Genomic DNA, 81,917 nt, shown 5'->3' on the forward strand with positions numbered 1-81,917 from the left:
TTACAAACGTAGCTGTCTAACACTGTCTACCTTTGGGTAACTTTGTCCAGATTTTTACGAGCGGTTTACAACTATTTGCTGAAGGTTTGGAACGGAAAAAACTCACAGCCCTAACTGTGGGACTGACTGAAGCAAGGCAAGGGTTTGCGGCGTTGCCTGGGGTGGCACAAGAACTTGCAGAAATTTCGCAAATGGTTGATAGTAAAGCTTTGTTAAACCAGGACTTTACCCGCGATCGCTCTGAATCTCAGGTCAACGCCAAACCCTTTCCCATCGTTCACCTAGCCACCCACGGTCAATTCAGTTCTAACCCAGAAGAAACCTTTCTGCTCACTTGGGACGATCGCATTAACGTCAAAGACTTTGCGGAATTATTTGAAAATCGACTGGAAGGAAGCTTAAACCCAGTATAATTACTGGTTTTAAGCGCTTGTCAAACCGCAGCGGGCGATCGACAGGCTACACTAGGATTAGCAGGATTTGCACTTCGATCAGGGGCAAGGAGTATCTTGGCAACACTCAGGTCAGTCAGTGACCAATCTACCGCTGACCTAATGAGTGAATTCTATCTTCAACTGACTCAACCCAAGTTGAATTTGACCAAAGCGGAAGCACTGCGCCGAGTTCAACTGAGCTTATTGAAAAATCCTGAATAGGATCATCCTTATTTTTGGGCGCCTTTCGTCTTGACTGGAAATTGGTTGTAGATCAACTAAATAGATCAACTCAAGTTTGTACCTGACTTATCATGGGAACATCCCTTATGACTAGAACTTCTAGCTTGATGTCCAAAACACTTTTCTACGTCACTCTAGCGAGTGCCACGCTCATGTTCACGGTTTTTCAGTCTGCAAGATGCTAATCGCAATCATCACTATCAAAAAACATTCAAGATTTCTGGTCAAGGCGGTATTCTCGAATTGACGCTTCCCGATGATGCCCCAGAACTGGAGATGGGGAAAGAATATGTCTGGTTCTTTGCGCCGATCGCCCCCGACGGCATTCTTTGACCAGATAACTATAGTGTCACCGGATCAAACGAGTGGAGTCTCCTGTTCCCAGGGATCGAGTTGGATCTTTAACCCCGGTTAAATTGGCAACAATTTATGCCAAAGAGGGGATTTGGTATGACACTTTGAAAATCTTAAACTCGGCAAAGTTGGCTCAACCTGATGATGCGACTTTGGCAAGTGAATGGTCAGATTTGTTAAAACAGGTGGGACTGGAGGCGATCGCCTCTCAACCAATCACCGAGCAGTTGTAAAACTGTGGATAGTCGTTCGTCGTTCCTGAATTCGGCTCAAAAATTTAGTCAAAAACCAAAAGATATCAGGATTGTAAACCGAGAAGCAATGATCGGATCCCAGCAAAAACCATTTTAATGTGGCCAAATAATAAACAACAAGTTAATCTTTGGAAGGGAGTATTTATCATTGCTCCCAGCGTGGCAGCGGTTGTCATTGCTGGGAGTATTTCTGGTTTATTGCAATTAATGGAATGGGCAACTCTGGATCAATTTTTTCGCTTACGTCCTCCAGAACCCATTGAAGAAAGAATTGTGATTGTCACTGTTGATGAGCCAGATATTAAATATCTGGCTAAATGGCCGATGACAGACCGAGTAATGGCTCAGTTATTAAAGAATATCAAAGCACAAAAACCGCGAGGAATTGGGCTGGATATTTATCGGGACTTAGTGGTGGAACCGGGACATGAAGAATTAGTCGATGTCTTTAAATCCACACCGCAGATTATTGGCATTGAAAAACTTGCCGGAAATTCCGTCGCTCCACCCCCAGTTTTAGACAAATCCGGTCAAGTAGCCGCCGCAGATTTAGTGTTAGATGCTGATGGTAAAGTCCGGCGGGCTTTAGTCCTGATTGGCAATTCTGAGGGTAAATCTAGACAAGGTTTAGGGGTGAATTTGGCTTTAATGTATTTAGAAGCAGAAGGGATAGAACTGCGGGTAATTGATTCAGAAAAAAAAATCTATGGGTTAGGTCAAGCGGTGTTTGTCCCCCTCACGGGAAAAGAATTGGGCTATCGGCAGGAATATACAGGGGGATATCAGATTTTATTGAATTTTCGCGGGGGAATTGATCGCTTTACTACCATATCGATGACTGATGTGTTAGAAAATCGAATTCCCCCAGATTTAATGCGCGATCGCATCGTATTCATTGGGGCGATTACCCCCAGTCTCCAAGATGTGTTTCAAACTCCTTATAGTAGTAACATGATCTCGGCGGGAGAACCGACTCCTGGGGTGGTGATTCATGCCAATTTAACCAGCCAAATTTTAAATGCAGCCCTGCACAATCGTCCTATGATGCAAGCTTGGCCAAAAAAAAATGCTGCGGGGTGGATTTTGGTTTGCTCCCTGGCTAGTGCCATAATTTGTTGCGTGTTGCTGCCGGAAAAACCATTCAAAAAATGGATTTTTTTTCAAGTTACATTAGGCAGTATTTTAATAGAAATATTGATTTTGTTATCAATCAGTTATCTAGCTTTTTTGACTGGGTTGCTGATTCCGGTATTCTCACCAATTTTAGCCGCGATCGCCTCCACAATTTTAACGGCAAATTACCACAATCAATGGCAGTTAAAAGTCATCAACGAAAAACTAGAACAGGCCAATCAGCAATTAAATGAGTATTCTAAAAACCTGGAAATGAAAGTTGAAGAACGCACCCAGGACTTGTTGCAGCGAACCAAACAACTTTCCGCTACGCTTCAAGAACTCAAATCCACTCAAACGCAGTTAATTCAAGCGGAAAAAATGTCCGCATTAGGACAATTAGTTGCCGGGATTGCCCATGAAATAAACAATCCAACCAATTTTATTTATGGCAATCTTGATCATGCTGAAGATTATTTTAATGATTTAATAGAATTAATTGAATTATATCAAGATTATTATCCCAGTCCTGGGGAAGAAATTGAAAAATTTATGGAGGAAATTGAGTTAGAATATTTAACTGAAGACTTTTCTAAAGTTTTACATTCAATGAAAATCGGCGCATCCAGAATTCGGGAAATTGTCAAATCTTTAAGAACTTTTTCCCGGTTGGATGAAGCAGAAATTAAAGATGTGGATATTCACGAAGGCATAGACAGTACCTTGATGATTCTCGATAATCGGTTACAACAAAAAAAAGATAGACCGGAAATTCAGGTGATTAAAGAGTATGGTAAATTACCCCCGATCAATTGCTACGCAGGGCAACTGAATCAAGTGTTTATGAATTTGCTCACGAATGCGATTGATGCCATAGAAAGCCAACCAATTAAAAATGATTTAAATAGTCATTCTTCTAGCCATTCTTGGATTAAAATTGTCACCAAGATGAAAAATGCTGCGGAAATTGAAATTGCGATCGCCGATAATGGTCCCGGTATTCCCGATGAAGTAAAACATCGCCTATTCGATCCATTCTTTACCACTAAGCCAGTGGGCAAAGGCACCGGATTAGGACTCTCGATTTCTTATTCAATTATTGTCGAAAAACATGGAGGTCAACTGGAGGTAAATTCAACCCCAGGTAAAGGGACGGAATTTATAATATCTATTCCGGTTAAATTATCCAGTTTATTAAAGCCATCAGCGCCGGAAAACATCCAAGAAAAAGAAATTAGTTGATTCATCATTTTGCCTTAAATTTTCTTGTCGTTTATATGATTAAAAAATGTCAATTATTCAAGTTAAAGTCAAGCCAAATTCTCAGCAACAAAAGATAATTTCAGCCGAAGATGGGAGTCTGACGGTCTATTTAAAATCTCCGCCTGTGGACGGGAAAGCTAACCAAGAACTCATTCAATTACTGGCGCAGAAATATGATGTACCAAAATCGGCAATTACAATTAAATCTGGCCTGAGTTCTAAAAATAAGTTAATTGTGATTGGTGATTAGTTGTTATTTGTGGTTGGGTAGGGATTTTTTTGTGGTTGGTTGTTTGGGATTTATCGGTGATTTTTTATAAAAACTAATCACTAACAAATGACTAACAATCAAAGAATCCCTACCCAAAGAATCCCTACCCAATAACTAATAACCAATAACCAACAACCCGATGGCGTTTGACCGCCATCGGGCAATAACCAATAACCAATAACCAATCAATAAATTATTTTGTTTCGGGGAAATCAGGAATCACCCATTTCGGGGGAGCCATACGTTTTTGCCGGAGTGCTTCTTCGGCAATTTCCAGCATTTGATCTAATGAAGTATTGTCAATAAATTTTGAAGCTTGGGCAGCATATTCTCGATTGGGACATCGATCCCCCAAAACGCAGCCATTTACACAATCGATCGCACAGTTTACCGTATTCTCTGTCACAATATCCTCCTGGTGTTCGCAATACCCACCAATGGGTTCTGATTCAGTTAAGTTTTTCCAGTTTAACATCTCTCAACCAATAACCAACCAACCCATAACCAACCACTGATAATTAATAAAGATATTAGATTTATTGATGAATGGGCAATTCAATGATTAACTCCGTTCCTTCTCCGGGTTGAGAAACACAAGACAAATTACCATGATGTCTTTGAACAATAATTTGATAACTAATTGATAACCCTAATCCGGTTCCAGAACCGACGGGTTTCGTGGTAAAAAAGGGATCAAAGATTCGCTGACGAATGCTTTCGGTCATCCCCGGTCCATTATCGCGAATCCGAATGACTACGCGATCGCCTTCTTGGACTTTAGTAGAAATATAAATTGTGGGAATTTGTCCAGAATTGACCTCTGTTTTAGGCTGAGTCATATGGCCGGAATTTGAGGCATAATCCCGATTTATATTAGTTTTTAATTCACTTTTTAGGTCGGCGGAATGAATTTTGGCGATCGCGCCATTTTGGTCAGAGTTTTGGCCGTGATTCATCAACGAATGCTTAGACATCATCGGCGAACTTTCTAATGCATCAATAGCGTTACTGAGAATATTCATAAATACCTGATTGAGCAAACTGGCAAAGCATTCAATTTTCGGCAAATTTTCATAATTTTTAATCACTTGAATTTTTTTGCCATTGTGGTGATAACTGGGGGGAAAATCTTCCCCATAAAGACGATGTTGTAAAATCAGCAGAGTATTGTCAAGACCTTCGTGTAAATTCACCAATTTATAATTGGCTTCATCTAACCGGGAAAAATTCCGCAAAGATAGAACAATTTCCCGAATCCGATTAGCGCCTACCTGCATTGATGACAAAAGTTTTGGCAAATCATCGCGAATAAATTCCACATCACATTCTTCCAGAAAAGCCAAAATTTTGGCATCGGGTTCCGAGAGTTTTTCCTGATATATTTCCAGTAATTTTAATAGATTATTAGTATAATCTTGAATAAAAGTAATATTCCCAAAAATAAAATTCACCGGGTTATTAATTTCATGGGCAATCCCGGCGACTAATTGACCCAGGCTAGACATTTTTTCACTTTGAATTAATTGGGCTTGAGTTTTTTGCAACTTTTCTAGAGTCTCTTCCAGTTCTTCAGCCTTTTCTTGGGCAACTTGGGCAGCGGTTTGGGCTTGAGAATACAGTTCAGCTTGAAACAAAGCGATCGCCAATTGATTGGTAATAGCTTGAAGCAATGCCACATCCGCATCAGTCCACGGTTTAATTCGGCGAAAATTCCCACAACTAATCACCCCAATTTGCCCGCTGTGAGTTTTAATCGGTAAAGCTAAGATGGATTGATAGTGCCAATCCTGGTAAATTTTTTTTAAGTTAATATCCGTGGCAATGGCCAGATTATCTTCCCGAATAATTTCTAGGTTTTGGATTTTTTGGCTGAGAAATTCATCAGGATTGGCAGCATAATCTCCTAGGATACTAGGAAGACAACGATGTTTTGCTTCGGCGACTACCTGCCAAATCCATTCACAGTTTTGGGCTGCATTTTTTTGTCGATACCAAATAAAAACGCAGCGATCGAGGGATAATAAAGTGCGAATTTGTTGTACCGTAGTTTTCAAGATGGTACTCAAGTCGAGGGAATTGCGAATTTGTTCCGTAAGCTGATTAACCAGGGTTTCCTGACGAGCGAGTTGTTTAAATTTATTTTCCGACTGTCTTAGGGCTTTTTCGGCGGCAACCCGCTCGCGAATTTCGGCGATCAGCATATCGTTATTTGCTGTCAGTTCAGCGGTTCTTTCTTCAACTCTTTGTTCTAATTGAGCATGGGCTTCTTCCAAGAGTTGTTGGGCGTGTTTTTGTTCGGTAATATCCGTGGCAATTCCTTCAAATCTTAAGGATTTTTTATCAGGATCTTCGATCAGTTTTCCTCGGTCACGAATCCAACGCACTTCCCCATCCGGTCGAATAATGCGATATTCAATATCTCTTTCTCCACTGGCAAAAATTTCCGCAGAAAAATCTATCACGCGTGGGCGATCTTCGGGATGGATGACATCAAACCAAAGAGATGGCTGGGTTAAAAAATCATTCACTGAACGACCATAAACTTTAGCGATCGCCGGATTTACATAAAGGATTTCTTGACGATTAATCTCCATCGACCAGACAATATCATTCAGAGAATTTAAAATACTCTCAAGACGTTCCTCGCTTTTTCTTAAAGCATCCTCAGCCTGTTTGCGTTCGCTAATATCCCGGTTGACCCCAATGGTCGCAATCAACTTATTACTATGATCCCGCAAAGGCACCACAATAGTTTCGCAAATGCCCCATGAACCGTCTCCGCGCATAAAGCGAAACTCCCCAGTCCAACGACCCCGACTTAACACCCCATGAATGATTTGTTGGGTCAAATATTGAGCTCGATCTCCGTCGTGACCTAATGGGGGTGGCGGATAACGTAACATCCCAGTCATATGACCGACCATTTTGGTTTTAGGATAACCAAAAATTCTCTCCGCCGCTGGATTACAATCAATAATGTAACCATCTAAATCCGTGAGCAAAATACCATCATGGATGGTTTCAAACATCAGCGCTTGTCTGCGTAAACTTTCAATCGCTTGTTTATGGGCAGAGATGTCTTGAACTAAACAAACAATTCCCTCCACGCGATCGTGTTCATCCCACATAATCGAAGCGGAAAAAGATACCGGAATTTGCCGCATATCTTTGGTGACTAATACGGTTTCTTTGGTGCCTAAAAAACTGTTGGCAATGTTTTCGTCAATTCCCAAGATTTCCTGGCAGACTTTTGGCGACAAAAACAGGGTCTCAATTGAAGTACCCAACAATTCGGCTTCTTCATAGCCCAAGAGTAATACCGTTGAAAAATTAAAGTCTTTAATTTCATAGTTAGCATTTAAGACAATTAAAGACTCATTGATATTTCTAATAATCTTATCGACGTATTGTTTGGATTCATTGGTTTGTTTGAACTTTTCCACAATTTGATTAAACGCTTTCGCCAAGATGCCTATTTCATCTTCGCTGTTAATATCTAAATCCGTGTCCCATTCCCCTTGGCCAATTTTCAGAGCTACATTTTTCAGTTTTAAAATCGGGTTAGCCACTTGTTTCGCAAATAACCAAGCCATGATGATGGCTACGCTGGAACCAACGGTTAAGGAAATGATATTCAGAAATAATGAACGACGAGCAATTTTCTCACTCATCTCTTGATTTTTTTCCAGTTGCCAGAGTTGCGATGATATCGCTCGATCCAGGAGGTGGCTTAGGGATTGACTATGTTCAATTAATTGCTTTTGTTGAGCGATCGCAGCGGTTGGCTGATTGGCATTCCGGCTCAAATCAGTTAAATACTGCTTGACGGATTCATTAAACCTAATCGCAGCTTGTTCAATGGCTTCAAATTCTTCTAGCTTAATTGAATTACTGGAATCCATTGTATTTACTGCTAATCCTTTAGCTTTGACAATACTGTGCAATAATGCCTGATTCCAATGTTCAATATTATCTGACATATTATATGACATCTTTGATGGCTTTGAGTCGGTGGCGATCGTCATGGGTGTCAGGGACTCAAGCATCGTCAAGTTTTGGTAATTTTTGGCTTGACTAAATTTTAAATAAATTTCCCGATTTTTTTTAATGGTTTGATGTAACTGATTGTGGTAAAGATGCAGATAAAGATTAATGGTTTCTAAGCCAATCACACCTGTAGCGACGGTCAAAATTAAAATCAAGAATTTAGCTTTTAGTCTCATTGCTTTTTCATCAGGGATATTGGTGAATACGGATAGATGATCTGTCGCTGAATTTTCATCCCTTTAACATAGGATCGCGGTCAGTGACAGGCTTTAATTTTCCAGTTAATGACCCCACGATTTCATCACTTTAATCCGACATTTAACCCGATAATTGAGAAAGTTTTTATCGATCAAGATTAGCCCGATCGCCCAGCAAATCATCGGGATAAGGACATGGCAGAATTCGTGAGTCGAGTTTACCGCTCGGTGCGAAAAATTTGAACGGTACGATATGAAGCCTTTGTTGTAACTTTGATGATGTTTTCCAGTGGTAGTCAAACCCCTGAGAAATCAACATAACCATGAATAGCATTTTATATACTTATGCGATATAATCGACCGTTAACAAAAAACTGGATATTGTTGTTAAGACCTTTGCTGCTTCCGCCTCAGCAGACTTGGGCAAGGGATCCGATCGCTCCCATTAGCACGGCGATCGCTCGGATCAATCCACAGAAATCATTACCGAGCAAGAAGTATTTTGCTGACGACTTATTGATGCAGCCAAGACAGGCTGCGATCCGGCTTCTTTTTATTGTAGCTCTATAGTTGCCTGGACTTTGACTGAGTAGTCAGTTTTGTAAATATTGCCTCTTGTTTGTTGCCGGATGTTATCTGATGGCCGAAAGGACTTACGCATTTTTTCGGAGTCAAGCGGTTTTGCTAGGGGCAATTGATGCATTTGATGAATTGCCCCACCAACCGATCGCTATTTGCCCCAGACTTATTTTAAACTCAGCTTTCCGGCGATCGCGGCTAAAATTAATAATGCCGGAGTGAGGCGATCGCCCCAAAGGACATAGAGAGTTTTTGTGGTACGACGATAAATTGTACCGGCATACAAATCATACTGATTAATTTGTGAATGCCAGTGAGTTTTTCCATGAGGATCGACAATGGCTGAAAGTCCGGTATTCGTCGCTCGCACTGCCCAGCGATCGGTTTCAATAGCTCGCATTAATTCTAAAGCATGGTGTTGCCACATAATATCCGTATGATAATGGGCATCATTGGATGCGGTTAAAATAAACTCACCCCCAGCGGCAGCTTGACGGCGAAAATGTTCGGCAAAGGGTGCATCAAAGCAAATGCCCACAACGGCTCGAGCAAAGGGAGTTTCAAAGATTTGGTCTGGGGAACCCGCGACTAAATGAGCATCTAAGGGAGAGAGGCGATCGATGAACCCGCCGATATATTTTTCAAAGGGAATATATTCTCCTAATGGGACTAAATGGGTTTTATCGTAGCGGCTAAATGTTTGGCCATTTCCTATCACGGTAAATAAACTATTGGTATAGTCACTGACTAGCTTTTGACCATTGTTCACGAGGCCAAAAGTTCCCACCCAAGCGACTACCCCTTTTTCCAGAATTGCTTGATAAAAAGAACTCTGCATCTGATTTTGGGTGGTCCATAAATAGGGCAATGCAGTTTCGGGAATTAACACCGCATCCACGCCGCGATCGGCCAATTCTCGATACCCGCGAGTATAACCCGCTAAAGCCTGTCGCCACCCTTCGGAATTAAACTTAATATCATTAGAGATATTCCCTTGGATGATGCCAACTTTTAAAGCGGTTTCTGCCGGTTGAATTAAGGGTCGGTTCCATAAATAAAACCCTAGGCTATGGGCAGCGATGAATAAACCAACTGCGATCGCGATCGGTGCAAGGAAAGAGGATAGAGGATATAGGATAGAGGATATAGGATAGAGGAAAATTCTCTCTTCTCTATCCTCTTTTCTCTCTTCTCTATCCTCTTTTCTCTCTTCTCTTTTCTCTCCGCTTTTTTGGTGCAATATCCAAGATTCCGCGATTAATCCATTGACTGCTACAATCAGCGCTGTGATGGTATTTGGGCCAGAAAGTTGGCCTAGATGTAAAATAATTGGGTTATGAGGACTTTGGGTATAAGATAACGATGACCACCAAAGCGGGCCATTACTCCACAAATATTCTAGGCCACACCAAACAGCGGTGCCAATTAATCCGCGAGTTAAGAAAATTAACTGCGGAAATTGGGGATGTTTTTCCTGAGATAGATTTTCTGGATTTTTTCCCTGAGATATTCCCTGAGATATTCCCTGAGATATCTGTTGCCAAATCCAGCCACAGACTACTGCCCAAATGCTGACTAATGCCGCCCCCCAAAGGGTGACAAATAGCCAACAAAATATCGCGATCGCCAAACTCGCTAACCAGGGCACTCCCAGCCAAGTCATTGGGTGAATTCCCGTTAACCAAAATAAGGCTACACCGTGATAACCAATGCCCCAACATAAGCCAAAAATATATTGAGGAAAGAGGATAGAGAAGAGAGAAGGGAGAAAAGAGAAAAGAGCGGGGAGAAAAGAGTTTATAGAATTTTCCTCTATCCTCTTTCCTCTATCCTCTTTCCTATGAACTCCTCTCTTTTCTGCCTTGTTGGTTTCGGGGTCGGCGATCGCCACCCACAAAGGCACTAAGGCAACATAAGCCAAAGGCCAGATATTCAAAGGGGCGGGGGATAATCCCATCAGAATTCCCCCTAGTAAAACAATTCCTAAACGCAATATCATCCGTCGTTATTTTTAGGGTTATTTTTGGTTACAGCGGTTTTCAGATTGGTCAACCAAAAATATCTGTAGGGGCGAACCATGACCGCAGATATTTCTGGGTTAAAAATAGAGATTTAATGCCGGAAAGATCACGCCCTTACTCCAAATATCTGTGGTCTATTCAACAGAACACCGCTGTAGGATATATCCCCGGATTTTTTATCACACCGAAGCAATATCTTTTGGAGATAAATTAAGTGCAAAAATAAGTGCCAAAAGCAGCCGGGGATTTTGGGAGAAAACTGAGAAAAAACCAACTTAGACAAAGGCGATCGCCTAAGTTGATTTTTCTCATAGTTATTCTTGTTTATTCTTGTTCTTCTGCTGATTCCTGATCTTCTCCTGAAGGGGGCACCAATGCCACTGCCACGATCGCATCGTCTGGATCGAGACGCTGCACCCGGACACCTCCGGCAGCACGAGACTGACAAGAAATTGCTTTTGCCACCTGCCGAATAATAATGCCGCGACTGGTGACAATAATAAACTCATCATCTTCATTCACCACCCGCAGGGCTGCCAACCGATCGTCAGGATTGCGGAATTTAATCGCCTTAATGCCTTTCCCTGCCCGCTTTTGCAGTCGGAATTTGTTCACTGGCACTCGTTTACCCAAACCCCCGGTAGTCAGGATCAAAACCATTTGTCCTACTTGATCGGCAATTTCGGTTTCTTCCTCTTGATTTTCTAAATCAACATCGTCTTGGTCAGCTTCTTCCTCCTCTTGATCGCTCATAAGCGCCGTCAATTGACTAGGAATAATATCCATACTGATAATGCGATCGTTTTTCGCCAATTTCATCGACTTCACCCCTCGTGTATTCCGACCCAAAGGACGCAGTTGACTATCATCGGTTTTAAAATGAATCGCGATGCCATTACTGCTACCAATAATGATGCTATCTTCGGCGGTGGCGCGACGCACCCAGCGCAATTGGTCGCCTTCTTCCAGAGAAATGGCGATTAAACCATTAGCCCGAATATTATTAAATACTGAAAGAGCGGTTTTCTTAATATAGCCGTCTTGAGTCAGCATCACCAAATATTCATCATCACTGAATTCACTCACCGGCACGATCGAGGTAATTTTCTCATCGTGAGGTATGGGCAACAATTGCACGATCGCACTGCCTTGGGCAGTCCGAGAACTCATAGGAATTTGGTAAGCATTCAGGCAATATACTACCCCGCGTTCACTAAAAAATAGGACTTTATCGTGGTCGCAGCAGGTTAAAAAATGCTCGACCATATCATTGTCTTTCATCTTCGTGCCCGCTTTACCGCGAGTTGCCCGATTTTGTGCCTCAAAGGTATTCACTGGCATTCGCTTGATATACCCTTGTTTGGTCAACAAAATAATCGCTTTTTCATTAGCAATTAGGTCAGTTTCATCGATTTCCCCTTCTGAATGTTCAATCTGGGTGCGGCGGGGTGTGGCAAACTTATTCTTAATATCATTGAGTTCGGTTTCGATAATTTCGAGAATCCGTTCGCGACGGGCAAGAATATCTTTTAAATCCGCAATCTGTGCTTGTAAATATTCGTGCTCTTGTTGAATTTTCTCCGCTTCCAGGGCTGTCAGTCGCCGCAGTTGCATTTGTAAAATTGCATCGGATTGGGCTTCGGATAGACCAAAAGAATCGATTAATTCTTGACGAGCAGTGGCCGAGTCTGCACTGGAACGAATAATCCGAATAATTTCATCTAAAGAAGCCAGGGCGATTAATAACCCTTGCAACAGATGATCCCGTTCTTCCGCTTTCCGCAGTTCATAGCGGGTGCGTCGGGTAATCACATCGATGCGAAAATCAAGGAAAATTTCCAGAAATTCTTTGATTTGGAGTAACTTTGGTTCACCGTTGACCAAGGCCAACATATTGGCGCCAAAGTTACTTTGTACGGGGGTTTGTTTGTAGAGGTTGTTGAGCACGACCCGGGGATACGCATCCCGTTTCAGTTCGATGACGATCCGCATTCCGTCGCGATCGCTTTCATCCCGGATATCGGAAATGCCATCAATCCGCTTATCATTCACCAATTCAGCAATTTTCTCAATCAATGCTGCTTTATTGGTTTGGTATGGCAACTCGGTGATAATAATCGCTTCTTTATCCGGTCGTCCTCGGTGTTGGATGGTTTCAATATTGGCCACACCGCGCATGGTAATTGACCCGCGCCCAGTATTATAGGCATCTTTGATGCCCGAAACTCCCAGAATTTGCGCCCCAGTGGGAAAGTCGGGGCCGGGAATATATTGTCGGAGTTCTTTGTTGGTGATTTCTGGATTGTGAATCAGGGCGATCGTCCCATCAATCAGTTCTCCCAAGTTATGGGGCGGAATATTGGTGGCCATACCCACCGCAATACCGGAGGAACCATTGAGCAAGAGTTGGGGAATCCGGGCTGGCAATACTAAGGGTTCTTGCTGGGAACCGTCGAAGTTATCCGCAAAATCGACGGTTTCCGAGTCAATATCCCGCAACATGGATTCGGTGGTCAGGGCTTGCAGGCGACATTCCGTGTAACGCATCGCTGCTGGTGGGTCGTTGTCAATGGATCCAAAGTTACCGTGGCCATTGATTAGGGGCGATCGCATGGAGAAATCCTGCGCCATCCGCACCAGAGCATCATAGACTGCCGTATCACCGTGGGGATGGTATTTACCCAACACTTCCCCGACCACACGGGCGCATTTTCGGAAGGGGCGATCGGGTGCTAATCCGAGTTCATGCATGGCGTAGAGAATTCGCCGATGCACTGGCTTCAGACCATCCCTAGCATCTGGTAAAGCCCGACCGACAATTACGCTCATGGCGTATTCCAGATAAGACTGGGACATTTCGTTCCGCAGATCCGTCGGGATAATCCGCTCCTGGGAGGTTGTCATACAGTAAAATACTCCAAAAACTTCAGTTTGTTGTAGCCACAACTCAAAAAAACTTTGAATCCGCTACTTAGCCGTGAAATTATGCCAATTTTGTGACTGTATTTTATCATATTTTCATCAATGTTTCGGAAAATTAACTTTTCCCCGTAATTTCTGACTCATTTTACTCCCATCTTTTTAATGATTCCCCATTAAATATTTGATAAGTTTAACGGTTATTTTGTGATTTAAATAACCCCAGGACTAATTTTTATTTGAATGATTCAGCAGACCCAGAGGTACAGGGTAAAAATTGCCGGTGTCGGAAATCCCCAAAATCTTTGGTCGGTGAGCATTATATTTGTGATGATTGCTTAACTTAAGAGTTGAGGAAGATCAAGCCAATTTACTTGCAAATTTAGGCAAAATTTGCTAAAATCGAAGGTTATATTAAATTAACGATTATTCATTCCTATGTTTACTATAATTTATGCTGATGATTTTCTAGACCATCAAACAGGTGGATTGCACCCAGAACGCCCAGACCGCTTGAGGGTGATCGTCAATGCATTGAAAGCCGCACCCTGGGCAAGTTCTTTGCAATGGCAACTGCCCACCTCAATTTATACGCGGGATGTGATGCCAGCGATCGCCCGCGTTCATACAGTTCGCCACATTCACGAAGTGGAAGCCTTGGCCATGAAAGGGGGTGGCCGCCTGGATATGGATACGCCAGTTTCAGCGGACAGTTATGATGTGGCTTTGTTAGCGGTGAGTGGCTGGCTGGATGGGGTTGAGGCGGTGATAGAAAACGAAGAACCGGCATTTATTCTCGCCCGACCCCCCGGACACCATGCGGAAAAAGATCAGGGGATGGGATTTTGCCTGTTTTCTAATGCTGCGATCGCCGCTGACTATGCCCTGCAAAAACCAGAAATTGAGCGAGTGGCGATTCTGGATTGGGATGTGCATCACGGCAACGGCACCCAGCATCTAGTAGAAAACAATCCTCAAATTGCCTATTGTTCCCTCCACCAATTTCCCTGCTATCCCGGTACAGGTCGCAGTAGCGATCGCGGCGCCCACAACAACGTTCTCAACATCCCCATGTCTCCGGGCAGTACCATTGCCGAATATCAACCAGCATTTGAGAAACAAGTAATGCCGTTTTTGCGTAACTTTCAACCAGATTTATTAATTGTCAGTGCGGGCTATGATGCCAATGCCGCTGACCCCTTAGCCGGAATTAATTTACAACCCGAAGATTTCGGCACCTTTACAGACTATTGTTTGCAAATTACGCGGCGGATTTTATTCGGACTGGAAGGGGGTTATGACTTAGATGCCCTGAGTCAATCTGTCCTGGCAACTATTGAGCGCTGTTTGTAATTGGTTGTTGGTTGGGGTGTGGGGTGTGGGGTGTGGGGGAAACAAAGGGTGTGGGGTGTGGGGGGGAAGAGAGAAAAGAGAAGAGAGAAAAGAGAAGAGAGAAAAGAAAAGAGAGAAAAGAAAAGAGAGAATCTTCCTCTTTCGTCTTTCGTCTTTCGTCTTTCGTCTTTCGTCTTTCGTCTTTCGTCTTTCGTCTTTCGTCTTTCGTCTTTCGTCTTTCGTCTTTCGTCTTTCGTCTTTCCTCTTTCGTCTCTTCCCCTACACCCTACACCCCACACCCTACACCCTACAACAACCAACAACAATTCAGAATTATTGTCCTACCTGAAAATAGGGAACATCTAGACCAATTTGTAACAACTTATTGCGCCACTTATCTAAGCGCATTTGAATCCGGTCTTTGTTTTTGGTGGATGAAGTAATCGATTCATTGAATTCCGCATCCTCACAAACTTCTCGCAGGGCTTCCGCGATCGCCGCTTTTTTCGGTCGGATCGCCTCAGACTTCAAAGAAGCAAAGGACAACATAATCACATCATAAATAGCTCGGTTGATGGCATTTTCCCAGCCATTCTCAAAAGTATAGCGACGAAACGCCCGATTATCAAATACTTCATAGACATCGCCAATCACCCGCATGAATAAGTCTCGATGCTGTTGGATAGTGGCGTCATCAAAATGAGAGCCTTTTTCCAGATAATGATCCAAAAATCTAGACAGGTTGCCCCGGTAATCTTTCAAGGCATAATGAAAGGCAAAAAACCTGAGAATTAATTCACAATCTCGCATGCGTTTATCAATTTCCTTGATATTGCGAGTTTTCTGGAAAAGCTCATCTTCCGAAAGTTCTAAAATTAAATCATTAAGTTTTCCGCGATAAACACTATTGCGAAGTTCTTGGGCATTCAGGGCAACAAATCCGCTATTTAATCTTTCAAATACATCAAATTTAATATCCGGGTGAGATTCTTTGACAATCACAATACAACGAATCGTCCGAGAATAAATATACCGTTGATAAGCAACATCTAAATTTTTAAAGCTTTTCCGATTTAATTCTCGGAGAACTTTTAAGCCTCTAAGCGCATATTTATTGGTTAAAAATTGATAGATGGCCGTGAGTCTTTGTTGACCATCAATCACGCTATAAGAACCATCCTCTAATTCGGCAAAATAGCAAACCGGAATCGGTACATTCAACAATAAGGATTCAATTAATCGACTGCACTTACTCAAGTCCCAGACTTGACGCCGCTGGAATTTGTCCGCCAAAATCAGGCTACCATCATCAACTTGTGCTTTCAGGGAACGAATAATAAAGTCATAAGGGTGGGTGAGGAGATGCCGCTGCTGAACCGGAATGTCCAGTTCGGGAAATTCCTCCTCTTCTTCCATTTCAAAGTTTTCTTCTTCTTCTTTGGTGACGATTTCTTTTTCCATCGCCCGAGCCGAATTATCTAACATTACGTTCCTCCGCCATCACAGGTTTGAATTTTTATAGGGGGGTCAGATATTTGTTTAGTCGATAGAATTTTACTCTGATCGGGATACAAATCCAGGATTGATCCGCCACCTATGGTAATCCACTTTAACAGTTACCCGATCGCATATTGAAGTCTGCAAGCAATTTACGGATAGATTACCGCCTTGTGATAGGCGATCGCCCATCACTGATTTCGCTGATTTCGCCGATATTCGCATTTCTTGACGGATGGGTACGCATCCTGGGTGGGGCGATCGCACATTCAGTCACCACCGGGCTAGATATAATTCCGCAACATCCGCGATCGTCCTCTCCTTGGCTAGAGATCGTCTAACGATTGAGGGGCGATCGCCCCTCCTTGGGCTAAACATCCTTAACTGCTCTTAATCAACTCTTAATCAACCATCAATTGAGGCTCCCGTACTGTTCCCCCGCGCCGCACCCGTGGGAGGCGGTTGCCCGTTGCTGCCGAAAAGCCAGCCCAGAATTGGACTTTCTGCTTTCATTGAGATATACCCTGATGGTTCGACCGCCCCACCATCGTCAGCGTCACGGGAATTTAATTAAGTTAATGAAGGTTTGTTGCATTTTTAAGCTTTTGGTTAAAATTTCAGTAAATTTTCTTAAGCTTTATGGATCAATTACTGGTGATTTGCGAATAATTGTTACATTGAGCCTAGAGTTAAAATCTCATAACAATTATTCTAAAAAACTGTGTTAAGATGGAAGGTTGATAATATTTAAAATATGGTAATATTAAGGTTTTTTTAATGTTTTTCTGGTGAATTCTGTGTTTATAATCAAAACTGTGCAAGTCAAACAAAAGACATTTGACAAAAAAGTCTAATAAGATGACAGACAACAGAGGAATAAATCTATGGTAACGTCTGCTCCGCAACAACAATCAAAAAGCTCTAAAGAGACAGCATTTGTCCTATTTTTCGAGGAAGTCGGTCTAGCGGATTTGGCTCTCGTGGGGGGTAAAAACTCCTCCTTGGGTGAAATGATCCAACAACTCGGATCCAAGGGCGTCAAAGTTCCCACGGGCTTTGCGACCACCGCTTATGCTTATCGCTACTTCATCGAAAAAGCTGGATTAGAAGCCAAACTGCGTAAGTTGTTCTCTGACTTAGACCTGGATGATGTGAACAACCTGCGGGAACGGGGCAAGCAAGCACGGGCAATGGTGATGAATACCCCATTCCCCAAAGAACTAGAAGAAGCGATCGCGGCAGCCTACTTAAAGTTGTGCGAAACCTACGGCCAAAACTATGAATTCTGCGAACGCTTTGGCCCAGAATATCAAGAAGAATGCAAGAAGTTCAGCAGCGACCTAGACGTAGCCGTTCGTTCTTCCGCAACTGCTGAAGACTTACCCGATGCCAGCTTTGCCGGTCAACAAGAAACCTACCTGAACGTTCACGGTGTCAAGGGTGTAGTAGAATCTTGCCACAAGTGCTTCGCTTCCTTGTTCACCGATCGCGCCATTTCTTATCGGCACCAATATGCGGAAAAACGCCCTGATTTCGACGAATTCAGCGTTGCTCTGTCCGTGGGCGTGCAAAAAATGGTCCGTTCTGACATGGCCACCTCTGGGGTGATGTTCTCCATCGATACAGAAACCGGCTTTAAGAATGCTGCCCTGATTACCGCTGCCTACGGTTTAGGCGAAAACGTGGTACAAGGTGCAGTCAACCCCGACGAATACTTTGTGTTTAAGCCCACCCTGAAAGAAGGCAAACGCCCAATTCTGGAAAAACGCCTGGGCAGCAAAGAAATCAAGATGGTCTATGATGTCGGCGGTTCTAAGCTCACCAAGAACGTCCCAGTTCCCCAACCCGATCGCGACAAATATTGCATCAACGATGAAGAAATCCTGACTTTGGCAAAATGGGCCTGCATCATTGAAGATCACTACAGCGAATCCCGGGGCAAGTACACCCCAATGGATATTGAATGGGCGAAAGACGGGATTACTGGCGAACTCTACATTGTGCAAGCTCGTCCCGAAACCGTACAATCCCAGAAATCTGGTAACGTCATCAAGAACTTCAAGCTCAATGGCACCAGCGATGTGATCGTTACAGGTCGCGCAGTTGGTGAAATGATCGGCCAAGGTAAAGCTCGCGTGATCATGGATGTCCATAAGATCGCTGAGTTCCAAGAAGGCGAAGTCTTAGTCACCAACAAGACCGACCCGGATTGGGAACCGATTATGAAGAAATCCAGCGCGATCGTCACCAACCAAGGTGGACGTACCTGCCACGCAGCCATTATTGCTCGTGAAATGGGAATCCCCGCGATCGTTGGTTGCGGCAATGCCACTGATGTAGTCACCACAGGTCAAGAAATCACCGTTTCTTGCTCTGAAGGTGAACAAGGCAAAGTCTATAACGGTTTAGTTCCTTTTGAAGTGATCGAAACCCCAATCGACAACCTGCCCACCACCAAGACCAAGATTCTGATGAACGTGGGCAACCCCGAAGAAGCCTTTGGTCTATCCTCCATGCCTTGCGATGGCGTTGGTTTAGCTCGCTTCGAGTTCATCATTGCCAACCATATTAAAGCTCACCCATTGGCCTTGATTCACTTCGACAAACTCGAAGATCAAGCAGTCAAGAAAGAAATCGCCGAACTGACCAAGCTGTATCCCCACAAGCCAGACTTCTTCGTAGACAAGTTGGCGCATGGTATCGGCACGATCGCCGCTGCCTTCTATCCCAACCCAGTAGTGGTGCGGATGTCCGACTTCAAGAGCAACGAATATGCCAACCTCTTGGGTGGTAAGCAATTTGAACCCAAAGAAGAAAACCCGATGATCGGCTGGCGTGGTGCTTCTCGCTACTACGATCCGACTTATGCGGAAGCTTACGGTTTGGAATGCGTTGCCCTGAAACGAGTCCGCGATGACATGGGTCTGACCAACGTTATCCCGATGATTCCTTTCTGCCGCACCCCCGACGAAGGTCGCAAAGTGCTCGAAACGATGGAAAAATATGGCTTGAAGCGCGGTGAAAACGGCCTGCAAGTCTATGTGATGTGCGAAATTCCCAGCAACGTCATCCTCGCTGACCAATTCAGTGAAGTATTCGACGGCTTCTCCATTGGTTCTAACGACTTGACTCAGTTAACCTTGGGTCTAGACCGTGACTCCTCCTTAGTGGCTCATATCTTCGACGAACGCAACAAAGCGGTTAAAGATATGGTGACGATGGTGATCCAAAAAGCCAAAGCCAATGGTCGCAAGATCGGTATTTGCGGACAAGCACCTTCCGACTATCCCGAATTTGCTCGCTTCCTGGTTGAACTGGGTATCGATTCTATCAGCTTGAACCCTGACTCTGTGATGAAGACTCTCCTCGACATCGCTAAGTTAGAAGAATCGATGAACAAGTAATTAGCTTGTACGGTGGGCAATTCATCAATTACATTCAACCATTGGTGAATCAATTTTCAATTGCCCACCCTACTTTGTAGGGGCGATTCGCGAATCGCCCCTACTGACGGACTATTAAGATTAACCCGCCTTCGACGGCGGGTTTTTTATTCCTTTGTGACCTCCGTGTCTTTGTGGTTTTTTCTGTGAATCGCCTAAGCTATAATCAAAATGCTGCTCAATTATCGGAGGTCTGCATAATGAAATTAACCGGCATTAAACATGGCAATACTATTGAACTTTCAGAAAATCCCAATATTCCAGACGGGACTCAAGTGGCGATCGAAGTTAAACCAGTTGAGACTATGACCATTGAGGAAAAGTTAGAAAAAATGAAAGAATTTTTAGAGCGTCCCTGGGAAGGAAGAGAAGATTTTGTGCAAACTATGGCAGAAATCGAGAGAGAACGTCAGATCGCTTATGAGAAAAAGCTAGAAGCTTTGGAAAAATAAGGGGAAATTGTTGTGTATCTACTAGACACTAACATTTGCATCGCTATTAATAACCAAAATCCCCAAGCAATTGCACAATTTTCAAGAAAATATGCTCAGTCCTAGCCCAGCAAAACCAGTTTGATTGTAGGGTGGGCAATTCATCAATATACATTTTAGTTAATCAAGAGTGTTGCAATAAGATACACGGTAGTATCCCATAATCAAGTTATAAAAATGCTATACTTAGCTTGACGATTATTTTTCAAAATTTATGTCATCAGTCGCGATCGCACAACACATTGAAATTACTCCCGGTGTCTGTGGGGGAAAACCCCGGATTGCCGGACATCGGATCAAAGTTCAAGATATTGTCATTTGGCATGAAAGAATGGGAATGTCACCAGATGAAATTATCTATCACCATCCCAGTATTACTTTAGCGGATGTTTATGCCGCTTTAACCTATTATCACGATCATCGAGAAGAAATTAGACAGCAGATTGAAGAGGGTGAAGCTTTGGCTAAACAATTACAGGGCGATCGACCATCTTTGATTTCCAAAATAACCTGAATTATATGAAGCGATCGCAAAGTAAGGGCGAAGCATGACCGGAAAAAATATCGGTTTTTCAGCAGGAATTTATCGGCGGTCATGCTTATCCCCTACAATAAAATGACATTTGAGGATGAGTTTATGGCTTTTTATGTCATGTTGATTAAAGTCAATGAAGATGAACATGGAGTTACTTATAATTTTGGCATTGACTCAGAACATTTAGGGAAAATTCATCTTGATAAACACCAGGGAATATTTCAAGAAATTGAAGCGATAGGTAGTGATAATTATCAAGATATTTTACTGAGAGCAGAAGTCAAGTTACGTCAACATTGGAAAGCAGGCAATTTTCCCGATCGCACTTGTTGGGCTTCCTGAATTTACCATGCTGACAATAAAAAAGTCCTTCGTAGGGTGGGACGAGACGCGGCAGTGATTTTGGCATAAAAGCGATCGCCTTTATTCCGCGTCGTAGCCCACCAAAACCAGTAATCCTCCAAAACCGTGGTGCTACATTTTGTTGTAGTGGTGCGTTACGGCTGGAATAGGAGTTAATTGTTTATATCTTTCCGCGAACACACCCTACATTTGGCTGAATTTACTGGATGAGAATGTGAGTAATGCGATCGCGAAAATTTAAAATAGCTTAAAATAGCATCGTCAATAAATTATGCGTCTTATGCATCAGAATGAAAAGTATTGTCAGTTTATTTTGCGGTTGTGGCGGCTTGGATATCGGTTTCAAGCAATCTGGGTTTGATTTACTCTATGCTTGTGATAATGACCCTGCTGCCATAGATTGTTATGCCCGGAATGTCGATCAAAATGTCGTCCTGAGAGACGTAACCTCGGCGGAATTTCAGGCTGATATTGCCAAGCTGAGTCATTGCGATATTGTTTTGGGAGGATTCCCTTGCCAGGGATTTTCTAAAGCTGGCCCGAAAAAAGCAGAAGATGTTCGCAATGGGCTTTATTTGAAAATGCTTGAGGCCATTAATCATCTTCGTCCCGCTCTTTTTATTGCGGAAAATGTAGATGGAATTTCTCAAAACTTTGGCGGGTCATATATCCAGAAAATTATTCAAGATTTCCAAGCAATTGGCTACGGTGTAGAATATCGTTTACTTGATGCGGCTGCTTTTGGGGTTCCACAACATCGCCGTCGGATATTTTTTGTGGGAATTCGCCAACCCGCTCAACATCAATTTCCTTGGCCATTTCCTACTCACGCAGTTAAAACCCGTTCAGGAGAATTTAAGCTACCGGAAACCAATATTGAGCAATTGCCACTGTTTAATTGGTCTGGTAATCATCATGGGAAATCTTTGTTGCCACCACCAAGAACGATCGGAGAGGCGATCGCTCATTTAATTGAAATTGACGATCGCATCCCCGACCACCAAGTGACTTATAATTGGCCGAAAAAATATGAAAAAATTTTTTCCGCCATTAAACCTGGACAAAAGCTTTGTAACGTTAGACACGCCCCCACCTCGGTTTATACCTGGGAAATTCCCGAAGTTTTTCATCCTGTAACCGAACGAGAAAGAATTATTTTAGAAACGATATCTCGACATCGCCGACATAAAAAATATGGCAATCTTCCCAATGGTAATCCCTTATCTATTAAGCAAATCGAACAGCTTTCTGGATTAATGGAGATAAACCGGGAAATTTTATGTTTAATGGAGAAAAATTATTTAAAAGAAACCCAGGAAAAATACGACTTAAAAGGGGCGATGTTCTGTTCCGGCTTATTTAAGCGACCGCTTTGGTCAGAACCCGCGCCCACAGTGCTGACAAATTTCCATAATCCCCGTTATTTTTTGCATCCGTTAAAAAATAGACCATTTTCTCTGCGAGAATGTGCAACTCTCCAAGGTTTTCCGCAAAGTTTTAAGTTTACAAATAGCGAGAGTCAGGTAAATTTAGTTGCGGGATATCGTTTGGTCGGTAATGCGGTTCCTCCACCCCTGTCAATCAAATTAGCGGCGGCTACTTTACAGTTTTTTCAATAAAATTATTTTTTAGATAGCTCAAAATGAAACTCCCGATTGCAGAAAAAAATATCCCTCTCTGGTTGGCAGAATTTGATTTATGGATTACGCCATGTCTGGCAGACATTAAAGATAGCGATCGCTTTCATCAAGAATTAGATATCGTGGCTAATATTTTGGAGATAATCGGTTCGGCGACACAAAATTTTCAACGATTAGAAGATTGTCACCCAGAGGCGATCGCCGAGCAATTTATTAATTTTATCAACAGTAAAACCCAAACAGAAGCAGAAACACATCTTCAGGCATTCTCAGCCGTTCTTTTCCTGGTGACAGGTAAATCTGATAATAATGCAAAATGTCAATTACCTTTATATTTGCGGGATGTAGCGCGTTGGGATAAATTCCCAAAGTTAAGGGAAACTCAGAATAAATCTCAGGTAGTTTTACAAAAAATTCCTAGAGTTTTAACAGCGGAAACTTACATGAAACGAGTGGCGAGTCTGAGGGCATATCCAGACCAGCAAAAAAGATTATTGCAGGAATTTGTAAACTTTCTTTTAAATGATGACTCTTGCATTTCTCAGCTATGGAGTATTGGGCGAAGTTATTTTATGCTCAAAGAGTTTAAAAAAGAGCGCGACCTTTTAACTCCATTAGTGATATTTCAAGTGCGCGGTTCGGTTGCCGCGTCCGGGGGTCACGAACCAGAGAAACTACTCCGACAACGACTCGCAGAATGGGGGCTCCGAGAAAATATTGATTATAATACGACAGATGTTAACTTGACATCTGTTAATGCAAATAAAAAAGAAAAAAAACGGGCTTATGATTTTGTTTTGCCTTACCAGACTCCCCAATGGACAGGGAATTGGGGCAAAAGAATATTCATTCAATGTCAGTTTTACGCGGGTGACTCAGGTAGCGTTTCCCATAAAAATGTGGATCAAACAAAGGCTTCTCGTGAATATGTGCTGAAAATCGCCCCAGATGCTCGGTTTGTAGAATATGTTGATGGGGCAGGATATTTTTCATCTCTAAATGGCGACTTAAAAAAGCTGTTGGAAATGCCGAACACTGGGTCATTTTTTCAGGTAAGAACTGCGGCAATTCGGCTACGTCGGGAACTCCAGCAGTTAGGTTTTTTGGTGCCATTGGATTTAGAACATGGTATTATACGTTGCAGCGATCGCACAGTGACATCTCTCTATCAAATTCTATTAGCAGAAAATTACGGTCGGGAAGAAATTGACAGATGTTTGCAGGATTGTATTCAACGTGGTTTAATTAGATTAGATAATGGGGTACTGTCACTCATTCCAGAACGACGGACAATCGCTAGAAGGTATTTCCTTTTGGATGTGGTGGCTGGATTTGGAAATTCACTCGGATCGACAAGTCAAAAATTGACAGGTTCGTTAATGATTCCCGGATATGGATCTTGTCACAGTATGAAGTTAGACGATCTCGTATCGAAATCCCTTGATCTTGCTCCCAGTTTGAGAACAGACTGGACAGATCCAACGGTTTTTCCCAGAGATATTCGCTGGCTTTGTGACGAAGGTTTGGCAGAAACCTAGAAATCGGGTTTCTTCAAGCACTATTAAGATTAACCCGCTTGATAGCGGGTTTTTTTAGTTTTGTTATACCAAGCATCAAAAATTATTGCTACAATTACGACCTTAATTTGGGCATTAGTAGGGGCAATCCGATGTAGGGACTGCCCTAAGTAAGTGGTCGCCTCGCGCCTAAATTATTGGATTTTTGATTGCAAGCGGTATCAGAAATCAAACCCAGACTATAGTAAGGATGAGTTTAGTCAAAAACCGCTTTTATGGCTTTGGCGTAATCGGCTATGGCTAAATCATATTTTTTTAAGTTTTTGTAGGCATCACCCCGGTTATTGTAAACATCAAAATTGGTCGGATCGAGTTCTATGGCCTTAGTGTAATCGACTATGGCTAAATCATATTTTTTTAAGTTTTTGTATGCATCACCCCGATTATAATAAGCCCAAGAATAGTTAGGATCAAGTTCTATGGCCTTGGTGTAATCGGGTATGGCTAAATCATATTTTTGTAACTCTTTGTAGGCATTACCCCGACTATTGTAAGCCCAAGAATAGTTAGGATCAAGTTCTATGGCCTTGGTGTAATCGGCTATGGCTAAATCATATTTTTGTAAGTTATCGTAGGCCAAACCCCGATTATTGTAAGCCCAAGAATAGTTAGGATCAAGTTCTATTGCCTTGGTGTAATCGGCTATGGCTAAATCATATTTTTGTAAGTTATCGTAGGCCAAACCTCGATTATTGTAAAGGAAAGAATAGTTAGGCTCCAGGTTGATAGTCTGGCTGTAATCAGCTATGGCTAAATCATATTTTTGTAAGTCTTTGTAGGCATTACCTCGATTATTGTAAGCCCAAGCAAAGTTCCGATCCAGTTCTACGGCTTTGTTGTAATCAGCTATAGCTAAATCATATTTTTGTAAGTTTTTGTAGGCATTACCCCGATTATTGTAAGCCCAAGCAAAGTTCGGATCCAGTTCTATGGCTTTGGTGTAATCAGCTATGGCTAAATCATATTTTTTTAAGTCTTGGTAGGCATTACCCCGATTATTGTAAGCATTAACATAGTTCCGATCCAGTTCTATGGCTTTAGTGTAATCAGCTATGGCTAAATCATATTTTTGTAAATTATAGTAGGCATTACCCCGATTATTGTAAGCCCAAGCAAATTTAGGATCCAGTTCTACGGCTTTGGTGTAATCAGCTATGGCTAAATCATATTTTTGTGAGCAAAAATAGGCATTACCACGAAGATTGTAAGCCTCAGCATATTTGGAATTGAGTTCGATCGCTTTCGTGTAATTAGCGATCGCTGATTTATATTGTTTCAAGCCATAGTAGGAGTCACCCCCTTTAATGTAATCGGCTATAGCTAAATCATATTTTTTTAATTCTTTGTATGCCTTAGCCCGACTCTCGTAAGCATGAAAATAATTTTGCTCTAGTTTTATGACTTTGGTGTAATCAGCGATCGCTAAATCATATTTTTTTGATTCCAAGTAAAGTAGACCACGACTATTATAAGCCGCCGCATCTTGTGGATTTAGTTCGATTGCGTTGGTGTAATCAGCCATAGCTAAATCATATTTTTTTGATGCTGAGTAAACCCAACCACGACCATTATAAGCCGCCGCATCTTGTGGGTTTATTTTGATCGCTTTGGTGTAATCAGCCAGCGCTAAATCATATTTTTTTGATTCTGAGTAAACCCAACCACGACTATTATAAGCTGCCGCATCTTGTAAATTTAGTTCGATCACTTTTGTGTAATCAGCGATCGCTAAATCTAAACTATCTTTAGCTTTGTACAACCCATTCAACAACTGGTATGCCGAACCACGATTTTTATAAGCTGCCGGATCTTGTGGATTTAGTTCGATCGCTTTTGTGTAATCAGCGATCGCTTTTTCTAAATTATCTTTATTAATATTATACCGCGTATAGGCATTACCTCTAAGATTGTAATTCGCTGGATCTTGTGGATTTAGTTCGATCGCTTTTGTATAATCAGCGATCGCTTTTTCTGTGTTATCTAGAAAATAATGAGCCGTTCCCCGAAGGAGAAAAGCTTTGCCCATATTGGCATCGAGTTTTATAGCTTCGTCCAATGATCCCAAAGCGGCGGCATAATCTTTTTCATGGAAAAAAGCGATTCCTTGACTGTAATAATCATTAGCAGTTTTCTTTTCTTGTTGTTTCAGATTCGCGTAAGTTTCTGGATTGATAAATATCTGAATGGGAATCCCTAAATTCCAGCTATTTTCTATGCCCTTTTCATCGCGATCGCCTTTTGCGTGAACCCCGACAATTTCCCCTCGGTGATTCAACACCGGCCCGCCATTCATACCCGGTTGAGTATTCGCATCATAAATTCAAATATAACCATTCTTCGGTTCCGGTACTCTACCAGTAATCTTGCCTGAATTAAATAACACCGTGCGATGCGAAATTGCTGCACTACTACCAGGAACACCGAGAACATAAATGCTGGTTGCTTCTACCACCTTTTCTGAATCGCCCAATTTCGCCACTGGGTAATTTTTATCACTGGTAAAAGTCAGCACCCCTAAATCCACATCCGCCACAGGTTTGGTGATAGTATCTCCTTTCACCTGATAAGTTTCTTGGTCTGGAGTAATAATTAAACAATTCAAATCCTTCTTTTCCACCACATGATAGGCAGTCAGCACCGAATAAGTATTTCTTTCTCGCTTAACAATTGCCCCCGACCCGGCACCGCACCCATCAATAATCACCGTGAATTCCTTACCTTTTTTGGCGATCGCTTCCTGACCCAAAGGCAGATCAAGCCCATCATTTTTTACCACAGAACAGCCACCAATTCCGCCAATTACCAGGCAAGCAAAAACTATCCCCATTTTTTGCCATTTGATCATTTTTATTGCTCCTGACTGCCGAAAATAACTGTTAAAACCGTTTTAAATGAACCATTGTCATTCCCGCGAAGTAATTCATAAATTATAGCAATTTTCTACTGACTGAACCAGGGCGGTGTTGTATGACCGGATTACATTAGACAATTCAGAGCATTATTCGTTCAAAGCCGATTAGCGCTTGATCCTCATATATCCGCAACGCGGGAACGGTTGGGGGTATCGATCCGTTATTTTGTCAGAGGTCTATTAAAAAAAGCGTCTAGGAGGTGAAAAATATTTTACTGAAAATAGCAAAAATTTTTGCCAGTAATCACGCACCCTACCGGCTAATTGCTAATTTTATTGCCAAAAATCATCATCTAATATTTCCTCAACGGCATAAGGACATTCTGGGGGAAATAAATTCAAATATCCGGAGATCGCGCTTGCCCATATCTTCAATTTCTGCTAACAAATTTTCCCAATCCACCTTTTCATAATTGCGATTACCTACGGTAGGCTCCGCCAACGCGCAATAGTTTTAAAGTGGCTTCTATCCATTGCAAATAATCTTGGTCGTAAAGAGTTTTTTGCTTAACTTGAGATAATGTCATAGTTCTACCTGTGAAACATAATTTTATGACTACAGTAGATTAAGTGTGGTAGGGACACGGCTGGCCCAAGTCCCTACTCTGGCCAAAACTGGCGATCGAGTACATCAGCAATTTGATAGGGACAGTCTATGGGAAAGGTTTCCTGGGGTAATCCAGTTTCTAAATAAGCTTGTTCTCTAGCATCCTCATAACATCCAGAAAAAATGCTGTCAATATAGGCGATTAAACTGGGAGAATCTTTTAATAACTTGGCGATTCTTCTGCGATGTTCAGCAATACTTCCCGACCAGCTACCAGTTCTATGTTCCGGTTGAAATTGCCATTTTAACAGGTGCAATAAAACAATCACTAGATTACTTTCTAAGCTACGGCGATCGCGCTTGCCCATATCTTCAATTTCTGCTAACAAATTTTCCCAATCCACCTTTTCATAATTGCGATCGCGCAATTGTTGTAAAGTGGCTTCTATCCATTGCAAATAATCTTGTTCGTAAAGATTATTTGTGTCCTTAATTTTTGCATAATCAGCTAAACTCTGTCTCATTTTGATTTCTCCAAATGTTTTAATTTTTGCTCAAATTAAACGTTTTTTTTATAATTTATACCAAATTATAAAATTTTTTCTACAATTCCGAGGTTTATTTGGGCGCAAGCATTTTAGTCAATTTTTTGCTGATTAATTCGGTGCGTTACGGCGGGAACGAATACTTTGCTAAAATAGCAAAAGTTTTCGCCCGCCTAACACACCCTACAGGCTACCAAATATCGGATTACTTAGCGCCCACGGGGATGCCTAAAATATCTTCAATTTTGGGCATTTGTTCCAGAGGAATCACGCGACCTTCATCTTCAAAACCTGCAATTTGGTCAAAGTTGAGATAGCGATATAAATCGACCGCAAAGGGGTCAATTTTCTTGCCGACAATTTCCATATATTCCTCAACGGTGGGAATGCGTCCCAACAGGGCACAAACTGCCGCTAATTCGGCGGAACCAAGATAAACTTGTGCGCCTTTACCCATGCGATTATTGAAATTACGAGTAGAGGTAGAAAACACCGTTACCCCATCTTCAACTCGCGCTTGGTTGCCCATACAAAGGGAACATCCGGGCATTTCGGTGCGGGCTCCGGCAGCGGCAAAAATGCCATACATTCCTTCTTCCCGCAGTTGTTTTTCATCCATGCGAGTGGGGGGACAAATCCACAGGCGAACTTTCACCGGCCCTGCCCCTTCTAATACTTTGGCGGCAGCGCGATAATGGCCGATATTGGTCATACAAGAACCGATGAAAACTTCATGGATTGTATCACCGGCACATTCGGACATTAATTTAACGTTATCCGGGTCATTGGGTGCGGCAACAATTGGTTCTTTAATCTCGTTGAGATTGACTTCTAAAATTTCTGCATATTCCGCATCAGCGTCCGCCGACATTAATTCTGGATTGGCTAACCATTGTTCCATTTTAGCGACCCGGCGCATAATGGTTCGCCCATCTTGATAACCACGTGCGACCATATTTTTTAATAGGGCAATGTTTGATCGCATATACTCAGAAACCGTCTCAGTACCTAACTTAATGGTAGACCCAGCGCAAGACCGTTCCGCCGTAGCATCGGTTAATTCAAAAGCTTGTTCAACTTTTAAATCTGGCAATCCTTCCATTTCCATAATGCGCCCGGAGAAAACATTTTTCTTATTCTGTTTCTCCACGGTTAATAAACCTTTTTGGATGGCTACATAAGGAATGGCATTGACAATATCCCGCAGGGTGACGCCCGGTTGCAGTTCACCCGTAAACCGGACTAAGACCGATTCGGGCATATCCAAGGGCATCAACCCCAAGGCAGAGGCAAATGCCACCAACCCGGAACCTGCCGGGAAAGAAATTCCCAAGGGGAAACGGGTGTGAGAGTCGCCTCCGGTGCCCACGGTATCGGGCAATAACATCCGGTTTAACCAGGAGTGAATGATGCCATCTCCCGGACGGAGGGCTACCCCACCGCGAGTGGAGAAGAAATCAGGCAATTCTTTATGGGTTTTGATATCCACCGGCTTGGGATAGGCAGCGGTGTGGCAGAAACTCTGCATGGTCAGGTCTGCGGAGAAACCGAGACAAGCGAGTTCTTTGAGTTCGTCGCGAGTCATCGGGCCGGTGGTGTCTTGAGATCCGACGGTGGTCATTATGGGTTCGCAGGAAGTGCCGGGACGAACTCCGGGCAGTCCGCAAGCTTTGCCCACCATTTTTTGCGCGAGGGTGAAGCCTTTGCCGGTGTCCGCAGGCAGGACGGGACGGATGAATAGGTTGCTGGGTTCTAAGCCCAAAGCGGCGCGGGTTTTGTCGGTGAGACTACGACCAATTAATAAAGGAATCCGACCGCCTGCGCGAACTTCGTCGGTGATGGTGTCTGGTTTGAGTTTGAAGGTGGAAATGACTTCGCCATTTTCGTTGGTGATTTCCCCTTTGTAGGGATGAATGGTGATGACCATGCCGGTTTCCATTTTGGTGACATCACATTCAATGGGTAGGGCGCCGGAGTCTTCAGCGGTGTTGAAGAAAATCGGCGCGATCGCACCTCCCAGGATATAGCCCCCGCCCCGTTTATTGGGGACAAAGGGAATATCATCGCCAATATGCCACAACACGGAGTTAATGGCGGATTTGCGGGAAGAACCCGTCCCCACCACGTCTCCCACATAAGCGACGGGATGGCCTTTTTTCTTTAATTCGGCGATCGTGGCTAGACCGTCGGGCATCCGGGATTCCAACATGGCCAAAGCGTGCAAGGGAATATCCGGTCGGGTGGTGGCGTGAGGGGCTGGGGATAGGTCGTCGGTGTTGGTTTCCCCAGGCACTTTAAACACGGTGACGGTAATGCTTTCCGCTAAGGGCGATCGGCTGGTGAACCATTCCGCCGCAGCCCACGCATCTACCACTTGTTTGGCGTAGGGGTTGGTTTGTGACAGTTCTAATACGTCGTTGAAAGCGTCGTAAACTAGGACTATTTTGCTGAGGGCTTTGGCGGCGCTATTCGCCAAGGTTTCATCGGATACCTGTAATAAGTCAATCAGGGATTGGATATTGTAGCCACCAATCATAGTCCCCAGGAGTTCGATCGCTTCTAGGGGCGAAACCAGGGGGCTGGAAATTTCCCCTTTGGCAATGCCAGTCAGGAAGGAAGCTTTGACATAAGCTGCTTGGTCTACTCCAGGGGGAACGCGATCGCGCAACAGGTGCAGCGTAATATCTTCTTCCCCTGGGGGCGGATTTTTCAGGAGTTCACATAAATCGGCAGTTTGTTCCGCATTCAAAGGTAACGGCGGAATGCCTAAAGCTGCCCGTTGTGCAACCTGTTGACGATATGATTCCAACATAAAATAACTCTCCATTTCCGGGTCATTAAAGACTAATTTGATCGGTAGATCGAAAGCTGTTAGGGATGAGCGATCGGTGATTCGCCCTCTTGAATCAGGCTAGGGCGCTAACTACTGAACTTTATTCTTATCTTGCATCATTCAGCCTTCATCCTTACAGTTTCTTAGGTTTAAGTTATCAGATTTCAACATTCTGCCTCGGTGATTTGTCCTTGGTGATTTGTCCTTGGTGATTTGTCCTTGGTGATTTGTCCTTGGTGATTTGTCCTTGAGAAAATAACCAATAACTAACAACCAATCACCAATAACTAATAAATAATCATTTTAACGACGCCAAGTCAGCGATCGCCAATCGCCCCTAAGATTTAGTAACAGAGAAAACAAAACCAGAAACCGAGGGTCGATCGCCCTCTTGGTGGGGCGGGAGGGATATGAAATTACTGAGAATGATTTTGATCGGTTGGGGTAAATTTGCTAAAACTTAACAAAAAATTGCTAATTTTTATCTTTTATTAAGAGATAATATGAAAAATTTTTTAAACTTTACACACAAGTCCGGGCACTGCCAATATTATTTGTGTGTTTGGATATCAGGGCATCGCAGGTTGTCAGTAAACAAAATGTTATTAGGTGGTTGTTAATGTTTTCTAAAAACCAAGATAATTTCGGATGGATGTCCAAAGATTTTCAGACCAGAGTTAAACGGGAATTCCGCAAAGGAAATCATCTTCGTAAATTAGCCAAGACCAGTAAAAGTTTTATTGGTGAAACATCTATACAACATAAGCAAGACAAATTACAGGAAGAATTCTGTGTGGCAGGAAACAAAGAAGGTGGATCGATAAACCCACCATTAGAGTTATCATTATCGCTGCCAGGGTCATTGGAGGCGATCGCCGCTGCCATGCCGGTTGCTTTGCTGATTAGTCGAGTGGCGGATGGGGTGATTTTATTCGCTAATTGCCATTACTGTGAGCAGTTTAATTCCTGTCCCGGAGAAATATTGGGGCTTCACCTCTGGGAGATTTATCCTGATGCTCAAATTTATCAAAAATGGCAAGCTATCCTGACAACAAAAGGTGAAGTGACTGATTATGAAATAGAAGTCCAGAAAGCGGATGGAACTTCTAAATGGGTGGCAATGTCGGCAAAACTTCTCAGTTTTGAGGGCGATCGCTTCTTACTGATGACATTTAGCCCGGTCAAAATCAATCGGGAATCAGAGCAGACTCTGCAAACTTTAGTAAAGAGAACCGCTTCAGTTATTGGCACGGCTTTTTTCTCCGAATGTGTTCGTTATTTAAGCGAAGTTTTCGGTCTGCGATATGTAATGATTTCTGAGTTAATTGGCAAAAAGCAAGATCAGTTACAGGTACTTGCTTTTAGCGAACATGGACAAATACAATCAAAATTTACATACCCGATTGCCGAAACCCCTTGTGAAATGACCCTGAAAATCGGTGAGTTTATTTGTACGGAAGAAGTCAGGGAAAAATTTCCTCAACTTCAGAGTATGCAACAATGGGTCGGGTCTTCAAGTTATCACGGAATTGCCTTACTCGATAGCAGCAAAAAAACCATCGGGGTGATGTCGATTTTGGATGATAAAGTTTTCTCATTGAATCCCCGATCGCACTCCATTTTAAAACTATTCGCCGCCCGAACTGCTGCTGAATTGGAACGACACCAAGTAGCCAAAGTCCAGATGGAAAATGAGGCTAGGTTACATCTGGCTTTGAAAGCAGCCCATAAGGGAGTTTGGGATTGGGATTTGGCTACGGGGATGATTAGTTGGTCGAAAGAAGTAGCCGGAATTTTGGGATTTCCCCTGCATCTGAGCCAAGGGTCTGCCAGCATTTTTCTGCAAAGGATTCATCCAGAAGATCGCCCGCAGGTAGAACAGGCGATCGCCTGCGCGATTTCCGAAGGTACAGAATACCATGTAGAATATCGCATTATTCATGCCTCAACCGGCCAAATCCGTTGGATTGCTTGTGATGCCAACATTGTTTGTGAATTGAGCGATCGCGATGCCCGCATTATGGGGACGATTGCGGATATTTCCGATCGCAAACAAACGGAATCCGCGTTGATTCAATCTGAAGCCAACTTAAGAGCTATTTTTGATTCTTCAGTTCAAGGAATTTTACTAATTGACCGATGCTATAAAATTCAAGCATTCAACCCCGCAGCCAGTCAGATTATTCAAGGGATTTGGCAAAAAGAAATTCATCAGGTTGATTCTATAATTTTTTGCTTAAAAAATGATCTAATTTTGGACGATTTTGCTCAATATTTTGCCGATGCTTTAGAAGGAAAATTTTTAGAAAAAGAAAAAAATATTCAAGGAATAAACCGATAAGAGTATTGGTTTAAAATAAACTATCATCCGGTTTATGATAAAAAGAGTCAGGTGATAGCCGTTTGTTTGATTATTTTGAATATTACTGAGGAAAAGAAAGCCGTTAATGCTTTAATTAATAGTGAACAACGGTTTAAATCCCTGGTGCAAAATTCCTCAGATATTATCACAATTTTAGATCCTGATGGCATCATTCGTTATCAAAGCCCGTCAATTACCCGAATTTTAGGCTACGATCCGGATGATTTAGTGGGGGATAATGCCTTTGATTATGTTCACCCAGAAGAGCGCGATCGCATTTCGGCCATTTTTGTCAAAGCGCTGCAAAATCCAGGTTCAGAGGGAGAAATTCAATTGCGATTTCGTCATGCCAATGGTCATTGGGTTTATTTAGAATCAATCGGCAGAAATTGGCAAGACGATCCGAAAATTAATGGGTTCGTGGTGAATTCACGAGATGTTAGCGATCGCCGCGAACAAGCAGAACGCTTAAAAATGTTAGAACAGGCGATCGCTGCCAGTAAAAATGGGGTCATGATCGCCGACGTTAGAAACAATAATCGACTGGTTTATGTCAATCCGGGCTTTGAACAAATCACTGGATATTCGGCGGCGGACGTACTCGGAAGTAACTGCCGATTTTTGCAAGGATCAGAGCGGAATCAACCAGAATTAGACAGATTACGAGCCGCCATTAAAGAAGGAAAAGACTGCACTGTTGTCTTGCGAAACTATCGGAAAGATGGCAGCTTATTTTGGAATGAACTACAACTTTCCCCGGTCTATAACGCCCAAAATCAACTAACCCACTTTATCGGCATTCAAACGGATATTAGCGATCGCAAAAAAGTTGAAGAACAACTAACCCATCAAGCGTATCACGACCCCTTAACAGGTTTGGCCAATCGTTCTCTCCTGATTGAACGTTTACAAAAAGCCGATTTAAAAGCCCAGCAAACCCCAGGTTATTTGTTCGCCCTATTATTCCTGGATCTGAATCGGTTCAAAGTGGTCAATGACAGCCTGGGTCATGCGGTCGGCGATCTACTCTTAATCGTCATCTCCCTACGGTTACAAAGTTGTTTAAAACCCAACGATACTCTAGCGCGGATCGGCGGCGATCATTTTGTGATTCTGTTAGAAGATATCCAGGATACCCATGATGCGATTCGAGTTGCCGAACAAATTCACGAACAACTCCAAGAACCGTTTACCCTAAAAGGTCACGAATTCTTTATTTCCGGCAGCATCGGCATTTCCCTCAGTTCAATGGGTTACGAATGTTCGGCGGATCTATTGCGGGACGCCGACATTGCCATGTATCGGGCAAAACAAAGCGGCAAAGCCAAACACGCGGTGTTTGATAAAGCCATGCACGACCGGGTACTCGCTCGCTTAAACTTAGAAAATGAACTGCGTCATACAATTGAAGCGGTGCAAAGCGGCGACAGTAATGCGCTCTGGTTAGCTTATCAGCCGATCGTTTGTCTCCGCACCGGCAAAATTAAAGGCTTTGAAGCCCTGGTGCGTTGGCATCATCCAGAACGCGGTTTCATTTCTCCCGCAGAATTTATTCCGGTGGCGGAAGAAAGTGGTTTAATTATCCCTCTGGGGATGTGGATCTTGCGGCAAGCTTGTCGCCAATTGCAGGAATGGCAATCGATTCTAGTCAATAACCACGCCACATCCGCCGATCAGCTAACCATGAGTATTAATTTGTCGGCCAAACAATTTTTACAACTGGATTTGATTCACTTAGTAGATCAAATTCTCGCCGAAACCGGTGTCAGCCCATACAGTTTGAAGCTGGAAATCACGGAAACGGCGATCGTGGAAAATATGGAATATGCCCTAGAAACTCTCTCAGAACTGAGAAAAAGACAAATTTTGTTGTCCCTGGATGACTTCGGGACTGGTTATTCTTCTCTAAGCTACTTACACCAGTTTCCCTTGGATACCTTAAAAATTGACCGTTCTTTCGTTAACTCAATTCATCAGGAAAGTAAACACCGCAAAATTATCCAAGCCATTGTCACCTTAGCCCATGCTTTGGGGATGGATGTCACGGCAGAAGGATTAGAAACCTCCGAGCAACTTCAACAACTGAAAATGCTCGACTGCGAATTAGGTCAAGGATACTTTTTCTCTAAACCACTCGATCGCGTAGCTGCTTCTCACTTACTGCTAAAACCATCCCACTGGTCAATCCAGGGTTGAATATGATTCCCCATTTTCCCCTATTCCCTAATGCCTATTGCCTATCTCCTATCTCCTATTTCCTGTTCCCTGTTCCCTGTTCCCTGTTCCCTATCCATTGTCAAGAGTTTCCAGATGCGATCGCTCACCAGCAGCCGAATCATTCGCCCTAAAATCAGCACCATGCCTCGGCAAAGCAATCAGGCAACCACTTACCTAGAAATCTATCAACTGGCTGTAGAAAAAAAAGCGTCTAAAACAAGAATTACAAGCCATAGAAAAGCGAAAAGTTACTATTTATCAGCGACTAGAAGCGATCGCCGAACAAATTGATTTTCTAGACAAATCCGCCCATGAAATTAAGGGTAATTCCCCGGAAAGCGAACGCACTCAAGCCGAAACAACTCAAGACCCGCTTCAGTCCCCGGCTGAAAAAAAATCAGAACCAAAAGATGCTCAACCGGGCTATTATTTGGAAACCATGACTTTGGATTTTTAAGTTATTTGTTGTTAGTTGTTTGTTGTTGGTTGTTAGTTGATTGTTGTTAGTTATTAGTTATTAGTTTTTAGTTGGTTGTCCTTTGGTGATAGGTTACTTGTCAAAATTAAATCCCTATTAATAATACCGTTTCCAATTAAAAATGCAACACTTTTGGTCGCGGAGGCGAAGCATGACCGTATATAGGTTAATATTTTGAGCGGATTTGCATATGCCGGAATGCTTTGCCCCTACTGTTGGATGAATTTTTGTAAATGGTCTAATTTATATAGAGGATAAAAGACAATCAACAATCAACCAAAGAATCCCTACCCAAAGAATCCCTACCCAAAGAATCCCTACCCAACAACAATCAACAATCAACAATCAACAATCAACAATTTTATTATTCCTCTTCTTCTCTTAATTCGTCTTCTTCCAATGCCTCGATCGCTAATAAAAGCTCCTCTTCTTGGGCATCATAATCCTCTTCAGAAATATCCCCTAAATCAAAAGCTAACTGTAACGCTAACAATTGTTTTTGTAAATTTTCTTTACTGTCTAATTCCCCACTGGCTCGTTCTAAAATTTGCTCGCCAATCCAAATAATCCCTTCAACTGGGCCGGTAATCGGTAACGTTAATAAGCGTAAAAGCATAATTTTTTCTCCTTAATTTGTTATGGTTTGGGAAAATAATTAATTAACAAACCCGGTTTATTTATTTAAGAAACCGGGTTTCTTTATTTGTTCTCAACCAAAGAATCCCTACCCAAAGAATCCCTACCCAACAACAAATTATGAATTGTGAATTATGAATTATCAATGGCTAATTGTCGTACCCAAGACCTTGAGAAACTCGGCTAACCAGCGGGGATGGGCAGGCCATGCGGGAGCCGTGACTAAGTTGCCATCAGCGATCGCCTCATCCACGCCAATTTGGACATATTGACCACCGGCAGCCGTCACATCTGGGGCACAAGCGGGATAAGCGGTGCAGGTTTTCCCGGTAAGCACACCCGCTGCGGCTAACAGTTGTAACCCATGACAAATCGCCGCAATAGGTTTATTCCCATCAGCAAAATAGCGAGTAATTTCCAAAACCCGGGGATTTAAGCGGATATATTCTGGGGCTCTGCCACCGGGAATCACCAGGGCATCATAGCTAGAAGGATCGATCTCATCAAAGGTAGCGTTTAGGGTAAAATTATGACCCGGTTTTTCGCTATAAGTTTGATCCCCTTCAAAATCATGGACAGCCGTGCGAACCTTGTCACCAGCTTTTTTATCCGGGCAGACCGCATGAACGGCATAGCCGACCATTTGAAGTGCCTGGAATGGCACCATGACTTCGTAATCTTCTACAAAGTCACCGACTAACATCAAAATCTTCTTAGGAGCCATAAGAACTTTACTTTTTTTCGATGGTTAGAAATTGGGGGCAAGGATCGCCTGTTGGCATTGCCCCCACTATGCCCCCACTATAACTTAGTCGCCTTTGGCTACTTGGCGGGAACTCTTAAGGAGTTTTTCAGGAAATTAGAAGCCGTTGCGACCCCAAACCACCATAGAGATGGAAAAGGTAAACACAACCATCAGCGAAGCCCAACCCACTGTCAAAATATCCATAGCTAAAAAGTGAATCAATAATCTTGAACGGTACCAGGAGACAATCATACAGATACATTTAACCCGGAAAAATCTGGTAATAGCCGGAAGTTTCTGAGTATGGCACAATCTGAAGTGAAGTAATCACGCCAGATGTGGAGGTATCTCTCAAAGCCTTTAACAGTTAGGTTAAAAGCGCTATTGTTGAGTCAATTCTGGTGGCATATTCAATTGCTTACTACAATATAGCTATAGTCAGCTACTTGATGCTTCGGCAAACCACCTTTGGCTATTGCTTAACTCTCTACTCGATAGACTACCATACTTAGAAAAATATTTCCTGAAATATCAGGTTCTTACCAGTGAATCCCCCTCCAATCACCAACAGTTAAATGTGTCTTCAGCATCAGACTCAAGCCATTTCTTACTTGTTACTTGTTACTTGTTACTTGTTGCTTGTTATGATTGGGTTGTGTTTAAACATCTGAGGGTGGTTCGGTGGTCGCCGATCGCCCGCTATCCGCAAGGCTAGTGGATCCTGGATTTCCATCGAGGATCAACTGTCATGGTCGAAGTTTCAGAGTTTTCGATTTTTGGCATTGCGATCGCCGCCAACAGCTTTTGGTCAGTTCAGCGCCCCTAGAATCCGGGGAAAAACCCCAAGATTCACTAATAAGATTCGTTAATAACTCTTCAATCCATTACTCAAAGACTGTGGAGTTTTGGATTGAATTACCATACAATATCCAGATTATTTTATCATAGAAGTTGAGGCTCTTTGCCGACCGGTGCTCCCGAATGGAATCGATTGTGGTCTTTAATACAAAAAACCCTATAATAGGTGGATTAACTATAGAACACAATATTTTTTTGAGGGAATATCAGCCAAAACTGCTCAAGAGCGCGATCGCTGATAAATCGCGGTGCTAAGATTATGGTAAAGTTTAGGGATTAATTATATTTTCAGAAACGTAAATTATGTGAGTGTTTTTGGCCATAGCATATATTGTTATTCAAACATATATATAATATAATTGCCAAAATATGCTGCTTATTTGTAGCGTAATTTATTTGCCAATACCTAGTAATAAAAAAACAATTATCAATAACATAAATTATAGATCAATGATTAACTTGCCTTTACAAATCCCCAAATCTAGCTCGGTTATCTCGACCATTTCACTGATGAGTCAACTGAGTCGCAGCAGTGTATTAATTGTAGACGGGCTTGATAATTATCCCAGTAATTATCTAGAAATTGCTCAATCGAATATCGCTCAATCAAACTCAGAAATCTCTTACAAGCTGGAAAAATTTCCCGCAGCATCATTGATGGGAATTTTTACCCAAAGTGATGTGATTCGTTTAGTGGCTAGTGGTCATCTTACCGAACATAATCTGACCATTGAAGAGGTGATGATTACTCCGGTGATTACCCTGAATTTATTAGAATTTGTCCCAGAACATGGGGCATCTATGGATAACTTGGATCGGTTTAGCCAGTTAAATAGTTTAACCCAAAAAATGGTGATCGAGCGAGTCCTGGAAATTTTTCAAGAAACAGCAATTAATCACCTGCCGTTAGTTGATGGTAGAGGTATAATTTTTTATGTAATTAATCAAAATTTTATCTTGAATTATTTAAGTAATAATTACCTTGAAAAACGAAGTATTGATACCGACAAATTAAATAGTAAAAAAAATAATAATTTGTCAAAATCATTATTATCAAAAAAAGCCGGAAGATTTCATAAATCAACTGCCTTAAAGCTACAGAAATTCAAGGATTTAAGCCCTAATTTAGCATCAGAAAGTTTTCTGGCTGAAAAAAAACCATTAGCTGGCGTTTTTTCTTCTGTCAATTACCTAGATATTCAAAGAATGCTGGGGCATGAAGTGAGATTGGTATTGGTGTTGAATGGAGCAGGATATATCCGCATCGCCGAAGGAAATGAGGAGGTCAAAGGTTGGCAAGCAAATGAACTGCTTGGCCGAAATTTTTTGGAGTTAAATCTGGATGTTCCAGAGGCGATCGCCCAACTTCGGCATTGCCTTGCGACTGGAGAAGATATCGAAACAATGGCTGAACTGCCTTTGCTGTTTGTGTCAGAAAGTGATGGTGGTCGATTTTACCAGTGGAAATATTTACCTGTGAACAATTCCCAGGGAGAATTAATCGGCGCGATCGCCCTAGCAGTTGATATTACCAAACGGCATAAAACGGAAGCGGAACTGCGATCGCTTTTCCAGGCAATTACTGATATGGTTTTTGTCCTCGATCGCGACGGACGTTATTTAAATATTGCCCCAACCAAAAGTAACTTATTCTACAAGCCACCGCGAGAATTGCTGGGCAAAACTTTGTCAGAAGTGTTACCACCAGAAACAGCGGCACTAATACTGAATCGGATTCAAGTTGCTTTAAATCAGCAGGAAACCGTTCAGGTAGAGTATAATTTATCGATTCAAGGTCGGGAATGTTGGTTTGACGCGCGGATTTCACCGTTTTTAGAAGATTCGGTGATTTTGGTAGCGCGGGATATTAGCGATATTGCATCCGCAACGCTTCGCGATAGCGCATCCGCGCCGCTTCGCGAACGCATTCAAAGTCAGCAAAACCTGAGACAATCTCAAGAATTTTTACAACAAATCATTAATGCTATACCCGACCCTATATTTGTTAAAAATGAAAACCATGAATTTGTGATAGTCAACCGGGCTTTATGTGAATTGATTGGCTGTGGTCAATCGGAGATTATCGGTAAAAGTGACCCAGATTTTTTCCCACCAGAACAGGTGAATGTTTTTTGGCAAGTTGATCAAAAAGTTTTAGAAACAGGCTGTGATTACACAATTCAAGAAGAATTGACCGATTCAGCCGGAAATATTCATATTATTTCTACCAAAAAAACTAGCGTGACAGACTCCAAGCAAAATAAATTTTTAGTGGGAACGATCCGAGAAGTCACGGAGCAAGTAAAAATTGCCGAAGCGCTGAAACGCAGCGAAGAACGCTACCGCGCTTTTATTACCCAAAGTTCTGAGGGAATTTACTGTTGGGAATTTAACCCACCGATTTCTATTGACCAGCCAGAAGCAGCCCAAATTGAGCAAATTTTTCAGTATGGTTACATTGTGGAATGTAATGATGCGATGGCTCAAATGCATGAGATGACTTCTGGGTTAGAAATGATTGGCACATCTGTCACCCAATGGCGTTCTCCCAAGGAACCAGAAACTCTAGAGAAAACTCGGCAGTTGATTCGGGCGGGATATCGGTTAAATAAAATCGAAATTCGATGGAGTAATACACCGGAAGGCGATCGCTATTTTTTGCTAAATTTCTTGGGAATTATTGAAGCGGGTTGCTTGCAGCGGTTGTGGATTAAGAAATTGGATATTAGCGATCGCAAAAAAGCCCAAATTGCCCTAGAACAAAGTGAAGCCCGTTACCGAGGAATAATTGAATCTCAACAAGATTTGATTGTCCGAATTAATCCCGCTGGTGAATTAACTTTTGTCAATGATGCTTACTGTGTATTATTTGGCCGTACTCGGTCAGAATTACTCGGTCAAAGTTATTTTGCGCTCGTGGATCAAGAGGAGCAAGCACATACCTTAGATGTGATGAAATTACTGGAATTTCCGCCCTATCGAGTCAGTTTTGAGCAGAAAGCGTCTACTCCTCAAGGCTGCCGCTGGATTGCTTGGGAAAACTACGCCATCCACAACGAACAGGGAGAAATTATAGAAATTCAGGGAGTCGGTCGGGATATTACCAATCGCAAAAAAACAGAATTAGCACTACGAGAAACGGAAAACTTACTGGAACTATTCTTCTCTAAATCCCTGGAAGGCTTCTTTTTTATGATGCTGGATGCACCAGTGCAATGGGACGATACAGTAGATAAAGAACAAATTTTGGACTATGTATTTGCTCACCAACGAGTCACCAAAGTGAATCAGGCGATGTTGACTCAATACAAAACAAAGCGTGAAGAATTCATTGGTCTAACTCCCAATGATTTATTTGCCCATAATCTTGAGTATGGGCGAAAACTTTTGCGACACTTGTTTGATCGCGGCAAGTTGGAAATTATCGCCGATGAACGGCGTTTTGATGGTACTCAACTGTGGATTTCAGGGGAATATATTTGTCTGTATGATGACCAAGGCCGAATTACCGGACATTTTGGGGTGCAGCGAGATATTAGCGATCGCTATCGCACCGAAGCCGCGTTGCGAGAATCAGAAGAACGCTTCCGACAAATTGCCGAAAATAGTCAAGAAATTTTCTGGATTGCTTCAGACGATCGCCAAAAATTACTTTATGTCAATCCGGCTTATGAGATAATTTTTGGTCAAACTTGTGCCAGTCTTTATGCGGAACCTCTGGGTTGGATTGACAAGATGATTCATCCCAGCGATCGCTATCGAATTCTCGGCGCCGTAATGCGGCAGATCCTTGACCCCCAAGAAATCAGTCACGAATATCGGATTATTCGACCCGATGGTCGCATTCGCTGGTTGTGGGAAAGAATTTTTCCCATTTGCAACGAACAAGGAGAAGTTTATCGTCAAGCGGGTTTGGTGTCAGATATTACCCAGCGCAAAGAAATCGAAGAAACCCTGCGAGTCACCCAAGAAAGACTGGGTTATTTAATTACCCGAAACCCTGCGGTAATTTATAGTATGGAACCTTGGGGAAATTGTCGGACGACCTTTATCAGTGACAATGTGAAAACCTTGCTGGGTTATGAACCAGAAAAATTCCTAGAAAATCCTGGTTTTTGGATCGATCATATCCACCCAGAAGATCTCCCGGAGATAGCGATCGCTCTTGAGTCAGGGTGGCAACCAGGTCAAACCATCAGTTATGAATATCGGTTTCTTTGTGCTCAGGGTAATTATCGCTGGATACGGGATGAAAATCGACTGCTGTTAGATGAACAGGGCAACCCCCTGGAAGTGGTGGGTTATTTGGCGGATATTACCGAACGCAAACAAGCGGAGGAAGAAATTCGCAAGGCGATGAAAAAAGAACGAGAACTAAACGCCCTGAAAAGCCGATTTATTACCATGACTTCCCATGAATTCCGTACCCCGTTAGCGACGATTTTATCTTCCGCAGATTTGTTGGAAGTCTATGTGCATACTGGGGCGATCGAAAAAAGCAGTCAGCATATCCGACATATTCAAGCGGCGGCTGAACATTTAACTAATATGCTGAATGATATTCTGGAAATTGCTAATTCCGAAGCTCGTCAAAAAGACTTCGATCCGGGAAGCCTTGATTTAGCGGCGTTATGTCGTGAGATTATTTCAGAAGTCAAAAGCGGTTATCCGCACCGTAGCGCGATCGCATTTACTTGTAGTCGCGAGGTAGAAGATCGACTATCTCAGTCTTTAGTGGATATTACTTTGGTACGACAAATTTTAATCAATTTATTGTCCAATGCCCTGAAATATTCTGGGCGAGATGGCCGGGTAGAATTAACCTTAAGCTATTATGAAGAAATTGAGGAAAATTCAGAAAATTCCTCATCACCAAGCCCAGAAAGTTTATCTAAGGTGGTCATGTTCCAAGTCAAAGATAATGGTGTCGGCATTGAAGCTGAAGAAAAAGACCGCATCTTTGATGCCTTTTATCGGGGCAATAACATTGGTAATACTACCGGCACTGGTTTAGGTTTGACCATTGTTAAACACGCCATAGATTTACATGGCGGAAAAATTACTTTTGATAGTACCTTTGGGGGGGGGACTACTTTTACGGTGACGTTACCTTTGAGCGTGAAAAGTGAAAAGTGAAAAGGCAACAGGCAACGGGGAACGGGGGAACGGGGGAGTCGGTGTAGGGGCTCCCCTAAGTGGTCGCCCCGGAGCGGGGGAGCGGGGGCGCAAGCATTGCGCCCCTACGTTGGGCAGGAATAAAGAATTAGGAATCAGTAGTAAAAATAACCGTCACCAGTCAACATAAAATATGAAATATAAATATGAAATATATTCTCTTTTACAAGCCCTATAATGTTGTCAGTCAGTTTAGTGATGTCGGGTCAAATTATGGTGACATTGTGGGGGATAAAAGTTATCAAACGTTGAAAGATTATGTCCCGGTTCCTGATGTTTATCCCGTGGGTCGTTTAGACCGAGATAGTGAAGGATTGATGTTATTAACTGATAATGGTCAGGTACAAAATCGGTTATGTTCCCCCAAGTTTGCTCATCCTCGAACTTATTGGGTTCAGGTGGAACGCATCCCCGATGAAAAGGCGATGCAAAAGTTAAGGAATGGGGTGACGATCGCTGATTACCGAACTCGACCGGCAAAGGTGCAGTTGTTAGAAGGTGAACCCACCTTACCACCACGGGATCCGCCGATTCGGTTTCGGAAAACGGTGCCGACCGCATGGTTAGAGATAACTCTGACTGAGGGAAAAAATCGCCAAGTGAGACGCATGACCGCAGCGGTGGGCTTTCCGACGTTGCGACTGGTGCGAGTGGCGATCGCGCATCTCCGGTTAGATGGGTTAGAACCCGGTCAGTGGCGGGATTTGACCCCAGAAGAGCGATCGCGTCTTTTAAAACTGTGAATGCTTCGCAAAGAAACCCGGTTTCTTGAAGAAACCCGGTTTCTGCGAATGCTTCGCCCTGAAAACGCCTTCCTAGCTTTTTTGCAGTTATAATTATTTTAAATATGCTTCATGGGACAGGTAGCTTTCTATATTGTGTAATATTTCCCTTAAATAACAAATCACTCTTTTTTGAAGTTTTAGCAAGTCATCCACAGTAGCATTTTTACCAACTTCCTCAAATGACTTAAACCCATGTGCTAAATCATTTCTATTAGTTTTCACGGTTATTAAATCGCGCCCATCTTTTGTTTTTTTAGCATTGGTTTTATAAGAAAATCCATACATTTCGGCGATTTCTTTGATTTTTTTAGCATCAATATTGCCTGAAAATAATTTTTCTTTATTAAACCCCGCAGATATAATATCAACTGAGATTGCTTGAATATTAGCTAAAAGCGTATCCGTCGATTGATTATCTTTAAAATTTTTTATAATAATTTTTTTCAAGTCATCTCTAACCTCATCAAAAGAAATATTTTTATTTTTTAGTTGATCAAAAATTATTTCAATTGCATTCCGCATAGTAGCTTCAATTAAGTTATAGAGTAACAAATATCCTGTGGCTTTAAGAGTATTGGCTAAATCATCGTTAATTTTTTTAGTTTTTGTATGTTCCCCATGACCCATACTTAACTGAATTGAACCTTCCTGTAAATTCTTCAAAAAGAAAAAATATCTACTCACTTCTTGAGCGCGTTCATCAAAATCTTTAAGTAAATCTTAAAATAATGGATTTTTCATAAATTACTTACCTAAAAGGCGTTCGCGAAGCGGCGCGGATGCGCTTTCGCGCACATACCCAATGCGATCGATAACTTTATTTTTAGAACTAAAGAGCATAAATATTGAATTATTTTTTTGATATTTATTCAATTTAATCCAGAAAATTTCCCGGTTTACTTCCTCTCCGCTTCATTTAATTCAACAAGAATCCCTACCCACTATTAATTATTTCAAAAATGTCTCTTTTAACTTGTTCATCGGCTTCTTTGGTTAAAACGATCATTCTCATACTTGTTCTTTGAAACCGTCTTTGTCGTGACAGTGGCAAATCTTTAAACGTAAACCCATTAAGACTTGTTAACTTTTCAAGATTTTTTAATTCGAGATCGTTATTCATAAACTTAGTGACAGTACGAATCCGTTGTGTACCATCTATAATTTCTAAACGGGCGGCATCTTCCTCTTCTGATATGTCGGCCACAAAAATATAAGGAATTGGTAAACCTAACATTAAAGATTCAATGAATTTTGATTGTCTATCTTCATCCCAAGCCATTTCTCGTTGATAATCAGGAATAAACAGTTCACTTTTATCTTCGTCTCTTCCCTTTAAATATTTTTCAACAATCACCTCGATAGGATATTCTAAGGTATTGTAGTCAACCCGCTTTGTGCGATCGCGGATTTCAGCCTCAGCCTTGGCTTTAAGCTCATCGGTAATTGTTAATTGTGTAACCATATTTGATAAGTTATTTGTGTAAGTGTTTTAAATAAACTTCGATAATACAACTGGATTAGCCGAGAAATTGCTTGATGATTAATCTATAGATTAGATTATACATTCGGTTATTTCTATACTATATAATAGTACATCCTATAATAGTACATCGTCGTAGTAAATGATCGTATAGATATTTTAGGGAATTTATAGAATGAGGACACCAAGCAATCATACAGACAAGGGATGTTGCTAACTATTGCTGCTCTCTACAACCCCTTAATCGTCAAATTATTGCAAATAAATAACCAGTAATAAAAAGTCAAGAAACCCGGTTTGTGTATTTTTGGTGATATCGGATCAGGCCCGATAAGGATAAAAATAAATCTGGAACTATTTTATTAATGAGGGTAGGAAGTCGGTATCTTGACTACAAAAAAATTAGGCATTTTGACCAGTGGCGGTGATGCTCCCGGAATGAATGCTGCCGTGCGAGCGGTGGTGAGAACAGCATTAGAGCGGGATGTGGAAGTTTACGCCATTTATGAAGGATATCAAGGAATGGTGGATGGGGGCGATCGCATCCATAAGTGTGATTGGGGATTTGTCGGTGGGATTTTGCAACGGGGGGGCACAGTCATTGGCACCGCCCGCTGTATGCCGTTTCAAACCAGAGAAGGACGACGCCAAGCAGCGCGAAATTTGCTCTCAAGGGGCATCGATGCCTTAGTCGTGATTGGTGGAGATGGTAGCCTGACTGGGGCGAATATTTTTTACCAAGAATGGCCGGAACTGCTAAAAGAACTGGTGGAAGCTGGGGAAATTACCCAGGAAGTGGCGATCGCTCATCCTCAACTCAAAATAGTAGGGTTGCCTGCATCCATTGATAATGACTTTTATGGCAGTGACATGACCATTGGCACCGATACCGCCCTGCATCGCATTACGGAAGCGGTAGACGCCATTTCTTCCACCGCTGCCAGTCACCAGCGCACCTTTGTGATTTCGGTAATGGGACGCAATTGCGGCTATTTGGCCTTGATGGGGGCTTTGGCAACTGGCGCCGACTGGGTTTTAATTCCCGAAATGCCCCCCACAGACGACAACTGGGAAGAGAAAATGTGTGAAGTCCTCAAGGCAGGACGAAGTTTTGGTCGTCGAGATACCATTGTGATTGTGGCGGAAGGAGCCAGAGATAGTCACGGAAATCTCATTTCTTGCGACCAAGTGAAACATATTCTGGAAGAACGGCTGGGTGAGGATGTCCGGGTGACGATTTTGGGTCATATGCAGCGGGGCGGGGCGCCGAGTGCTTACGATCGCATCCTGAGCACGATTTTGGGGCATAACGCCGTTGAGGAAATTTTAGCGGACAAGCCCCACCGTGAGCCGATGTTGATTGGGATGCGGGGCAACCGAGTCACCCAGGCGCCGTTGATGGAATGCGTGCAAATTAGCCGTTCCGTGGTGCAGGCGATCGCCGCTGGGGACTACCAAAAAGCTATGCAGTTACGAGGCCATATTTTTGAAGAAGCCTATAACACTTTTTCCACATTGATTCAGGCGAAACCGCCCGGTAGTCTAGGCGAACGACCACCGGGCGGTCAAAAGTCTTTACGCATTGCCATTCTCAACTGTGATGCCGCTGCACCAGGGATGAATACTGCGGTTCGGGCAGCGGTCCGGTTGGGCATCGATCGCGGTTACACCATGTTAGGCATTGAACATGGATTTCGCGGTTTTATTCAAGGAAAAATTCGCGAGTTGGATTGGGTCAGCGTTCGCGGTTGGGCAACCATTGGCGGTTCAGAATTAGGCACCAGTCGCAAAACTCCCCAGGGACGAGATTTTTATGCGATCGCTCGTCACATTGAAAATAATCACATTGACGCCCTATTAATCATTGGTGGCTGGTCTGGTTATCAAAGCGCTTACTATTTATATCAGCAACGAGAAAACTATCCGGCCTTTAATATTCCCATCCTTTGTATTCCCGCCACCATTGACAATAATCTACCCGGTGCGGAACATAGCATTGGCAGCGATACAGCCCTGAATAATATTATCGAGGCGATCGATAAAATTAAACAATCTGCCGTCGCCTCTAATCGCTGTTTTGTCGTCGAAGTCATGGGTTTATACTGTGGTTATCTAGCTTTAATGAGTGGCATTGCCACCGGCGCCGAACGAGTTTATTTACACGAAGAAGGCATCACTTTAAAGAATTTGCAGCAAGATGTATCCGATTTAATCGCGGGATTTACGACAGGAAAAAGGTTAGGATTAGTTTTATGTAATGAAAAAGCTCACCCCGTTTACAACAGCAATTTTATTCGGGATTTATTGACCGAAGAAGGTAAAAAAATATTCCAAGTTCGGCAATCAATTCTGGGACACTTACAACAAGGCGGCGACCCCTCTCCCTTCGATAGAATTAGCGCCACCCGATTAGCCCAAAAAGGGATTAACTATCTGAGCGAACAAGCAGGAAAAGAATCACCAGGAGCGTCATTTATTGGCTTACAAGGCGGCCAAGTCAATTTTTGGAGTTTGGCCAAATTTCCCCAATGGACTGACCAAGAATTTAAACGCGCCAAAGAACAATGGTGGTGGGATTTACGGGCGATCGCCTCAATTTTGGCTCAACCGGCGCCCACGCCCTGAAAAATTTAGAAAAATGTAGGGTGGGCAATGCCCACCCATCTGGAAAATGCCAGAAAAATGTCAAAATATAAGCAATGCTCTCCTTTTTTTGCGACAAACATCACCCTCAAGAAAAAAACAAAAAAACCGGCTGTAAATCATTATGAATAAGCGCGTTGTTCTGCTCACCAACTTTATTCCCCCCTATCGGTTGCCCCTCTACCAAGCAATAGGGGACAGAGTTCCAGAATTTCAAGTATTAATTTCCACCCCAATGGAACCCAACCGCAGTTGGCAACCCAATTGGGACGGATTGAATGTCACCGTACAAAAAAACCTCACCCTGCAACGGAAATGGCGGCACCCTCATGGTTTTTCTGAAGACTTATATGTGCATATTCCTTATGACACTCTCTGGTTATTACACCAAAAGCAGCCAGATATAATTATTTCTGGAGAAATGGGATTTAGAACCTTGCAAGCAGCCATTTATCACAAGTTTAATCCGAAAAGCCGTCTGATTTTGTGGGCGACAGTTTCAGAATACAGTGAACAAGGACGGGGCAAACTCCGAGAAATTTTACGGCGGTGGCTGGTGCCCCAAGCGGATGCCGTATTAGTCAATGGTCAAAGCGGTGCCCGGTATGTCCGTCAATTTGGCATCAAAGATGAACAAATTTTTCCGGCACCCTATACCACCGATATTACTCCATTTCTTTCGGTGCCTTTAGCCAAAGATGCCGATCAAGCTTATCGCTTGCTTTACGTAGGTCAGTTAGTAGAACGCAAGGGAATAGAGCCATTTTTATCGGCTTTGACCCGATGGTGTCAGGCCCATCTTGACCGAAAAATCGAGTTTTGGTTAGTAGGAGATGGTCCGTTACGGAACACTTTAGAGGGGCTCTCTATGCCAAATAATTTATCCCTGCGGTTTTTAGGCAATGTGGCTTATGACCAGTTAGCAGACATTTATTACTCTTGCGGAATCTTTGTGTTTCCCACCTTAGCAGACGAGTGGGGTTTAGTCACCAATGAAGCAATGGCCGCTGGGTTGCCTGTCTTAGGTAGTTTGTATAGTCAATCTGTCGAAGAGTTAGTCACTGAAGGGGAAACGGGCTGGACATTTCGGCCTGATCGCCGTGAAATGGAGGCCGCCATTGAACGAGTGTTAACAACTCCTCTGGATGTATTAGAGCAAATGAGATCGGCAGGACGCGATCGCATTCGCAACCTCACCCCGCAATTCGTCGCTGACGGAATATTAAAAGCGATTAACTATGTTTCTTAGTCTATTCGTTTTACACGATCCAAACTGCCGTGTTTCTTAGTCTAAAATAAGCCGGTTTAATTGTCGTAATTGTCAACGGATTCATGGATCGAGCGCAGGTAAAAATGGCCACCCATCGAAACATGATTTAAATCTGAGTCAATGAGTGGCGCTTTTTTTCCAAAAAGCTGAATAGCATCTAGCTAATTATCAGTTAAAACCGAGGTAAATCAAATGAGGATTTAAGTCCACATAATACAACACTTTATCCAGATTTTTCATCAGTGAAGAACGCCCAGGAACCATGAAATCAACGTTTTGGCGTTCGTACTTGGAAAACCCAGCTAATTGAAAAGATTTTGCTAATGATTTCGAGGTAAAGAAATGAATGTGAGTGCGCTCCGCATAAGCTGCTGAATTTTTTAGTCTCAAAATCGCCTTAATTCCTCGCGAACAAGGAGTGGTAATGAATATGATTCCCCGATCCGTTAACCGTCCTTTCGCCTCTTTCAGTGTCTCCACTGGAGAGGGTAAATGCTCGATGACTTCACTTAACATAATGGCATCAAACTTCTCTCGATCGGGAATACTATGAAGATATGGGTAATTCACTAATTCATACTCAGTGAGAATTTTTCTGCCCTCATTGCTCGGTTCGACACAAACAGCATCAAAGCCTTTTTCAATAAAAGATTTGGCCATATGTCCGGTGCCACTTCCCAGATCGAGAATCTTTCCTCCAGGACGTAATGCAGTCTTCTGAATCAGATAATCTATAATCTGGTGATTACGCTCAAACCATCGGGCATTTTTTTTGCGAAATACAGAAAATTCCATCATCTCGGACTCTGAGTAGCTCATTTCTCCTTGGGTGGGCGATGGAGATTCGGCAAACAAATGACCACATGTTGAATTTAAACATTTCCTGACTTTTACATATTGAGTTGAAAATGAATATTTCGATTTATTATTACACAATGGACAAAGCATGATTAATCCTCTATCTATACAATAAATTAGACACCCAGAATAAACTTGTAAAAGTCTCAAATGCTTATAGGCACTTGGTAAGTCAACTTCCTGGGAGATAAAACATCGTTTTGATCTACCGCAATTCAGATATATTAGTTTAGCATACCTCGATGAACAAAGAGAGGAAAGTAGGTGGCTGGCTTGGAACATTCCAAAAGATCCGGATTCGACTATCTCTCAACAATCAGGAGATCGTTAACTATTGTTGTAGATGAAAATCTGGTCAACTTCCTGCCGCAGTGTCTAATGATTAGAAAACGCGGGAATGTTACCGGCGAGATATTTGACTGGTTCTCAACCTCTATGAACAGAGGCTAGTATTAAAATTAACCCGTAATTCCCATATTCGTCAATGGCGAATATTGAGAATTGCTGGCTTTTCACCATTATTATTGGAGGATTTCCCCAAAATGAGAATCTTACAGCTACATAACCTCTACAAAATCGCAGGAGGAGAGGATGTAGTCGTTCAGGCAGAGAAAACCTTGCTAGAAGCTTATGGTCACGAGGTGGTATTGCTGCAAGCGGACAATCACAACATTACCAACTTCTTCAGCCAAACCATGACCGCCTTGAACACGGTTTATTCCTTCTCAGCCAAAAAACGAGTGCAGGCAGAAATTGCTAAGTTTCAACCGGATATAGTTCACGTCCACAATTTCTTCCCATTGTGGTCTCCGGCTGTTTACGATGCTTGTCAAGAAGCCAGAGTGCCGGTATTGCAGACTCTCCATAACTACCGACTCTTTTGCGCTGGTGCTTTCTTTTACCGAGATGGAAAAGTGTGCGAAGATTGCTTGGGTAAATTTTTCCCTTGGCCGGGAATAGTCCACCGTTGCTACCGAGGCAGTCGAGTCGGCAGTGCCGTATTAGCAACAATGCAGGCAGTCCACCGCGCCAGGGGAACCTGGAAGGAACGGGTTAACTTGTACATTGCATTGACGGAATTTGCCCGCCATAAATTTATTGAGGCAGGCTTGCCAGAAAATAAAATTGTTGTCAAGCCTAATTTCCTGTTGTCAGATCCAAAGTTACAGGAAACCAAGGAAAATTATGCGCTGTTTGTGGGGCGGCTGTCACCGGAAAAAGGAATCGATACAATGCTGGCTGCTTGGCGATTAAAAGCGTCAAATGGGCTTGGTCAAAAGGTTCAAAATTTTTTAGGGTCGCTCAAAATTGTCGGAGACGGGCCTTTAGCAGATCGAGTGGCTATGGCAGCACAGGAGATCCCAGGGGTAGAGTGGCTCGGTAGACAGCCCCAAGAACAAGTACAAAAGCTGATGCAAAATGCCAAAATGCTGGTTTTTCCCTCGGTGTGGTACGAAGCTTTTGGCATGGTTATTTTAGAAGCTTACTCCGTGGGTTTGCCGGTGGTCGCCAGTAACTTGGGCAGTCTCTCTTCATTGGTTGATTCGGGTCGCACGGGTCTTCATTTTCGTCCCGGAGATGCCGATGACCTGGCGGCAAAGGTTGAATGGGCGATCGCTCACCCCCAAGAACTGGCGCAAATGGGACGAGAAGCCCGCGCCGAATTTGAAGCCCACTACACAGCAGAAGCCAACTATCGGCAATTAATGGAAATCTACCAGTTAGCCCTTGGTTCTCAAACTAGATGATTTGAACCGTTATGCAACCTCTGGGTTAAAGCAATGGATCAATAATTTATGTGCAGAGCAAGGATTTAATCTGAGACTTGCCGGACATCTACGGACAATAAGGTATAAGCACCAAGACAAAAATAATTGCATCCCTGCGGCCAGTCTGTACAAGGGTTTCAGCGCATTATGGTATGCAATTTATTTAGCATGACTGCTTAATACCCAAGCCGAGTCGCAACTCAATAACTGATATACGGTTAAAACCCGGACAATGCTGGATCTCGCCCCCTACCTACTAAGGAAGCCGGATTTATGGTAAAATGGAACAATGGTTTACAAAGCTTTCCGCACAAAACTAAAACTCAATGACCATCAAGCAACCCTGATGGCCAAACACGCGGGCTATGCTCGAAAAGTTTTTAATTGGGGATTACGCTTGTGGATGTTAGCCGATCGAGAGGGACTAAAGCCTAACCTTAACTCCATCAAAAAGGTTTTTACTAATCATGTGAAACCTCAATATCCTTGGATGTCTGAATTGTCTTCTAGAGTTTATCAATATGCTTTTATTAATCTAGGCGATGCGTTCAAACGCTGCTTTACAGGAATAAGTAAGTATCCTAAATTTAAGAAGAAAGGCTACCACGATAGTTTTACTCTTGACAATTGTGGAAAACCAATCAGGCTGTCAGGAACTCGCCACAAGCTTCCCTTTGTTGGCTGGGTTTCTACATTAGAAGCTATACCAGAAAGTCTGGTTAAGAAAGTCACTATTAGCCGCCAAGCTGGTGACTGGTATATGAGCTTTTTTGTAGAAACTACCCCAGAAATTACACCTAAATGTAGAGAGATAATCGGGGTCGATCTGGGAATTAACAATTTGGCGACTTGCTCCGATGGGACAAATTTTTCTAATCCCAAAGCATATAAATCAGCCGCCAAAAAACTAGCTCGATTACAACGCCATTTAAGTCGCAAAATCAAAGGCTCGAAAAATTGGTATAAATGTCTCTTAAAAGTCCAAAGGCTACATCGAAGAGTAGCAAATATTCGCCGTGACACAATTCATAAACTAACTACTTTTTTAGCTAAGAACCACAGCCAAGTAGTCATTGAAGATTTGAATGTGTCTGGGATGTTGAGAAATCATCGTTTGGCCGGTTCTATTGCTGACGCCTCATTTTATGAGTTCCGTCGGCAACTGGATTACAAGAGCTCATGGTATGGTTCAAAATTGATTATTGCAGATAGATTTTATCCATCCAGTCAACTCTGTTCTAATTGCGGCCATCGACAAAAAATGCCGCTAAACCAACGGATTTTTCAATGTCATAACTGTGGTCTGGTGATAGATAGAGACTTGAATGCCAGTCTAAATTTAGAAAAATCGTCGGGCTGCGGCGATTACACTTGTGGACGGGGTGCTGCCGACAGTCCCGGACGAAGCAAGAAATAAACATCAATATCCGGCCATGTCCGGGTTTGTCTAAGTTTTATAAAGCAGAAAAGCACTAGGATATAAGAAATGATCAGCAAGATGAAACGAACATAAAATCGGTCGGTGAACAACTCTACCTTAAAAATTCTCTGTACAATTACTGCCTACCCTCCGTCAGTGGGCGGAGCCCAGCTACATACCCATAAAATTGTCAGCCTCTTAAACCAAAACCATCAAATTAGTGTCATCACTCATTGGACGGAAAATCGGAATGATTGGTTATTGGGCACTACGTTGAATGCTCCAAAAATGGTCAAAAATTATGACCTCGATGGCGTTCCCGTTAAACAAATTACCCTAAATCAGTCAGAAAGACTGGCTTTAATTCCTTATGTATTGGGATATTATGCGATTAAAAAAATAGCAGTCGATCGCATTTCCGATCGCCTGCTGCCTAAATTAGAAGCATCTGCACCGGCAGACTTAGATTTGATTCAGAATGTCCGCATTGGTCGCGAAGGAATCAGTTATGCTTCATGGAAACTAGCCCGAAAATTAGATATTCCATTTATTTTTACGCCCCTGCATCATCCCCGGTGGGTGGGATGGAATTACCGGGAGTATATCAATCTTTATCAACAAGCGGATGGAGTGATTGCCCTCACCAATGTAGAAAAGCAAATTTTAATTGAACTGGGGGTTAAACCAGAAAAAATCTTTATTACCGGAATTGGCCCATTAATTGCAGATACCGCCGAACCGGAAGCATTTCGTCAAAAATATGCTTTAGGACGCGATCCGATTATTTTATTTTTGGGTCAGCAGTATCCCTATAAAGGATTTCAATCGTTATGGGATGCCGCCCCAGAAGTCTGGAAACGGTTTCCCGATACTCGGTTTATATTTATTGGGCCACGCACGAAGTATTCAAAAAAAGTTTTTGCTCAAATCAAAGATGAGCGAGTGATAGAATTAGGCCAAGTTTCCCTAGCAGAAAAAACCAATGCCTTGGCTGCCTGCGATATTTTATGTGTGCCATCCATGCAAGAAAGTTTTGGCGGAGTTTATCCAGAAGCTTGGATGATGAAAAAACCTGTCATTGGTGGTGATATTCCAGCAATTCGGGAGGTGATTTCCGATGGCATCAATGGTTTTTTGGTGCAACAGGATTCGGCGGAAATAGCTGATAAAATTTGCCAATTGCTCCAGAATACTTCATTACGAGAAAAAATGGGTGCTGCGGGCTATCAAAAAGTATTAGAAAAGTACACTTGGGATAAATTGGCGGAAAAAATCAATGGGGCTTATCGGCAAGTTTTGCAAGGATAATTTTCTAAGCTTCATCAGATCAATTAGAAGTGAAATTAGAAAAAATATATGAGGGTTGGTGGGCGTTGCCCACCAACAAAAATACGGTTAATTTTGGGACATAATTCAGTTAATAGCATTTACAAAAATTCATTCAACAGTAGGGGCGAATGGCCATTCGCCCAATGCTCAAAATATTAACCTATATACCGGAAGGATCACGCCCCCCCGCCCAAAAGGGTTGCATTTTTGGAAAATTGGAAACGGTATAACAAATAGGGAAAGGGGTAGTAGGTAATCCAGCAGAATCATCCACCTAAGAAAAATTCTTTTTCAAAGGGGCTGAAAGTGGAAGTAAATTGATTAGCTGAAGGAACAACAGAATTAAATAGAGGGGATTTAAAAATACATAACGTTGCCAAAGACGAAGCGGTTCTTGCCGCAACCGAAATAACCACTCTAAGCCAGCTTTTTGCATCCACGGAGGTGCTTGGGGAATATTGCCAGCATGAAAATCAAAAGCAGCCCCGACACAAACCAAAGCACAGTTTAACTGCTGAGAATGTTTGAAAGCCCAAGCTTCTTGTCTGGGGCAACCTAACCCAATAAACACAATCCCTGCGCCAGATTCACGAATTTTTTGCGTGTATTCGGCGTCTTCTTCGGGAGTGAGTGGGCGAAATGGTGGAGAAATGGCGCCAGCGATAGTTAAGTTTGGGAATTTTTCTTTGAGATTTTGCGCCAACTTACCTAAGACTTCGATACTGGAACCATAGAGAAAAATCCCCATATTCTCATTGGCTGCTGAGGCGCAAAGATGCAGCATTAATGTTGGGCCATACACCCGATCTTTTAGAGGAACTTCATCAGGTTGGCGGAATAAATTCATCGCCCAACGGACTGGCTGACCATCAGGAACAACCAGGGTAAATTGATTGAGGCGATCGCCATGACCCTTGGGATCTAAGTAACCAGTCATAATCCCATGTACTGGGGTGGGAGCTACGGTACAAGACTGGCGGAGTTTAGCCGATTTAATAATAAATTCTGTACAGTCGTAGTAGTTAGTGCGACTTACGCCGATGCCTAACACGCTGGTTTTCTTAGGTGGGGTTAAAGAAAGTTGGTTGCTGGTCATTTTGTTATTGATTGTAACCTAGTAATTAAGCGGGTAATTAACCTGGTAATTAACCTGGTAATTAACCTGGTAATTAACCTGGTAATTAACCTGGTAATTAACCTGGTAATTAACCTGGTAATTAAGTCAAGTCTTTCATTTCTGCTAAATAACCGCGAGTTAAAAATGGCACATCCACCACTTCACCGGCAACATTTCCCACTTGTACCTTTAAGCCCAAACCTCCCGCTTTGGTTCTAATATAAGCCAAGGCAAATGACCCGGTGCTACTGTTAGTATAACTGGTGACGATACCAACTTTGTCTTCCCCAACCATGACCGCAGTTCCCGGTTCAACGGGGGCGGGTAGTTGCACTCCCCAAAGTTGCTGTTTGACTCCTTTATAGGTGTTTAACCGGGCAATTGTTTCTTGCCCAATATAACAGCCTTTATCAAAAGAAAGGGTGTGCCATAATCCTGCTTCTAAGGGATTATAATCTTCTGTGAGTTCACAATCTGGGGCAGGGCGTCCTTGTTCAATTCTTAACTGTTCCCAGCAATTTTCTCCCATAGGAACCGATCCCGTATTGGTGAGGGTTTGCCAAACCTTTGCCGCTGCATCTTTAGGCATGATTAAGGTGTAGCCTGGGGTGACTAAACCACTGCCTTCGGCAATGCGTAATTGGCAGCCATTTAGGTCTATAATTTGATGCTTTGTTTGCTCAGAGAAGCTCAAATCTTTGAGTCCAAGCTGTGCTAAAAGATGGTGACTTTTTGGGCCAATTAAGCTAAAGATGGCGGTGGCGTCGCTGAGGTCTTCTAGTTCGACTTTATCTGCTGGAAAAATATAGCGATCGAGCAATGGCATCAGTTTTTGCCGTCGGTTGGGGGAAACCAGGACTAATACGGTATTTTCGGTAATGTAGACCGTGGCTAGGTCAATGGTTCGGGCTGTGGAGGTGACAAATACGGTGTCACAACTTTGACCGGGTTTGAGAATTTGAATGTTGTTGGTGCTTTGGTTGTGTAAAAACCGCAGGCGATCGCCCCCAGAAAGTTGAATCAGTCCCCAATGACTGCGATCGCAAAGGGCAACCGCTGATCGGGCTGCGGTCAAGGCTGCCGCATCATTACCAAAACTCATGGGGATATTTTCCCCAGCGCTAGAATCGGCAAAAATTGCGCCGGATGACTGCTGCATTGCGAGTAATTTTTGGTTCACTTCTTGGTTCATTTTTGATTAATTGATTTCCTCAATGTTTAGCTTCACCGTTTAGCTTCACCGTTTAGCTTCACCAAATGGGCTACTTTTTGATAGGTGAATTTAGTATTATGTAATTAAAGGGATTTACTCGGTAAATTAGCGAACATTTTTTCTACTAATTTTTTGGCTTTTATTTCTAATTCATTCCAATTAACATCTCCGTTTTCATCAATTAAACTGGTGTCAATTTCTACTGCCTGTGTTTCTGCCTCAGCGTGGGTTTCTTTGTAGTTTAAAAAACAGATTTGATAGCAGAGTTCCCAAATATCAAATGTCACCTGATTCTCCCCTAGATTCAAACATAAAAGATAACCAGGAACGGGGGTTTGCACATTTTCATAAGTCCCTTCCCACGGGGAATCTTCCAGATACTTACGGATATTATCCAGTAAACGAATCAAGCAAGGTTGCATTAATAATTCGGCTTGTTGCCATGCCAAGGAATTTTTAAATTTAGGTTTCATCGTTCAAGGGTCTCATAAATATCATCAAATTTACACTGAATTTAAACTGATCTCAAGCATCACTACCTGTTCAACTAGGATATCCCAAAAATGCCCTGCCGCCAAGCGGCTCTCTTGGCGAAATTTCCCTGGCTATTGAAAAAAGAACACAGGCAAAAGTGAAAAAGGACTTTTGCCTGTGGGATCTGAATTGCCAATTTCCCGGAATTCTGGAAAGTCCCGGTTCATTGAACCCCGGTTAATTGTTTGCCTAAATCCTATTTTGACTTAATTCCTTAATTGATCGAAGGCAAGGTCTCAATTTTAGACGGCAAAGTGGCTGGCTGTTTTATGTCAGTCTCAGATGGCATGGTGTTCGTTTCGGGGGATTCTGTTTCGGGGGATTCTGTTTCGGGGGATTCTGTTTCGGGGGATTCTGTTTCGGGGGATTCTGTTTCCGTGATTTCTTCCCTGGGAGGCAAATTATCCAGTTTTTTGCTTTCTTCTTTGGGGGTTTCCTCCGTGGGAACTACGACATCAGCACTTAGGGATGCATCAAAGAAATAAACGCGATCGCAATATTGAATTTTGCTAGAACAAATAGTTTCAATTGCGATATTACTAATATTGCTGACATCGAGGGCTAAAACGACTCGTTCTCCCGATGACACCGTATTGACGGAAGCTTGTTCGCCATCTAAATAGACAATCACTTGATTGGCAGGACTGGCACTATGTCGATCGCGCATTCCAAATTCCAACTTCAGACTTTGGAAATTTTTTTTCTTAGATGTTTCAGTATCTTCACTTTGGCGGATTCTACAGGCGAGAGACGCAAATTGGCTGCCCGGTCCCAGAAACATCACCGATCGATAAACTTCTCTACCGACCGAAACATCTTCTACTTCCCGTCGCCATCGTCCAGGACTTTCGCTGACACATTGCGCTTCAAATAACCAAGCTAAACGGGATTCGTCTTTTGCTTGGGCGAGGAAAGGACTTAAGGGCAGGATCGCAACCGACAGGACGCCAGCGGCAAGTAATTTAGCGATCAACTGGGTTGTTTGCATAGGGGAAAAGAAAAGCTAACAGATTTTAAATTCTCTGATCATATCGAATCTATTTCCAGGGGATCGCCACCGAGCGGATTTCTTTAGCCGTTGATGATTGGCGATCAGGGTTTTCCCGTCTAGTCTGGAAGGTTGAATCCTCAGAACCCAGACCAGACTGAGGTTGAATGATGTTTATTTTTTACTCGTAAACACGGTGGTAAACATCATCAGCATTCCACCGAGGAATAGCGCGATCGCCAATCCACCCGCAATCCAATTTTCTAGTTCAGTAATTTCCATGAGAGGTCGTTGCACTCTTTTAGATACTCTTACTTATTATCATCTCATAGTGATCGCCTGCTTGAACCTATTACTGAGTCTTCGGATGCCCAAGTAGGCGATCGCGGTGAATCCTTGAGACCTCGTGGCTGATGTTTTCTCGGAAATACAGCCGTGTTTCGGCTCTGATTTACTGATGTTCTTTTAACTGACATTAACCATTGACTGAAATGATTGACAGGATTTTTGCCTTTTCCCACACTCACTGCCTTGCCATTTGTGGCTTTTTGGTGCCCGCGAACCTGCTGGCCACCTTACAAACCATGATTTTTACCCCTTGGCCTCGATTTCGTTCACGGGTGCCGATCCTCGTCACCATTGCCAGCTTGTATGCCTTGGCGATGGTATTTCACGTTTTTACCTGGTTTGCCGTTGGGGTCGTGATGGCGCCGACCTTTATTTTGCTATTTTTAGCCTGCGTTTGTTTAACGATTAATGGTTGGGCGATCGCACATCCTGCCAGTCTTAGTCAACTCTTACTGCAACTTTGGCACTGGTTGAAATTGTTAGGCAATCATTTGGCCATAACATTTCCCCTGCGTTCGGTACAATCTTCGGTGAATCCCGATTAACCGACAGGATTTACGCAGAAACCGGGTAATTGACGAAAATCTCTGTAATCCCACCAAAATTGTCATAGAAACCCGGTTTCTAGATCATGCGTAAATCCTGTCGCTCAAATTAATTTGCTCAAATTAATTTGCTCAAATTAATTCAAAGTCAATCACAAAGTCAAACACAAATTTTAGCCCACGATGAAAGATAAACTTTTGAATGGATTAAACATATTCTTAATGGTCGATGTATTCTTCGTACTATTAAGCTTTTTTTGGTTTGCGATCGCCCTGGTCGGTCGTTCCATTGGCGTTCCCCTAGGGTTTGACCTTTGGTATAGCCTCTGGGAGCCGGTTTTTACCCCCGCGATCGGCATTCTCATGGCCGGTGCCATTCTCACCGGCATCATTAACTGGATTTCTAAAAGGCTTAGTTCCCCCACCGCCAAATAACCAGTTCAGTCACAATATTCCCTGTAGGGACACGGGCTTTCGCCGTGTCCTTATTTACATATATCTTAATCTATATCTAATACAAATTAAAAAAAAATTGCTCCAATTCTAAAGTTTATTTTGGCGCCATTGCCCACCTAATGCTAACTATTGTAAATAATAGAAGTTTTTTACCAGCCTAAAAAATATAAACTTTCTTTAAAAAACGTAACATCATTACCCCAATCAAAATTTTAACGTTAAATTAGAAAAAATGGGTTTACAGGGAAAAAAGCCATGCTTGCGATCGATCAAATCATCCAAGACCGTTATCAACTCCAAGGGCAATTAAGTGATAATCCCGTCCGGCAAACTTGGCTGGCCAGAGATTTATCAGCCACGGAAATTGAGCGACAATTAGTGGTGATAAAATTCTTAGCATTTGGTGGCCTAGTCCAGTGGGAACACTTAAAACTATTTGAACGAGAAGCCAACGTATTAAAACAACTGGATTATCCGCGCATTCCCAAATATTATGATTATTTTCATCTCGATGACCAAACCCTTTGGTTTGGCTTAGTCCAGCAATATATACCAGGTAAATCCCTAAAACAATTACAAATTGAAGGGAAACGCTTTACCGAATCAGAAGTGCGGGAAATCGCTAAACAAGCATTAAATATCCTGATTTATCTGCACGAACTGAATCCCCAAGTTTTACACCGGGATATTAAACCCAGTAACTTAATTTTGGACAACAAAGGTTGCCTTTACTTAATTGATTTTGGTTCGGTGCAAGATTCATCTCCTGGGATAGGATCTACTTTCACCGTCGTCGGCACATTCGGTTATGCCCCAATGGAACAATATGGCGGCAGAACTGTCCCCGCTTCTGACCTTTATGCCCTCGGTGCCACCTTAATTCATTTACTCAGTGGCACTTCACCCGCAGATTTACCCCAATATGATGCCCATATTCAATTTCGTCATTTAGTTAATGCTAGTCCCAGCTTTTTGCAGTGGCTAGAAATGCTAACCGAACCATCCGTAGAAAAACGCCCAAACTCTGCTCGTGAAGCGAAAAATATGCTGGAATCTGGCATTATTTTAAGTAAAGAAAATCCCGAAAAAGTTGCCAGTAATTTTGTCAATAATTCGGGACAAGGGGGTTTATTTGACTCCTCTGTACCCGTCCCCGATGAAATTAAAGGTTGGAATTGGGGTGCTTTTTTGTTTCCCCAATTTTGGCCATTGACCAATCAAACTTGGATTGGATTGTTATCCTGGGCGCCGTTTATTGGGCCATTTATGACCTTTGTCCTCGCTTATAAAGGCAATGAATGGGCTTGGAAAAGTCGCAAATGGCGCAGTATTGAGCAATTTAAAGCCCACCAACGGGGCTGGACGATCGCCGGACTTCTGTTTGGGATTCCCGTATCTGTGGCTATTTGGGTCAGTGCGATCGCCTTTCTGATTGACTTGTAACATAAAGCGGGAGAATTCCTCACAAATCAAGCAGGGGCTGGTTTGAACCCGCCCCTGCTGAAACCTACCCCAGAATCAAGAATAACCAATAACGAATAACCAATAACTGTCAACGGCAAGCGGAAACGCCACACGCTGATAGCTAATTAATAGCTAATTAAGGAGTCAGAATCGTATCAGTTGAACTCGTACCCGTAGCACCGGAATAGACTAAACCCCGCTCGAGATCCATCGTCAGAATCGATCCTTCGCGAATCTTTTTCGTAGCATTTTTCACCCCCACCATCACGGGAATCCCTAAACGCAAGCCAATGACGGCTGCATGGCTGGTGAGACTCTCTTCTTCAGTAATCACTCCGGCTGCTTTTCTAATCGCATCAATATAATCAGCGGTAGTTTTGGGGGCAACCAGAATTTCTCCAGGGTTAAAATTGGCAACTTCCAAGGGGCGATCGGCAACTCTAGCCCGACCACTAATCGACCCTTGACCCAAACCGACCCCTTTGCCGAGTACAGACGTGACCACTTCTACCTTAATTAAGTCAGTAGATCCCGACATCCCTTGCAAAGTACCCGCCGTCATTACCACTAAATCCCCTTCGGTCAGGAATTCGTTTTCCATCGCCACATTAATCGCCGCTTGGAAAGTTTGACCCGTAGAAGGTAAATCCAGGACTAGCAAGGGTTTAACCCCCCAAACCACCTGAAGTTGACGCGCCACATAAACATGGGGTGTGATCGCCAAAATCGGCGTGTGAGGGCGAAACTTGGAAACATTCCGGGCTGTCGCTCCAGATTTTGTCATGGTCATAATTGCCGCTGCATGGAGTTGTTGAGCAATTTTCCCCACCGCTTGACTGATGGCATTGGGAATAGATAACCCGGTTTCTTGAGTTGTAATTTTACCGATCGCCTGATCCCGTTCAATGCGACAAGCAATCCGGGCCATTGTTTCCACCGCTTCCACGGGATATTTGCCCACCGCTGTTTCGTTGGAAAGCATCACCGCATCGGTGCCATCCAGAATAGCGTTCGCCACATCGGAGATTTCTGCACGGGTAGCCCGAGGGCTGCTCACCATGCTATCCAACATTTGCGTGGCGGTAATCACCGGAATTCCCAAACGGTTGCAAGTAGTAATTAAGCGTTTTTGGATAATCGGCACTTCTTCAGCGGGAATTTCTACCCCTAAGTCGCCGCGAGCTACCATCACCCCATCGCAGAGAGAGAGAATAGCTTCCATTTGCTCAACCGCTTCGTGCTTTTCGATTTTGGCAATCACCGGCACATTCTTATCGGCACTGGAGATAAACTCTTTGATTTCTAAGATGTCTTGGGGGTTACGCACGAAACTCATGGCCACCCAGTCTACTCCTTGGTCAAGACCAAAGAGTAAATCTTCCCGGTCTTTTTCCGTTAGGGCTTTAATCGAGAGATACACTCCCGGAAAGTTTACCCCTTTGTTGTTGGAAAGGACGCCACCAACCACCACTCGACAATGAAGATTACCGGATTCACGATCGATTTTGTCCACGAACATTTCCACCCGTCCATCATCAAGGAGAATGGTGGCGCCTTCGGGAACTTCATCGGCGAGGCGATCGTAGGTGACACAAGCGATCTCTTGGTTGCAAGCCACGGGGCGGCTGGTTAGGATAAAGCTATCCCCTTTTTTAACCTGAATTGAGCCTTTTTCAAATTTGCCCAAGCGAATTTTTGGCCCTTGCAGGTCTTGTAAGATGCCGACGGGCTGATTCAGTTCAAAGGAAACCTGACGGATCAAGCGGATACTCCGCTGATGATCTTCGTGACTCCCATGAGAAAAGTTCAGGCGTAAAGTGGTTGCACCTGCTTCGATTAAATCGCGCAACACTTCTGGTTTACTGGTTGCCGGTCCAATAGTGGCGACAATCTTTGTCCGACGCAAAAAATTTCGCATTTCCATAAGCAGAAAGCTAAGGGATAGATGGGGATAAATGATAAATAAGGATTAATGGATCATCACCAAATCCTGCGGATTTTTGTCTGGAAGTCTTTTAGAATAAACCATTGTGGATCGCCCCGCCCTTGATTACCCTTGATTACCGATGGAATTCCATCGCAGAAATTTGACCTGAGTCAAAATTTCTTCACCAGTCCGGCAGCTTAGAATATCATTGCCAGTTTCAGAGGCAAGAAATTCCCCAGGTGAGCCAAGGATTTCGGCGATCGCGGCAGGCCATCTTGGGGATGGGTTTGCTCGATCGCCGGGACACAAATCAGACAAAAACAACACAGTTCTGACAGATAGATGGGAGATGAACCGTCGGGTTGAATTGAAAGCAACCTTATTAACTGTCACTGTATTTATAAATAAAACTTATAAAATGTTCACTTATAAATACAATTATTTACAAATATTTACAAAAGTTTATATAATTCGGTTCATTATCGTATACTAAGCCTTAATTTATTGAAAGGAGTACAAAACAAGATGCCAGAGGCCCAGCACCCCACGCTGACGATTCCCAAGGAGTTTCTCGGGCCCCCTCCTGGCAGGATTAATCCCAACCTACTTATGTTTGTAGCCGCCGTGACTTTGGTTATCATGTCTACGATTGGTTACTGGCGTTGGGACTGGCCGGGGTGGTGCTGCTTTACGATTAATGTGATCGCGTTGCACCTGTCGGGGACAGTGATTCACGATGCTTCACACAATGCAGGGCATCGTAATCGTATCGTGAATTCCATCTTAGGGCATGGTAGTGCCTTAATGTTAGGATTTGCTTTTCCAGTTTTTACGCGAGTTCATTTACAGCACCATGCTCATGTCAACGATCCTGAGAAGGATCCGGATCATTTTGTGTCTACAGGGGGCCCGTTATGGCTAATTGCCGCCCGCTTTTTTTACCATGAAATCTTTTTCTTTAAACATCGTCTCTGGCGAAATTATGAATTGTTAGAGTGGTTTTTCAGCCGGTTGGTGGTGGTAGCTGTGGTCTATGCAGCGATTCAATATGATTTTTTGCCTTATATCCTCAACTATTGGTTTTCCCCGGCTTTAGTGGTTGGTTTGGCTTTGGGATTATTTTTTGATTATTTACCCCATCGCCCTTTTGAAGAGCGCGATCGCTGGAAAAATGCCAGAGTTTATCCCAGTGCCATTCTTAATATCTTAATCTTGGGGCAAAATTATCATTTAGTCCATCATTTGTGGCCATCTATTCCCTGGTACAAATACCGTCCCGCCTATCATGCGATGAAACCACTTTTAGATGCTAAAGGAAGTCCACAATCTTTAGGCTTGCTCCAAGGGAAAGACTTTTTTAGCTTTATTTATGACATTTTTTTGGGAATTAGGTTCCATCATTCTAAATCTAAGGAAAAAGTCTCATAAATATCTGATAAGATTTCCCCGGATTATTTCCCATGATTGTAAGGCGATCGCACCTTAATTATTAGAGGCGCGATCGCTTTTTCATCTTCCATAAGGATAAAAGCCAACGTAAGCATTCAGGTATCAGTTTTCATCTGTCAGGAAATAGGAAACAGGAACGAGGTAATATAACCTCATAACCTCATAACCTCATCACCTCATCACCTTAATGGGGCAATAAGACAATGGGGCAATTAATTGCCTTAAATTGCCCCAACAAAATCTCCTCAACCTCAAAATAATCCGTCAATTTTCGGTTTCAGAAAATTTACTCACCCGTAATCGAGAGATTTTCCACCCAAACTCGCGGAGAAATGCCCCCAGGGGTCAGTTCGGCTTCCGCTTCTAAAAATACAATTGATTTGAGAAATTCCAGAAAATCTCCCGCCACCGTAGCGGATTCTATGCTGATTTTTTCGCCACCCTTAATTAACCAACCATCAAAGGGTAAAGAAAAAGACCCCTGCAAAGCTTGAACCCCCGCATGGAGTGCTTGCAAATCATCAATTAATACCACATTATCGGCGGTTTCTAGACTGTACTCTGTCTCTGGTGTTGCCCCACGGAAAACATGATAAAAATGGGGACTGACCGTTACTTTCGCCCCAATATTCGCGTGTCCTGTGGGTTGAGCATTCATCCGTTTAGCCGTACCTGCACTATGAATAAAATTGCTCAAAATTCCCTCGGTAATTAGCGGGACTCGACGAGTAGGTGTTCCTTCCCCATCAAAGGTAGTAAAAGCCACATTATTCGGATGCAAGGGATCGTCACACACAGACAAGAAAGGAGAGGCAATTTGCTGCCCTAAAGACTCTGGGGTTGAAAGACTTTGTTTGTCTAAAATATTCTGGGCATTAAAGATATTAGAAAAGGCTCCCAAGAGACTTAAAAAGGCTTCCGCCGAAAAAACTACGGTATATTTCCCCGATGGGATCTTTTCGTAGTTTAAGTGACTAATGGTTTTCTCTGCCGCTTCTTTAATGCAACCAGAAATATCCAGTTTGTCCAAGTGACTGCCGATCCGATAAGCCCCAGCACTGCGGGGTTTTTTGTCCGGTTGTTCGGTTTTGGTGTATAGGTAAAGGGAGGTATAAGAAGCCCCTTCTGCCCGAGCAGCCCCATCACTATTCAGATAAAATCTGTCAATGTCTCGTTGGGCTAATCCATTATAAGGAACACTGGCGATCGCTTCGTGAGCCGCCAGCAATTCTTTCTCCGCCTTAATTAAAGTTTCGATCAACGTAGAAACCTGGACTTGTGGCATTTTGGCATCTTGTTTGGCCAAAGGCACTGTGGCTTCTGGACTAAAATCAGGCACATGTTCTGTGACCCCAAAAAAACTGGCTTCATAAGCCGTTTTTAAAGCTAATTCTAATCCTAATGGATTCACATCTGTAGTGGAAGTAATCCCCATTGTATTCTGCTCATTCCAGACGCGCACCGTGACCCCAGAACGTTGGGAAGCTTTCACCTGTTTCGGTTCACCATTGTCTACCTGCACGCTATTTTCATCCACGGCAGACCCGTAGATATCAAACTTTTTAATTCCTAGTCTTTTAGCAGTTTCTTGGGTTTGGGATGCTAGTTGATTAATCTCGATCATTGCTCTTTTTTTGGTACTTCTGTTGTTGGGTGTTGGTTGTTGGTTGTTGGTGGGTAGGAATTCTTTTGTTCGTTGTTGGTGGGTAGGGATTCTTTTGTTGGTTGTGGGTTTTTGGGTAGGGATTCTTTTGTTTTTGGTTTTTGGTTGTAAGTCAATCCTCAGTAAACGGTCATTGGTCATAATAGCCAAAACAAAGAACAAAGAATAAAGAACCAACAACAAATAACAAAGAACAAATAACAAAGAACAAATAACAAAGAACAAAAGAAAAATGAATTAAAATTACCGTCCACCCACGGTAATCGAATCAACTTTAATATGAGGCTGTCCCACAGTGACATAAACGCTGCCACTGACCGACCCGCAAAAACCAGCGGCGAGTCCTAAATCTTTGGAACACATAGAAATTTTATTCATAATTTCCTTTGCTTCCCCGATCAAAGTTGCCCCTTTCAAGGGTTTGGTAATCTTGCCATTTTCAATTAAATAGGCTTCATCAACCCCAAAATTAAATTGTCCGGTTGCCCCGACACTACCGCCGCCCATTTTTTTGCAGTAAATGCCCTTATCAATGGAGGCAAATAAATCGTTAATTTCATAATCTCCGGGAGCAATATAAGTATTCCGCATCCGCGAAGCGGCAGCAAAGGCATAACTTTGGCGTCGTCCACTGCCGGTGCGCGGGTGTCCGGTGCGAATTGACCCGGTGCGATCGGCAATAAAGTTTTTCAGAATCCCATTCTCAATTAATAACGTGCGCTGAGTGGGCATTCCTTCGTCATCCATATCAATGGTGCCAAAAGCATTTTCTGACAAGCCCTCATCCCAAGCGGTTAAACTTTCGTGGGCAATTTTTTCCCCTTTTTTGTCAATAAATGGCGTGGTTTTCCGTTCAATTTGCGTTGTTTCCAGCAGGTGTCCACAAGCTTCATGGAAAATCACACCGCCAAATTCATTGGCCATAATAATTGGATAAGTGCCGGATTCTACATAGTCCGCATAGAGCATTTTCCCCGCAGAATCGGCAATTTCATCCGCCAATACCTCAAAATTCCAATCCCGCAAAAAGTTGGGATCGCTGGTATCTCCCACCCGCTTATTGATCGAAGAACGATGGGCGCCATCGGCACAAAGTAGGTTGTATCCGACGGTTTGAGTCAGGCGAATGTCTCGAGCAAAAGTGCCATCACTGGAAGCCACTAACACTTCTTGCCAGTCCCGGAAATAAACCGCCCGTCGGGATTGAACGTGAGACGCTTTTTGTTTTAGTTTGGCATTCGCATGGAGGAGAATATCGCTCATTTCACTCATGGGGCTACATTCGCTCAACCAGCCTTCTTTGCCTTTGAGGAGGGCATAGTCTCTGAGGGGTTCCAGGTTAATTTCTGGGATATATGCATTTGGACTGGGTAGCTGTAGCCCTAAAATCGAAAGTCCTTTTTCTAGGGCTAATTTTAATCCGCTAAAAGATAAATCGTTGGTGCTGACGTAGCAATCAGCGGTGCCGCGAAATACCCGCACCCCGGCGCCGGTGGAAAGACGCGGGGAGATGCTGCTAATAATGTCGTCTTCGGCAAGGCAGTTAGTGTAGTTGGTTCTTTCGAGAAAAAATTCTACGAAGTCCGCCCCCGCTGCCCGTCCTAAGCCTAGGAGGGTGGCTAGGGGTGCTTGCCAGGTGGAGTCAAAGCGATCGCCTCTGGAGGTGTAATTGAGATTCGCTAATTCTTGGGAAATACGGGGAACCAGTGTTTGCATGGGTAATTATTGTTTTTGATAGAATAGAACCACAACCGTCTATGGTTCCGGCTGTACTTGACAATTCTGTTTAATTGTTTAGTTTAGCAGATGTAAAGATATTTTGCGGACTGATTCAGCCATTTAGATACAAAGGATACAGGGAAAGATATTCTTACTGTCTTTTATCTCCTGTATGTGCTTTATGTCTTTTATCTCCTGTATGTGCTTTGTGGTCAGGGTAATTGGGGAGATAGACAAGGAGAAGTAAACCATTCACCTGGGAAATAAACACGCGATCGCCAAGGTAAATTAAGGTAAATTAAGGTAAATTAAGGTAAATTCAAGTAAATTAAGGTAAATTGGTGACTGGGATTGGTAAATTAAATATGAGATTAAGTTGCTTTACTCAATATTCTAGCAAGAGAAATTTAAATCAAGCCATTTCTCTTGATTTGATTGACTATTTATCAAAAAATTAATAATTTATATATGATTAATTATTTAAGTACGACCTTACTTACTCTGGCAGTGACCGAAGACCGAAATAGGATCTCGCTGGATGCAGCTTTATGCTATAGATTATATCTAATAATCAATTAGATACTTGATTTGAAAATAAACTAATTAAATGTATATCTCACCCGTTGACGACAAAGGTATGGTGGTAGCAAAACAAGGGATGGTGACTCAATTTACCGCTATACCAGAGTACAAATGAGTGAGATATGAGTGAAATATGAGTGAAATATGAGTGAAATATGAGTGAAATATGAGTGAACGAATGCTATTAGTGGTAAAGCTTAATCCCTATAAGCTATAGATTATAAGGATTTAGATTAAATCGGGATGACAGGATTTGAACCTGCGGCCCCCTCGTCCCGAACGAGGTGCGCTACCAAGCTGCGCTACATCCCGGAATTTTTTTTCAGCTTTTAGATTGTAACATATGATAGCCGATTTGGCTAGGATATTAATGACGTTATTTTTTAGGGAAACAAAAGGGTGACTGTAAAGCCAGACTGGTTAAGGGTTAAAGCGCCGCAGTGGCAGCGCGTGGGCAGCGTTAAAGAAATTTTACGGGATTTAAGGCTGAATAGTGTTTGTGAGGAAGCGTCTTGTCCCAATATGGGGGAGTGTTTTCACAACGGGACGGCAACTTTTCTGATTATGGGACCGGCTTGTACTCGTGCTTGTCCCTATTGTGATATTGATTTTGAGAAAAAACCTCAACCATTAGATCCCACTGAACCCAAACGATTAGCTGAAGCAGTGCAGCGGATGAATCTTAGGCACGTGGTGATTACTTCGGTGAATCGAGATGATTTGCCAGATGGGGGGGCGGTTCAGTTTGTGCGGTGTATTGAAGAGATCCGCCTCGGTTCCCCAGGTACGACGATTGAGGTGTTAATTCCCGATCTCTGTGGGAATTGGGATGCGTTGGAGTTGATTTTGCAGGCGCGTCCAGAGGTACTCAACCATAATACAGAAACAGTGCCTCGTCTCTATCGACGGGTGCGTCCTCAAGGGAATTATCAACGCACTTTGGATTTGTTAAAACAGGCTAGAACAATTGCTCCGGGAGTGTACACCAAATCTGGGATTATGGTGGGACTGGGAGAAACTGATGAGGAAGTTCAACAAGTGATGCGTGATTTGCGATCGGTGGATTGTGATATTTTGACCTTGGGTCAATATTTACAACCCAGTCCTAAGCATTTGCCGGTGGAGAGTTGGATTCCACCAAGTCAATTTGAGTCTTGGAGAGAGTTTGGGGAATCTGTGGGTTTTTTACAGGTAGTGGCTTCTCCTTTAACTCGGAGTTCTTACCACGCTGAACAAGTTAGGGCGTTGATGGAACTTTATCCCAAATCAGCCCGGGTTGACGCTTAAGTCTTGAGTGAGATGGGAATATGAAGCCAAAAACGTTGGCAATTTTAGGGGCAGGGGCTTGGGGAACTACCCTGGGGCAGCTTGTCAGAGAGAATGGCCATGAAGTGCGCTTGTGGTCGAGGCGATCGCCGGACAGTCTTGGGCAGGTTGTCGCCGGATCTGACATGATTTTGTCAGCGGTGTCGATGAAAGGAGTGACGGCAATTGTGGAGCAAATCCATGACTGTCGTCTTTCGGCAAATACGATTCTGATTACGGCGACCAAAGGATTAGATCCCCTAACGACTTGTACCCCTTCCCAACTCTGGGAACAAGCGTTGGGCGATCGCCCCGTGGTGGTTCTGGCAGGTCCCAACTTGTCCAAAGAAATTCAACAAGGTTTACCTGCCGCTACGGTGGTAGCGAGTCACAATGTCACCGCCGCCCAACAAGTACAAGGGGTGTTTTCGTCCCCCAGTTTTCGGGTTTATACCAATTCAGATCCTTTAGGGGTGGAGTTGGGGGGGACTCTGAAAAATGTGATGGCGATCGCAGCGGGGGTCTGCGATGGTTTGGAACTAGGCACCAATGCAAAAGCGGCACTCTTGACGCGAGGGCTGGCGGAAATGATCCGCGTTGGCACCCATTGGGGCGCCCAAACAGAAACCTTTTACGGTCTATCAGGATTGGGAGATTTATTGGCCACTTGTAATAGTCCTCTAAGTCGTAACTACCAAGTTGGCTATCAGCTAGGTCTGGGTAGATCGCTCTCGGAAATTCTGGCTTCTTTAGAAGGCACTGCTGAAGGAGTGAATACTACTCAGGTATTGATTCAACGGGCGCAAGCGCAGAATATTTCTGTACCGATTTCTTATCAAGTTTACAAATTACTTCAAGGAGAGATTACCCCCAAAGCAGCGGTAGAGGCGTTAATGTTGCGAGACACTAAGCCAGAGTAGGATCGATTGATTTAGTTTTTATGATGGATCTTCTGAGTTTTGTTGGCTGGGGTTGCGATTAGGTGACGGAGAAATAGACCGAGGCTCTTTTTTAGTTTGCCGATGATTGCTATTGCCGCCCCACTGCATATCGATCTGAAATAAATTGCCGAGAGGATGAATTTGAAATCCTCTGTTTTTATATTTTTTGGGTAATAAGTTCTCTGGCACGGTACTTTGATTTCCATCGCGAATAATGGGGCGAAAGAATTTCAATCCCCGCAGCATTGCAATCGTCGCGCAGATGCTTTTGCAATTCTTAAATAAGATCGTATTTTTTACTAGGCTGATTTGTATAAGTTTCTATCTCATACTTTACCGATAATTCACCCAGTTATAAGTGTAATATGCGGGTGGATCTGGTAAAAAATAAGGAGTTGTTTCTGCCGCATCATTGACAACTTCAGAGACTTTTTGCCACGGCACATCATACCCAAAATTGACGTTAATGGTAAGTGCTACCGGAATGTTGTGATCTCCCATGGGTGCATTGTAATTGAAGATGTTCGTGGAAAGTAAGTTAGAGTTGGGCAAGGTGACAATCACATTATCATCGGTGAGAATGCGTGTGACTAAAAGAGATTTTTCGATCGCATCCCCTTGAGTATCTTCAACTTCAATGCGATCGCCGATTTGAAATGCCCTAGTATAGATTAAAATAATCTCGGCAACAGCATTGGATAGTGCGGCAGAAGACCCCAAAGAAAAGAGCACTCCTAGAAACAGAGAAACCCATTGAAAAGCAGGAGAACCAAATCCAGGAAAATAAGGCGCACCCATGACCAAAGCTAGGGCAATAATCCCCAATTCCACCAATCTATAAGTCGGTTATGCCCAGCATAAAATACAGGAAAATAAATTCTTTATTTACTAATTTTAGTAAAAATAAATTTAGAAAAACGGAGGCCATAATAACTAAATAATACAATTGGACTAATGAAAAAAAATAGGAACATAATTTATCATCTAAAGCTTATATTTTATAATATTTAATATTTTTATGCAAAAAATATATTAAATAAAATTAATAACAAAATCCAGTATTTAATTGATTTAAACTTGGTAATAAAAGAAGAAAATAAGGTGATAAAATCGCTTATGATTAAATATACTTTTTTTATTTAATGGCGAATTATATTCACTATAATAGCGAGATAATGAATTTATTTTGCGCGATGAAGCTTTAATTAAAAATGATAATATAATGAAAATTATCAATGATTGTGTAAGCGATCGCCAGTCGATAATTCAAGCGATTATCATTGATAGTTAGGGATAGTTAGGGATGAAATTTTTTTCCAGGTTTGATTCAACCAGGTATCGCTAGAAAGGCTTTTCGGTTCACTGCCTAAGCTGGTTTTTTGTCGATAGTCTTTAAAAAATTCTTGAATTTTTTGTAAATAAATATAACTTAATTCTCTGGGAGTAGTGTTAGCGGCTTTGGCGTCTTCCTCCGTGATTTCGGTAATGATGGTACTCCCATAAAAAATGACCATCGTTTTCCCTCGTTCTCCCACTTGCAGGGACTCAATGGGCATTAAAGTATCCTTAGCGAACAGTTCTACCTGTTTGGCGATTTTCTGCGATCGCTGTTCTGGGGAGATCCCCTGAACCGTGTTCGGAATCTCAAATAATGAGTAACCTTCCACCATCACTGGCAATCCCTGGATTTGACGATCTGAGGTATCCGGTGGTTGAGATCCAGCTAAGGTGGGCGCTGAGACGATTAAACAGGTGATTAAAGCCAGAGCGACCAGTGCTTGCCAGTATTTTTTCATAGGAAAGTCAAAAAATTAGGCTATAATTACCTCTCGAATGAGCAAGTTTTGTCAAGGTTGCTAATTTATCTCCATCAAGCTGACTAAAATGAGTGAATTTAACCAAAAACCTAAATCATATGCTTTAGAGAATCTAGAAAATATGATTCTTGAGAGTTTCAATTTTCATCAAAATGACAAGGAAGATGAATTTAATCGGTTGCCGGAGATTTTAGTCGCTCCTGACCTGTTAAAAATGCGCGATCGCATGAGCCAATTAGAAAAAGAATTTTTTGGCATTTTCACGAATGGATAAAAAATTAATTTCTTAGAGATATTAAATAATCTTCGATGATTTTTCAGCAATTAGAAGCTATTAAAGCCAAAATACAGTAAATTAAAAGTGGCATTATTAGTAATAAACTAAACACCATTATTATCGTCAAAAATAAATAAATTCAAGCAATTAACATTGCCTAACTATTAAATACCACTATTAAATACAGGAAAAAATCCTGAATAAAAACAGATATAACTGCCATAAATTTTTAGTATAATTTTAATATTATATCGATCTTTATTTAACAAAACTTTAGAAATAAAGTGGCAAAAAAATATGACAAAAACTCTATTTAATCGAGAAAAAAATATATTCGCATTAGAGTAATTTTTTCCAGATATAACATTCAAACAGTATCACATAAACTGCAAATAATTAAGTCAAAAATTAAGTTTGGTAAACTTTGGGAAAACGTCAGTCCCCTGAATGCTCTTCAGACTTTAAACTCCAGGAATTGATGAGAAATTTATGAGAAAATTTTCCTATGGGAGAGATCCACCTAGATCGTAACGAGATCGAGAAGGAAGATCGATGCATAAAAAATGCGCTCGTAAAATGCAAAAATAAATATAAAATCATCATTTTTGCTGCCTTGGTTTGCTCAAGTTGCTCCGCAAAAATGGACAGGGGAGAAGGAAAAAAATAGGACAGGGACGTAGCAGTACAACTATACAGAGGCAACGGAACAATGGAGCCCGATTCCTAAATCATCAATCTGGTAGTGGCGATCGAGGTACTGCCGAAAAATAACCGGGGGAAGGGGGGATTTAAAAGATTAAGGAGGCGATCGCAGCGGAATTACCTAACTTTTATTTATGTATAAATTAACGTTTATAAATAAAAATTATTAAAAGTAAATTATGATTGTCTCTCTTATGGCCGACCGCGCTCATGCTGCCTCAGTCAGGAGTCGTCTAGCCTGATGTTAACACTTCAACAATCCGACTCGGTTTTAATATTTCATTTCTCAAGAGGGAATGCTTTATCTATACCTATTGAACTGAATCGCATCGGCTATTTTTCGCACATATGGATTTAGACTATAGATAAGTAAAAGCACCCCCAGGGTATGTTGTCCAACGGATTCACCGGATGGAGATAGCTTGACTGAGTGCTAATTTGGGAAAAGAGTTCTATTGCTTTTAACAGTTAGATAGCTTGATCGAGGATGAAAAACTGGGGTAAGTTAGCGTCCACCATAAATCTATCAGATAGATTCGCCGTTTACTATATCAATCTCGATCAACCTATGTTAGTATGTTGGCGGTTATATAAGAAGACTGGCTAATTCCTGATAATTGCTAAGTGGCTTATATAGTGAGTTGCCTAGATTCGATCTAGATATTCTGAGTCAAAAAAACCGAGGCAACTTATATAGAATAGGAGGAAGAATCAAGATGACTAACAACCAACCAGATTTAGGTCAAGGTTTTAACAACATTGAACAAATCCGTGAGCTTTTATTCGGCACTCAAATGAAACAGGTGAGTAGTCGATTAGATAGTCTGGAAGCTGCACTAAAAGAGCAAAAAGAAGAGACAGAAAAGCGGCTTTTTGTTTTGAGAATAGAAACCGATAAAAGCTTACAAAAATTGCAAGAATCTCTGTCCACAGAACTTCAGACTTATATGCGGACTTTAAGTGAAGAACTTAAGGCCATAAAAGAGAAAGGTATTAAAGATAAAGACGAAATCGACGAACAAATTGAAAGCATTAGTAAGCGGCTTTCGAGTAATGTTGCTAATCTGGATGAAGCAATTGATAAGCAAACGCGATCGCTGCGGGATGATGTCCTGTCGAGTCATAAAAAGCTTCAGGGCGATCTGATTCATATGAAAAAGCAGTTGTTGGAAAACTTTGAAAAACGCTTATCAACTTTAGGTTCTAGCAAAGTGAGTCGAGAAGATATCGCTGATATGTTTTTTGAGATTGTGCTAAAACTTAAAGGACCGGAACAACTTCAGCTAAAAGGAACTGAATTCCCCTCCACTTGGGAAGAAGAAAATACCTCAAGCAAATCTGAGTATCTCTTGCTGGAAGAATCTCAGGGTAATGGTTAATCTCCCTGATCCCAATATCATCATAGCATGAGTCCGCTCAAGAATACAGGAATATTCTTGGCATTTGGTCTTCTTCTGACCTTAGAAGAAGGCCAAAAGTGTTTTTTTGATTGGCATTATTACCCAAAAATATAACTAAAAGCATCTTTATATTCTGGATTTTCAAATCTTAAATAACTATAAATACCTAACTAATTTAAACACTAATGTTTAAACCATAATAATTTTTTTGATTTAGCAAGCAAATTTAAAATAAAATTTTTAAAAAACAGATCAAAAAAGTCAAAAATGTCAAAATGCTCAAAGTTACTCAAACATGATCTGGTTTGTCAAACCATGAATTACTCAGATAGAAAATCTTTTGACGATCGGGGGAACAGTCAGCCAAAGGATGAATTCATTCCACGGGCTGATTTCCAAAAAAAGCATCATACTATTTATAACAAACAATCGGATATGGCGGATATGGACTATCAGCAAATCCAAAGGTATTTGCAGCAACTTGACCAAATGCTAAATCGAGGTCAAAATGCTGAAAAAGCAATAAACCAAATCAGTCTTGAGATTGACGAAGTTGAGGAATTTGAGGGGTTATCCGGGGAATTACGATCGAGTGAACCGGCCAAAAATGAGGCTGAATTTGCGGAAACTACACTGGCGCTGGCTAATGCTGATGCCCAAGAGTTACAGTCCGGGGAAGGTAAGCCATCCCTCCAAGAATCTCCTGATTTGAAATCGATAGAAACCGCCGGAATTTTAGACGATTTACTACAGCCTTTTACTGCGGAGGCGAAGGAAGGAGAATCGGTTGAATATCAGGAGTTACTGGAACAACTTGCCCTGGATCAGACGGATCCTAAAACGATTAAAGAAGTGAATGATTTATTAAATCGTTTTAGAGATGAAGTTAGAAATGAAGCGATCGCAGACAATCAGGAAATATCTATCTTGGCAGGGGCAGACTTGGCCGCAGCAGAAATTGGTAATGATGGGAGTGAATATAACCAAGAGTCCAGTCAGACAATCTCTGAATTAGAGCATCTCGGTGCCGAAACGGAAACGGAAGCCAAAGCCAAAACCAAAGCCAAAACCAAAGCCAAAACCAAAGCCAAAGCCAAAACCAAAGCCAAAACCAAAAGCAATCGCTGGTTATCTGGGTTAGGGAAATTGATGCTATTTATGTTTCAGCCGTCGGTTAACTGTGCCAAAAAACAAAAGGTGCGGGCCGGTGTTTGGGGGTTTAGTTTAGGGATGATGGTTGTTATCTTGGTTGGTTGGGGGATTTATCACTATGTGCAAATTAATCAGGGCGATCGGGAAAAACAAGTCAGTAAGCTTTTAGATGCTTCTCCAGAATTAGCCTTTTATCGGCTCAACGTTGATGTTCGGGGCAAAATCCTATCCTTAACCGGAAAATTACCCAGTGCTTATCTCCGGGATCGAGCCGAAACAATTGTGCGGTTAGCGGCTCCAGATTTAGTGTTGGATAATCAGATTATCGTAGTAGATCAGCCGGTGAATATGATGCAAGTAGCGGCTGAGGTTGAACAGGTGGTTAAAATTCTCAATCAAATTGATGGGATTAGCATTTCTGCGGAGTTTGATCGGGGAAATGTCAGCTTAACAGGAACGTCTATTCAACATACTACCCTTAACAAGATTACTGAAATTTTTGCAGGCATTCCTGGGGTTCGTCAGGTTTCTAATCAAATGATAGTTCAGCCAATTTCTATTGGCATTCGGATTTATTTTAGGCAAAATTCTGCTCAAGTTCCTCCAGGAGACTGGGAAGAAAAGATTGAACAAATTAAAGACATTCTCGAAAAATACCCCGGTCTGCATTTGAAAATTGTTGGCTACAGCGATCGCACTGAATTCTCTAGGGAAAATTTGGCATTGCAACGGGTTCAATCGGTGGAAAATATGTTGGAATCTCGCGGGATAGATCGCCGTCGAGTTCAGGCATTTGCCGGTACAGGTTCCCCGCCAGATATTGATTTGAATCAAGAAAGATGGTTGCGGCGATGTGTGGTTTTTGAGATTATTGAAGCCGCAGCAGATTTAGCTAATTCGGGAAAATAGATAGTTTGGTAGATAGTCTGGTAGATAGTCTGGTAGATAGTCTGGTAGATAGTCTCGTAGATAGTCTGCTGATGGTATTGAATCAATATAAAGGTTTTAGGTTTAACCCAATTACCGAATTGCTCACATGATCGCTCACATTCAATCAAGGGAAATTTGCCAATCAATGATTCCTAAACAGGTGAAAAAAAGACACCCTGATGAACTGGTTTTAGCTACTTTCAGAATTCCATACGAAAAATGGGAGAAGTTTCAAGAGGCTGCCAGTGCATCTGGAACAACAGCATCGGCTACTTTATTGGCTTTTATTGAGGACTATCTGGCTAGATTTAATGCGGGAAATCAGCCAGAATTACTGGATTCTTTCGATTCCCCAGTTGATTCCTCATTAGAGGCCGAAGTAGAGGTTCCAGTAGCGAGTCAGTTACCGGAACAATCTCCGGTTAATTCTGGATTAGCAATCTCAGAAGTTCCTGAGTTAAATCGTGATTTCATTCCAGCAATGGAGCCACAAATTCAAAAACTGCTTGAAGCCAAAATTCAGGAAAAATTAGAGGCAAAAATTGAAAAACAACTTGAGGCGAGAATTGAAGCGAGAATTGAGGAAAAATTAGAGGCAAAAATTGAGGATATTGAACCGATAATACATCGGATTCAATCGCAAGTGAGTCAGTTAAGTAAACGCTTAGATAAAGTTGAACAGATTGTTGATAAATTTAAGGGAGCAAAGACTAAGAAAGACTCTGATTTTATCGATGTTGCTGCGGTGCCGATTGATGGGGATTTACATCAGCATAATTTAGAAAAAGATCGCCCCCTCACTGAGGATGAGCAAAATGATATCGGGCTAACCCAAACCGCTTTATGTATAGAATTTGGGATTAATCCCAACACTTTAAACCGACACGCAAGTGTCCGGGGTTTGTCTACGGTGGAATATTTGCATCAGCTAACGGGCTGGTTGTATCGGAATGGGAAATATTATCCGCCGAAATAATCGTAGGGTGGGCAAATTGCCCACCGTACATTTAAACCGGAGTAGGGTGGGCAATTTGCCCACCGTACATTTCAACCGAAATAATCGTAGGGTGGGCAAATTGCCCACCCTACATTAGTAGGGATTAGGCATCATCCAGGGCAGCAATGCCAGGGAGCACTTTTCCTTCGAGCAATTCTAGGCTGGCGCCACCACCCGTGGAAATATGGCTCATTTGGTCAGCTAAACCGGCTTGTTCCACCGCAGCTACGGAGTCGCCACCGCCAATGATGGTGCTGGTGCCTTTGGGGGTGAGTTCAGCCAGGGTTTCAGCGATCGCATTAGTCCCAGCGGCAAACTTCTCCATCTCAAACACACCCATTGGGCCATTCCAAATCACCGATTTGCAATCCGCTAAAGCCGCTTGGAAGGTCTTGACAGAATCGGGGCCAATATCCAATCCCATCCAACCATCGGGGATATTTTCCACGCTGACAGTTTGGGTATTGGCATCAGCAGCGAACTTATCCGCCACCACCACATCGGTGGGCAGCAAGAACTCAACGCCTTTTTCTTTAGCCTTAGCTTCCAAAGACTTAGCCAATTCCAGCTTATCCTCTTCCACCAAAGAGTTACCCACGGATAAACCACGAGCTTTCAAGAAGGTGAAAATCATCCCACCACCGAGGAATAGCTTGTCGCACTTATCCAGCAGCGCAGAAATCACACCAATTTTGCTGGAAACCTTGGAACCGCCAACAATTGCGGCCAAAGGACGTTGGGGATTGTCAATAGCGGCTTGGAGATACTGAAGTTCTTTCTCAATTAAATAGCCAGCCACGGAAGGACTGAGATAGTGTGTCACCCCTTCGGTGGAAGCATGAGCGCGGTGAGCGGTGCCAAAGGCATCATTCACATATAAATCGGCCACAGCAGCCAACTGTTTGGTAAATTCTGGGTCATTTTCTTCTTCACCGGCATAAAAGCGGACATTTTCCAGTAATGCCACTTGGCCATTTTGCATGGCGCCCACTTGGGCAGCAACTTCATCGCCAATGCAGTCGTCACATTTGACTACTTCTTGATTGAGTAATTCAGAAAGGCGCTTGGCTACGGGGGTCAGGCGCATTTTTTCGTCTACTGTACCTTTGGGACGACCAAAGTGGCTGCACAGAATGACTTTGGCGCCTTTGCCGGTTAAATCTTTAATGGTAGGCAAAGCAGCCCGAATCCGGGTATCATCAGTGATGTTGCCAGCATCATCCAGAGGCACATTAAAGTCCACACGGACTAATACCCGCTTACCCGATAAATCTGACTCAGACAAGTTTGCTACAGTTTTCTTGGCCACAAAAATACCTCCTAGAATTTTCTATGTCTCGGTTAAAGTCCTGGAAAATCGATGCGAAACCTTTGTCTGTCCGGGAACGCAAGCTCCCTGGCACAGAAAGTACACCGACGTTGTCAGACTTCAACCAGAGTAAATTTCACTTGTTTGTCGTAAACATTTTATACGAGAGTGTGTACCGTAAGAGGGTGCCATGTTCAAGACCGTTTTATTTCCCATCGATCGCAGTCGAGAATCCCGCGAAGCTGCGGACAAGGTTCTCAATATTGTTCAAACCTACAAAGCTCGCTTAGTCTTGCTTTCTGTAGTGCCAAAGCCCCCAGAAGGGGAAGAGTTACCCCCAGACGAGGCGATGATGTCCCCGGAAGCGGTGGCAGAATTGCTAAAAAATGCTCAGGATATGTTTTCTAAGGAAGGAATTGAAGCCGAAGTCATTGAACGCGAAGGTCAACCGGCTTTTGTGATTTGTGATGTGGCTGATGAAATCGACGCCGATTTAATTGTCATGGGTTGTCGGGGGATGGGTTTGACGGAGGAAGCGGCAACGGAAAGTGTCACCACTTTGGTGATTAATCTGTCTCCCTGTGCAGTGTTAATCGTTCCGTAGTCTCTTGCTTCTTTTTGAGGGTTCATGGGGGTTATCCTATGAATCCTCACCAGACAAAAAATTTAGGATTTCCTCTCATAATGATCATTCAATGGTATCCGGGTCACATTGCTAAGGCTGAACGACAGTTAAAAGAACAGCTAAAAATGGTGGATGTGGTGCTGGAAGTGCTTGATGCCCGTATTCCTTTATCGACTCATCATCCCCAAGTACCCAATTGGGTGGGGGAGAAAACTCGGGTTTTGGTAGTGAATCGGATGGATACGATCGCCCCACAGGTGAAAGAGCAATGGTTGACTTGGTTTAAGTCTCAAGGAGAAACTCCCTATTTTACCAATGCCCAACATGGGGATGGGGTGGCCCAAGTCGCTAGGGCGGCAAAATTTGCCGGGGTCGCGATCAATCAACGGCGGCGCGATCGCGGAATGTTGCCTAGACCCGTCCGCGCTGTGGTAATTGGTTTTCCCAATGTGGGCAAATCCGCTTTAATTAACCGCTTGCTGGGAAAACGAGTAGTGGAAAGTGCCCGACGCCCTGGTGTCACCCGTTCCCTGCGCTGGGTGAAAATTTCTCAAGAACTTGAACTATTAGACGCCCCAGGAATTATTCCGTCTAAGTTGGAAAGTCAAGCCGCTGCCCTCAAATTAGCCATTTGTGATGATATTGGTGATGCGGCCTATGATAATCAACGAGTCGCAGCGGGAATGATCGACTTGCTGACGCAATTGGAACGCCACGAAATGGGGGTAGTTGGCGCAAAATGTTTAGCCTCTCGCTATGAATTAGATCCCACAGAAATGACTGGGGAACAATATCTGCATACTTTAGCGGAGTTACGGCATCGTGGGGATGTGGAACGCACCGCAAGGCAGTTATTAAAAGAGTTTCGCAAAGGAGTCTTGGGTCCGATCGCCTTGGAGTTGCCACCGCAGCAGTAGGAGGGAGCGGGGGTGCAGGGTGTAGGGTGTAGGGTGTAGGGTGTAGGGGAAGAGAGGGTGTAGGGTGTAGGGTGTAGGGAAGAGAGGGTGTAGGGAAGAGAGGGTG

At 42.8% G+C, this 81,917-nt stretch carries 64 protein-coding genes, 1 tRNA gene and 2 pseudogenes; 36 read left to right on the forward strand and 31 right to left on the reverse strand.

Annotated features, from left to right (window positions below; translation table 11 throughout):
* Window positions 1–116: 116 nt before the first annotated feature.
* From AM228_RS30665 to AM228_RS03480, 5 genes and pseudogenes are all read left to right on the forward strand, one after another.
* Window positions 117–656 (forward strand): annotated as a pseudogene (locus AM228_RS30665) (CHAT domain-containing protein).
* A gap of 162 nt (window positions 657–818) precedes the next feature.
* Window positions 819–1,010, forward strand: coding sequence for a DUF928 domain-containing protein (locus tag AM228_RS35945; protein ID WP_054464722.1), 192 nt, complete (start codon window positions 819–821; stop codon window positions 1,008–1,010).
* A 32-nt stretch (window positions 1,011–1,042) separates the two neighbouring features.
* Window positions 1,043–1,264: a DUF928 domain-containing protein gene (locus AM228_RS35950; RefSeq protein WP_054464723.1), complete on the forward strand. Its 222-nt coding sequence runs from the start codon at window positions 1,043–1,045 to the stop codon at window positions 1,262–1,264.
* 117 nt (window positions 1,265–1,381) lie between these two features.
* Window positions 1,382–3,640 carry a CHASE2 domain-containing protein gene (locus AM228_RS34855; protein WP_054464724.1) on the forward strand — a complete coding sequence of 753 codons (2,259 nt, stop codon included), beginning with the start codon at window positions 1,382–1,384 and terminating at the stop codon, window positions 3,638–3,640.
* Between the two features lie 46 nt (window positions 3,641–3,686).
* Complete coding sequence (locus AM228_RS03480) at window positions 3,687–3,911, forward strand: DUF167 domain-containing protein (RefSeq protein WP_054464725.1); 225 nt, start codon at window positions 3,687–3,689, stop codon at window positions 3,909–3,911.
* A gap of 214 nt (window positions 3,912–4,125) precedes the next feature.
* Here AM228_RS03480 and AM228_RS03485 read toward each other — a convergent pair whose 3' ends face one another.
* Together AM228_RS03485 and AM228_RS03490 are read right to left on the reverse strand one after the other, a co-directional pair.
* Entirely contained in the window at window positions 4,126–4,338 is a 213-nt protein-coding gene (locus AM228_RS03485) for a hypothetical protein (protein WP_054464888.1), read from the reverse strand.
* Window positions 4,339–4,468: 130 nt separating this feature from the next.
* Window positions 4,469–8,155: a PAS domain S-box protein gene (locus AM228_RS03490; protein WP_054464726.1), complete on the reverse strand. Its 3,687-nt coding sequence runs from the start codon at window positions 8,153–8,155 to the stop codon at window positions 4,469–4,471.
* 366 nt (window positions 8,156–8,521) lie between these two features.
* On the opposite strand from AM228_RS03490, the gene AM228_RS03495 reads away from it, so the two are divergent.
* Window positions 8,522–8,746, forward strand: coding sequence for a hypothetical protein (locus AM228_RS03495; RefSeq protein ID WP_054464727.1), 225 nt, complete (start codon window positions 8,522–8,524; stop codon window positions 8,744–8,746).
* A gap of 175 nt (window positions 8,747–8,921) precedes the next feature.
* Here AM228_RS03495 and lnt read toward each other — a convergent pair whose 3' ends face one another.
* Together lnt and gyrA are read right to left on the reverse strand one after the other, a co-directional pair.
* Window positions 8,922–10,712 carry an apolipoprotein N-acyltransferase gene (gene lnt, locus AM228_RS03500; protein WP_231636587.1) on the reverse strand — a complete coding sequence of 597 codons (1,791 nt, stop codon included), beginning with the start codon at window positions 10,710–10,712 and terminating at the stop codon, window positions 8,922–8,924.
* Window positions 10,713–11,100: 388 nt separating this feature from the next.
* Window positions 11,101–13,680, reverse strand: a complete 2,580-nt coding sequence (gene gyrA / locus AM228_RS03505) for a DNA gyrase subunit A (protein ID WP_054464728.1) — start codon at window positions 13,678–13,680, stop codon at window positions 11,101–11,103.
* A gap of 453 nt (window positions 13,681–14,133) precedes the next feature.
* Between gyrA and AM228_RS03510 the strand changes: the two genes are divergently transcribed.
* Window positions 14,134–15,048: a histone deacetylase gene (locus tag AM228_RS03510; protein ID WP_054464729.1), complete on the forward strand. Its 915-nt coding sequence runs from the start codon at window positions 14,134–14,136 to the stop codon at window positions 15,046–15,048.
* A gap of 312 nt (window positions 15,049–15,360) precedes the next feature.
* Here the strand turns inward: AM228_RS03510 and AM228_RS03515 are convergent, their stop codons facing one another.
* Complete coding sequence (locus AM228_RS03515) at window positions 15,361–16,512, reverse strand: DUF262 domain-containing protein (protein WP_054464730.1); 1,152 nt, start codon at window positions 16,510–16,512, stop codon at window positions 15,361–15,363.
* A 146-nt stretch (window positions 16,513–16,658) separates the two neighbouring features.
* Here AM228_RS03515 and AM228_RS31745 point away from each other — a divergent pair, with 146 nt between their 5' ends.
* The 7 genes from AM228_RS31745 to AM228_RS03545 all read left to right on the forward strand — a co-directional run bounded on the left by AM228_RS31745 (window position 16,659) and on the right by AM228_RS03545 (window position 24,534).
* Window positions 16,659–16,865: a hypothetical protein gene (locus tag AM228_RS31745; protein ID WP_156331508.1), complete on the forward strand. Its 207-nt coding sequence runs from the start codon at window positions 16,659–16,661 to the stop codon at window positions 16,863–16,865.
* 543 nt (window positions 16,866–17,408) lie between these two features.
* Window positions 17,409–19,928, forward strand: a complete 2,520-nt coding sequence (gene ppsA / locus AM228_RS03520) for a phosphoenolpyruvate synthase (protein WP_054464731.1) — start codon at window positions 17,409–17,411, stop codon at window positions 19,926–19,928.
* Window positions 19,929–20,167: 239 nt separating this feature from the next.
* Window positions 20,168–20,419 carry a hypothetical protein gene (locus AM228_RS03525; protein ID WP_054464732.1) on the forward strand — a complete coding sequence of 84 codons (252 nt, stop codon included), beginning with the start codon at window positions 20,168–20,170 and terminating at the stop codon, window positions 20,417–20,419.
* 253 nt (window positions 20,420–20,672) lie between these two features.
* Window positions 20,673–20,972, forward strand: a complete 300-nt coding sequence (locus AM228_RS03530; protein ID WP_054464733.1) for a DUF433 domain-containing protein — start codon at window positions 20,673–20,675, stop codon at window positions 20,970–20,972.
* An 81-nt stretch (window positions 20,973–21,053) separates the two neighbouring features.
* Window positions 21,054–21,335, forward strand: a complete 282-nt coding sequence (locus AM228_RS03535) for a hypothetical protein (RefSeq protein WP_231636588.1) — start codon at window positions 21,054–21,056, stop codon at window positions 21,333–21,335.
* A gap of 311 nt (window positions 21,336–21,646) precedes the next feature.
* Window positions 21,647–22,975 carry a DNA cytosine methyltransferase gene (locus AM228_RS03540; protein WP_054464734.1) on the forward strand — a complete coding sequence of 443 codons (1,329 nt, stop codon included), beginning with the start codon at window positions 21,647–21,649 and terminating at the stop codon, window positions 22,973–22,975.
* Window positions 22,976–22,998: 23 nt separating this feature from the next.
* Window positions 22,999–24,534: a hypothetical protein gene (locus AM228_RS03545; RefSeq protein ID WP_054464735.1), complete on the forward strand. Its 1,536-nt coding sequence runs from the start codon at window positions 22,999–23,001 to the stop codon at window positions 24,532–24,534.
* Between the two features lie 235 nt (window positions 24,535–24,769).
* On the opposite strand, the gene AM228_RS03550 is transcribed toward AM228_RS03545, so the two are convergent.
* The 6 genes from AM228_RS03550 to acnB all read right to left on the reverse strand — a co-directional run bounded on the left by AM228_RS03550 (window position 24,770) and on the right by acnB (window position 31,388).
* Entirely contained in the window at window positions 24,770–26,866 is a 2,097-nt protein-coding gene (locus AM228_RS03550) for a tetratricopeptide repeat protein (protein ID WP_054464736.1), read from the reverse strand.
* A gap of 27 nt (window positions 26,867–26,893) precedes the next feature.
* The gene (locus tag AM228_RS03555; protein WP_054464737.1) at window positions 26,894–27,418 is read right to left on the reverse strand and encodes a serine protease; all 525 of its coding nucleotides are present in this window, start codon (window positions 27,416–27,418) and stop codon (window positions 26,894–26,896) included.
* Window positions 27,419–27,788: 370 nt separating this feature from the next.
* Window positions 27,789–27,887: a DUF29 domain-containing protein gene (locus AM228_RS34860; protein ID WP_231636604.1), complete on the reverse strand. Its 99-nt coding sequence runs from the start codon at window positions 27,885–27,887 to the stop codon at window positions 27,789–27,791.
* Window positions 27,888–27,903: 16 nt separating this feature from the next.
* Entirely contained in the window at window positions 27,904–28,011 is a 108-nt protein-coding gene (locus AM228_RS34865) for a DUF29 domain-containing protein (protein ID WP_231636589.1), read from the reverse strand.
* Window positions 28,012–28,084: 73 nt separating this feature from the next.
* Window positions 28,085–28,555, reverse strand: coding sequence for a DUF29 domain-containing protein (locus AM228_RS03560; RefSeq protein ID WP_054464738.1), 471 nt, complete (start codon window positions 28,553–28,555; stop codon window positions 28,085–28,087).
* 226 nt (window positions 28,556–28,781) lie between these two features.
* A complete protein-coding gene (gene acnB / locus AM228_RS03565; protein ID WP_054464891.1) occupies window positions 28,782–31,388 on the reverse strand; it encodes a bifunctional aconitate hydratase 2/2-methylisocitrate dehydratase in 2,607 nt (868 codons plus the stop codon).
* Between the two features lie 640 nt (window positions 31,389–32,028).
* Between acnB and AM228_RS03570 the strand changes: the two genes are divergently transcribed.
* From AM228_RS03570 to AM228_RS03580, 3 genes are read left to right on the forward strand one after another with little or no spacing between them, the layout of a single operon-like run.
* On the forward strand, window positions 32,029–33,750 hold the full coding sequence (locus AM228_RS03570) for a PAS domain S-box protein (protein WP_054464739.1): 1,722 nt from the start codon (window positions 32,029–32,031) through the stop codon (window positions 33,748–33,750).
* Window positions 33,751–33,801: 51 nt separating this feature from the next.
* Complete coding sequence (locus tag AM228_RS03575) at window positions 33,802–35,967, forward strand: bifunctional diguanylate cyclase/phosphodiesterase (RefSeq protein WP_054464740.1); 2,166 nt, start codon at window positions 33,802–33,804, stop codon at window positions 35,965–35,967.
* Between the two features lie 30 nt (window positions 35,968–35,997).
* On the forward strand, window positions 35,998–36,279 hold the full coding sequence (locus tag AM228_RS03580; protein WP_156331509.1) for a hypothetical protein: 282 nt from the start codon (window positions 35,998–36,000) through the stop codon (window positions 36,277–36,279).
* A 551-nt stretch (window positions 36,280–36,830) separates the two neighbouring features.
* On the opposite strand, the gene AM228_RS03585 is transcribed toward AM228_RS03580, so the two are convergent.
* From AM228_RS03585 to petN, 3 genes are all read right to left on the reverse strand, one after another.
* Window positions 36,831–37,082 (reverse strand): gas vesicle protein GvpG, encoded by a 252-nt coding sequence (locus AM228_RS03585; RefSeq protein WP_054464742.1) that lies wholly within the window; start codon window positions 37,080–37,082, stop codon window positions 36,831–36,833.
* Between the two features lie 162 nt (window positions 37,083–37,244).
* Window positions 37,245–37,826, reverse strand: coding sequence for a DJ-1/PfpI family protein (locus AM228_RS03590; protein ID WP_054464743.1), 582 nt, complete (start codon window positions 37,824–37,826; stop codon window positions 37,245–37,247).
* Window positions 37,827–37,961: 135 nt separating this feature from the next.
* Window positions 37,962–38,099: a cytochrome b6-f complex subunit PetN gene (gene petN / locus AM228_RS35955; protein WP_322096536.1), complete on the reverse strand. Its 138-nt coding sequence runs from the start codon at window positions 38,097–38,099 to the stop codon at window positions 37,962–37,964.
* 1,116 nt (window positions 38,100–39,215) lie between these two features.
* On the opposite strand from petN, the gene AM228_RS03595 reads away from it, so the two are divergent.
* Window positions 39,216–43,841, forward strand: coding sequence for a PAS domain S-box protein (locus AM228_RS03595; protein ID WP_197285208.1), 4,626 nt, complete (start codon window positions 39,216–39,218; stop codon window positions 43,839–43,841).
* A 179-nt stretch (window positions 43,842–44,020) separates the two neighbouring features.
* Complete coding sequence (locus AM228_RS03600) at window positions 44,021–44,623, forward strand: pseudouridine synthase (protein ID WP_156331510.1); 603 nt, start codon at window positions 44,021–44,023, stop codon at window positions 44,621–44,623.
* A gap of 93 nt (window positions 44,624–44,716) precedes the next feature.
* Here AM228_RS03600 and AM228_RS03605 read toward each other — a convergent pair.
* Window positions 44,717–45,370, reverse strand: a pseudogene (locus AM228_RS03605) (MAE_28990/MAE_18760 family HEPN-like nuclease); the annotation flags it as partial.
* A gap of 229 nt (window positions 45,371–45,599) precedes the next feature.
* Window positions 45,600–46,127 carry a DUF262 domain-containing protein gene (locus tag AM228_RS03610; protein ID WP_054464747.1) on the reverse strand — a complete coding sequence of 176 codons (528 nt, stop codon included), beginning with the start codon at window positions 46,125–46,127 and terminating at the stop codon, window positions 45,600–45,602.
* A gap of 405 nt (window positions 46,128–46,532) precedes the next feature.
* Here AM228_RS03610 and AM228_RS03615 point away from each other — a divergent pair, with 405 nt between their 5' ends.
* Window positions 46,533–48,770 (forward strand): 6-phosphofructokinase, encoded by a 2,238-nt coding sequence (locus AM228_RS03615; protein ID WP_054464748.1) that lies wholly within the window; start codon window positions 46,533–46,535, stop codon window positions 48,768–48,770.
* A gap of 142 nt (window positions 48,771–48,912) precedes the next feature.
* Window positions 48,913–50,037 carry a glycosyltransferase family 4 protein gene (locus AM228_RS03620; RefSeq protein ID WP_054464749.1) on the forward strand — a complete coding sequence of 375 codons (1,125 nt, stop codon included), beginning with the start codon at window positions 48,913–48,915 and terminating at the stop codon, window positions 50,035–50,037.
* A 189-nt stretch (window positions 50,038–50,226) separates the two neighbouring features.
* Here the strand turns inward: AM228_RS03620 and AM228_RS03625 are convergent, their stop codons facing one another.
* Window positions 50,227–50,877 (reverse strand): class I SAM-dependent methyltransferase, encoded by a 651-nt coding sequence (locus tag AM228_RS03625; RefSeq protein ID WP_190877067.1) that lies wholly within the window; start codon window positions 50,875–50,877, stop codon window positions 50,227–50,229.
* Window positions 50,878–51,458: 581 nt separating this feature from the next.
* Here AM228_RS03625 and AM228_RS03630 point away from each other — a divergent pair.
* The 3 genes from AM228_RS03630 to AM228_RS03640 all read left to right on the forward strand — a co-directional run bounded on the left by AM228_RS03630 (window position 51,459) and on the right by AM228_RS03640 (window position 55,413).
* A complete protein-coding gene (locus AM228_RS03630; protein ID WP_054464892.1) occupies window positions 51,459–52,664 on the forward strand; it encodes a glycosyltransferase family 4 protein in 1,206 nt (401 codons plus the stop codon).
* Between the two features lie 310 nt (window positions 52,665–52,974).
* The gene (locus AM228_RS03635) at window positions 52,975–54,102 is read left to right on the forward strand and encodes an RNA-guided endonuclease TnpB family protein (protein ID WP_054464751.1); all 1,128 of its coding nucleotides are present in this window, start codon (window positions 52,975–52,977) and stop codon (window positions 54,100–54,102) included.
* 105 nt (window positions 54,103–54,207) lie between these two features.
* Window positions 54,208–55,413, forward strand: a complete 1,206-nt coding sequence (locus tag AM228_RS03640) for a glycosyltransferase family 4 protein (protein ID WP_054464752.1) — start codon at window positions 54,208–54,210, stop codon at window positions 55,411–55,413.
* Between the two features lie 295 nt (window positions 55,414–55,708).
* Here AM228_RS03640 and AM228_RS03645 read toward each other — a convergent pair whose 3' ends face one another.
* The 5 genes from AM228_RS03645 to AM228_RS35960 form a co-directional block, all read right to left on the reverse strand.
* Window positions 55,709–56,530, reverse strand: a complete 822-nt coding sequence (locus AM228_RS03645; RefSeq protein WP_054464753.1) for a WecB/TagA/CpsF family glycosyltransferase — start codon at window positions 56,528–56,530, stop codon at window positions 55,709–55,711.
* A 121-nt stretch (window positions 56,531–56,651) separates the two neighbouring features.
* Window positions 56,652–57,743 (reverse strand): folate-binding protein YgfZ, encoded by a 1,092-nt coding sequence (locus AM228_RS03650; RefSeq protein WP_199317232.1) that lies wholly within the window; start codon window positions 57,741–57,743, stop codon window positions 56,652–56,654.
* 104 nt (window positions 57,744–57,847) lie between these two features.
* Window positions 57,848–58,237 (reverse strand): hypothetical protein, encoded by a 390-nt coding sequence (locus AM228_RS03655; protein ID WP_054464754.1) that lies wholly within the window; start codon window positions 58,235–58,237, stop codon window positions 57,848–57,850.
* Window positions 58,238–58,512: 275 nt separating this feature from the next.
* Window positions 58,513–59,286, reverse strand: coding sequence for a hypothetical protein (locus AM228_RS03660; RefSeq protein ID WP_054464755.1), 774 nt, complete (start codon window positions 59,284–59,286; stop codon window positions 58,513–58,515).
* 174 nt (window positions 59,287–59,460) lie between these two features.
* A complete protein-coding gene (locus tag AM228_RS35960; protein ID WP_255353138.1) occupies window positions 59,461–59,583 on the reverse strand; it encodes a hypothetical protein in 123 nt (40 codons plus the stop codon).
* 194 nt (window positions 59,584–59,777) lie between these two features.
* On the opposite strand from AM228_RS35960, the gene AM228_RS03665 reads away from it, so the two are divergent.
* The 3 genes from AM228_RS03665 to AM228_RS03675 all read left to right on the forward strand — a co-directional run bounded on the left by AM228_RS03665 (window position 59,778) and on the right by AM228_RS03675 (window position 62,078).
* A complete protein-coding gene (locus AM228_RS03665; RefSeq protein WP_072160634.1) occupies window positions 59,778–60,179 on the forward strand; it encodes a hypothetical protein in 402 nt (133 codons plus the stop codon).
* Between the two features lie 183 nt (window positions 60,180–60,362).
* Window positions 60,363–60,614 (forward strand): hypothetical protein, encoded by a 252-nt coding sequence (locus AM228_RS03670; protein WP_054464756.1) that lies wholly within the window; start codon window positions 60,363–60,365, stop codon window positions 60,612–60,614.
* Between the two features lie 276 nt (window positions 60,615–60,890).
* A complete protein-coding gene (locus AM228_RS03675) occupies window positions 60,891–62,078 on the forward strand; it encodes a serine/threonine-protein kinase (RefSeq protein WP_054464757.1) in 1,188 nt (395 codons plus the stop codon).
* Between the two features lie 157 nt (window positions 62,079–62,235).
* Here AM228_RS03675 and pyk read toward each other — a convergent pair whose 3' ends face one another.
* Window positions 62,236–64,023 (reverse strand): pyruvate kinase, encoded by a 1,788-nt coding sequence (gene pyk / locus AM228_RS03680; protein WP_054464758.1) that lies wholly within the window; start codon window positions 64,021–64,023, stop codon window positions 62,236–62,238.
* Window positions 64,024–64,223: 200 nt separating this feature from the next.
* Window positions 64,224–64,403, reverse strand: coding sequence for a hypothetical protein (locus AM228_RS31755; RefSeq protein ID WP_156331511.1), 180 nt, complete (start codon window positions 64,401–64,403; stop codon window positions 64,224–64,226).
* Between the two features lie 148 nt (window positions 64,404–64,551).
* Here AM228_RS31755 and crtR point away from each other — a divergent pair, with 148 nt between their 5' ends.
* Window positions 64,552–65,454, forward strand: a complete 903-nt coding sequence (gene crtR / locus AM228_RS03690) for a beta-carotene hydroxylase (protein WP_054464760.1) — start codon at window positions 64,552–64,554, stop codon at window positions 65,452–65,454.
* Between the two features lie 307 nt (window positions 65,455–65,761).
* Here crtR and AM228_RS03695 read toward each other — a convergent pair whose 3' ends face one another.
* The 3 genes from AM228_RS03695 to AM228_RS03705 all read right to left on the reverse strand — a co-directional run bounded on the left by AM228_RS03695 (window position 65,762) and on the right by AM228_RS03705 (window position 69,751).
* Window positions 65,762–67,099 carry a TldD/PmbA family protein gene (locus tag AM228_RS03695; RefSeq protein ID WP_054464894.1) on the reverse strand — a complete coding sequence of 446 codons (1,338 nt, stop codon included), beginning with the start codon at window positions 67,097–67,099 and terminating at the stop codon, window positions 65,762–65,764.
* Window positions 67,100–67,381: 282 nt separating this feature from the next.
* The gene (locus AM228_RS03700) at window positions 67,382–68,854 is read right to left on the reverse strand and encodes a TldD/PmbA family protein (protein ID WP_054464761.1); all 1,473 of its coding nucleotides are present in this window, start codon (window positions 68,852–68,854) and stop codon (window positions 67,382–67,384) included.
* Window positions 68,855–69,677: 823 nt separating this feature from the next.
* A tRNA-Pro gene (locus tag AM228_RS03705) sits at window positions 69,678–69,751 on the reverse strand.
* An 87-nt stretch (window positions 69,752–69,838) separates the two neighbouring features.
* Here AM228_RS03705 and lipA point away from each other — a divergent pair.
* Both lipA and AM228_RS03715 read left to right on the forward strand, forming a co-directional pair.
* On the forward strand, window positions 69,839–70,726 hold the full coding sequence (gene lipA / locus AM228_RS03710; RefSeq protein WP_054464762.1) for a lipoyl synthase: 888 nt from the start codon (window positions 69,839–69,841) through the stop codon (window positions 70,724–70,726).
* 20 nt (window positions 70,727–70,746) lie between these two features.
* Complete coding sequence (locus AM228_RS03715; RefSeq protein WP_054464763.1) at window positions 70,747–71,664, forward strand: NAD(P)H-dependent glycerol-3-phosphate dehydrogenase; 918 nt, start codon at window positions 70,747–70,749, stop codon at window positions 71,662–71,664.
* Between the two features lie 18 nt (window positions 71,665–71,682).
* On the opposite strand, the gene AM228_RS03720 is transcribed toward AM228_RS03715, so the two are convergent.
* The 3 genes from AM228_RS03720 to AM228_RS03730 all read right to left on the reverse strand — a co-directional run bounded on the left by AM228_RS03720 (window position 71,683) and on the right by AM228_RS03730 (window position 73,481).
* Window positions 71,683–71,874: a hypothetical protein gene (locus AM228_RS03720; protein WP_156331512.1), complete on the reverse strand. Its 192-nt coding sequence runs from the start codon at window positions 71,872–71,874 to the stop codon at window positions 71,683–71,685.
* Window positions 71,875–72,018: 144 nt separating this feature from the next.
* The gene (locus AM228_RS03725; protein ID WP_054464765.1) at window positions 72,019–72,516 is read right to left on the reverse strand and encodes a mechanosensitive ion channel family protein; all 498 of its coding nucleotides are present in this window, start codon (window positions 72,514–72,516) and stop codon (window positions 72,019–72,021) included.
* A 446-nt stretch (window positions 72,517–72,962) separates the two neighbouring features.
* Complete coding sequence (locus AM228_RS03730) at window positions 72,963–73,481, reverse strand: hypothetical protein (RefSeq protein WP_054464766.1); 519 nt, start codon at window positions 73,479–73,481, stop codon at window positions 72,963–72,965.
* Between the two features lie 88 nt (window positions 73,482–73,569).
* Between AM228_RS03730 and AM228_RS03735 the strand changes: the two genes are divergently transcribed.
* From AM228_RS03735 to AM228_RS03750, 4 genes are all read left to right on the forward strand, one after another.
* Window positions 73,570–73,776 carry a hypothetical protein gene (locus AM228_RS03735; RefSeq protein ID WP_054464767.1) on the forward strand — a complete coding sequence of 69 codons (207 nt, stop codon included), beginning with the start codon at window positions 73,570–73,572 and terminating at the stop codon, window positions 73,774–73,776.
* Window positions 73,777–75,197: 1,421 nt separating this feature from the next.
* Window positions 75,198–75,860, forward strand: a complete 663-nt coding sequence (locus tag AM228_RS03740; protein ID WP_054464768.1) for a hypothetical protein — start codon at window positions 75,198–75,200, stop codon at window positions 75,858–75,860.
* A gap of 336 nt (window positions 75,861–76,196) precedes the next feature.
* A complete protein-coding gene (locus AM228_RS31760) occupies window positions 76,197–77,942 on the forward strand; it encodes an OmpA family protein (protein ID WP_156331513.1) in 1,746 nt (581 codons plus the stop codon).
* Between the two features lie 166 nt (window positions 77,943–78,108).
* Complete coding sequence (locus tag AM228_RS03750; protein ID WP_054464770.1) at window positions 78,109–78,939, forward strand: hypothetical protein; 831 nt, start codon at window positions 78,109–78,111, stop codon at window positions 78,937–78,939.
* Window positions 78,940–79,063: 124 nt separating this feature from the next.
* Here the strand turns inward: AM228_RS03750 and AM228_RS03755 are convergent, their stop codons facing one another.
* Window positions 79,064–80,269, reverse strand: a complete 1,206-nt coding sequence (locus AM228_RS03755) for a phosphoglycerate kinase (protein ID WP_054464771.1) — start codon at window positions 80,267–80,269, stop codon at window positions 79,064–79,066.
* Window positions 80,270–80,459: 190 nt separating this feature from the next.
* Here AM228_RS03755 and AM228_RS03760 point away from each other — a divergent pair, with 190 nt between their 5' ends.
* Both AM228_RS03760 and ylqF read left to right on the forward strand, forming a co-directional pair.
* Window positions 80,460–80,873: a universal stress protein gene (locus AM228_RS03760; protein ID WP_054464772.1), complete on the forward strand. Its 414-nt coding sequence runs from the start codon at window positions 80,460–80,462 to the stop codon at window positions 80,871–80,873.
* A gap of 80 nt (window positions 80,874–80,953) precedes the next feature.
* A complete protein-coding gene (gene ylqF, locus AM228_RS03765) occupies window positions 80,954–81,811 on the forward strand; it encodes a ribosome biogenesis GTPase YlqF (RefSeq protein ID WP_054464773.1) in 858 nt (285 codons plus the stop codon).
* Window positions 81,812–81,917 lie beyond the last annotated feature (106 nt).

Source organism: Planktothricoides sp. SR001 (genome assembly GCF_001276715.1).
GTDB lineage: Bacteria > Cyanobacteriota > Cyanobacteriia > Cyanobacteriales > Laspinemataceae > Planktothricoides > Planktothricoides raciborskii.

Bases quoted from the DNA above. Each gene is read 5' to 3' on its own strand.
- AM228_RS03515 (WP_054464730.1), bottom strand. From the start codon at position 16,512: ATGTTAGATAATTCGGCTCGGGCGATGGAAAAAGAAATCGTCACCAAA.
- lnt (WP_231636587.1), bottom strand. From the start codon at position 10,712: ATGGGATTATCCCCCGCCCCTTTGAATATCTGGCCTTTGGCTTATGTT.
- AM228_RS03570 (WP_054464739.1), top strand. From the start codon at position 32,029: ATGTTTTCTAAAAACCAAGATAATTTCGGATGGATGTCCAAAGATTTT.
- AM228_RS03585 (WP_054464742.1), bottom strand. From the start codon at position 37,082: ATGCTTTTACGCTTATTAACGTTACCGATTACCGGCCCAGTTGAAGGG.
- AM228_RS03480 (WP_054464725.1), top strand. From the start codon at position 3,687: ATGTCAATTATTCAAGTTAAAGTCAAGCCAAATTCTCAGCAACAAAAG.
- AM228_RS03645 (WP_054464753.1), bottom strand. From the start codon at position 56,530: ATGACCAGCAACCAACTTTCTTTAACCCCACCTAAGAAAACCAGCGTG.
- AM228_RS03665 (WP_072160634.1), top strand. From the start codon at position 59,778: ATGATTGACAGGATTTTTGCCTTTTCCCACACTCACTGCCTTGCCATT.
- AM228_RS03525 (WP_054464732.1), top strand. From the start codon at position 20,168: ATGAAATTAACCGGCATTAAACATGGCAATACTATTGAACTTTCAGAA.
- AM228_RS03670 (WP_054464756.1), top strand. From the start codon at position 60,363: ATGAAAGATAAACTTTTGAATGGATTAAACATATTCTTAATGGTCGAT.
- AM228_RS03540 (WP_054464734.1), top strand. From the start codon at position 21,647: ATGAAAAGTATTGTCAGTTTATTTTGCGGTTGTGGCGGCTTGGATATC.
- AM228_RS03555 (WP_054464737.1), bottom strand. From the start codon at position 27,418: ATGATCAAATGGCAAAAAATGGGGATAGTTTTTGCTTGCCTGGTAATT.
- AM228_RS03530 (WP_054464733.1), top strand. From the start codon at position 20,673: ATGTCATCAGTCGCGATCGCACAACACATTGAAATTACTCCCGGTGTC.
- AM228_RS03495 (WP_054464727.1), top strand. From the start codon at position 8,522: ATGCGATATAATCGACCGTTAACAAAAAACTGGATATTGTTGTTAAGA.
- AM228_RS03610 (WP_054464747.1), bottom strand. From the start codon at position 46,127: ATGGTTACACAATTAACAATTACCGATGAGCTTAAAGCCAAGGCTGAG.
- petN (WP_322096536.1), bottom strand. From the start codon at position 38,099: ATGATTGTCTCCTGGTACCGTTCAAGATTATTGATTCACTTTTTAGCT.
- AM228_RS03715 (WP_054464763.1), top strand. From the start codon at position 70,747: ATGAAGCCAAAAACGTTGGCAATTTTAGGGGCAGGGGCTTGGGGAACT.
- AM228_RS03620 (WP_054464749.1), top strand. From the start codon at position 48,913: ATGAATAAGCGCGTTGTTCTGCTCACCAACTTTATTCCCCCCTATCGG.
- crtR (WP_054464760.1), top strand. From the start codon at position 64,552: ATGCCAGAGGCCCAGCACCCCACGCTGACGATTCCCAAGGAGTTTCTC.
- AM228_RS31760 (WP_156331513.1), top strand. From the start codon at position 76,197: ATGAATTACTCAGATAGAAAATCTTTTGACGATCGGGGGAACAGTCAG.
- AM228_RS03730 (WP_054464766.1), bottom strand. From the start codon at position 73,481: ATGAAAAAATACTGGCAAGCACTGGTCGCTCTGGCTTTAATCACCTGT.
- AM228_RS03625 (WP_190877067.1), bottom strand. From the start codon at position 50,877: ATGAGCTACTCAGAGTCCGAGATGATGGAATTTTCTGTATTTCGCAAA.
- ylqF (WP_054464773.1), top strand. From the start codon at position 80,954: ATGATCATTCAATGGTATCCGGGTCACATTGCTAAGGCTGAACGACAG.
- acnB (WP_054464891.1), bottom strand. From the start codon at position 31,388: ATGTTGGAATCATATCGTCAACAGGTTGCACAACGGGCAGCTTTAGGC.
- AM228_RS03535 (WP_231636588.1), top strand. From the start codon at position 21,054: ATGCTTATCCCCTACAATAAAATGACATTTGAGGATGAGTTTATGGCT.
- AM228_RS03695 (WP_054464894.1), bottom strand. From the start codon at position 67,099: ATGATCGAGATTAATCAACTAGCATCCCAAACCCAAGAAACTGCTAAA.
- AM228_RS03550 (WP_054464736.1), bottom strand. From the start codon at position 26,866: ATGAATGGCGGGCCGGTGTTGAATCACCGAGGGGAAATTGTCGGGGTT.
- AM228_RS34855 (WP_054464724.1), top strand. From the start codon at position 1,382: ATGTGGCCAAATAATAAACAACAAGTTAATCTTTGGAAGGGAGTATTT.
- ppsA (WP_054464731.1), top strand. From the start codon at position 17,409: ATGGTAACGTCTGCTCCGCAACAACAATCAAAAAGCTCTAAAGAGACA.
- AM228_RS03675 (WP_054464757.1), top strand. From the start codon at position 60,891: ATGCTTGCGATCGATCAAATCATCCAAGACCGTTATCAACTCCAAGGG.
- AM228_RS03750 (WP_054464770.1), top strand. From the start codon at position 78,109: ATGATTCCTAAACAGGTGAAAAAAAGACACCCTGATGAACTGGTTTTA.
- pyk (WP_054464758.1), bottom strand. From the start codon at position 64,023: ATGGAAATGCGAAATTTTTTGCGTCGGACAAAGATTGTCGCCACTATT.
- AM228_RS03735 (WP_054464767.1), top strand. From the start codon at position 73,570: ATGAGTGAATTTAACCAAAAACCTAAATCATATGCTTTAGAGAATCTA.
- AM228_RS03655 (WP_054464754.1), bottom strand. From the start codon at position 58,237: ATGAAACCTAAATTTAAAAATTCCTTGGCATGGCAACAAGCCGAATTA.
- AM228_RS03590 (WP_054464743.1), bottom strand. From the start codon at position 37,826: ATGGCTCCTAAGAAGATTTTGATGTTAGTCGGTGACTTTGTAGAAGAT.
- AM228_RS03660 (WP_054464755.1), bottom strand. From the start codon at position 59,286: ATGCAAACAACCCAGTTGATCGCTAAATTACTTGCCGCTGGCGTCCTG.
- AM228_RS03630 (WP_054464892.1), top strand. From the start codon at position 51,459: ATGAGAATCTTACAGCTACATAACCTCTACAAAATCGCAGGAGGAGAG.
- AM228_RS03580 (WP_156331509.1), top strand. From the start codon at position 35,998: ATGCCTATTGCCTATCTCCTATCTCCTATTTCCTGTTCCCTGTTCCCT.
- AM228_RS03700 (WP_054464761.1), bottom strand. From the start codon at position 68,854: ATGCAAACACTGGTTCCCCGTATTTCCCAAGAATTAGCGAATCTCAAT.
- AM228_RS03510 (WP_054464729.1), top strand. From the start codon at position 14,134: ATGTTTACTATAATTTATGCTGATGATTTTCTAGACCATCAAACAGGT.
- AM228_RS03560 (WP_054464738.1), bottom strand. From the start codon at position 28,555: ATGAGACAGAGTTTAGCTGATTATGCAAAAATTAAGGACACAAATAAT.
- AM228_RS03635 (WP_054464751.1), top strand. From the start codon at position 52,975: ATGGTTTACAAAGCTTTCCGCACAAAACTAAAACTCAATGACCATCAA.
- AM228_RS03650 (WP_199317232.1), bottom strand. From the start codon at position 57,743: ATGAACCAAGAAGTGAACCAAAAATTACTCGCAATGCAGCAGTCATCC.
- AM228_RS03760 (WP_054464772.1), top strand. From the start codon at position 80,460: ATGTTCAAGACCGTTTTATTTCCCATCGATCGCAGTCGAGAATCCCGC.
- AM228_RS03740 (WP_054464768.1), top strand. From the start codon at position 75,198: ATGACTAACAACCAACCAGATTTAGGTCAAGGTTTTAACAACATTGAA.
- AM228_RS03545 (WP_054464735.1), top strand. From the start codon at position 22,999: ATGAAACTCCCGATTGCAGAAAAAAATATCCCTCTCTGGTTGGCAGAA.
- gyrA (WP_054464728.1), bottom strand. From the start codon at position 13,680: ATGACAACCTCCCAGGAGCGGATTATCCCGACGGATCTGCGGAACGAA.
- AM228_RS03490 (WP_054464726.1), bottom strand. From the start codon at position 8,155: ATGAGACTAAAAGCTAAATTCTTGATTTTAATTTTGACCGTCGCTACA.
- AM228_RS03595 (WP_197285208.1), top strand. From the start codon at position 39,216: ATGAGTCAACTGAGTCGCAGCAGTGTATTAATTGTAGACGGGCTTGAT.
- AM228_RS34865 (WP_231636589.1), bottom strand. From the start codon at position 28,011: ATGACATTATCTCAAGTTAAGCAAAAAACTCTTTACGACCAAGATTAT.